108 protein-coding genes, 1 tRNA gene, 1 other RNA gene and 1 other annotated feature (2 of these 111 running past the window's edge) are annotated in these 115343 nt (G+C 39.3%); of the genes, 11 read left to right on the top strand and 99 right to left on the bottom strand.

Annotated elements, in window-relative coordinates; translation table 11 throughout:
- The 3 genes in view from JHE06_RS02390 to sufC are tightly spaced (at most 15 nt apart) and all read right to left on the bottom strand, a layout consistent with a single transcriptional unit that may run on beyond the window.
- Positions 1 to 664, bottom strand: partial view of a cysteine desulfurase gene (locus tag JHE06_RS02390; RefSeq protein ID WP_201089301.1) — the 5' portion only. 575 nt of this gene lie to the left of the window's left edge; 664 of the gene's 1239 nt are visible here — the first part of the coding sequence; its start codon is at positions 662 to 664; its stop codon lies off the left edge, out of view.
- Positions 661 to 1947 (bottom strand): Fe-S cluster assembly protein SufD, encoded by a 1287-nt coding sequence (sufD, locus tag JHE06_RS02385; RefSeq protein WP_201089299.1) that lies wholly within the window; start codon positions 1945 to 1947, stop codon positions 661 to 663. Before sufD ends, JHE06_RS02390 begins: the two co-directional genes overlap by 4 nt.
- Before the next feature lie 15 nt (positions 1948 to 1962).
- Entirely contained in the window at positions 1963 to 2736 is a 774-nt protein-coding gene (gene sufC / locus JHE06_RS02380; RefSeq protein ID WP_201089297.1) for a Fe-S cluster assembly ATPase SufC, read from the bottom strand.
- A gap of 442 nt (positions 2737 to 3178) precedes the next feature.
- Here sufC and JHE06_RS02375 point away from each other — a divergent pair, with 442 nt between their 5' ends.
- Entirely contained in the window at positions 3179 to 3910 is a 732-nt protein-coding gene (locus JHE06_RS02375; protein WP_201089295.1) for a gamma-glutamyl-gamma-aminobutyrate hydrolase family protein, read from the top strand.
- Between the two features lie 63 nt (positions 3911 to 3973).
- On the opposite strand, the gene JHE06_RS02370 is transcribed toward JHE06_RS02375, so the two are convergent.
- The 19 genes from JHE06_RS02370 to JHE06_RS02280 all read right to left on the bottom strand — a co-directional run bounded on the left by JHE06_RS02370 (position 3974) and on the right by JHE06_RS02280 (position 21277).
- Positions 3974 to 4450: a PH domain-containing protein gene (locus JHE06_RS02370; protein ID WP_201089293.1), complete on the bottom strand. Its 477-nt coding sequence runs from the start codon at positions 4448 to 4450 to the stop codon at positions 3974 to 3976.
- Positions 4422 to 5966: a PH domain-containing protein gene (locus JHE06_RS02365; RefSeq protein WP_201089291.1), complete on the bottom strand. Its 1545-nt coding sequence runs from the start codon at positions 5964 to 5966 to the stop codon at positions 4422 to 4424. The genes JHE06_RS02370 and JHE06_RS02365 overlap by 29 nt, the downstream gene beginning before the upstream one ends.
- Positions 5959 to 6441: a PH domain-containing protein gene (locus tag JHE06_RS02360; protein ID WP_201089289.1), complete on the bottom strand. Its 483-nt coding sequence runs from the start codon at positions 6439 to 6441 to the stop codon at positions 5959 to 5961. The genes JHE06_RS02365 and JHE06_RS02360 overlap by 8 nt, the downstream gene beginning before the upstream one ends.
- Positions 6442 to 6586: 145 nt before the next feature.
- Positions 6587 to 7429, bottom strand: coding sequence for a MetQ/NlpA family ABC transporter substrate-binding protein (locus tag JHE06_RS02355; RefSeq protein WP_201089287.1), 843 nt, complete (start codon positions 7427 to 7429; stop codon positions 6587 to 6589).
- 68 nt (positions 7430 to 7497) lie between these two features.
- Positions 7498 to 8202: a methionine ABC transporter permease gene (locus JHE06_RS02350; protein ID WP_201089285.1), complete on the bottom strand. Its 705-nt coding sequence runs from the start codon at positions 8200 to 8202 to the stop codon at positions 7498 to 7500.
- Positions 8186 to 9226, bottom strand: a complete 1041-nt coding sequence (locus JHE06_RS02345; RefSeq protein WP_201089283.1) for a methionine ABC transporter ATP-binding protein — start codon at positions 9224 to 9226, stop codon at positions 8186 to 8188. Before JHE06_RS02345 ends, JHE06_RS02350 begins: the two co-directional genes overlap by 17 nt.
- Positions 9227 to 9309: 83 nt before the next feature.
- Positions 9310 to 9570: a binding site (T-box leader), on the bottom strand.
- A gap of 53 nt (positions 9571 to 9623) precedes the next feature.
- Positions 9624 to 9980 (bottom strand): glycine cleavage system protein H, encoded by a 357-nt coding sequence (locus JHE06_RS02340; protein WP_058919966.1) that lies wholly within the window; start codon positions 9978 to 9980, stop codon positions 9624 to 9626.
- A gap of 17 nt (positions 9981 to 9997) precedes the next feature.
- The gene (locus tag JHE06_RS02335) at positions 9998 to 10354 is read right to left on the bottom strand and encodes an arsenate reductase family protein (protein WP_201089281.1); all 357 of its coding nucleotides are present in this window, start codon (positions 10352 to 10354) and stop codon (positions 9998 to 10000) included.
- 59 nt (positions 10355 to 10413) lie between these two features.
- Positions 10414 to 11586, bottom strand: a complete 1173-nt coding sequence (locus JHE06_RS02330; protein WP_058919964.1) for an FtsW/RodA/SpoVE family cell cycle protein — start codon at positions 11584 to 11586, stop codon at positions 10414 to 10416.
- A 143-nt stretch (positions 11587 to 11729) separates the two neighbouring features.
- Positions 11730 to 12716, bottom strand: coding sequence for a YihY/virulence factor BrkB family protein (locus tag JHE06_RS02325; RefSeq protein WP_058919963.1), 987 nt, complete (start codon positions 12714 to 12716; stop codon positions 11730 to 11732).
- 53 nt (positions 12717 to 12769) lie between these two features.
- Complete coding sequence (locus tag JHE06_RS02320) at positions 12770 to 13000, bottom strand: DUF2969 family protein (RefSeq protein WP_058919962.1); 231 nt, start codon at positions 12998 to 13000, stop codon at positions 12770 to 12772.
- Between the two features lie 166 nt (positions 13001 to 13166).
- The gene (gene deoC, locus JHE06_RS02315) at positions 13167 to 13814 is read right to left on the bottom strand and encodes a deoxyribose-phosphate aldolase (protein WP_058919961.1); all 648 of its coding nucleotides are present in this window, start codon (positions 13812 to 13814) and stop codon (positions 13167 to 13169) included.
- An 80-nt stretch (positions 13815 to 13894) separates the two neighbouring features.
- The gene (rbsK, locus tag JHE06_RS02310) at positions 13895 to 14824 is read right to left on the bottom strand and encodes a ribokinase (RefSeq protein ID WP_201089279.1); all 930 of its coding nucleotides are present in this window, start codon (positions 14822 to 14824) and stop codon (positions 13895 to 13897) included.
- 12 nt (positions 14825 to 14836) lie between these two features.
- A complete protein-coding gene (locus JHE06_RS02305; protein WP_328706706.1) occupies positions 14837 to 15850 on the bottom strand; it encodes an aldose 1-epimerase family protein in 1014 nt (337 codons plus the stop codon).
- 34 nt (positions 15851 to 15884) lie between these two features.
- Positions 15885 to 17219, bottom strand: coding sequence for an L-fucose:H+ symporter permease (fucP, locus tag JHE06_RS02300; RefSeq protein ID WP_201089277.1), 1335 nt, complete (start codon positions 17217 to 17219; stop codon positions 15885 to 15887).
- Between the two features lie 306 nt (positions 17220 to 17525).
- A complete protein-coding gene (locus JHE06_RS02295; protein WP_201089274.1) occupies positions 17526 to 18473 on the bottom strand; it encodes a sugar-binding transcriptional regulator in 948 nt (315 codons plus the stop codon).
- A 351-nt stretch (positions 18474 to 18824) separates the two neighbouring features.
- Positions 18825 to 19583, bottom strand: a complete 759-nt coding sequence (locus tag JHE06_RS02290; protein WP_058919957.1) for an SDR family NAD(P)-dependent oxidoreductase — start codon at positions 19581 to 19583, stop codon at positions 18825 to 18827.
- A gap of 162 nt (positions 19584 to 19745) precedes the next feature.
- Positions 19746 to 20858, bottom strand: coding sequence for an alanine dehydrogenase (gene ald, locus JHE06_RS02285; protein ID WP_058919956.1), 1113 nt, complete (start codon positions 20856 to 20858; stop codon positions 19746 to 19748).
- Positions 20859 to 21076: 218 nt separating this feature from the next.
- Positions 21077 to 21277: a YwbE family protein gene (locus tag JHE06_RS02280; protein ID WP_058919955.1), complete on the bottom strand. Its 201-nt coding sequence runs from the start codon at positions 21275 to 21277 to the stop codon at positions 21077 to 21079.
- Positions 21278 to 21454: 177 nt separating this feature from the next.
- Between JHE06_RS02280 and JHE06_RS02275 the strand changes: the two genes are divergently transcribed.
- Both JHE06_RS02275 and JHE06_RS02270 read left to right on the top strand, forming a co-directional pair.
- Positions 21455 to 22366 (top strand): AEC family transporter, encoded by a 912-nt coding sequence (locus JHE06_RS02275; RefSeq protein ID WP_201089272.1) that lies wholly within the window; start codon positions 21455 to 21457, stop codon positions 22364 to 22366.
- 125 nt (positions 22367 to 22491) lie between these two features.
- Positions 22492 to 23475: an acyltransferase family protein gene (locus tag JHE06_RS02270; protein WP_058919953.1), complete on the top strand. Its 984-nt coding sequence runs from the start codon at positions 22492 to 22494 to the stop codon at positions 23473 to 23475.
- A gap of 138 nt (positions 23476 to 23613) precedes the next feature.
- On the opposite strand, the gene ssrA is transcribed toward JHE06_RS02270, so the two are convergent.
- Positions 23614 to 23980: a transfer-messenger RNA gene (ssrA, locus tag JHE06_RS02265) on the bottom strand.
- Between the two features lie 229 nt (positions 23981 to 24209).
- Here ssrA and JHE06_RS02260 point away from each other — a divergent pair.
- Positions 24210 to 24944 (top strand): NAD-dependent protein deacylase, encoded by a 735-nt coding sequence (locus tag JHE06_RS02260; protein ID WP_201089270.1) that lies wholly within the window; start codon positions 24210 to 24212, stop codon positions 24942 to 24944.
- Between the two features lie 118 nt (positions 24945 to 25062).
- Here the strand turns inward: JHE06_RS02260 and JHE06_RS02255 are convergent, their stop codons facing one another.
- The 23 genes from JHE06_RS02255 to JHE06_RS02145 all read right to left on the bottom strand — a co-directional run bounded on the left by JHE06_RS02255 (position 25063) and on the right by JHE06_RS02145 (position 51957).
- Positions 25063 to 25839 (bottom strand): Cof-type HAD-IIB family hydrolase, encoded by a 777-nt coding sequence (locus tag JHE06_RS02255; protein ID WP_058919951.1) that lies wholly within the window; start codon positions 25837 to 25839, stop codon positions 25063 to 25065.
- Positions 25840 to 25864: 25 nt separating this feature from the next.
- Positions 25865 to 26548 (bottom strand): histidine phosphatase family protein, encoded by a 684-nt coding sequence (locus JHE06_RS02250; RefSeq protein ID WP_058919950.1) that lies wholly within the window; start codon positions 26546 to 26548, stop codon positions 25865 to 25867.
- Positions 26549 to 26691: 143 nt separating this feature from the next.
- A complete protein-coding gene (locus tag JHE06_RS02245) occupies positions 26692 to 28665 on the bottom strand; it encodes a fructose-bisphosphatase class III (protein ID WP_058919949.1) in 1974 nt (657 codons plus the stop codon).
- A gap of 186 nt (positions 28666 to 28851) precedes the next feature.
- Entirely contained in the window at positions 28852 to 29322 is a 471-nt protein-coding gene (locus tag JHE06_RS02240; RefSeq protein ID WP_201089268.1) for a glutathione peroxidase, read from the bottom strand.
- 118 nt (positions 29323 to 29440) lie between these two features.
- The gene (gene smpB, locus JHE06_RS02235) at positions 29441 to 29899 is read right to left on the bottom strand and encodes an SsrA-binding protein SmpB (protein WP_058919947.1); all 459 of its coding nucleotides are present in this window, start codon (positions 29897 to 29899) and stop codon (positions 29441 to 29443) included.
- A 28-nt stretch (positions 29900 to 29927) separates the two neighbouring features.
- On the bottom strand, positions 29928 to 32318 hold the full coding sequence (rnr, locus tag JHE06_RS02230) for a ribonuclease R (protein ID WP_058919946.1): 2391 nt from the start codon (positions 32316 to 32318) through the stop codon (positions 29928 to 29930).
- Positions 32319 to 32323: 5 nt separating this feature from the next.
- Positions 32324 to 33079: an alpha/beta hydrolase gene (locus tag JHE06_RS02225; protein ID WP_058919945.1), complete on the bottom strand. Its 756-nt coding sequence runs from the start codon at positions 33077 to 33079 to the stop codon at positions 32324 to 32326.
- 204 nt (positions 33080 to 33283) lie between these two features.
- Positions 33284 to 33520 (bottom strand): preprotein translocase subunit SecG, encoded by a 237-nt coding sequence (gene secG, locus JHE06_RS02220; protein ID WP_058919944.1) that lies wholly within the window; start codon positions 33518 to 33520, stop codon positions 33284 to 33286.
- 87 nt (positions 33521 to 33607) lie between these two features.
- On the bottom strand, positions 33608 to 34861 hold the full coding sequence (locus JHE06_RS02215) for a DUF1015 domain-containing protein (RefSeq protein WP_201089266.1): 1254 nt from the start codon (positions 34859 to 34861) through the stop codon (positions 33608 to 33610).
- A gap of 12 nt (positions 34862 to 34873) precedes the next feature.
- Complete coding sequence (locus JHE06_RS02210) at positions 34874 to 36055, bottom strand: 3-phosphoglycerate dehydrogenase family protein (protein ID WP_201089263.1); 1182 nt, start codon at positions 36053 to 36055, stop codon at positions 34874 to 34876.
- A 1-nt stretch (position 36056) separates the two neighbouring features.
- Positions 36057 to 37139: a 3-phosphoserine/phosphohydroxythreonine transaminase gene (serC, locus tag JHE06_RS02205; RefSeq protein ID WP_201089261.1), complete on the bottom strand. Its 1083-nt coding sequence runs from the start codon at positions 37137 to 37139 to the stop codon at positions 36057 to 36059.
- A gap of 287 nt (positions 37140 to 37426) precedes the next feature.
- The gene (locus JHE06_RS02200; protein ID WP_201089259.1) at positions 37427 to 37924 is read right to left on the bottom strand and encodes a mannose/fructose/sorbose PTS transporter subunit IIB; all 498 of its coding nucleotides are present in this window, start codon (positions 37922 to 37924) and stop codon (positions 37427 to 37429) included.
- 99 nt (positions 37925 to 38023) lie between these two features.
- Entirely contained in the window at positions 38024 to 40861 is a 2838-nt protein-coding gene (locus JHE06_RS02195; RefSeq protein ID WP_201089257.1) for a sigma 54-interacting transcriptional regulator, read from the bottom strand.
- 157 nt (positions 40862 to 41018) lie between these two features.
- A complete protein-coding gene (eno, locus tag JHE06_RS02190) occupies positions 41019 to 42317 on the bottom strand; it encodes a phosphopyruvate hydratase (RefSeq protein ID WP_058919938.1) in 1299 nt (432 codons plus the stop codon).
- A 463-nt stretch (positions 42318 to 42780) separates the two neighbouring features.
- Complete coding sequence (gpmI, locus tag JHE06_RS02185) at positions 42781 to 44310, bottom strand: 2,3-bisphosphoglycerate-independent phosphoglycerate mutase (RefSeq protein WP_201089255.1); 1530 nt, start codon at positions 44308 to 44310, stop codon at positions 42781 to 42783.
- Positions 44310 to 45065, bottom strand: a complete 756-nt coding sequence (gene tpiA / locus JHE06_RS02180; protein WP_058919936.1) for a triose-phosphate isomerase — start codon at positions 45063 to 45065, stop codon at positions 44310 to 44312. The genes gpmI and tpiA overlap by 1 nt, the downstream gene beginning before the upstream one ends.
- 35 nt (positions 45066 to 45100) lie before the next feature.
- Positions 45101 to 46288: a phosphoglycerate kinase gene (locus tag JHE06_RS02175; RefSeq protein WP_058919935.1), complete on the bottom strand. Its 1188-nt coding sequence runs from the start codon at positions 46286 to 46288 to the stop codon at positions 45101 to 45103.
- Positions 46289 to 46398: 110 nt separating this feature from the next.
- The gene (gap, locus tag JHE06_RS02170) at positions 46399 to 47406 is read right to left on the bottom strand and encodes a type I glyceraldehyde-3-phosphate dehydrogenase (RefSeq protein WP_058919934.1); all 1008 of its coding nucleotides are present in this window, start codon (positions 47404 to 47406) and stop codon (positions 46399 to 46401) included.
- Positions 47407 to 47446: 40 nt separating this feature from the next.
- Complete coding sequence (locus tag JHE06_RS02165) at positions 47447 to 48484, bottom strand: sugar-binding transcriptional regulator (protein ID WP_058919933.1); 1038 nt, start codon at positions 48482 to 48484, stop codon at positions 47447 to 47449.
- A 392-nt stretch (positions 48485 to 48876) separates the two neighbouring features.
- Entirely contained in the window at positions 48877 to 49419 is a 543-nt protein-coding gene (locus tag JHE06_RS02160; protein WP_058919932.1) for a DsbA family protein, read from the bottom strand.
- Between the two features lie 144 nt (positions 49420 to 49563).
- Positions 49564 to 50178 (bottom strand): ATP-dependent Clp endopeptidase proteolytic subunit ClpP, encoded by a 615-nt coding sequence (gene clpP, locus JHE06_RS02155; RefSeq protein ID WP_268905522.1) that lies wholly within the window; start codon positions 50176 to 50178, stop codon positions 49564 to 49566.
- A gap of 216 nt (positions 50179 to 50394) precedes the next feature.
- Complete coding sequence (locus JHE06_RS02150; protein ID WP_201089253.1) at positions 50395 to 51381, bottom strand: tRNA dihydrouridine synthase; 987 nt, start codon at positions 51379 to 51381, stop codon at positions 50395 to 50397.
- 504 nt (positions 51382 to 51885) lie between these two features.
- Positions 51886 to 51957 (bottom strand) — tRNA-Arg (locus tag JHE06_RS02145).
- A gap of 139 nt (positions 51958 to 52096) precedes the next feature.
- Between JHE06_RS02145 and rpoN the strand changes: the two genes are divergently transcribed.
- On the top strand, positions 52097 to 53464 hold the full coding sequence (rpoN, locus tag JHE06_RS02140; RefSeq protein ID WP_201089251.1) for an RNA polymerase factor sigma-54: 1368 nt from the start codon (positions 52097 to 52099) through the stop codon (positions 53462 to 53464).
- Positions 53465 to 53529: 65 nt separating this feature from the next.
- On the opposite strand, the gene whiA is transcribed toward rpoN, so the two are convergent.
- The 40 genes from whiA to JHE06_RS01940 all read right to left on the bottom strand — a co-directional run bounded on the left by whiA (position 53530) and on the right by JHE06_RS01940 (position 96571).
- Positions 53530 to 54483, bottom strand: coding sequence for a DNA-binding protein WhiA (gene whiA, locus JHE06_RS02135; protein WP_058919928.1), 954 nt, complete (start codon positions 54481 to 54483; stop codon positions 53530 to 53532).
- A gap of 58 nt (positions 54484 to 54541) precedes the next feature.
- Entirely contained in the window at positions 54542 to 55555 is a 1014-nt protein-coding gene (locus tag JHE06_RS02130) for a gluconeogenesis factor YvcK family protein (protein ID WP_058919927.1), read from the bottom strand.
- Positions 55552 to 56439, bottom strand: coding sequence for an RNase adapter RapZ (gene rapZ, locus JHE06_RS02125; RefSeq protein WP_058919926.1), 888 nt, complete (start codon positions 56437 to 56439; stop codon positions 55552 to 55554). Before rapZ ends, JHE06_RS02130 begins: the two co-directional genes overlap by 4 nt.
- 172 nt (positions 56440 to 56611) lie before the next feature.
- Positions 56612 to 58339, bottom strand: a complete 1728-nt coding sequence (locus tag JHE06_RS02120; protein ID WP_201089249.1) for a phospho-sugar mutase — start codon at positions 58337 to 58339, stop codon at positions 56612 to 56614.
- A gap of 145 nt (positions 58340 to 58484) precedes the next feature.
- On the bottom strand, positions 58485 to 59447 hold the full coding sequence (gene trxB, locus JHE06_RS02115; protein WP_058919924.1) for a thioredoxin-disulfide reductase: 963 nt from the start codon (positions 59445 to 59447) through the stop codon (positions 58485 to 58487).
- 99 nt (positions 59448 to 59546) lie between these two features.
- Positions 59547 to 59978, bottom strand: coding sequence for a tetratricopeptide repeat protein (locus JHE06_RS02110; RefSeq protein ID WP_058919923.1), 432 nt, complete (start codon positions 59976 to 59978; stop codon positions 59547 to 59549).
- Positions 59979 to 60123: 145 nt separating this feature from the next.
- Positions 60124 to 61044, bottom strand: a complete 921-nt coding sequence (gene galU, locus JHE06_RS02105; protein ID WP_201089247.1) for a UTP--glucose-1-phosphate uridylyltransferase GalU — start codon at positions 61042 to 61044, stop codon at positions 60124 to 60126.
- A gap of 38 nt (positions 61045 to 61082) precedes the next feature.
- Positions 61083 to 62090: an NAD(P)H-dependent glycerol-3-phosphate dehydrogenase gene (locus JHE06_RS02100; protein ID WP_058919921.1), complete on the bottom strand. Its 1008-nt coding sequence runs from the start codon at positions 62088 to 62090 to the stop codon at positions 61083 to 61085.
- A gap of 22 nt (positions 62091 to 62112) precedes the next feature.
- Positions 62113 to 62778 (bottom strand): pyrophosphatase PpaX, encoded by a 666-nt coding sequence (gene ppaX, locus JHE06_RS02095; RefSeq protein WP_201089245.1) that lies wholly within the window; start codon positions 62776 to 62778, stop codon positions 62113 to 62115.
- A 29-nt stretch (positions 62779 to 62807) separates the two neighbouring features.
- Positions 62808 to 63662, bottom strand: coding sequence for a prolipoprotein diacylglyceryl transferase (gene lgt, locus JHE06_RS02090; protein WP_058919919.1), 855 nt, complete (start codon positions 63660 to 63662; stop codon positions 62808 to 62810).
- Between the two features lie 19 nt (positions 63663 to 63681).
- A complete protein-coding gene (gene hprK, locus JHE06_RS02085; protein WP_058919918.1) occupies positions 63682 to 64617 on the bottom strand; it encodes an HPr(Ser) kinase/phosphatase in 936 nt (311 codons plus the stop codon).
- Between the two features lie 265 nt (positions 64618 to 64882).
- Positions 64883 to 65239, bottom strand: a complete 357-nt coding sequence (locus tag JHE06_RS02080; protein ID WP_058919917.1) for a phage holin family protein — start codon at positions 65237 to 65239, stop codon at positions 64883 to 64885.
- Complete coding sequence (locus JHE06_RS02075) at positions 65239 to 65532, bottom strand: PspC domain-containing protein (RefSeq protein WP_058919916.1); 294 nt, start codon at positions 65530 to 65532, stop codon at positions 65239 to 65241. The genes JHE06_RS02080 and JHE06_RS02075 overlap by 1 nt, the downstream gene beginning before the upstream one ends.
- Positions 65533 to 65613: 81 nt before the next feature.
- Positions 65614 to 67167: a daptomycin-sensing surface protein LiaX gene (liaX, locus tag JHE06_RS02070; RefSeq protein WP_058919915.1), complete on the bottom strand. Its 1554-nt coding sequence runs from the start codon at positions 67165 to 67167 to the stop codon at positions 65614 to 65616.
- A gap of 289 nt (positions 67168 to 67456) precedes the next feature.
- Positions 67457 to 70309, bottom strand: coding sequence for an excinuclease ABC subunit UvrA (gene uvrA / locus JHE06_RS02065; RefSeq protein WP_058919914.1), 2853 nt, complete (start codon positions 70307 to 70309; stop codon positions 67457 to 67459).
- A gap of 163 nt (positions 70310 to 70472) precedes the next feature.
- Positions 70473 to 71105: an HD domain-containing protein gene (locus JHE06_RS02060; RefSeq protein ID WP_058919913.1), complete on the bottom strand. Its 633-nt coding sequence runs from the start codon at positions 71103 to 71105 to the stop codon at positions 70473 to 70475.
- 71 nt (positions 71106 to 71176) lie between these two features.
- On the bottom strand, positions 71177 to 71554 hold the full coding sequence (locus JHE06_RS02055; protein ID WP_082664238.1) for an ArsR/SmtB family transcription factor: 378 nt from the start codon (positions 71552 to 71554) through the stop codon (positions 71177 to 71179).
- Between the two features lie 153 nt (positions 71555 to 71707).
- Positions 71708 to 72394: a phosphate signaling complex protein PhoU gene (phoU, locus tag JHE06_RS02050; RefSeq protein WP_058919912.1), complete on the bottom strand. Its 687-nt coding sequence runs from the start codon at positions 72392 to 72394 to the stop codon at positions 71708 to 71710.
- Positions 72395 to 72440: 46 nt separating this feature from the next.
- A complete protein-coding gene (pstB, locus tag JHE06_RS02045) occupies positions 72441 to 73205 on the bottom strand; it encodes a phosphate ABC transporter ATP-binding protein PstB (protein ID WP_058919911.1) in 765 nt (254 codons plus the stop codon).
- Positions 73206 to 73216: 11 nt separating this feature from the next.
- On the bottom strand, positions 73217 to 73984 hold the full coding sequence (gene pstB, locus JHE06_RS02040) for a phosphate ABC transporter ATP-binding protein PstB (protein WP_231726804.1): 768 nt from the start codon (positions 73982 to 73984) through the stop codon (positions 73217 to 73219).
- A gap of 77 nt (positions 73985 to 74061) precedes the next feature.
- Positions 74062 to 74946 (bottom strand): phosphate ABC transporter permease PstA, encoded by an 885-nt coding sequence (gene pstA, locus JHE06_RS02035; protein ID WP_058919909.1) that lies wholly within the window; start codon positions 74944 to 74946, stop codon positions 74062 to 74064.
- A 1-nt stretch (position 74947) separates the two neighbouring features.
- Positions 74948 to 75868: a phosphate ABC transporter permease subunit PstC gene (gene pstC / locus JHE06_RS02030; RefSeq protein WP_058919908.1), complete on the bottom strand. Its 921-nt coding sequence runs from the start codon at positions 75866 to 75868 to the stop codon at positions 74948 to 74950.
- A gap of 105 nt (positions 75869 to 75973) precedes the next feature.
- Complete coding sequence (locus tag JHE06_RS02025) at positions 75974 to 76846, bottom strand: phosphate ABC transporter substrate-binding protein PstS family protein (protein WP_058919907.1); 873 nt, start codon at positions 76844 to 76846, stop codon at positions 75974 to 75976.
- Positions 76847 to 77172: 326 nt separating this feature from the next.
- On the bottom strand, positions 77173 to 77841 hold the full coding sequence (gene phoU / locus JHE06_RS02020; protein ID WP_058919906.1) for a phosphate signaling complex protein PhoU: 669 nt from the start codon (positions 77839 to 77841) through the stop codon (positions 77173 to 77175).
- Positions 77842 to 77877: 36 nt separating this feature from the next.
- Positions 77878 to 78630: a phosphate ABC transporter ATP-binding protein PstB gene (pstB, locus tag JHE06_RS02015; RefSeq protein WP_058919905.1), complete on the bottom strand. Its 753-nt coding sequence runs from the start codon at positions 78628 to 78630 to the stop codon at positions 77878 to 77880.
- Positions 78630 to 79445, bottom strand: a complete 816-nt coding sequence (gene pstA / locus JHE06_RS02010; protein ID WP_058919904.1) for a phosphate ABC transporter permease PstA — start codon at positions 79443 to 79445, stop codon at positions 78630 to 78632. The genes pstB (JHE06_RS02015) and pstA (JHE06_RS02010) overlap by 1 nt, the downstream gene beginning before the upstream one ends.
- Positions 79442 to 80305, bottom strand: coding sequence for a phosphate ABC transporter permease subunit PstC (gene pstC / locus JHE06_RS02005; RefSeq protein WP_058919903.1), 864 nt, complete (start codon positions 80303 to 80305; stop codon positions 79442 to 79444). Before pstC (JHE06_RS02005) ends, pstA (JHE06_RS02010) begins: the two co-directional genes overlap by 4 nt.
- A gap of 164 nt (positions 80306 to 80469) precedes the next feature.
- On the bottom strand, positions 80470 to 81378 hold the full coding sequence (locus JHE06_RS02000; RefSeq protein WP_058919902.1) for a substrate-binding domain-containing protein: 909 nt from the start codon (positions 81376 to 81378) through the stop codon (positions 80470 to 80472).
- Between the two features lie 210 nt (positions 81379 to 81588).
- Positions 81589 to 83364, bottom strand: a complete 1776-nt coding sequence (gene pnpS / locus JHE06_RS01995) for a two-component system histidine kinase PnpS (protein WP_201089242.1) — start codon at positions 83362 to 83364, stop codon at positions 81589 to 81591.
- Positions 83361 to 84077, bottom strand: coding sequence for a response regulator transcription factor (locus tag JHE06_RS01990; RefSeq protein ID WP_201089240.1), 717 nt, complete (start codon positions 84075 to 84077; stop codon positions 83361 to 83363). Before JHE06_RS01990 ends, pnpS begins: the two co-directional genes overlap by 4 nt.
- Positions 84078 to 84120: 43 nt before the next feature.
- Positions 84121 to 85305 carry a PDZ domain-containing protein gene (locus JHE06_RS01985; protein ID WP_201089238.1) on the bottom strand — a complete coding sequence of 395 codons (1185 nt, stop codon included), beginning with the start codon at positions 85303 to 85305 and terminating at the stop codon, positions 84121 to 84123.
- Positions 85306 to 85623: 318 nt separating this feature from the next.
- Positions 85624 to 86868 carry a C40 family peptidase gene (locus tag JHE06_RS01980; RefSeq protein ID WP_058919898.1) on the bottom strand — a complete coding sequence of 415 codons (1245 nt, stop codon included), beginning with the start codon at positions 86866 to 86868 and terminating at the stop codon, positions 85624 to 85626.
- Between the two features lie 65 nt (positions 86869 to 86933).
- On the bottom strand, positions 86934 to 87821 hold the full coding sequence (ftsX, locus tag JHE06_RS01975) for a permease-like cell division protein FtsX (RefSeq protein WP_201089236.1): 888 nt from the start codon (positions 87819 to 87821) through the stop codon (positions 86934 to 86936).
- On the bottom strand, positions 87811 to 88497 hold the full coding sequence (gene ftsE, locus JHE06_RS01970; RefSeq protein ID WP_058919896.1) for a cell division ATP-binding protein FtsE: 687 nt from the start codon (positions 88495 to 88497) through the stop codon (positions 87811 to 87813). The genes ftsX and ftsE overlap by 11 nt, the downstream gene beginning before the upstream one ends.
- A gap of 378 nt (positions 88498 to 88875) precedes the next feature.
- Positions 88876 to 89986 (bottom strand): peptide chain release factor 2 gene (gene prfB / locus JHE06_RS01965; protein ID WP_376821391.1). Its coding sequence is split into 2 segments (ribosomal slippage): positions 88876 to 89913 and positions 89915 to 89986, totalling 1110 coding nucleotides; the frame shifts between segments, so codons are not numbered across the junction.
- Positions 89987 to 90067: 81 nt separating this feature from the next.
- Positions 90068 to 92593 (bottom strand): preprotein translocase subunit SecA, encoded by a 2526-nt coding sequence (secA, locus tag JHE06_RS01960; protein ID WP_058919895.1) that lies wholly within the window; start codon positions 92591 to 92593, stop codon positions 90068 to 90070.
- 328 nt (positions 92594 to 92921) lie between these two features.
- Positions 92922 to 93464 carry a ribosome hibernation-promoting factor, HPF/YfiA family gene (hpf, locus tag JHE06_RS01955; protein ID WP_058919894.1) on the bottom strand — a complete coding sequence of 181 codons (543 nt, stop codon included), beginning with the start codon at positions 93462 to 93464 and terminating at the stop codon, positions 92922 to 92924.
- A gap of 134 nt (positions 93465 to 93598) precedes the next feature.
- Positions 93599 to 94255, bottom strand: a complete 657-nt coding sequence (locus JHE06_RS01950; RefSeq protein WP_236253534.1) for a ComF family protein — start codon at positions 94253 to 94255, stop codon at positions 93599 to 93601.
- A gap of 38 nt (positions 94256 to 94293) precedes the next feature.
- Positions 94294 to 95637 carry a DEAD/DEAH box helicase gene (locus JHE06_RS01945; RefSeq protein ID WP_236253533.1) on the bottom strand — a complete coding sequence of 448 codons (1344 nt, stop codon included), beginning with the start codon at positions 95635 to 95637 and terminating at the stop codon, positions 94294 to 94296.
- 76 nt (positions 95638 to 95713) lie between these two features.
- Positions 95714 to 96571, bottom strand: coding sequence for a DegV family protein (locus JHE06_RS01940; RefSeq protein ID WP_201089234.1), 858 nt, complete (start codon positions 96569 to 96571; stop codon positions 95714 to 95716).
- 283 nt (positions 96572 to 96854) lie between these two features.
- Here JHE06_RS01940 and JHE06_RS01935 point away from each other — a divergent pair, with 283 nt between their 5' ends.
- Both JHE06_RS01935 and JHE06_RS01930 read left to right on the top strand, forming a co-directional pair.
- Entirely contained in the window at positions 96855 to 97499 is a 645-nt protein-coding gene (locus JHE06_RS01935; protein ID WP_058919891.1) for a YigZ family protein, read from the top strand.
- 102 nt (positions 97500 to 97601) lie between these two features.
- Positions 97602 to 98660, top strand: a complete 1059-nt coding sequence (locus JHE06_RS01930) for an LCP family protein (RefSeq protein ID WP_201089232.1) — start codon at positions 97602 to 97604, stop codon at positions 98658 to 98660.
- Between the two features lie 59 nt (positions 98661 to 98719).
- Here JHE06_RS01930 and JHE06_RS01925 read toward each other — a convergent pair whose 3' ends face one another.
- Positions 98720 to 99799, bottom strand: coding sequence for a glycosyltransferase family 4 protein (locus tag JHE06_RS01925; protein ID WP_328706712.1), 1080 nt, complete (start codon positions 99797 to 99799; stop codon positions 98720 to 98722).
- Between the two features lie 133 nt (positions 99800 to 99932).
- Between JHE06_RS01925 and JHE06_RS01920 the strand changes: the two genes are divergently transcribed.
- On the top strand, positions 99933 to 100967 hold the full coding sequence (locus JHE06_RS01920; protein ID WP_082664236.1) for an LCP family protein: 1035 nt from the start codon (positions 99933 to 99935) through the stop codon (positions 100965 to 100967).
- Between the two features lie 94 nt (positions 100968 to 101061).
- Here JHE06_RS01920 and JHE06_RS01915 read toward each other — a convergent pair whose 3' ends face one another.
- From JHE06_RS01915 to JHE06_RS01880, 8 genes are all read right to left on the bottom strand, one after another.
- A complete protein-coding gene (locus tag JHE06_RS01915) occupies positions 101062 to 101775 on the bottom strand; it encodes a GntR family transcriptional regulator (protein WP_058919887.1) in 714 nt (237 codons plus the stop codon).
- Positions 101776 to 101785: 10 nt separating this feature from the next.
- On the bottom strand, positions 101786 to 102490 hold the full coding sequence (locus JHE06_RS01910) for a glucosamine-6-phosphate deaminase (RefSeq protein ID WP_201089228.1): 705 nt from the start codon (positions 102488 to 102490) through the stop codon (positions 101786 to 101788).
- A 28-nt stretch (positions 102491 to 102518) separates the two neighbouring features.
- Positions 102519 to 103652 carry an N-acetylglucosamine-6-phosphate deacetylase gene (gene nagA / locus JHE06_RS01905; RefSeq protein WP_058919885.1) on the bottom strand — a complete coding sequence of 378 codons (1134 nt, stop codon included), beginning with the start codon at positions 103650 to 103652 and terminating at the stop codon, positions 102519 to 102521.
- Positions 103653 to 103725: 73 nt separating this feature from the next.
- Positions 103726 to 105633, bottom strand: a complete 1908-nt coding sequence (locus JHE06_RS01900; protein ID WP_201089226.1) for an LTA synthase family protein — start codon at positions 105631 to 105633, stop codon at positions 103726 to 103728.
- Between the two features lie 39 nt (positions 105634 to 105672).
- Positions 105673 to 106629, bottom strand: coding sequence for a glycosyltransferase family 2 protein (locus JHE06_RS01895; RefSeq protein ID WP_201089224.1), 957 nt, complete (start codon positions 106627 to 106629; stop codon positions 105673 to 105675).
- 108 nt (positions 106630 to 106737) lie between these two features.
- On the bottom strand, positions 106738 to 107565 hold the full coding sequence (nadE, locus tag JHE06_RS01890) for an ammonia-dependent NAD(+) synthetase (protein WP_201089222.1): 828 nt from the start codon (positions 107563 to 107565) through the stop codon (positions 106738 to 106740).
- A 138-nt stretch (positions 107566 to 107703) separates the two neighbouring features.
- Positions 107704 to 109170 (bottom strand): nicotinate phosphoribosyltransferase, encoded by a 1467-nt coding sequence (locus JHE06_RS01885; protein ID WP_058919881.1) that lies wholly within the window; start codon positions 109168 to 109170, stop codon positions 107704 to 107706.
- Positions 109171 to 109360: 190 nt separating this feature from the next.
- Positions 109361 to 109720: a DoxX family protein gene (locus tag JHE06_RS01880; RefSeq protein WP_201089220.1), complete on the bottom strand. Its 360-nt coding sequence runs from the start codon at positions 109718 to 109720 to the stop codon at positions 109361 to 109363.
- 253 nt (positions 109721 to 109973) lie between these two features.
- On the opposite strand from JHE06_RS01880, the gene JHE06_RS01875 reads away from it, so the two are divergent.
- Positions 109974 to 110342, top strand: a complete 369-nt coding sequence (locus JHE06_RS01875) for a hypothetical protein (RefSeq protein WP_201089218.1) — start codon at positions 109974 to 109976, stop codon at positions 110340 to 110342.
- A 234-nt stretch (positions 110343 to 110576) separates the two neighbouring features.
- Here the strand turns inward: JHE06_RS01875 and JHE06_RS01870 are convergent, their stop codons facing one another.
- The 4 genes from JHE06_RS01870 to groES form a co-directional block, all read right to left on the bottom strand.
- The gene (locus JHE06_RS01870) at positions 110577 to 111389 is read right to left on the bottom strand and encodes a hypothetical protein (protein ID WP_201089216.1); all 813 of its coding nucleotides are present in this window, start codon (positions 111387 to 111389) and stop codon (positions 110577 to 110579) included.
- 263 nt (positions 111390 to 111652) lie between these two features.
- Positions 111653 to 112042, bottom strand: coding sequence for a hypothetical protein (locus tag JHE06_RS01865; protein WP_201089214.1), 390 nt, complete (start codon positions 112040 to 112042; stop codon positions 111653 to 111655).
- Positions 112043 to 112283: 241 nt separating this feature from the next.
- A complete protein-coding gene (gene groL, locus JHE06_RS01860) occupies positions 112284 to 113909 on the bottom strand; it encodes a chaperonin GroEL (protein WP_058919877.1) in 1626 nt (541 codons plus the stop codon).
- A gap of 73 nt (positions 113910 to 113982) precedes the next feature.
- Positions 113983 to 114267: a co-chaperone GroES gene (gene groES / locus JHE06_RS01855; protein ID WP_058919876.1), complete on the bottom strand. Its 285-nt coding sequence runs from the start codon at positions 114265 to 114267 to the stop codon at positions 113983 to 113985.
- 349 nt (positions 114268 to 114616) lie between these two features.
- Between groES and JHE06_RS01850 the strand changes: the two genes are divergently transcribed.
- Both JHE06_RS01850 and JHE06_RS01845 read left to right on the top strand, forming a co-directional pair.
- Positions 114617 to 115270: a CPBP family intramembrane glutamic endopeptidase gene (locus JHE06_RS01850; RefSeq protein WP_201089212.1), complete on the top strand. Its 654-nt coding sequence runs from the start codon at positions 114617 to 114619 to the stop codon at positions 115268 to 115270.
- A gap of 34 nt (positions 115271 to 115304) precedes the next feature.
- Positions 115305 to 115343, top strand: the 5' end (the start) of a protein-coding gene (locus tag JHE06_RS01845) for a YdiK family protein (RefSeq protein ID WP_058919874.1). It continues 168 nt past the right edge of the window; the window shows 39 of its 207 coding nt (coding positions 1-39); its start codon is at positions 115305 to 115307; its stop codon lies beyond the right edge, outside the window.

The following is a 115343-nucleotide window of genomic DNA, read 5'->3' as shown; positions in this document are numbered from 1 at the left end:
AGGCATAAAAATCAACGTTTAATTGTTGCACATCGACCGCCATATGCGGAACAGCTTGTGCTCCATCAACGACGATGACAGCTCCCACAGCATGTGCCATTCGAGTCAGTTCAGCGATTGGATTGACACTGCCCAGTACATTCGATACATGGGTCAATGCGACGATTTTTGTACGCGGTGTAATTTGTTGTGCTGCACTGTCCAAGTCTAATTGTCCGTCTGCTGTCAACGCAATGTATTTCAATGTCGCTTTGGTTCTTTTAGCGAGCTGCTGCCAAGGAACGATATTGGAATGGTGTTCCATATAAGAAATCACGATTTCATCGCCCTCATTCACATTCGCTTCACCGTAACTTTTTGCCACCCAGTTCAAGCTGGTGGTCGTGCCGCGCGTAAACAAGATTTCTGCTGTTTCTTTCGCATGGATAAACTGTTGGACTTTTTCGCGCGCTGCTTCGTATTGCGCCGTTGCCCGCTCCGCTAAGGTATGAACACCGCGGTGAACATTGGCATTGGCTGTTTGATAATACGTTTCGACTGCCTGCAATACTTGCGTCGGTTTTTGGCTGGTTGCTGCGCTGTCTAAATAAACCAGCGGTTCATCATTGACTTGCTGATCTAAAATCGGAAAATCTTTTTTCCATGCTTCGCCGTGCTGGTTCATTTGGTTAGCTTCCCTTCAATGGTTTCCACTAATTCATCACGCGTCGCTTTCAATGGGATCGCCAAAATCACTGAACCTAAAAAGCCGCGAATCACTAAGCGTTCCGCTTCTTCTTTCGGTATACCGCGACTCATCAAATAGTACATTTCTTCCGGATCCACTCGGCCGACACTGGCAGCATGTCCCGCTGTCACATCGTTTTCGTCGATCAACAAAATCGGATTCGCATCTCCACGCGCTTTATCGGACAGCATCAAAATACGGCTTTCTTGTTGGGCATCGGCTCCTTTAGCGCCTTTGATAATGTGGCCGATACCGTTGAATGTCAGCGTTGCTTTCTCGCGGATAACACCATGCTGCAAGATATGTCCAATCGAATGCCGGCCATAATTGGTCACACGCGTATCGATGGCTTGGATTTGTTTGCCCATGCTGATAGCAACGACTTTTATTTCACTGTGCGAACCTTCGCCGATCAAATCCGAATCAAAGTCGGCGATTACATCGCCTTGGTTCATGACCCCAATCGCCCATTCGATTTGCGAATCGCCTAATAAATGGCCGCGGCGATTAAAGTAAGAAGTCGTCTGTTCGCCTAATTCATCTACTGCTGAAAACTTCACTTTTGCTCCTGGTTTTGTAATGACTTCTGCGACGATGTTAGCAGCATTGCTTGTCTCGCCAATCGTTTGGTATTTTTCGACATACGTAAATTCACTGTTGGCTTCTGCATAAATCAAGACGTGTTTGATAAAACTAGTGCTGGCTTGACTATTTTGGACAAAGACAGCTTCCAGAGGCTCTTCGATCACAACATTCTTAGGCACATACAAGAAAACACCGCTGTTCATAAACGCAGCATGAAAGGCTGTCAACTTATCTTCATCTGGTTTGACAGCTAACTGCATATACGCTTCTTCTAGCAATTCCGGGTGTTCTTCCATTGCGGTAAAAATGTCTGTAAAAATAACGCCTTGTTCAATCAATTCCATCGGCAGCTGTTCCAAAGCGGTTTGTGAACCGACTTGGATGATTTTAGGCGCATCGCTAGCGTCGATCAAAAAATCTTCTGCCAAGAAAACGGGATCTTCCATTACTGAAAAATTAGGTGCTTCTAACAACGGCCATCGGTGATAACGCACCCGTTCAATAACAGGCAACGCCAACTCATCGATCTTCTCCAACGCTGCTAATCGAAGCTGCAGCATCCATTCCGGCTCACCGTGGATCAATGAAAAATCGCGAACGGCATCAAGTTGATCCATAAAGTTTGTTTCGTTCATCTTGATTCCCCCTCCCTATTCGTCACCTAATTCAACGTCTAAGCCCAATTCATCGCGGATGCCTTTATAGCCTTCTGCTTCTAATCGTTTCGCCAACTCTGCGCCGCCGGTTTTAACCACTACGCCATTCATCATCACGTGTACGACATCCGGTGTGACATAATTTAATAAGCGTTGGTAATGGGTGATGATCAATGCTCCAAAGTCTTTCCCCCGCATTTCATTAACGCCTTTAGACACAACTTTTAACGCATCGATATCTAAACCAGAATCGATTTCGTCTAAAATAGCAAAAGTCGGTTCAATCATCATCAATTGCAAGATTTCATTGCGTTTTTTCTCTCCGCCAGAAAATCCCTCGTTTAAGTACCGTTCAGCCATTTCTTCCGGCATATCCAGCACCGCCATTTTCTCGTCCATCTTTCGGATAAAATTCATCACGGAGATTTTATCATCTTCAGGCCTGCGTGCATTGATAGCTGCCCGCATAAATTCAGCATTGGTGATTCCCGCTATTTCACTAGGGTATTGGACTCCTAAAAATAATCCGGCACGGGCTCGTTCGTCGACGGCCATGTCTAAAATATTCTCCCCATCTAGAAAAATTGTTCCTTCGGTCACTTCATAACTAGGATGCCCCATGATGGCTGCTGCTAACGTTGATTTGCCTGTTCCATTCGGACCCATGATTGCATGGATTTCGCCCGTATTAATAGTCATATTGACACCTTTTAAAATTTCTTTTCCTTCGATTGAAACATGTAAATTAGTGATCTCTAAGACTGCCATAACCAAAAAACTCCTTTAGTTGTTTTCTTATTTTTTAGTTCGTATCAAAAAAGAGTAAACCCTTTCTCTGTCGCTTTCATTTTAGCTCAATTGGTTATTTTACGCAATGAACGATGAGATAAAAGACGTCTTCCAAATAAAAGCTTTTAGCTGGTTTTTCTTGTTCTCAATTAGACAGACCGACAAGATGTTTTTGAGGTTTAATAGCAGTCAAATCACGTTTCCCTGTTTTTGAGACAAACTCTCTCCTTTTTAGCACTAATCAGAAAATTTTCGGAACCGAAAATTTCACTACCGGCTGTAGTTGAATCAATAAGGAGAGATACTTACTTTTCTGCTGAAAATAAGGTAAACTAGACAAAAGTCTTTTTCATGCAGCTACTCAGTTAGGAGCTGCTGCAATTGAATGAGACAGTGATTTTTGCGAAAGAAGGATAAGATAATGATGAAACCACTTATTGGAATAGCCGGGAATGTGTTAAGTGATTTAGCGGTAACCAACGGGTTGCCAGTTACGTATACACCGCAAGGCTTCGTCGACGGCATTGACCGTGCTGAAGGAACGCCGGTAGTCTTGCCAATCAGCTCTCCTACAGATGCCAGCGATTATATTTCACGAATTGATGGGCTTTTATTAGCCGGTGGACAAGACGTCTCTCCGCTGTTATACAATGAAGAACCGAGTTTGCAATTGGAAGCTACTAATCCTGCTCGTGATGCTTTTGAGATGGCTTTGATCGAAGCTGCTATCGCTCAAAAAAAACCGATTTTGGCTGTCTGCCGCGGATTGCAGTTGTTAAACGTCACTTACGGCGGCACCCTTTACCAAGATCTTTCAGACTACCCTGAATTAGCGGTACAGCACATTCAAAAAACTCATTTTGAAACGGGCGCTCATACGATTGTGATCGATCCGGACAGTTCTTTAGGTAAGATATTTGGCGAAACGTATATCGTCAATACGTACCATCACCAAGCTGTCAAAACATTAGCTAAACCGTTCAAAGCTGTTGCTTGGAGCAAAGACAAGCTGATTGAAGGATTTGAAGCGGTTGATCCAAAACAAAGTATTGTTGCGGTTCAATGGCATCCAGAATTAATGATGAAACAAGATCGCAAGATGCAGCAGCTGTTTGACGAATTTGTTAGTCGTGTCAAAGCAGTACAAGCATAAACTATTAAAAAAGGACTTGCTAAATGGCATAAACCATTTAACAAGTCCTTTTTGCTGTTTTAATTAGTGAATCGCAGCTTGTATGAGAGCTTGTACTTGTTTTTTAAACTCGACTGCTTCGTCTTTTTCCATTTCCGGCAACTGATGGCTTTTAGCAGCGGTTGTTATCGTCAAAGACATTAATCCCATTCTTTTGGTCAAAGGCCCAACACTGGTTTCAATATTTTGAATGCGGATCACCGGTATCGTCAGTCTTTTTTTCACCCAGATGCCTGAAATAACATCAATTTCGTCTTCACTATAATCGTAACGCCAAAATCGCTGCTTCAACCAAGGCACTAAACCCACAAAAATAAGAAGACAAACTACACTTAGGCCGATAGCCATACCGCTTACCCAAGCTGGAAAAATACGGTCTGCTGCAAAAAATTCAATGATCAGATAAACACAGGTGACTGCTGCAATAGGCAAACACATCAGAGCCGCCCGAATGCGCCAAGCTTTAACAACTTTAGAACTGATTTTCTTTTGCGGTTCCATATTCGCCAGCCTTCCCTTCTTCAACAAACCAATCGTATAGTCGTTGGCAATCTTTTTCTTCAATAAAAGAGAGCTGCTTTTCCTGAGCGCTGTCTCCAAGAGCACTTGCTACTTCTAATTTGCCCAATTGGCTTCTCTTCAAAAAATACTGTTGTTTAACGGTCATTTGTAAAATCCGCTCTTTGCGCAGGTAAATCGTTTCTGTTGAAAACCATTTTGGCAATTCTAAGGTCAATTCATTTGGAGACAGTGCATAACCGGTTTTACGGTAACGCCGATACCCATAGAAAAGATAAAAGACCGCTAGAATACAGCCAATTATCCAAGCCAGCTGCCAGACAAATAAGCTGATGCCAATAGACGCCACGACTAAAAATAATAACGGAAATTGAACAAAACGTCTCCATGAACGGATCGGAACAACTGCTTGTGCTGGATCACAGCGATACGCCGGCAGTATTTCTTGTATCATCGCTGCCAATTCTTTTTTCTTCACCAACGGCAGCAATAAAATCTGGCCTTTTTCTTGAACTTCTTTTGATGCGTCTGAATTGGTCTCTTTTTCATCACTGGTTATGCCGATATAAAAGGAGGTATAACCAAACAATTGCTGGATCCAGTTGCGTTGTTCTCTGAGACTTTGGACATTTTTCAATGCGATCGTCTGGCTTTTCACTTCAAATAACCCTTTTTCAATCGTAATATAGTCTTTGGTTAATTCTACTTTGTATTCAAAATTTCGGATAACAGAAAAAAGAGTGCCAATGATATAAACAATCAAAAAAACACCGATGACTAAGACCGTTAGCATCGTCCAAGTTGCGGATGTTGCTAATGCACTGATGCGTGCCACCCATGCTTCCGGAATCAATTCAGCGAAGATATTGATTCCTCCTACAACCACTAAAAAGCCTTTTAGGATAACGTCTCCCATCGCATTCATTTTAACAATATCGATTAGCGACATCGCGTACAGTTCTTTGGTTACGCCAGCTTGCTGCAACGAAAAGCCGCTGTGTTGATCCATAGAAGCTGATGGCGTTTCTTCTTCGTCTTCCTCGATTTCAACAGTGCTTTTTAAACGATCTTTCAAATGATGAAGATAATCCGCTAACTGTAAAGCTTGTGCTTTTGAAAGTGCATCTAGACTGATGCCTTTTCCAGGCGTTTTAATCTCTAATTTTGTTAAGTGAAAAACCCGGTGCACAATACTTTCTTGGTAATCAATGCTTTGAATGCGGCTGATCTGCACATCTTTTTCGTTGCGGATAAAAATACCCGTCTGCAATACAAAACGATTGCCTTCAACCCAGTAAGACGTGCGCAGATACCGAACCACATCGAAACTATAACTGACCAAGAAAACGACCACGAATAGAAGTATCAGAAAAATCGGCATTGACTCTTCGCCTATATTAAGAAAAACTAGGAAAACGATTGGCACGATCAACCTTTTCGCCCGATTAAATAAAGCTGTTACTAGTGTCAACGGGTGCAATTTATTCTTCTCAGACATCAGTCGTCACCGCCTTGATTTGTACCATGAGCTGTTGCCTTAACTGTTCTCCTTCTGCTTTCAGCAACAAAGGAACTTCGTGTGTCGTTCCGGCTGTATCGATGTGAACCGATTGAATGCCGAATTTGCGCGCCAATGGACCTTCTTTAACGAGGATATGCTGGATTCTTTCCACAGCGATCACTTCGCGTTTTTTAAAAAATAAACCGGTCATAATTTCTAACACTAATGGGTGCAGTTCGTAACGAATGGAGCGTAATTTAAGCGTGGGCAGAATGAGTCCGCTAAAAATGTACCCAATAACGGGGATCCCCAGCCAAAAAATCAATAAGAATTTGGGCCATCCCAATTGTACTGTAACGATCGAGACTGCTATTCCTAAACTTAATTCAATCACACCTTCAATGACGGCTTTCGTTCGTTCATACGAAATGACTTTCGCATCTAGTTGTTTACTTGGTACTGTTCGATACATGTCTTCTTTCCTCCAATAAGGTAAAAACGTTTAGGTTCATTCTACCATTTCTGCTAACGTTCCTCCATCCAATCCTTGATTTAAACATCCATTGAACTAAAAAAACTGTCCTCTATATTAAGAGCACAGTTTTTCTCGTTCAATATTATTCGGTTACAGGAGCGACAGCGCCATCCCAATTTTCAAGAATAAAGTCTTGTACTTCTTTTGATTTTAATACTTCGATCAATTTCAAAATAGCCGGGTCTTTAGCGTCTTCAGAACGTACTGCAATAATATTTGCATACGGTGAACTTGTACTTTCTAACGCAATGGAATCATCTAGCGGGCTAATGCCTTGATCAACCGCAAAGTTGGAGTTGATCGCAACCAGGTCGCCTTCCTCTTGTTGGTAAAGTGTCGTCATCAAAGCTGGATCATTTTCATATTGGAAAACCAGTTTCTTAGGGTTTTTATCAATATCATCAAATGTTGCCGTTGTTAATTCAACGCCTTCTTTCAATGTGACTAAACCAGCTTCTTTTAAGATCCCGATCACACGGCCCCAGTCGGCTTGGCTATTGCTGACTAAAACAGTTGCGCCTTCTTCTACTTCATCCAAGCTGTTGTATTTGTTTGAATAAATACCCAATGGTTCAAGGTGGATAGCTCCTGCATTGACAAAATCGTAATCATTTTCAGCAACTGCACTTTCAAAAAACGGAACGTGTTGGAAATAGTTCGCATCGATTTCACCTTCAGATAAAGCGATATTCGGCACGACATAATCATTATACGTGGTGATATCCAACTTAACGCCTTCTTTTTCAAGAAGCGGTTCTGCAAATTCCAGAATTTCAGCATGCGGGACGTTGCTTGCACCAATCTTAATGACTGTGTCTTTTTCTGAAGTTTCAGAAGAAGAGGATGAATCACTGTTGCCGCAAGCTGCTAATGTTAATGATAAACCAAGAGTGACTATTGCACCTAACCATGTTCTTTTTTTCATAATGAAATCCCCCTACTAATTTTTATTTTTTATATTGCCTTTTATCCCCACTTGTTTATGTGTTGCTTTTACCGTTTATCGATTCGCTTGACCAACACATCGCCAAGCGCTTGAATGACAAACACAATAACTAAAATGATCAACGTTGCGACTAATGTAACGGCTGGTTGATTTCGTTGGAAACCTTCTAAATACGCTAAGTTTCCTAATCCTCCTGCACCGATCACACCCGCCATTGCTGTATATCCTACCAATGAAATCGTCGTGACTGTGATTCCAGAAACAATGGCTGGTAAGCTTTCCGGGATAAGAACTTTATAAATGATTTCCCATCGGCTGGCTCCCATCGCCTCAGCTGCTTCAACGACGCCTTTGTCAATTTCACGAAACCCGATTTCAACGAGACGACCATAAAATGGAGCCGATGAAATAATTAAAGCGGGCAATGCAGCTGTCGGTCCAATCATGGAACCAACTAAACTTTTTGTGACTGGAATCATAAGGACAATTAAAATAATAAATGGCACTGACCGGAAAATATTAACAAAAACAGCTACGATTCCATACAATAGTTTGGCGAACGGGGTATCTTTCCCATTTGTCTCATACAACAATAATCCCAAAACCAGCCCCAAGAAAAAAACAATCACGACTGAGCCGATGGTCATGCCGATGGTTTGCATCGTGGCTTCCTGGATTCTCTCCCAGCGGACTTCTGAAAAATCAAAGTATTGAGCAAAAAGTCCAGCCCCTACGTTAAGATTTGCTAACATGTTCAATCACCTCTACTTCAACTTTCATTTGATGCAAGTGTTCGATTGCTTGATCAATATTTTGGCTATTGCCTCTCAATTGAACATACAATGAACCAATCGATCCTTCTTGGGTGTGCCGGATATTTCCTTGCAGGATGTTTAATTCCACATCATTGTCATGCACGATGCTTGAGATAATCGGCATTTTGGCTTGCTCTCCTTGAAAGGTCAAATGAATCATTTTTCCTTCTGGGTATTCAGCCAGCATTTCTTCGACGACTAGATCTGTTTCTTCACTATCCGGATTCGCGTCTTGGCGGATAAACCGTTTGGTGATGTCTTGCTGCGGTCTCTTAAAGACTTCCAGTACATCTCCTTGCTCCACTACCTTGCCATCATCCATGACCGCTACTTTATGACAAATCTTGCGAACCACGTGCATTTCGTGAGTGATCAAGACGATTGTCAAATTCAAACGTTTATTGATATCCAATAGCAGATCCAATACTTCATCTGTCGTTTGAGGATCCAATGCACTGGTGGCTTCATCACAAAGCAGTAACGTTGGTTCGTTAGCTAAAGCTCGCGCAATTCCGACCCGCTGCTTTTGACCTCCGGATAATTGTGCCGGATAAGATTGTTCGCGGCCTTCAAGACCAACCAGACGAATCAATTCTTTCGCTTTTTCAGTGCGTTGTTCTTTAGGTACCTTGGCAATCTCTAATGGAAACAACACGTTTTCTAACACTGTCCGAGACCATAAAAGATTGAAGTGCTGGAAAATCATACCGATTTTTTGACGTTCTTTTCTCAATCCTTTCCCTTTTAACTGAGAAATAATACTGCCTTCGATCGATACGGTCCCGGCTGTTGGCTGTTCAAGACCATTAAACATTCGGACTAACGTGCTTTTGCCAGCGCCGGAATACCCAACGATGCCATAGATTTCGCCATTTTTAATGGTCAAATTGACGTCTTCCACAGCTGTCAAATTACCTTGCTTCGTTTGAAACACTTTTTTTACATTTGCTAATTCAATCATGTGCTTAATTCCTTTCTTAAGCTGTTCTGACTTTTCTTGTTAAACAAAAAAACTTCCGCCCTTATACCAAGTTCTTAACTTAATATAAGGACGAAAGTTTGACATTTCGTGTTACCACCTTAATTCGTTGATTCATCGCTAAACCAACCTCAATCAGTACTGAGTTCATTGCAACTCTTATACTGCGGCACTTTATCGGGTGCTTCCGGAAAAAGCTTGTGCTTTCGCATTCACTTATTCTGCTCAAAGACCATCTTCGGTTCGACTCCCATTACCTCTTTTCAGCAACCGAGGCTCTCTATAAATGCTTGTAACGAACGTACTCTTCTTATCAACGCTATGAATATGATATTGTTCATAGTCTAACAGAGCCTTTTTTATCTGTCAACTGAATTTTTTAAATCGTATCTGAAAGAGCGTTGAAGGCTGCTTCATCCACTTCAGATAGATCAAGGATCCAGTTGTCTTGCGGATCTGGACTGTTTAATTTTTCCGGATCATCTGCTAATGCTTCATTAAAGCGGCTGACTTTTCCTGAAAAAGGTGCTGTTAATTCGGTAACAGCTTTTGCGCCTTCTACTCCAATCAAGTTATCGCCCGTTGCTACTTCATTCAAGTCAGAAGGTACCTCAACAAACATTACTTCTCCTAAATCGTCTTGCCCTTTTTCTGATAAACCGATGCGGTAATTGCTGCCGTCTTTCAAGATCCATAATCCATTTTCGCTATATTTCATTGTATTCTTCGCTGTCATTTCATTTCTTCTCCTTTTTAGTTAAGCCATACTTTTTCAAATACATCTTCGTTAAAACCCAGCGTTACTGTGCTGCCATTTGTGACGAGCGGCCGTTTAATCAGCATTCCGTCCGTTGAAAGCAGTTCGGCCGCTGCTTCGATAGTCAATGTAGGAACGACTTCTTTTAAACCTAATTCACGATACCGCGTACCGCTGGAATTAAAGAAACGTTGGATCGGCAAGTCAGATTTCCTGATCCAGTTTGCTAACTGTTCTTTAGATGGCGGAGTTTCAATCAGATTGATAGCCTGATAAGCCATATCATGCTGTTCCAGCCACTTTCTGCCTTTGCGGCATGTTGAGCACGTCGGATGTTGATAATAGTTAAGCATGTGCTAGATGACCCCTTTTCAACTTGATTTGCTGATTTGTCTCGTTCGTTTTCTGATGATCAAAAACCTTCTTTTTCCTCAGAAAACATATAACTGCGGTAATGGTACCGCATCGACATGACCAGTCCCACTCCCATCATATTTCCCAACAAGGCTGTTCCCCCTTGAGATATAAAAGGCAATGGAATACCTGTCAACGGCAACAGACCAATTCCCATTCCGATGTTTTCAAGCACATGGAAGAGAATCATCATGATCACTCCTGTAGAGATATACGTATAAAACTCGTTTTTTGTATCAAAACAAATACGAATCATTTGATAAATCAACAAGAAGTAAACAAAAATCAGTGCGCAACTGCCAATAAAACCGAAATTTTCACCAATCGTAGCAAAAATCATATCCGATTCTCGAACCGGCACATACACTTCGGAAACACCGAAGCCTTTCCCAAATACTTTCCCCGACCCAATTGCTTTCATACTTTGAATCAACTGATAAGCAGCATCGGCCGCATCATGATAGGGATCCAGCCATGTATCGATACGAGCAAATTGATACGGTTTGAACCCAAATTTCAGCAAAACATCTCGATTGTACACTACCATAAACAGCACTCCGCCGGCTAAACCTGCAAAAGACAAAAATAGCGGCAAGATAATTTTCCACGTCACACCCGACATCAAAACAACACCGCCGATAATCGCTAAGAAAACCAAGGTTGTCCCCAAGTCATTTTGCAACATAACTAAAACCAAAGGCGCTAAAGAAGTTAAAATGATCTTTCCCAACAGCACAAAGTCAGCTCTCACAAAATGCTGATCGTATTCACTATTGTGTTGCGTCACGACACGTGCGAGCATTAAAATAAAAGCAATTTTCATGATTTCGGAAGGCTGAAACGTTATCGGGCCGAATTTGAACCAACTTTTTGCACCGGTAAAAGCTTCAGTCGGCCGGTCATAGAAAAATAAAACCAGAACGAGAAGCAGCAAACCGACCCCGTAAGCAATTGGAGCCAGCTTCCATAACTGTTCCGAATCAAATTGCATAATGACAATGATGGATGCTGTTCCGATTATGTACCAGAGAACTTGCATCACAGTAGCTTGGATACCTTTGCCTTCTATTAAAAAAGTAGTAGAGAAAATCGTTGCTATGCTCATTAAAGCCAACAGCAATACGGATAAAATAATACCGTAATCTATTTTTGATTCATTATTTTCATTCATTTTTCTGAAAATCTCCTTGTCTCTTCTATTCAATCATTACATTCTTTGAATCTTATCCATTATATAAGAAATAGTACACAAAAAAAAGGCTCTAGTTATTCTTAACTAAAACTGAAGAAAAAAAAGAAAACTAAGCAGACAGCTTAGCGTTCTTCTTGTTCGATCACTGGTTTTACTTTTGTCAGTTTCTTTCGTTGTCTCTCTGCTGAATCCATCAAATAATCTTTTTCCGTTTTGCCGGCTCCAGCTGCTTCTTTTTCTTGTTTTGCTTGTGTGACTGTTTTTCCATTGCGGTACTGGTAGTAAATGGTATTGATGAATGCTCCCAACAATAAGACCGTCGCTGATAAATAAAGCCACAACATCAATACAATAAATACTCCAAATGTCCCGCTGCCTGTAGCAGCTCCCCCTGCGTATTTCACGTATAATGAGAACCCTTGAGAAAGGATCAACCAGCCTGCTGTAGCGAAAATTGCACCTGGGATAGCGTATTTGATCGATAACGAATGGTTCGGCAGCAAATAGTAAATCAATGTCAGTACGACTATGAGTACGACTAATAAAACCAACCATCGAAAACTAAGGATCGTTTCAATCAAAGTAAGTTTGACATGCAGCAAACTTTCTACAAAATGCAGAATTTGTTCACCAAAAACGAAGGCAAACATGATTACCCCTACAACAGCCACGATTGCTAAGTTGATTAGAAATGAGACTACTCGAACAATAATGAAATTCTTTCTCTTCTCGACACCGTAAACGTCATTCAAAACGACTTGAGCAGCATTAAACGCTTTACTGGCTGACCAAAGTGACGTGATCAACCCAATAGAGATGACACCACCATTTGTGTTGCTTAAAAAATCAATCAACATCGGTTGAACAACATTATAGATATCTCCTGGCAATGCTGTCTTTAAATAAGGCAAAATTTCTTCTGCACTGATGGGCAAGAAAGGGATAATATTAGCTGCAACCAGTAAAACCGGGGCTAATGAAAGTAAAATAAAGTAAGCAAGTTCTGCTGCATTCGAAGATACTTCGGCTCGTTCCCAATTGGGTTTGATAATATCTAACCACGTCATTGCCTTTTCTTTAAAAGAAGCTTGTTTTGCAGTTGCTGGCATCCTCATCACATCCTTCATTTATTTATTACCGTATTTCTTCGCAACTTTATATCTTAAATAGTGTGTAAATTATAATCCATGATCAATTGGTTGATGCCTTCATCTACAGATCTAGCTTTTGATTCCGTTCCTGAATTTGAAATGACGGTCACTGGACTTCCAGTTTCTTGTTGGATCATTCCAATTTTTTCTTCATTGACGTACAATTCTAATTCAACAAAACCGTCTTTATTTTTTGCTGTTTCCTTTACTTCTACTTGGATTTTCTTACTGTTTTTTGACATAGCTAAACTCCTTTTATTTGTTTTACTCAAATTCAGTATACTCTATTCTTGCATTTTTTTCACTTCTTACCCATTAGGAACGCTAAATCAAAAACAATTCTACAGCAAACAAATAAGAGCATCCTTTAGTAAAAACTAAAGAATGCCCCAACTATTCTGCATTTAGTTATTCTGAAACAATTGCCACGCCGGCACTTGCACCAATTCTTGATGCACCTGCTTTAATCATTTGTTCTACATCTGCTTTTGAATGGATGCCGCCAGAGGCTTTAACTCCGACTTCTGTTCCGACCGTTTTTCTCATCAAAGCGATGTCTTCTTTTGTTGCTCCGCCAGTTGAAAAACCTGTCGATGTTTTCACATAATCTGTACCCGCTTGGACAGCCAATTCACAAGCCCGTACTTTTTCTTCTTCTGTTAGTAAACAAGCTTCAATAATAACTTTCACTAGTGCTTTCCCTTTTGCTGCTGCAACAACTTGACTGATATCGGATAATACTTTTTCATTATCTTTTTCTTTCAATGCACCAATATTGATCACCATATCTACTTCAGTTGCGCCATTGTCGATTGCATCTTTCGTCTCAGCTACTTTTACAGCAGTGGTATTAGCACCTAACGGAAAACCAATGACGGTACAGACTTCAACAGGAGAACCTTTTAATTCTTTCGCTGAAAGTTCTACCCATGTTGGGTTGACACAAACGGAATAGAAGCCGTATTCTTTCGCTTCTGTAGTCAGTTTAATAATATCCTCTTTTGTTACACCTGGTTTCAAGGCTGTGTGGTCGATCATGTTCGCTATAGTAGTCATTATTTTCCTCCATCTTTTATTGCATCTAACGGCTCTTTCCTATAGAAAGGCGATGCTTTAACTGTTTTTATCTGAAACTTTTACTGGGTCACTTTACGCGACTCGGTAAACTGTCTTAACTGCTCCATATCAGGATAAGAAGCTTGTGTTCCTCTTTTTGTTACACTAAGTGCCGCAAAAGCATTGGCCATTTTTATTGATTCAAGCACATCTCCGGTTTGCACATAATAATGGGCGAAACACCCAATAAACGCATCTCCCGCTCCTGAAGTATCAACGGCTGCTACTTTGTGAGACTCTACTCGGTGAGTTTGTTCCTTAGTCATCCAGATGATTCCTCTGCTTCCCAAAGTCACAATAACATTTTTTACGCCTTTCTCGATCAACGTTGAAGCTGCTTCGTAAACTTCTTCATCTGTTTCCACAGGCATTCCGGTTAATATTTCTAACTCGGGCCCGTTTGGTATGAAAAAATCACACTTACAAACATAATCGAAATCTAATTCATGTGAAGCCGGAGCTGGATTAAGAATAACGGGTATATTGTGCTGCTGACCAAATTCTATCGCCCGATAAACAGTCGGCAAAGGGATTTCCAACTGCAATACAATTAAAGAAACGAATTTTAATTGTTCTGCCGCTTGATCCACATCTTCTGGCGAAAGGTATTGGTTGGCTCCTTTTATAATCAAAATTCGGTTATTTGATTCAGTGTCGACAAAAATGGGCGCAACACCGCTAGGCACTCCAGCTACTTTTTGAGTAAAGTCAGTATTGATGCCATGAGCTGCTAAATTTTTTATCGTATCATCCGCAAAAAGGTCATCGCCGACTTTTGTCACCATCATAACGTCTGACTTTAATTTTGCTGCCGCCACCGCTTGATTGGCTCCTTTTCCTCCATGGCCCATCTCAAAACTAGGGGCTTCTAGTGTTTCGCCTTCATTCGGCATTCTATCAATATAAGTAATAAGATCTACCATATTCGAACCGATAACTGCTATATCCATTTTTACTTCCTCCTATTTCTTACCTGTTATCACTTTAAACGATTTTTCTTCTCCAGCGGCCAGCATGATCAAACTGCCTGCCTCTTTAGCTGCTAAAAATCCTTCAGAACGGCAAGTGCCCGGTAACACAAAAGCACCTACCTGTTGATCTTCATTATACAGCAACCAGCGCGTAGCGTAATTGAATTCTTCAGTAGAGAATTTTGTGAAGAAAGTTACCCCATTTGGCGACAGCATCTCAAATTCCGCTTCTTTTTGATACTGTCTCAACTGGTCTGCAAAGAAAACAATTTCCGGATCATACATTTCCGGCTTCGTTAACGTGCTTAACTGTTGTTCTCCACTCTTTAATTCTTCCGTATATTCCAACCATTTTTTAGTAGGATGGACATGTTCGGGAATGGATTCTCTTAATTTGAAAGCTTCGTCAGGAATGTTTTGCTGCATAAGCGCATCCTCTAAATAAGCATAATTCATATGGCACATATACTGTAACGGCATTTCAGTGCCTGCCAAATTTTTGACGTCCATGCCGATTTCAATAAATGTAGTTTTTGCTTGCATCGTCACACTTGGTTTTGCTAAATAATGGTGGCCAAATCCTTTAGTATACTCTTTAGCACCGCCAATTTTTATGCTCTCATCTGTAATTTCTAACCAAGCTTTATCCATATCGGCACAAGGCATTTCGCCATGTAAGGTATGATCGTCTTCTGGACCTGGGCAGCCATTACGAATCAAACCGGAATGAAAGGAAAAACAGCCATACGTATCCACGATTTCAGTCACGTTCTTAGGTTCCGAAAACATGTTTTTCATTTTCAAATCTATCTCATCAAAAGACAAATCCCAGATGATTTGTCCTAAATAAGGAAGAACAACCATTTTACCACGTGAATTTGTTACCTCAATAGCTTCTACATTGGTTGAGTAGCGAAACAACGTTACCGTAAATTCATTATTTTCAAAAAATACTTTCCTGTTTTCTTTAAAAAAATCTCGTTGAAGTTCAATTGTTCCCATCATCGTTTCTCTTCCTTTCTCATTCTTTCTTTTTTGCTTACGCTTCGATTGGTTCAGCTTTTGTTGCTGCTTGTTTCACTTTTATTTCACCATAAAAATGAACCCCCACATATACAAAACAAGCCGTTGAAACGAGGAAAGCCAGTTGCATAGAGCCTACAAAATCAGATACCAATCCTTGGACAGCAGGTACAACTGCTCCACCTACAATTGACATCACTAGGAAGGCACCGGCAAGTTCTTTGTATTTACTGTCAACCACTTCCAGGGTTTCAGCATAAATCGTAGGCCAGCATGGACCGAACAGTAAGCTGACCACCACGGCCACATATACTGCTGACATATTTGGGACGAGCGCTACATAGGTCAATAAAATTGAACCAATAACGGAATAGGCAAAAACAACTTTTGAAGAAGAAAAGCGAGCCATTAAGAAGTTAGCAATAAATTTCCCAATAAAGAAAGCGATAAAACCAAATATCATAAAGTTTGAAGCTGTCCGCTCATTGTAGTCGGGGTTAAGGTGCAACGCTAATCTGATCGTAAATGACCAGACGGCTGTCTGCATTCCGATATACAAAAATTGAGCTAATATTCCCTTTTTAAACCGTTTATTGCCAAGCAAATAACGGAATGTATCTAGAATTCCAGGGTTGTCCGCTGCTGTATCTTCCTTTTTCACCTCAGGTTTACATGTCGGAAACTTCGTTACGGCAAACAAAATCAATACCGCAATCAAAATCATGATCATGTATTTGTAGGGTTCCAAGGTATGCTGAAGCATTTCTAATCCAAAGACATGGGCTTCTGCGGGAGATAATAATGCCATCTGTTTTTCAAGACTCGCGCCTTCTTGAAAAACTAGGTATTTCCCTAGCAAAATACCTGAAATAGCTCCAACCGGGTAAAAAGTTTGACTGATGTTCAGTCGCAAAGTCGATTGTTCTTTTGGACCAATCATAGAACTGTAAGTATTCGCTGCGGTTTCCAAAAAACTAAGTCCAATAGCTACTGCAAAAAGAGCTACCAGAAACATTGAGTACGTTGCCATATGAGAAGCTGGGAAAAACAACGAACAGCCAATGATATAAAAGACCAATCCTGTAATAATAGCAAATTTATAATTCAATTTTTTTATGACCACTGAAGCCGGGATGGCGACTACAAAGTAACCTCCATAAAATGCACTTTGGACAAAAGCGGTTGCAAAATCACTTAAGTCAAATATGTATTTGAATTGAGTGATTAAAATATCGTTCAAACTGGCTGCTACAGCCCATAAAGAAAAAAGTAATGACAATAAGATAAATTGGAAAATAGGTGTTTTATTTAAATAACCATCAGGTTGTTGAATCAAAGCTGTCTTTTCCATTTTTGTTAACCCCTTATAGTAAATTTTTTTAATTTCCTTACTCTCTTGCATTAAACCTTATTCGTCTTGATTGATACGCTTACATATGATTTTGCTTAGATTATCTGAATATTTCTTTCTCTTATTCTTATAGCTCCTTCCTCTGGCATGAACATATGATTAACGATTAAGAAATTATGTTCATTCATTTGTTAGCGCTAGTATAATTTATTCTTGATCATTTGTAAAGCGTTTGCTGAAATTAATTTCAATTTCAGCAAACAAAAAAACAGAGCTCCTGTAGGCTCTGTTTTCTATTCGTAAATGTTAATCTTTTTTATCCAGTAATTCTTTTGCTGTAAATTGATCTGTAATTAAAACATTTGCATACTTTCCTTTTAGTGCCCCGTCAATTGCTTGGATTTTACGATGGCCTCCTGCGACAAGTATGGATTTTTCTTTGTGCTTTAATTCTTCTAAATCAATGCCGATCGTTCGGTTGTTGATTTTATCATTGCTTATTTTTCCAGTTTTATCAAAGAAACGAGAACAAATATCGCCAACAGCATTTTCTTTCAACTGCTTCATTTCTTTTTTATCAAAATAGCCTAGACGAAACAATAGCGCATTTTCTCGCACTGTTCCAACTGTAAATACAGCTACCGTTGCTTGCCTGCCTTTTTCAATGATGTGTTGAATATGACGGTCTTGTTCGACTAACTCTTTAGTTGCTACATTATCAAAAATAACTGGAAGAGGAAGGTTGATTGGTGTTGTTTGAAAAGCTTTAGCAAATAAAGAAATGGTTTCATTGGCATATGTATTCACTTTGGAATGGCTGATACCGCCTTTTAATTGAACGACTTCGATTCCATTCACATTTTCAGGTGCGATTTTTCTAGCAATTTCATACATCGTTGTTCCCCAGCTTACCCCAATGGTTGTGCCATCCTGTATGGTTTCTTCTAGGTATTCTGCTGCGAAGCGCGATAAATATTCTGTGATGCTTTGATAATCTGATTCTGGCGAAAAAACAATATGAGCTTCTAATAGATCATATTTATTTCTCAGTGCCGTACCCAACCCGGCTAAATCAGAAAAAGGATCCGTTATTTTGATTTGAACATACCCTTTATCTTTGGCGCTTTTCAGTAATCGTGAAACTGTTGGTCTAGAGATACCTAATTTATTGGCAATTTCTTGTTGGCTATAATCGGATTCGTAATACAGTCTCGCTACTTCGATACTGAATTGCTCTTTTTCTTTATTTTCCATCGTTTATTTGCTACCCCCTTTTTATTTACCTTATCCCTATTTGTTAGTCATAATCCCATTCATTGTTTATTCTCTTTATCTTACTAAGCTTTCCAGCACCTGTCTAGACAATCTTTTCTGCTAGTGTGCCGGAAACCAATTGTACCATATCTCTTCTAAACGGATAAACTGACAAGAGCTAAGGTTGAAACATGTCCTTTATGATTTGCTCAGCTACAAATCAGTTAAACCTTTATATGTAAAAAAATAGACCTGAATTTTTGCAATCAGCTCAACAGCTAATGCAGCAAGTCAGTTCTATTTTTTAAGTTCTTACCCATCTATCTGCTGTTGCTTGTACCGTTCTTGCTTTTATTGTGCGCTGTACCCGCCGTCGACTGCCAACTCGGCACCTGTTACATAATTGGATTCATCTGAAGCCAAATACACACACGCATAAGCGATGTCATCAGCTTCGCCTACATACTTCAACGGAATTCCTTGAAGCATTCTGTCCAGAATAGCTGGTATCGATAAGGAAGGTGCAGACATCGGTGTCTTAATGGTTCCAGGGTGAATCGAGTTGCAGCGAATATGATCCGGTCCATAATTGAATGCCACATTTTTGGTAAGCAAACGAACGCCGCCTTTTGAAGCTGTATAAGAAAATGGTCCGCCAGAACCAACTAGTCCAGCAATCGAAGAAATATTTACGATTGATCCGCCGCCGTTTTCTTTCATAATCGGAATCACTCGATTAACGCCTAAGTACACGCTTTTCAAGTTGATGTCGATCACTTTTTGCCATTCTTCTTCATCCGTCAATTCAGCTGACTTAGTATAGTCTCCGGTAATACCAGCGTTGTTGATCAAAACATCAATCTTTCCAAAAGCTTTCAGGGTTTCATCTCTGACACGATCCCAATCTGCTCCAGAAGCAACATTGTGTTTGACCGCAATCGCTTCTCCGCCTTTTTCTTTGATAACGGAAACCAGCTCTTGCATCTTTTCTTCTTGAAGGTCTGTCAGTACGACTTTTGCTCCTTCTTTGGCAAACATGCTGGCTGTAGCTGCTCCCATTCCATTAGCTGCCCCAGTAATGATTGCTACTTTGTTTTCTAAACGTCCCATCTTAAAACTTCCTCTCGTAATTTAACTTAAACAAGACTATCTTAACAATCATTAAAGCGTTTTACAATCAACAAGGAGCAGCACTTTTGTTGGTTATTGTGCTTTTAATATGCAAAAAAAGAGCTGACCCTTAAAAGGATCAACTCTTTTGTACTTGATAGATTACTTGAAAAAAGTGCTGGCTTCAACATAATCCATTTCTAATGATTGTGCTACTTCTTTTTTAGTTAGTTTATGGTTCATGACATTGATACCGCCATAGACTGTTGGATTTTCTTCAGCTGCTTTATTAACACCTTTATTAGCGATTTCCAATGCATAAGGAATGGTCACATTTGTCAAGGCCATCGTTGAAGTTTTCGCAACTGCTCCTGGCATGTTAGCAACAGCGTAGTGCAACACGCCATGACGTGTGTAAACTGGTGCATCATGAGTGGTTACTTTATCAGCTGTTTCTACAATACCGCCTTGGTCGACCGCGATGTCAACGATAACTGAACCGGCTTCCATTTGTTCAACCATAGCTTCAGTAACCAGCGTTGGAGCTTTAGAACCTGGAATCAATACCGCTCCGATAACCAGATCTGCTGTTTTGACTTGTTCTTGGATGTTGAATTCATTCGACATTAAAGTCGTTACAGAGTTTCCAAAAATATTGCCCAATTGCGCTAAACGCGTTGGATTCACATCTAAGATCGTTACATTGGCGCCAAGCCCAACAGCCATTTTAGCTGCATGTGTTCCAGAAACACCGCCACCAATAATCACAACATTACCTGTTGAAACACCAGGTGTTCCACCGAGTAAGATTCCTTTTCCGCCATACGTATTTTCTAAAAATTGTGCCCCGATTTGAACGGCCATTCGACCGGCAACTTGACTCATTGGCGTTAGAAGCGGCAATGCGCCATCTTTTTCCATCGTTTCGTATCCAATTCCGATGACTCCTTTTTCCATTAACGTTTCCGTTAATTCTTTAGCAGCCGCTAAGTGCAAGTAAGTGAATAGGATTAGTCCCTCACGGAAATAAGCGAATTCTTCAGGTAAAGGTTCTTTTACTTTGATGACCATATCTGCAGCCCAAACATCCGCTGCATTCTTTATAATTTTTGCTCCAGACTCTGTATATTCAGCGTCAGCAAAACCTGCTGTATTACCTGCCGATTCTTCAATCAAAACTTCATGTCCGCCTTCTACCAAACTATAAACACCAGCCGGTGAAATGGCCACTCGATTTTCATTGTTTTTGATTTCTTTAGGTATACCGATTTTCATAATAATTTTCCTCCTATTGGAATTTCGCTGTACTCAATTCGAACAGCTTACAAGAACATTATACCGTGTAGTTCTTCAAATGTGAACTAAGACGCTGTGAGGAAAAAACATAAAAACTCTCTTAAGCCTAACCTGATGGCATTGGAAAGAGTTTAATTTATTTTTAAAAATTGATTTGAAAACCATTACATTCGAATGATAAAAACCATTTCAGAAATTTATTCTGTTACGATTTTTTGTACTCGGCCGACTTGATTTTCTTCTTCCAACATGACTTTGATTCCATGTGGATGCTGGGCACTGTTTGTCAAAATGCGTTTTACATGTCCTCTTGTCAATGTGCCTGTTCGTTGGTCTTTTTTCAATACGATATCAACCAATGCACCAATTTTTATATCTGCTCTTTTCTTTCCATTCATAACTGATTCCTCCTGCTTCTTTCTTTGTATTGTACCATATCTCTTTCATAGAAGAACATTGTATCTTATTTTCCAGAATAGCTAGCCAATCTTTCCAATCAACGGTATGATAACGTTAACTTTCAAATGTTAATTGCTTAAAAATCAGAATGCATCTCACTTAAAGGAGTTGGACAGATGGGGTCGATTTTAATTCAAGCCGTTAGTTTTTTATTGGTCATACTTGTAGCCTATTTATTCAAAAAGGGAGGAATTTTAAAAGAACAAGATGGGCACGTCCTTTCAAAAATCATTGTCCATATCACTTTACCAGCAGCTATTATTATGGGATTTAATGGTGCGTCCGTAAACGAAACTTTTTTCTTGATGATTTTCTTGGGATTGTTCAGCAATATTCTGTTAGTTGTTCTAGGCGGATTTTTGTGGCGCAACAAATCGGCTGTTGATCAGTCAATGCTGATGTTTGGGATTTCAGGGTACAATATTGGAAATTTCACCATGCCGTTTGTCCAAGGGTTCTTTCCGACTGTTGTTCCTTTTTTAGGCAGTTTTGATATGGGGAATTCTTTGATGCTGTCTGGCGGAACAGCTGTAACTGTTGATAAAATGACTGGACAAAGCAAAGAAGCTTTCTCTATCGTTCGAACAGCGCAAAAACTGCTTTCTTCTCCACCATTTACCACTTATCTTATTATGTTGGCACTAGCTCTTTCAGGATTTATCTTGCCAGCTTCCGTGATGAGTGTTGTTCAACTTTTTTCAAATGCGAATGCTTTTCTATCGATGTTTATGATTGGTCTGTATTTAGAATTACAAATCGACCGTTCTTCTTTAACTACTGTAGCCAAGGTTTTAGGTATCCGTTATGGTTTTGGTGCTATTTTAGCTGCTGCTTTTTATTTCTTACTGCCGCTGCCTCAAATCGTTCGTACCATTTTAGTTCTATTAGCCTTTGCCCCTTTTGGCAGTCTTTCAACAATCAACGCTATTATCTACGGCAGCAAATCTTCACTTGTCGGGTTCCTTTCTTCTGCCAGCATCCTTATTTCACTGTTGTTAATGACCAGCATTTTAATCTTACTGCTGTAATACATACGAATAAAAAAACTCTTCTTTCATTATTTGGAAGAGTTTTTTTGTGCTCTCTGTGGCAAATTGCTTTGCAAATGAGCTTAAATGTCCCATAATAGACAAAGAGAACAGGAGGATTAAATTTGGGATACAACCGAAACATTGATATTATCAAAGGACTGGCTATCCTTTTTGTGATTTTAATTCACAGTTTTTTTGACCAAACACTTTTGTCTATTGGTGGACCTTTTTACATTCATCAAGCCGTTCCACTTTTTCTCATCATTACCGGATACAACCATACGATGTCTTATGAACGTAATGGCCAACAAACGTTAGCTGAACTTTATCAGCCCAATTTGCTTTTGAAAAAGTTAAGCCGCATATTGCTGCCCGCAGTGGTTGCTTACATCTTTCAGTTTATTATCGCTCCTTTTATTGGAAGAGAAGCAAATGTTTTCTTTTACTTAGCAGGTCGCGGCGGATATGGAGGATATTTTGTTTCTATCATGATTCAAATCGTTTTCTTTTTGCCGTTTCTTTTTTACTTAGCAAAAAAAAACCACCAGTTAATGTTGGTGCTAAGCTTTACGTTTAATTTGGTTTTTGAATTAGCAAGTGATTTCTTCAATTTACCTCCATTCCTTTATAGATTGCTTTTCTTCCGTTACCTTTTTGCTATTTCATTAGGAATTTGGTATTTCTTTGTTCAAAAAGACGAAAAAAGCTTAAAATTCATCAAAATTGGCGCTTTGTTGAGCATACCATATCTTATTCTGGTACATTACTTCAATTATGAAGTTCCTTTATATTCATTTGGCACTGCTTGGAAAGGTCAAGATCCATTGACATTCTTTTATCCTTTATACTTATTTCACTTAGGTTTGACTTATTTGCCAAAATTGAAATGGAATCGGGTTTACGAAGGATTAGCTCAATTAGGAAAAAAATCGTATCATATCTTTATTGTTCAAATGGTCTATTTTTGGATGTCCGCTTCTTTTATCAACAAAACCGAATGGTTGTTTCCGCTAGACCTATTGGTGTGTATCACCATCGGTATTGGGTATTATCACTTAGAAGCCGCCTATTTAAAACACAAAAAAGAAAAAGCCCTTTCTCGTTGATTTTTTTAACGAAAAAGGGTTTTTCTTTGCTTGTTTCTAAAGCTGCTAAATCAAATTCCGTTCAAAACAAAAAGGCTCATAAACATTGATTTATCAACACTTACAAGCCTTTTGATTTAGTTCTTCAAACTAGTTTTTTCATGGAGACGGCGGGAGTCGAACCCGCGTCCAAATATATCGGCACCTAGACATCTACGTTTATAGTTATGCTATTTAAAGATTCGCTGGGCACCAGCCACACAACCGGCATCGTGCTTCGCTAGTCTGATAATCTCTTCTAAACCTTGCAGACGGAAAGGTTTAGCGTATCCCACTAATTATAGGACCCTTGCTCGAGCACATGGGCGATGCCGAGAGGATCTACACTAAGCTGTTATTACGCAGCTAAAGCGTAAGAGTTATTATTGTTTTTAGCAGTTATTTTAACTGTAACGTTTTTACGTAGACGTAACCTACGAAACGCAATCCAAGCTCGACCTATACCTGTCGAATCCGTAACGCCCCCGAATGGGTAGTGTATACAGAATAGTAAAGTTTCCTGTTAAAGTCCCATTACCTATATTGAACTCTCTATTACTAGTATAACACATTTTTATAAAAAAGAAAATACGTTCGCTTATCCCTTTTCGCATTCACTCTCTTCCTTTTTCCAAGCGGATTAGTACGGAACGACCCAATTATCTGCTACTATATAGAGTAGGAACAATTACATGTTATGAAGGAGTATAGAATAAATGACGACTCAAATAGAAACGTTACAAAAACTTATTAACGAAGCAAAAAGTATTGCCTTTTTTGGAGGTGCTGGGGTTTCAACGGAAAGCGGCTTGCCCGATTATCGTTCGAACACCGGCACATATACTGAATTAGAACAGCAACAGTTAGACCCTAAAAAAGTGATGAGCAAACGATTTTTAATGGAACACCCGGAAAAGTTCTTTAACCGTCCCAATACACGTAAAACGCCTCTTTTGCCTAAACCAAATGCTGCGCATCTTTATCTAGCTGAACTGGAAAAAAAAGGAAAAGATGTTCGAATCATTACTCAAAACGTTGACGGCTTGCATCAGGTAGCTGGCAGCAAATTGGTCATCGAATTACACGGCAACAATCGCCATTTCCATTGTATGAAATGCGGCAGAGAATATCCGTATAACGAGATTCAGCGAGATGAACAAAATATACCCAGATGCCCAATTGACAACGGCATTATCCGTGCAGATGTTATTTTATTTGGGGAGAATTTAAAACCTGGAGTGTTAGACCGAGCTAAAAAAATCATGGCTAGTTCAGATTTGCTGATTATTGCGGGTACTTCTTTAACAGTCAATCCTTCGAAAAACTTGATCCATTATTTTGAAGGAAATCATGTAGTAGTAATCAATAAAACACCGTTGGATCTTGATTTGACAGTAGATCTGACCATAGAAGGGGCAGTTGGAGAGATTTTCAGTCAATTGTCTGCTTAATCAATTTAACCATCACCAAAATCGCTGGCACTAGATAGTATCCTAGTACCAGCGATTTTTTAAATTTCACTTGGGCCAAACAAAAAAGGAAAGAAGCAATGGCTCCTTTCCTTTTTTGTTAAATCAAATCGTAATACTTCAATCCTTCAACGATTCCGCCATCAACGTGGCTGGCAGTAATGTATGTTGCCTTTTCTTTTAAAGTTGCTAGTCCATTGCCCATTGCTACTCCATAGTCCACGTGTTCGACCATTTCAATATCATTGGACCCATCGCCGAAAGCGAAAGTCGGTATAGACTCAAACTTCAACGTCTTAACTAGTTCTGTAATACCGGTAGCTTTTGAATTGCCTTTTGGAATAGTATCCATACTATAAGGGGTATTCCGGTAAAAAGACAATTCTGGAAAATTCTTTTTAAAATAAGCGTCTTGTGTTTTGTCCGTATTCAATACCAATGCCATCAACACTTCTTCTTCTAAATGCAAAGTACTGTGTATAGAAGGAACTTCGGCATGAATAAATTGATACGCTTCTTTTAATACTTCTGTCTCACGCGTTGCCCGGATTTTATCATGCGTATAAAAAGACAGTGCAAATTTTCGTTCTTCTGTTGCCTGTTTTAAATTGACCAACGTTTTTTCAGGAATGCGATTTCGATAAACTTCTTTGCCTTCGTATACAATGTACTGCCCATTAAGCGTAATAAACGAATCGATTGGCGTTTCTTTTAGTACATGCTGAATTTCAATCGGGCTTCGCCCAGTTGCAATAAAAGGAATGTTGCCGTTCTTTTTCATTTGTTCTAGGGCCTCGACTACTTCTGTGTCAACTTTAGATTCTTTATTCAATAATGTTCCATCTAAATCAAAAAATACTAATGCTTTTGGATTCAATCGGTTGTTCCCCTTTATATCGTTTTTAGTCTTTTTCTAAATCTTTAAAGTGTTCGATTTGATTGTAGCTCTTCAAATGGTAACGGCCATCGTAATAGCTTACTTTTGAAACGCTGGCATTTAACAGCGGTTGAGGATTTTCCAACTCAGGAATCAAGCCGTTTAACATATAACGAATAGTATTGCCATGTGCTACAACTAAAACGTTATCTCCTGTATCGCGATGTGTTTTGATTAATTTTAAGAGTCCTTTTTCAAGGCGTAACCAAAACTCCAAGAAATCTTCTGCGTGATGGTAAGGATCAGCTTTTTTCGTTGCATCCATTTGCTCAGGGATACTCGATCCAGCCCATAATTCTGCTACTGTAGGAAATCCCATCACTTCATTGATGCTTTCCCATACTTCATCAATATCCAAACCTTCATAAGAGCCAAAAAAGACTTCTCTAAATTCCGGCATAGCTTGCATTTGTAATTTTTCGGCAGCATGGTTTTCTTCTAAAATAATTCCGCCGGTTTCAATGGTACGATTTAAATCACTGGTATAGACAGCATCAAATTTTACATCTGCTAATCCTCTGCCGCTTCGGCGGACATCTTCGCGTCCTTCAGGTGTTAACTGAGTATCGCTCCACCCTTGCATTCTTCTGTATAAATTAAAATACGTTTGACCATGTCTCACAAAATAAAATGTACAACCTTTACTCATAAAAATCTCCTCCGTAAAAATAACATTTCTTAGTAAATCGTGCTCACTTTCTATTGTACCAGAGATAAGGGTCTGACAATAAATTTTCCCGGTTATTAAAAAAAAACCTCAATTTCTCTTTCTTTTTGTATTAATGAATAGAATCATTTTCTCGGTTGTTCAAGAATTTCCCCGTTTTGATAAGCCTCTAATAATTCTTTTAAATCCGTCACTTGTTTTGTTAAGCGTCTGCCGATGTCGGTTTCACGCACTTTTTTGCGGTCTAGCTCACGGTCCACGACTCTGCGGGTAGACATGATATCAAATTCATTTTCAACAGCATTTTTAAGCGACGTAAAGGGCTGGTGCGATACTAATTGCATTCCATATGAGTTATAAAGCAGCGTGTACCCAGCTAATCCAGTGGTGTCTTGATAGGCTTTAGAAAACCCGCCGTCAATAACCAGCATGCGCCCTTCAGCTTTGATCGGGTCTTCTCCCCGTTTTTCTTTTACCGGTGTATGTCCATTGATAATATGTCCCTTAGCAGGATCCAATCCGAATTCGACTAAGATTTTTTCGCACGTCGCGACATCATTTCGCATACTGTAATAAGCGTTTTTCTTTTCTACATGGGTTTCTTTATCTTCAATGTAATACCGCTCAAAAGTTGTCATTTGGTCTTTTCCAAATAATGATGAAGCTGGACCGGTCCAAAGATACCAAATCAAGTCTAAGTGTTTTTCTTTATTTTCTTTGTTTCTGGTTAAGTACCCTTTGCGCAATATTTCTTCAAACTTATCCAGCAAAGCTTTTCCTTTATACTGCTTGTCCCTAATTTGCAGTTCCATAAAGCTTCCATCTTCGTTCAACGGAACACAGCCGTGAAACAATAAATTATCGTTGTACTTCAAATACATATGTCCCTTGTTGTATAAATAAGAAATGTGTTTTTGCAGACGTTCACTGTGTTTAAAAGCGTAAACCAGTTTATCCACAATAAATTCTTCTTCTTTGCTCAATTTATAAGGGTCTGCTGGGTCAATGGTCGGGAAATACGTATTGGTCAACGGGTAACTTTTCCCTTTTATCGTGATCGTTCCTTTTTCATAATCGATCATATCTAGAACCATTCTGTGTTCTAATTTAAAATCCGGTTGCCGTTTAATGATCACTCCTTCAAGTTTAAATTGAATCACGGCAATGGCTTGATGCATTTTAGTAATTTGTCTAATTTCTTCTTCATAGAAATCAGATCTTTCTGCATCTATTTTGGGATAAAAACCATGTGCATAATCTTCTGGATAGGTCATCTCAGCAAAGGTCAACAATTGACGCAACGAAATTCCATAAGCGTCTTCGATGATTTCCAAATTATCGTAACGTGCTGAGATCCGTAAAACATTAGCGATACAAACTGCAGAACCGCTGGCTGCTCCCATCCACAGAATATCGTGATTGCCCCACTGTATATCAACGGAATGGTGATCGATCAATGTATCCATAATTTTATCTGGATATGGTCCACGGTCATAGATATCGCCAACGACATGCAGATGATCGACAACTAAACGTTGGATCAGATAAGAAATTGCCGTAATAAATTCAGGAGCACGATCTAATGAAAGAATGCTTTGAATGATTTTGCTGTAATAATCTTCTTTATTAGCAAAACTATTGTCTTTTGACAAAAGCTCTTCAATAATATAAGCAAATTCATTTGGTAAAGCTTTTCTAACTTTTGAACGGGTGTATTTCGATGCAACAAATACACATAATTCAATCAAACGAGACAGTGTAATACGATACCATTCATCAATTTCTGTTTGATTATCAAAATCTTCCAAAATATTTCTGATTTTTTCTTCAGGATAATAAATCAATGTGGCTAACATCTTCATCTCTTTTTGACTTAACCGGTCAATAAATATTTCATTGATTTTTTCTTTGATGTTGCCAGACCCATTGCGCAAAACGTGTTGAAAGGCATCGTACTCCCCATGAATATCACTCAAAAAGTGTTCCGTACCTTTAGGCAAATTCATAATGGCTTCCAAGTTTATGATTTCTGTTGTTGTTTCTCCAATGGTTGGGTATTCTTTAGCCAATAATGTTAAATATTTTTTGTTTATATCCAATAGAAGCCCTCCTGTTCTATCTTTTTTATGTATACCAATTTTATTATACCATGCTTTCCGCAACAATCTAATGTTCTTTTAATGTTTCTCTTTCCATTTGCAAAATAAAACTGCCGCTAGAAACCGGCAGTCTGTCTTTGGTTCTTTTAGTTCATTCAGAATGGATTAAGCCATTGGGAATAATAATCAAGCAGTGATCGCTTCAGCAATGGCCGAGTCAATATCTTCAGGTTTAGTCATTGGGCCAAAACGTTCAATAATCTCCCCGTCTTTGCCAATTAGAAATTTTGTGAAGTTCCATTTGATCTTTTTGTTGCCGGTATGCTCGGTTAAATAGTTATAAAGCGGAGCAGCCTCTTTTCCATTCACCAATATTTTTTCATATAGCGGAAACGAAACATTGTAATTCACTTGGCAAAATTCGACAATTGCTTCATTATTCAAAGGTTCTTGATTCATAAACTGGTTAGAGGGAAATCCTAGAACAACAAATCCTTGGTCTTTGTATTTTTCATATAACTTTTCTAAACCCTCAAATTGAGGAGCTAAGCCGCACTTGCTAGCCGTATTAACGATCAATACTGTTTTACCTTCATATTTGCTTAGTGAAACGTCTTTCCCATCTATTTCTTTGACGGTAAAATCATAAATTGTCATGAGAACTCCTTCTTTCCTTGCTCTTTTTACCATTATAACAAAGGCCGTTAAAAAACACTCTTATTTGGTTTTAAAAAAACTATCCCATCTAAAGAATACTCTCTTTAGATGGAATAGTTTATCTTTCTCTTAAAGATCTCGCTAAATCGCGTTTTTGATCTTTGCGTTTTAAATCTTCACGTTTATCGTAATTCTTTTTCCCTTTAGCTACACCAATCAAAACTTTTGCAAAGCCGTTCTTGATGTAAACTTTTAACGGTACTAACGTATTCCCGCTGCCTTTTGTTTCATTTTGCAATCGTTCGATTTGCTTCTTATGCATCAGTAGTTTTCTTGTCCGTAAAGGATCGTGGTTAAATTGGTTTCCTTGTTCATAAGGGCTGATGTGGACATTGTGCAAATAAATCTCACCATTGCGAACGCGCGCAAAACCGTCTTTTAAGTTGATTCGTGCAGCACGTATCGATTTTATCTCTGTTCCTTTAAGAACGATACCAGCTTCGACAGTATCTAAGATAATAAAATCAAACCGGGCTTTTCTATTCTGGGCAATCAGTTTTCCTTGGCCTTTTGGCATCTCATTCGCCTCCTTGCTCATTCAACAGTTAGCTGCGCTTCTTTTTAACACTATTCTTCTTAGCGACATCTTTGTAGAATGGTTTGTTTTTCTTTTTGTCTTTTGAACGTTTCGTCTCTTTATTACGATACGATTGTTTTTCTTTAGGGTTTTTGGATGCTCCTTGTCCAGGTTTTGGTTTAGAGCCTTTATTTTTATGCTGAGTGCCATTTTTTTGCAATTGCGGAAAAGAATCGGCTTTTGGTGCATCTGGGTCTGGGATCAATTCAAAATCAATTTCACGTGTTTCCGGATCTGCTTTAGTTACTTTGATTTTAACTTTTTGTCCAATACGATACACAACTCCGGTACGTTCGCCGACTAACATCAATTGGTCTTCGATATAATTGAAGTAATCCTCTTTCATATTTGAAATATGAACTAACCCTTCAACTGTATTCGGCAATTCGATAAACAGACCAAATCTTAAAACAGAGCCGATGATCCCTTCATACTCTTCTCCAACTTTATCCATCATATATTCTGTTTTCTTCAAAGCATCCGTTTCTCGTTCAGCATCCACTGCACGGCGTTCCATTTTAGAACTTTGAAGCGCAATATCAGGCAATTGAGCTTCCCATTTAGCAATCTGAGCGGATCCTGTTCCTGCTTCGCCATAAGAACGAATAAGGCGGTGAAGAATCAAATCTGGATAACGACGAATTGGTGAAGTGAAATGCGAATAGTATTTAGCAGCTAACCCATAGTGACCCAGAGGCTCTACATCGTATTTCGCTTGTTTCATACTGCGCAACATCATAGTTGAAATAACAGGTTCTTCTGGTTTTCCGGCTACACTGTCTAAAACTTTTTGCAAGTTTTTTGGTGTGACGTTCTCACTTGAACCTTTCATGGAAATGCCGAATGCTGTAACAAATTCCATAAAACGCTGCATCCGATCGCTATCCGGCTGCTCATGGACACGATAGATCATTGGAACTTTCATATGTGTGTAATGTTCAGAAACCGTTTCGTTAGCGGATAACATAAAGGATTCAATCAAGCGTTCGCCAATACCGCGTTCTTGTAATACGATATCTAACGGATGTCCTTCTGGATCAACAATAATTTTAGCTTCTGGAGAATCAAAATCAATTGATCCGCGGCTGACCCTTTTTTTCTCAAGAAGACGGTGCAGCTCTCCCATCAGTTCAAACATTGGAACTAAATCTTCTTGTTCTTTTCGAACAGTTTCATCTTGCTCCATCAAAATTTTATTGATTTGAGTATAGCTCATGCGGCGATAAGACCGGATGACACTTGGGAAAATATCGTGGTTGATGACTACACCGGTTTGGTCGATTTCCATTTCGCAACTCATTGCTAATCGATCTTCATTGGGGTTTAACGAACAGATCCCATTGGACAATCTGTGCGGCAACATCGGTACAACGCGGTCAGTTAAATAAACACTGGTTGCTCTGTCGTAAGCTTCAGTATCTAAAGCACTGCCTTCGGTTACATAGTAAGAAACGTCAGCAATATGAACCCCTAAATGGTAATTGCCATTAGGAAGTTTTTTAACTGTGACCGCATCATCTAAATCTTTTGCGTCTTCGCCATCAATGGTCACTAAAATTTCTTCTCGCAGGTCTCGGCGGCCTTCCATGTCTTTTTGTGAGACTTTTTCGGAAACAGTATTAGCTTCTGCCATTACCTCATCTGGAAATTCCACTTGAATACCGTGTTTATAAATAATCGTTAGGATATCGACACCTGGATCGTTTTTATGCCCAATCACGGTTTTTACGATTCCTTGCATACTTCTGGGAAACTCATTATCAGGATAAAGTGTGATTTCGACTAGGACAATTGCGCCGTCTACTGGCTTGATGCCTTTTTCTTCAATAAACACACGAATATCGGTTAATTTTTTGTCTTTAGGTTCGATGTATCCATATAAACCTGTTTCTTCAATACCTTCTTCTGTGTATGCGTAAAACTCACCAACCAATTGGGTGAATTTGCGTTCGATGATCGCTTTAACGCGGCCTTCCGCACCTTTTTCTAACCACGGTTGTGCTGGACGAATGATTTCAATGGTTACCGTATCGCCGTCTAAGGCGAAATTCGTATGGTTAGGCGGAATGTAAACATCGTCTTCTTCCCCTTCAATCGATACGAAACCAAAGCCGCGGTCACTTGCTCGAAAAGTACCCGACAAGACAGGTTCTTCTGTAGGCAATTTAAACTGCCCTTTCTTATTGAGGAATACGGTTCCTTCACGTTCCATTTCAGCTAAAGTGGAGACAAGCAGTTTAAAATCAGTTGAACTGGTCAACTCCATCCCTTCACTGATTTCTTTTACTTGAAAAGACATTTTCTTTTGTTCTTTCATAAAGACTAATATGGCTTCTTTTATGGTTTCTTTATTTTTCATCAAGTCTACTCTCCATTCCAATTCAAATCAGATAGGAAATTAAGAACATCCTTTTCTAACTCTTTATGATCCACGCCAACTGTAATGGCGTGTTTACTATTTTCATACCAATGAAAATCTACTTCTGCTTGAACCAATGCTTCTTTAAATTGAACCGCAATTTGCGGATCGATCAATTCATCTTTCCCTGCTTGGGCAATGAACATCGGTTTTGTTAATGTCTTGTAAGCCGGTTCCATCGACAGCACAATTTCGGAAATTCCTTTTAATTGTTTATCTAAGCCGTTTTCGACTAAAGGCATCCGTGCATTGATTTCATCAGCGGATTGTCCAGCATGCTTTTTCACTAGCTCGACATATTTCAAAAAGGTCGAACGAACATTATTTTGTTCATACCGAATTACCGGGGAACAGAATGTACCGCTGGCTAAAATGTTTTCATCGACCATCATTTTTGTAGCAATGATTCCTCCTAAGGATAATCCAAAAACAGCTACTTGTTGATAGCCTTTCTCAGCCAAAAACTGTAAAGCCTCTTTTGCGTCTTGTATCCAATCTGTTGGCGACGCCGCTAAAATATCCTCAGGGTCTAATGTACCGTGCCCTTTAAATAGTGGTGCATACACTGTGTAATTTTCTTTTTCTAAAGCACGACCCATCATCCGGACATCATTGGGCGTGCCTGTGTAGGCGTGCATCAATAAGACCGCTTTCGGACCTCTTTCAAAAAAAAATGGTTGTGGCAGCGTTTTTTTTACCATTCTTAACTCTCCTCCTGTGACAATTCCTGTTAATATCTATTTTACTTTAAAATCGTTGATTTTCATACCCATACACTAGCGAATCCCAAATTGGTTCAAATTCAGACTTGTTTTTCATCTAGAGCGATTTCAATTCATTTTTCGGATTTTTAAGTTCATGAAAAAAAACTACCTGAAACTTCTCAGGTAGCTTTACATGTTTGATTAATTTGCTGATAAATAGGCTAAAATTAGAGCGACTGCAAAGAAAGCAATACCCAATACTACCGTTGTTCGTTGCAAAACTGCTTCAAATCCACGGGCCTTTTGTTTTCCAAATAATTGTTCTGCGCCACCTGTGAGCGCACTAGCTGCATTGTTGGTTTTTGATGGCTGCATCACAACCACAATAATAAGTAAAACTGATATGATTAGTTCAGCAATTAAAAAGGTATTATACAATTTCATTGCCCTCCCGTCTAACTTTTCTTCTGCAGTTAACTTTAACATAATTAACGGTAAATTACTAGATAAGTTTCATTCTCACTATCAGAATCCAGCATCACTCTCTAAATCGTGTACAAATAAGCCGCTTAACAATTTCGGTTCAAACCACGTAGATTTCGGCGGCATTACTTCTCCGCTGTCCGCTACTTTCAACAATTCATCCATCGTTGTGGGATACATAGCAAAAGCTACGGTAAATTTTCCGCTGTCAACGGCTTCAACTAATTCTCCCAATCCACGAATACCGCCAATAAAGTCAATCCGTTCGTCTGTTCGAATATCTTGAATATCAAAAATAGGTCTTAAGATTTGATCCTGCAAAATCGCAACATCTAGCCCATTTACTGCATCTGTCGAACGGATTTCAGGTTTTGCGGTTAATTTATACCACTGACCGTTTAAATACATGCCCATTGTTTTAGGTTCCTGAGGCTTAAATGGTTCCATCCCAACTTCTTGTATATCAAACTTCTTGGCTACTTGGTCTAAATAATCTTCTTCGATTGGAACATCCACTACACGATTGTAATCCATGATCGCCAATTGTTCTTCTGGAAATAAAACCGATAAAAAGTAGTTGAATTCTGTATTAGCTGGAACAGTTGGAAATTGTGCACGGCGCTTTAAGGCTACCTTAACAGCTGATTCTGTCCGGTGGTGTCCATCGGCAATATACAAAGAATCAATCTGTTCAGCAAAGAGAGCAACCAATTGTTCAATCGTTTCTTTTTGGTCAATTGCCCAAACTTGGTGTCTAACCTCATGGAAACTAGTAAAGTCATACATTGCTTCTTGTTGATTCATCCAACTTGTGAGCAGTTCATTAACCGTTTGATTTTCACGATAGGTTAAAAAAATAGGACTAGTATTGGCGTCCGTCGTATCCACATGATTGATCCGATCCAATTCTTTTTCAGCACGAGTAAATTCATGCTTTTTGATCTTTTTATTCAAATAATCTTCTACCGCTGTACAAACCACTAAACCCGTTTGTGGACGGCCGTTCATTGTTAATTGATAGATATAAAAGTTCTCGGTCTTATCTTGTTTAAGCCAGCCTTTTTCAATAAAGGCTTTTAAATTTTCGGCAGCTTTTTGATACACTTCTTTTGCATAAGGGGAGTAGTCTTTGGCTAAATCAATTTCTGCTTTATCGATATGTAAAAAAGACTGGGGATTTTGATCCCCAATCAGACGCGCTTCGTTGGAATCTAAAACGTCATAAGGCAATGAGGCCACTTCTTTAACAACTGTTTCATTTGGTCGAATAGCTTTAAAAGGTTTTATTTGTACCATTTTGATCTTCCTTTACTCTTTAGTTGGATTTTTTATGACGCGAACAGTTAAAATACCTTCAACTTCTTCGATGCGTTTAACAACTGTTTGTATCTGATCGTCTGCGATTTCTTCGATATCGATCAATGTATAAGCATAGTCTTCGCGGCTTCGGTTGATAATATTCACGATATTGATGCCGCTTAAAGCCAATCCAGACGACATTTGTCCAATCATATTGGTTACATTTCGATTCACGATGGCTATCCGTATAGGAGATGTAAAAGCCATTTCTACTGTTGGAAAATTGACGGAATGAATGATATTGCCGGTTTCCAAAAAGTATTTCAACGTTTTAGCGGCCATTTCAGCACAATTGATTTCTGCTTCTGCTGTAGAAGCTCCTAAGTGTGGTAAAACCAACGCTTTTTCAACGCCCGTCAACCGTTCATCTGCAAAATCGGTTAAGTACTGTTTCAACTCGCCGTTTTCCAAAGCGTTGACTACTGCATCTATATCCACGAGTTCGCCACGCGAGAAGTTTAATAAAACAGCATTGTCTTTTACCAAAGAGAGTTTTTCTGCGTTAAGCAGTTCTTTAGTTTCTTCCATTAAAGGAACGTGGACAGTAATAAAATCCGATGTTGCTAAAACTTCTTCAATTGAATGGGCACGCTTGACTCTTCTGGAAATGGTCCAAGCAGTATCTACTGAGACATAAGGATCGTAGCCGACGACGTTCATTCCTAAACGATACGCATCGTTTGCAACCATTGCCCCAATCGCTCCTAGTCCAATCACACCTAATTGCTTTCCAGCAATTTCGGTACCAACAAATTGTTTTTTTTCAGCTTCCACTTGTTGTTCGATTTCCGGGCCTTTTACTGTTTTTGTCCAGATAGCTCCTTCAATGATGGGACGAGAAGCTAAGATCAAGCTGGCCAGTACCAACTCTTTGACTGCGTTCGCATTCGCTCCTGGTGTATTAAAAACAACGACTCCTTGATCGGAACAAGCTGCCACCGGAATATTATTGGTTCCTGCCCCTGCCCTGGCAATCGCCTTTAAATTGCTGGGAAATGTCATGGAATGTAAATTTTGACTTCTCAGTAAATAAGCATCAGGATTGTCCGTTTCATTCAAGCGGTACTGGTCCGGCTCAAATTTATTGATTCCTTCTTCAGCAATAGCATTATAGGTCTTGATATTCAGCATCTTAATCGTCTCCTCTTACTTTTTCTTCAAATGCCTGCATAAATGCAACCAATGCTTGTACACCTTCAAACGGAAAAGCATTGTATAAGCTAGCCCGCATTCCTCCTACTGATCGATGCCCTTTTAAATTCAGAAACCCTGCTGCTTCAGCTTCCTCGATAAATTGCTTGTCTAGCTCGCTTTTTCCAGTAATGAAAGGAATATTGGTCAGCGAACGAGCACTTTTTTCAACAGGCGAGGCATATAGAGATGAGGCATCAATGGTCGAATACAGTAATTCAGCCTTTTTACGGTTCATTTTTTCCATTTCGGCTACTCCACCCAAATCCTTCAACCACTCAAAAACTAATTTGGCAACATAAATGCTAAATGTCGGCGGCGTATTGTAAAGAGAATGGTTGTCCGCTTGAATTTTGTAATCCAACATAGCAGATGGCGTTTCATTTAATCCAATCAAATCTTCTCGGATAATGACGATCGTTAATCCCGCAGGTCCAATGTTTTTTTGTGCTCCCGCATAAATCAACCCAAAATCTGATACAGTATACTGACTGGACAAAATATTCGATGACATGTCTGCAACCAGCGGTACTTTTCCAGCAGCCGGCGGCACAAAGAAAGTCGTGCCTTCGATAGTGTTATTGGTCGTGATATGTAAATAATCCATATCTTGTGAAACCATCGGTATAGTAGGAACGGTTGTAAAGTTTGTTTCCGCAGCACTGGCAATCTCTTCAATTTCCAGCCCTTTGATTTTTTTTGCTTCAGAAATAGCCTTTTTTGACCAACTTCCTGTATTGACATAAGCTGCTTTTTGTTTGCCTAGATTCATCGGAACCATGCTGAATTGTAAACTGGCTCCTCCTTGCAAGAAAAGAACTTTGTAATTGGAAGGTATCTCCATCAATTCACGCAACAAAGCTTCCGCATCGTCAATAATAGACTGGAACAAGGATGAGCGATGGCTCAATTCCATGACTGACATACCGCTTCCTTGATAAGAAAGCAGTTCTTCTTGAACTTTTTTTAATACTGACTCTGGTAAAACTGCCGGGCCAGCCGAAAAATTATACACACGTTTCACACTTGTATCCCCCTGGTCTACTCTTTTATCATTTATTTGTTATTAAAAACTAGTTGAATTCTAATTTGTATAGTGCTTCCTATTATAACAATAAATCGACATTATGAAAGAGATAAATTCACTTTATTTCTAAGTTTTCTTGTCTCGTGGATAAAAAACAAAAAAGCTTCTTCTCCTGATGATGGGAAAAAAGCTTTTTCGACAGTCTTCTCTTTCTTTACGTATCCTCGCAGTTTTATGCTAGCCGAAACCCCAACGATCCTGTCTAATCACTCAGTTTTCGACAGTCATAACAAATTTTCTTTTTTCAATAAATCCATCATATTTACTTTATTATCCGCAACAACTTTGCGGATTTCCAATTCAATTCCTTGTTCGTTTAAAAATTTTAAATCTTCTACATCTTTGTCGTTTACTGCGACGGCATTCGTGATCATTTTTTTGCCATCTGAAAAACTCATTCCTCCAATGTTGACTGAACGCAATGAGATTCCTCCCTCTACTACTCTTTTGACATCTTGCGGATTTGTAAACAGCAGCAATGCTTTAAAGCTGCTAAATTTAGGATCATCAGCAATAGAAATCATTTTATCAATGGCGATGACATTAACAGCTACCCCTGGAGGTGCTGCTTGTTTTAGTAGTGTTTTTCTCAATGTATCTTTAGCTACTTCATCACTTACCACCAAGATACGGTTTATTTTTGTGACTTTTGCCCACACAGTGGCCACTTGACCATGAATCAAACGGTCGTCAATTCGCACTAAGCGAATATCCATTGTCATAATAAATCATCCTTTTCCTTTTCTTCTAATGCACCGTATTTTCAAGCAGCGAATTCCAACCCAATAAATCAGATGCTTCTTCTCTCGGAGTGTCGCTGCTTATTCTTGTGCTTGTGTATCAAAGATATTTAAGATGTAAAAAATTTCAGATTCAGGAATCGTTAAATTCAATTTCGTTTTTATCGATTGATTTGCTTTAATAACTGCTTCGTAATAGACTGAATCTTTTTCTGCTGTATCCTCCTCAGCAGAGAGTACATCATTCAAAAGAACTCGTTCAAGAACTCCCGCCACATGCATGATCAAGCCGATTCTCAAACTATTGCTAAATGTTTCGTTGACCTGAGTTTCGATGATCGTACAATATTCCCAAAGAACATCGATCAATTTATGCGGGTTTAAAAAAGTGAAATAGGTTCCTAAATACTCTTCGCACAATTCTTTTGTATCAATAGAGCGGACAAAATTAGATTCATCGCTTTGGCTTTCCAGCATCACTTGCTTGATTCGTTCCGTGCCAGTTGACTGAAACAATTCTTCTAAAGTCAAATGCGGAACCGCCAGAGTTGGCTTACTGACACCTGCTGTTGCTAAAATATGGTAATCTTCTGCAATCTCTGCAACCTGTTTTTCCATATTGACTAATGAAATAGAAAACACTTCAACGTCTTCATCGATAAAACTAGAAAGCAAATCTTGTACCCGTTCTTTGATTTTAATGGCCGTGCCTTCTCCCGTAGAACAGATTGTCACGATGGCTTTCCTTCGCTGCATTTCTCCATTGATTTCATCAGCGGGAGAGACTGGTTGGTAATTCAAAAAATTGCTGTATCCTCTGAAACTTTTCAATGAATCATAAATTTCTTCTAATTGGTTATCCATCAAGGATGTTTTCCTAGCAGCTTCCAATACTACAGGCGTTGTGACCATATCAATGGTTTTAACAGGAATTTCTGTCTCTCTCATCAGCTTCGGACCAAACGTCGTTAGCGAGCCCATATCGACTAAAAGCAAGACACCTTTGCCTTCATTTACTTTTTGGACAGCATCGCTAATTAAACTATAGGCTCTATTTGGATTCATTTCCAACGGCATATCGACTGCGACAACGTTTTTCACATCCAACAATTTCGTCACTACTTGAACCATACTGGTTGCTGTGCTTTTCCCGTGTGCTGCTACGATAATGCCGACATGTCCGATCAAGTTTTGCTCTTTCAAGGAAACCAATAACATCGTCAAATACCAGCATTCGACTTCAGGCACCGCAATTTGGTATTTGGCTTGAATATGTTCCTTGATCATAAGCGCCACTTCGTATTCTGCTTGATAATTAAGAATCAAATTCTCAAGCTCTTTATTAGTCTTCGTCAGCACCACGCCTTCTCTTGAGCGTTTGATAAAGGAGCTTAAATGCAAACTCATAGCATATAAAAAGTTTTGTTTGAATCGATATTCTAAATGTTCCTCCGCCATCTTCCAAATTTCTTTGGTCAACGTAATCACTTCTTGGTCCACAATATCTTTTAGATTTTGTTCATTATCAAAATCTAACTTATTGGTTTTGTAAAAGGATTTTAAGTGCAAATTAATATCTGTGGTGATAAAATTTTCAATGCTTTCTGCATCGACACCTTCTGACTTCAATAACGCCGCTTTATCACCGATGATTTCATATAGGTTAAAAGGCAGTTCATAGGTATCCTCTTCTAAGATATATACCGAATCATCTGGGTATAACGTCAAACGCGGTTCTAAATACTGAGAGACTTCATTCAATTCATTGCGTTGTTTTGCCAGATTGATCAAGCCATCTTGTAACTCAGGTGTGAGCTCTTCCATTGTGATACAAACTTCATCTTGATTGTCCATGCTGTTTAAAAAACCTTTGGCACAAGCCAATTGAATATTGGATTTCAACTGACCGATGTTTCCATAAGTTACACTGCCGAGCAGCGCTTTAACAACATTCTCATCGACTACGATGCGTTTGTTGATTCGCTTAGCTTCAATCGACAAAAGCATTCTCAGCAGCTGTACACGTTCTTTTGCCGGACGATCGTTAAATGCCGGCAACTGGATCGAAACCGGTATGCGACGAACAAACGTTTTTAAAAGTGCTGAATCAGGATCTTCTGTCGTAGCACAAATGATTCGGACATTTGCTGACACCCGTTCTTCAGTTTCTCCCATTCGTTGAAATGTCCCTGTGTCCATAAAATAAAACAACATCTCTTGACCTTCAGGAGGCAGACGGTGGATCTCATCTAGAAACAACATATTATCATGGGCTTTGATCAGCAAGCCGTCTTTAGCTTCTGTGGCACCCGTATAGGCCCCTTTTGCATGACCGAATAAATGCGACATCAGTAATTGCGGATTTTGAGAATAATCGGCACAATTAAAAATAATCATCGTTTTTTCTTGGTCGATTACGTCTTTTGCTTGAGAGTATTGGTACATAGCATTAGCAAAAAATGTTTTCCCCGATCCGGTCGGTCCAATAATCAAGCTATTTAACCCTTTAGGGGGATAAAAAATAGCGGCTTTAGCTTGTTCCATTTGGCTTCTTAAACTGCCATTTGATCCAATCATATAGTCAAATAAATCTCGCTTTAATTTTTTTTCTGATGTTTCTCTTGTTGGCGATTCTTTTTTATTTAGTAATGTGTTTTCTTTATAAGAGTTAACCTTTTTGGAAAGCGGCTTCCATTTCAAGCAACTTGCATCCAAATAACGGACAGGTCGTCCTTCAAGTTTGACGATTTTTTCTTCTCTCACTAAGATATTCAATTCTTTACTGACATTGTTACGGATAATATCTAAGTCTTCAGAAATCTCTATCGTGGTCAGTCCTCCGCCAAAATTGATTTCTTCTTGAGACAGATTTTCTGTATTCTTTTTAACGTATTGATAAATAAGGTCTTTACGTTTCATCTAATCCCACCTTCAACTAGTTATCGCTTTCATTTTACCATACTTATTCATTGATACACTCTTTTTTATTTAATAAGTGTATCAATAAAAAATACACTGCTACTCGGAATGGGTCCGAGTAGCAGTGCAGTTTGATTCTATTTTTTACATTAGGTGCTTATTTGTTTTTTAAGTTGTAGAAAGCTTTTTTGCCTTCGTATACAGCTAAGTCGCCTAATTGGTCTTCAATACGTAACAATTGGTTGTATTTAGCAATACGGTCCGTACGTGATAGAGAACCAGTTTTGATTTGTCCAGCATTTGTTGCAACAGAGATATCAGAAATTGTTGAATCTTCTGTTTCACCAGAACGGTGAGAAATAACAGCTGTATAACCAGCTTTTTTAGCCATTTCAATAGCGTCAAAAGTTTCAGTCAATGTACCAATTTGGTTAACTTTGATTAGGATTGAGTTAGCTACTCCCATATCAATTGCTTTAGCTAATTTTTCAGTGTTTGTAACGAACAAGTCATCACCAACGATTTGTACTTTATCGCCTAAAACATCAGTTAATTTTTTAGTACCTTCCCAGTCATTTTCGTCTAAAGCATCTTCAATAGACACGATTGGGTATTTTGCAACTAAGTCTTCATAAATTTTAATCATTTCTTCAGCTGTTTTTTCGCCTTCGCCTGAATCAGCTAGGTCATAAACACCTTTTTCTTTATTGTAGAATTCAGAAGAAGCAGCATCCATAGCAAGAAGAACATCTTCACCAGGTTTGTAGCCAGCTTTTTTGATTGCTTCAATGATAACTTCGAAGCCTTCTTCGTTTGATCCTAGGTTAGGAGCGAATCCACCTTCATCACCAACAGAAGTTGTTAAGCCTTTAGATTTCAAGATACCAGCTAATGCATGGAATATTTCTGTTCCCATACGTAGGCCTTCTTTAAATGTTGGAGCTCCAACAGGCATAATCATGAATTCTTGGAAATCGATACTGTTGTCAGCATGTGATCCGCCATTGATGATGTTCATCATTGGAGTTGGCAATACTTTAGCATTGAATCCGCCTAAGTATTGGTATAAAGGAAGATCTAAATAATCAGCAGCTGCACGTGCAACAGCGATAGAAACACCTAAAATTGCGTTTGCTCCCAATTTAGCTTTGTTTGGAGTACCGTCTAATTCGATCATCGTTCTGTCGATCGCCATTTGATCACGTACGTCAAAACCAAGGATAGCTTCTGCAATTACCTTGTTTACGTTGTCAACAGCTTTTAAAACACCTTTTCCAAGGTAACGATCTTTGTCTCCGTCACGTAATTCGATAGCTTCGTGTTCACCAGTTGAAGCTCCTGATGGAACCATTCCGCGACCAAATGCTCCGCTTTCTGTATAAACTTCTACTTCGATTGTTGGGTTTCCGCGTGAGTCTAAAACTTCACGTGCTAAAATATCTGTAATAAATGGCATTTTTATTTCTCTCCTTTGAGTTTCAATAATTTTTACCTAGAGCGTAATTGCCCATAGGCTTATTCTAGTCAAGTTTTTTCTGAGATGCAATGTTTTTCTACCCGTTCACATTTATTCCCCATCTTCTTATAAAATGTTCAATCAACTCTATTAAAAACAACCCATCAATAAACTGCAGCTTATTCGATTAGTTTTTTAATACAGTCTACCGTGAATGATACGTTTCATAAAAACTTATTTGCGCAAATAAGTTAGCCGAAAATGGATGAATTAACGTTAAAACAGGTAAATTCCATTACTTTTATTTCAAGACCTTTAGGATGTTCAGCGTTCTTCGCATCCTTTAGTTGAGCTGCGCGGCTCAGACACTTGGCAATTTAGATGATTTCCAGCAATGCACAGTATGCTCTTGCTCGTAAATCCCTAAAATTGCTGTGTGTCTACCAGAGCCGCTCCACATCCTTTACTTTTGGATGAGGCTTTCGCCGGTCATTTCTGCTGGTTTTTCAACATTTAATAAATCTAACATTGTTGGTGCAATATCTGCTAAACGTCCGCCTTCACGTAAGGTAACGTCTTTTTTCGTTACAATTACAGGAACAGGAACAGTTGTATGAGCAGTATGAGGATTTCCTTCAGGTGTGATCATTGTATCCGCGTTTCCATGGTCAGCGAAAATGATTGCATAGCCGCCTTTGGCAATAATCGCATCCACTACACGTCCTAAGTTTTCATCAACTGCTTCAATAGCTTTTATTGTAGGTTCCAACATGCCAGAATGCCCAACCATATCCGGGTTTGCAAAGTTCAAGATAATGGCATCAGATTTATCTGCTTCAATATCTGCAACTAATGCATCCGTTACTTCATAAGCGCTCATTTCTGGTTGCAAATCGTATGTTTCCACTTTTGGTGATGGAATTAGAATACGATTTTCTCCAGGAAACTCTTCGTTCCGGCCACCATTCATAAAGAAAGTGACATGCGGATACTTTTCAGTTTCTGCAATCCGAAGTTGAGTTAACCCTTTATTTGAAAGAACTTCACCAATCACATTTTTCATTTCGATCGGTTCAAAAGCCACAGCTGCTTTAATGCTTGGGTTATAAAGCGTCATCGTCACAAATTTCACATTTTTAGCGCGTGTTCCGCGGTCAAAGTGTTCCCATTCGTCGTCTGTAAATGCATTCGATAATTGAATAGCACGGTCAGGACGGAAGTTAAAGAAGATGATAGAGTCATTGTCTTCAACTGTTCCGACTGCTTTGCCATCTTTTTCGATTACCGTTGGCAAGACAAACTCGTCAAATTTTTCTGATGCATAGCTAGCTTTAACAGCTTCCAATGCATCTGTTGCTTTTACGCCTTCGCCATGGACAATTGCGTTATAAGCTTTTTCAACTCGTTCCCAACGTTTATCACGGTCCATTGCATAGAATCGACCAGAAACCGTAGCGATTTCGCCAATTCCGATTTCTTTTATAGCCTTTTCTAACTGCTCAATGTACCCTGCTCCTGAATTAGGGGCTACGTCTCGTCCATCAAGAAAAGCATGGATATAGACATTTGCGACTCCTTTTTCTTTGGCTGTTTTTAACAATGAAATCAAATGGTTTAAATGGCTGTGTACGCCCCCATCCGATAAAAGACCAAACAAATGTAGGTTTGCATGATTTTCAATCGCTTGATTCATTGCATCGCTCAAAGCTGGATTCGATTGAAATTCGCCTTCTTCAATGGCTTTATCAATACGAGTCAAACTTTGGTAGACGATACGGCCTGCTCCAATGTTTGTGTGTCCAACTTCAGAGTTCCCCATTTGACCTGCTGGAAGACCAACATCCAAACCAGAAGCTTTTAATTGACTATGTGGATAAGTTGCCATGTAGCGGTCAAAATTAGGCTTTTTAGCTTGTGCTACAGCATTGCCCATTACTTCATTGCGCCATCCAAATCCGTCAAGAATAACGATGGCTACTGGTGTTTTGCTCATTATTTAATAGCCTCCAATAATGCTAAGAATGATTCTGTTTCTAAGCTTGCGCCTCCTACTAAAGCTCCATCAATATCCGATTGAGCCATGTATTCCGCGATGTTTTCAGGTTTGACACTACCGCCATATTGGATACGAACTGCGTCAGCAGCTTCTTGAGAAACTTCTTCAGCGATCGTTTGACGAACAACAGCACAAGTATCATTGGCGTCTTTAGACGTAGATGATTTTCCTGTTCCAATTGCCCAAATAGGTTCATAAGCAAGAACTGATTGAGCTACTTGTTCTTCAGTCAATCCTTTGATTGCAGCTTTGATTTGTCCGCTTACCCATTCATTTGTTTGTCCAGCTTCACGCTGTTCTAACGTTTCGCCACAACAAATGATTGGAGTCATTCCGTTGTTAAAGATAGCATGAGCTTTTTTGTTGATGTCTTCGTCTGTTTCATGGAAATATTCACGGCGTTCAGAGTGTCCAATAATAACGTAATCTACTCCGATATCGTTTAAAGCTGCTGGACTAGTTTCCCCAGTGAATGCTCCGGAATTTTCAAAGTAGCTGTTTTGAGCAGCGATTTTTAAATCTGTTCCTTTTGCTGCGTTCACTAACTCTTGTAAGAATAAAGTTGGTGCTCCCACAACTGAATCCACCACATCTGGTGAAGGGATATTTGCTTTGACTGCTTCAACAAAAGCCAATGCTTCTGAAGCAGTTTTGTTCATTTTCCAGTTACCTGCAATAATTGGTTTACGCATAAAGAATAACTTCCTTTCATTGACTCAAAATAAACTTATTTTTCAGAAATTGATGCTACTCCTGGTAGTTCTTTGCCTTCTAGGTATTCTAGAGAAGCTCCGCCACCAGTTGAAATATGAGTGAATTGATCTGCAAATCCTAATTCCATAGCTGCTGCTGCAGAATCTCCGCCGCCGATGATGGTTGTTGCATCGGTTAAGCTAGCGATTGCTTCACAAACACCGATTGTGCCTTTAGCGTAGTTCGACATTTCGAATACACCCATTGGTCCGTTCCATACAACTGTTTTAGCACCTTTTAATTCGTTGGTGAATAATTCAATTGTTTTCGGTCCGATGTCAAGCCCCATTTGGTCGCTTGGAACGGCACCTTCATGGATTTCATTTGGTACGTCATTGCTAAACTCTTGAGCTGTTACTGAATCGACTGGCAAAATTAATTTATCGCCGCCTTTTTCAATTAAGCTCTTAGCTAATTCGATTTTATCTTCTTCAACTAATGATTTACCAATTTCAATTCCTTTAGCTGCATAGAATGTGTAGGTCATTCCGCCGCCGATTAGAACTTTATCAGCTTTATCTAACAAGTTTTCAATAACACCGATTTTGTCGCTTACTTTTGCGCCACCTAAGATAGCTACAAAAGGACGTTTTGGTTCGTCAACTGCACCGCCGATGAATTTAATTTCTTTTTCCATCAAGAAGCCAGCAGCTGATTCAAGATTTGAAGCGATGCCTACGTTTGAAGCATGAGCACGGTGAGCCGTACCAAAAGCATCGTTTACAAATACATCGCCTAAGCTAGCCCAGTACTTGCCAAGTTCAGCATCATTTTTGCTTTCTTTCTTCCCGTCGACATCTTCAAAACGAGTGTTTTCAAAGACTAATACATCTCCAGCATTTAAGTTAGCGATGGCATCTTCTAATTCTTTTCCTCGCGTTTCAGGTACGAAAGTAACGTCTTTGCCAAGCAATTCACTTAGACGTTCTGCAACCGGACGCAAACTTTTGCCCTCTTTGTCTTCTTCTGTTTTCACTTTACCCAAGTGAGAGAAAAGAATCACTTTTCCGCCTTGTTCAATAATGTATTGAATGGTCGGTAACGCAGCTTGGATACGGTTGTCGTTCGTGATTTTTCCGTCTTTCATCGGAACGTTAAAGTCGGCACGAACTAAAACTTTTTTATCTTTCAACTCTAAATCAGTTACTACTTTTTTTACCATTGAGAGATCCTCCTCAATTTCAATTTTCTAATCAAAAAAGAAAAGCGGGGAAGCGCGCTGCTCCCCCGCTTAACACAAGATTCTAAATTAGCTGTTCTGTTCTTTAGCTATTAGTGGCTTAATTTAGCAAAATATTCTAAAGTACGAACTAATTGTGCAGTGTATGACATTTCGTTGTCATACCAAGCAACAGTTTTAACTAATTGTTTGTCGCCAATTGTAAGAACTTTAGTTTGAGTTGCATCATATAATGATCCAAAAGTCATACCTAAAATATCAGAAGAAACGATTGGGTCTTCAGTGTAACCGTAAGATTCGTCAGCAGCTGCTTTCATTGCTGCATCTACTTCTTCAACAGTAACTGTTTTGTCTAAAACAGTTACTAATTCAGTTAATGAACCAGCTGGTACAGGCACACGTTGTGCTGCTCCATCTAATTTACCTTTTAATTCAGGGATAACTTCACCGATTGCTTTAGCAGCACCAGTTGTGTTAGGAATGATGTTTTCTGCTGCAGCACGTGCACGACGGAAGTCGCCTTTTGGATGTGGAGCATCTAATGTGTTTTGGTCACCAGTGTAAGCGTGAATAGTTGTCATCAATCCTTGAACGATACCATATTTGTCGTTTAACACTTTAGCCATAGGAGCTAAACAGTTAGTTGTACATGAAGCTCCAGAGATAACTGTTTCAGAACCATCAAGAGTTTCGTGGTTTACGTTGTAAACGATTGTTTTCATGTCGCCAGTTGCAGGTGCAGAGATAACAACTTTCTTAGCTCCAGCTTTCAAGTGCAATTCAGCTTTTTCTTGAGTTGTGAAGAAACCAGTACATTCTAGAACGATTTCTACGCCAAGCTCTCCCCATGGAAGTTCTTCTGGGTTACGGTTGCTTAAGATTTTTACGTCTTTGCCGTTAACTGTGAATGCATCGTCTTTAACTTCTACTTCTCCGTTGAAACGTCCTTGAGTTGTATCGTATTTCAACAAGTGAGCTAACATGTTAGCATCTGTTAAGTCGTTGATTGCTACTACTTCAATACCTTCTACTTCTTGGATACGGCGGAAAGCAAGACGTCCAATACGTCCAAAACCATTAATACCTACTTTAACTGTCATAAATAAATTTCCTCCTTTAGGAATCGTGAAAATTTTTATTTTAAAGGGTTATCCCTTTTAAAATCTGATTGGCGGCACCTTCATCTGTGATCAACCACGTCTGAGCAGGTGCTTTTTTCATATAAGCTTCAATTGCGTTGGCCTTAGATCGTCCACCGGCAATCGCGATCACACTTGAAACGTGCGAAAGATCTTTTGACTGCATGCCAATACGAGGAATTTTATAAACTACTTCTCCCGCTTGGTTGTAGAACTCTCCAAAAGCTTCTCCAACTGCTGCTTTTTCTTTAATCAGAGCTAGAGCTTCTTGGCTCATCCCTCTGCGTTCTGCCATGTGCATGGCATCTCCGATACCATAAAGCACACAATTAGCACGTTCGACCAGATCCAATGTTTTTTTGATCTCTGGTTCTTGCAATAGCGGTTTGTATGTTTCTTCGCTCACCTGTTCCGGTACATAAAGAACACGATTTGCGCCTCCCGCTTTTTTAGCCATTTGGGCGCTGACAGCATTCGCTTGAATGTTGACCGATTCGCCCAGACCGCCTCTGGCTGGCACAAATATTAGTTCGCGATGATAAGAAAGACTCTCATTCATATGGTTAGCAACTTCAGCCATAGTTGTACCGCCCATGACTGCTATGATGTTGTCCCCTTCAGGTAGCAAGAATTTCAATGAATCCATTGTTGCTCGTCCTAGTTCTTCTTGAACCTTGGCTTGCTCATCTACGTCTCCTGAGACGATGATGCAATGTTCTATTTGAAAATAAATAGCTAATTGATTTTCTTTTTCTCGCATCCCTAATAGTTGCCCCATCATTTGGTCCAGTTCCCGGTATACTAATTCACCGTTCGCGGTTAGCTGCATACCCAGCTTGGATGTTTGAATCAAGTTTTGCTTTTTTAAAGCATCTACTTCCGTTCTCAATACACGCTCAGTAATATTCAGTTTACCGGCCAACACTCTGCGGCCCACTGGACCTGCTAAATAAATGTTGCGTAAAATTTGATATCGTTCTCTCAGCGTGTCCATGATATCCGGTGCTACTTTTTCGATAATAGACAATACATCTTGCATGAGCAACCTCTTCCTAGCTGGACGTTTAACGACCACGTAAGTCGTTTAGCGACCCTTACTACCTAAAAAAACAAGAGATCTAAGCAAAACAAGACATTCAGTTAACTGTATGTTTTATTCTTGTTATCCTTAACAGCATGTAAAAACATCCTGCATTCATCTCTTACATCCTCTATTTTACCATCTCACAATCTAACTTTCAACTATAAAGGTTAAATCCTTATGAAACATCCGATTTTTTCTATATATGACGTTTTTTTGTCTTTTTAGAGTTAATTTAGCTCTTAAAAGCTGAAAACAGCGAAAGTTTATCTTTTACTTCCGCTGTTCGTTCCTATTTCTGAACAAAAAATACATAGCCAGTTTCTTTTCTGATTATTATTTTTTACTTTTTATTTGGTTGTTTCGTTTAAAGCTGTTTCAATTAAATCAGTCAATTCATCTGATGTGATGTGTTCATCAAAAATAGCTTCTCCGATAAAAACAGAAGGAACAAGCACAACATTAGCCCGGCCAGCTTCTTCAATGATGCCGTTGATTTCTTCTGTATTGGGTTGATGTGTCAATCCCCGTTTCTCTTCTACATATGCGGCAACTTCTTTTAATTCTTCTAGATCGCCCCATTCATCTTGCTTGTCATAGAAATAATCCATTTCTTCCAAAGCTTTCTCTGGATTCGAATAATCCAAATAATGATGAACAACGTTTCCCTTTGCCAAGCTTGGTTTTTCTTTATCAAAGTGCTTAATGATCCGTTGGACTTTTCCAGCTGCTACATAATATGCTAGAACATCTTTTGAATCTTCATACCATTTTTTACAGAATGGACAACGTAAATTAATAAATTCAATAACTTTTACTGGTGCATCAGGATTTCCAATTTTAAATCCATAAGTGGTGCCCACTTCGCTTGCTATGATATTGCTGATATCCATCAAAACTTCCCCCTTACCATTTGTAACCAATAGTATACATGTAAAACCCATGAAATGTTATTTTCCTGTTTGCTCTTTTTTTGGTTCTATCATTTTTCATCTAATAAAAAAAGCCAAAAGCCCTAAGGCTTCCGGCTTTCATTTTTATTGTTTTAATTCTGCGCTATTTTCCATAATTTCATCGATCAAACCATACGCTTTTGCATCTTCTGCAGACATGAAGTTATCACGATCCGTATCGCGTTCAATCACTTCAATTGGTTGTCCGGTGCGTTCAGATAAAATTTTGTTTAGGCGTTCACGCGTTTTTAAAATATGACGAGCAGCGATTTCGATTTCAGTCGCTTGTCCTTGTGCTCCTCCAAGAGGTTGGTGAATCATAATTTCAGCATTTGGCAAAGCAAACCGTTTGCCTTTTGCACCAGCAGTCAACAAGAAACTTCCCATTGAAGCAGCCATTCCCATTGCAATGGTTTGAACATCTGCTTTAATGAAGTTCATGGTGTCAAAAATCGCTAGTCCTGCTGTTACGCTTCCACCTGGTGAGTTAACGTAAATAAAAATATCTTTTTCAGAATCTTGAGCATCCAAGAATAATAATTGAGCGATAACAGAGTTTGCTACATTATCATCGATTTGGCCACTCAGCATAATGATGCGGTCTTTCAATAAACGAGAATAAATATCATAAGCACGTTCGCCTCTCGGGGATTGTTCAATTACTGTAGGTACTAAATTCATATGTTGTTTCCTCCTCAAATCTTTACTTCTTTTTTATTGTAACATAAACTTTTTAAATCTTACTATGTTATAGTTTACCCCTTTGGTCAACAAAGGTCAAATAGTTTGTTTCATTTTTAAAAATAAAAAAACGATTAGATTTTTCATCTAATCGTCACAAGAATGTCCCTTGAGGACTTTAATTCCAATAGTCCATTTTCGGTTGAGTGCTTTAAACGACTGGAGAATTTTCTGCTATTTCCCTACAATATCCTTATTTTTTTCTTCAAAAGCATCTAGTAAGGCCCGCGCTTCATTTGTTGTTTCTGTTTCCATTAACTGCACTCTTAAATCACTCGCTCCGCGAATACCGCGCACATATATCTTAAAAAAGCGACGAAGAGGTCTAAACGAACGTGGTTCTTCTTCCTTAGCAGAATAATGATCAAAAAGATCCAAATGCAATCTGAATAAGTCCAGCAATTCTTTGCTGCTATGTTCTTTCGGCTCTTTTTCAAATGCATAAGGGTTGTGAAAAACACCTCTTCCGATCATAACTCCATCCACACCATATTCCTCAACTAGTTTCAAACCTGTTTCACGATCTGGAATGTCTCCATTAATCGTCAAAAGGGTCTGCGGTGCAATCTCGTCACGCAATTTTTTGATCTCTGAAATCAGTTCCCAATGAGCATTCCCTTTACTCATTTCTTTTCGTGTGCGCAAATGGATAGAAAGATTAGCAATATCTTGTTCCAAAACATGTGTCAGCCAATCGCGCCATTCATCGATGTTTGTATATCCAAGCCGAGTCTTGACACTTACCGGCAATCCTCCTGCTTTTGCTGCTTGGATTAAATCTGCAGCAACTTGGGAACGGCGGATAAGGCCGCTGCCTTTCCCTTTTCCTGCTACATTGGGGACTGGACAACCCATATTGATATCGATTCCGCTGAAACCTTCTTCGGCCATGCCGATACTCATTTTCCGGAAGTATTCGGGTTCATCTCCCCATATATGAGCGACCATGGGCTGTTCATCTTCCGTAAACGTTAACCGTCCACGAACACTATTACGTCCTTCGGGATGACAATAGCTAACGGTATTTGTAAACTCTGTAAAAAACACATCCGGTCTGCCAGCTTCACTCACTACATGCCGAAACACAACATCCGTCACATCTTCCATTGGTGCCAATATAAAAAACGGCCGCGGCAAATCTTGCCAAAAATTCTCTTTCATCTTCAATAACCGATCCTTCCGTAACGGGATACCAGGTCATACCTTCATCCCAAATTAAAACCGCATAAACTGTTTAACATCTCAATGGTAATTTTTCAACATCTGGAATTATACCTCTATTTGTGAAATCAGTCCACTTCGGTTTATCTAGTTGCTCTACCTTTTATTTCCGCTTCTTTCAAGACTTGTCTTAATAAAAAATGCTTGGTCAAATCGTGTTGACAACTCTTAAGCGAAAAATGGGTTGTCAGAGAGAACCTTCCTATCTAACAACGTGCCCTCCTCTTTAAAGACGATAATAAGATAGTGCTAGTCTATAAGAGGCAATCTTTTCACTTACCAAGACCACTATGATAGAACTTAATAAAAAAGATCCGAAAATCGTAAGTATTTTTACGAAATCCGGGTCTGAACCGTGCCTGTTTAGTTTAGTTAGCGGCTGGTTTTTCTAAAGCCTTTCAAACCATCCGACAAATTTAATCGGACGTAACAGAACGTGCTATATGCCCCCTGAGGGAATCGAACCCCCATTTCAAGAATCGGAATCTTACGTGATATCCATTACACTAAGGGGACTTCTTAAAATTACCAACTATTACAGTGTATCTGATAACTGGTAAAAAAACAAGGCATTTTTACGGGTCATAAGATTCGACTAGCCCTTTATGTTATAATAAAGTCAGAAAAAAAAGGTTTTTAACAAGGAGGTCACCGCATGAATTTCGAACAATCCTTTACACAGCAACAAAACCAAGTTCAAAAAATGGCTATGACTCAACAACTCCAACAATCCATTCAAATGCTGCAATACAATCAAGAAGATTTATTAACTTTTTTAAACCAGAAAGCTTTGGGAAATCCTTTAATTGAAATTACTTCTCCACAAGAGCGCCCAGCTGAGAAATTGTCAGCTGCTGATTATGCGAGTACGATACCCCATAACCGAGACGATGAAGAATTAAACTTTATGAATCAAATTCCGGATACTTATTTATCTTTATTCGAATACCTGACTGAACAAATCCATTTAACGATGAGAGAAACTTATCTAAGAGAATTGGTGTTGTGGTTAACAGAATACTTAGATACCAATGGTTACTTGACGATTTCATTAGAAGAAGCTGCTCAGTTAACGCAAGCACAAGAATTGCAGCTCTTAGACGCCTTGACTTTGCTTCAACAATTGGAGCCAGCAGGCGTAGGCGCCAGAAACTTACAGGAATGTTTGCTGCTTCAAATAGAGCGTGATGAAACAGCTCCTAATATGGCTTACCTCCTCCTTGAAGAAGAATTTGAACTCTTCGCCACTCGTAAATGGAAGGAGATCACTCGTAAACTGGACATCTCATTAAATGAAATTCAAATCATCTCAGATTTTGTTCAAACCTTGTCGCCTTATCCAGGCGCTTTGTTCAATGGTGAAACTGAACAGTACCTTAAACCGGATTTATTTGTCAAAATCGAATCCGATGATTTAAAAGTTATCTCTATTAAGACAGGTTTGCCCGTTATTTCTTTTCAAAAAGATTACTACCACGATATGATGCAAGTAAAAGACCAAGACGTCACTAAGTTTATGAAAGACAAGTACGCTGAATATGAATGGCTCAAACGCAGTCTAGTACAGCGCGGAGACACGATTTTGCGAGTCGGAACGGCCATTGTCGAAAAACAAAAGAGCTTTTTCTTGATGCCGGAACACCCGATTCAGCCTCTGACTTTAAAAGATATCGCATTAGAATTGGATATTCACGAATCAACTGTCAGTCGATCGGTCAATGGAAAATATTTAGAAACGACTTTCGGCGTCTTTGAATTAAAGCACTTTTTTACAAATGCTTTAAATCTAACAAAAACAAATCAATCGCCGACAACTGAAGATCCAGCAACGGTTTCTGCTGAACAAGTCAAGCAAAAACTGACTGAGCTGATTGAAACAGAAAATAAACAAAAACCACTATCCGATCAAAAGCTAGTGGACCTTTTAACAGCAGAAGGTGTTGAGATTTCTCGAAGAACCATCGCTAAATACCGCGATGCTCTATTTATCCCACCCTCTTCTAAACGCAAACGATTCGAATAAATCGAGCAAAAAAACGCCAGATACTTTTAAAAGTGTCTGGCGTTTTTCATATGCTTTTAAATGAATTACTTTTGATTGGCGGTCATTGCATTCTGAGTACGCAATTTTTCAGCGATTTCATTTATTTTCCGCAGTCGATGATTGATACCCGATTTGCTGATTTGTCCGCTAGGAATCATTTCCCCTAATTCTTTCAAGGTAACTTCTGGTGATTTTAACCGAATCAAAGCAATTTCTTGTAACTTATCCGGCAATTTATCTAAACCCATCGTTTCTTCGATGTATTGAATACTCTCAATTTGTTTACCGGCTGCATCAATTGTTTTATTTAGATTTGCATTTTCACAGTTCACTAGGCGATTGACTGAATTGCGCATATCTCGGACGATCCGAACATCTTCAAATTTCAGCATACCGCTTGTGGCGCCTGTCAAAGCTAAAAAGTCAGCGATTTTTTCGCCCTCTTTCAAATAAGTAATGTACCCGTTGCGCCTCTCTAACGTTCGTGCATTCATTTCAAAATAATTCATCATTTGGCAAATATCGTCATTGTGTTCCGCATAGTTAGAATAAATTTCTAAATGGTAACGGCTGGTTTCAGGATTGTTGACTGACCCGCCTGCTAAAAAAGCTCCTCTTAAATACGAACGCATTTTTTGCGAACTCATCATAATTTCTTCTGGAACATGACTATGCAACGTCATGCCATCCATAATGGAAAGATCAGATAAAACTTTTTGTGTGCCTTTCTTTAACCGCACGATATAGACATTGTTTTTTTTCAACTTCATTTTCCGACGCACTAATAATTCACTTTCAACGTCAAAATGATCTTTCAATAGTACATAGATCCTTCTCGCAATAGCTGCGTTTTCTGTTTGCACGTTAAGAACAAACTTTTTATTAACTAAGTTGACTGTGCCATTCATTCGAATCAACGCTGCTAGTTCTGCCCGCGCATGTTCCCGGTGTACTTCTAATTGAGTCAATTCTTTTTTTACTTCTGAAGCATAAGACAACTTTACCGCCCCCCTTCTTCCCTTTGATCACCCTAGGTTCCCTCCGAGTCAAATAATCTTAAATTTTTGCAAAACGAACTCGGTTGCTTTCGTAAGCCAACTTGAAGAGCTCTTCTACAACTTTATCTCCATTATGAAAGACTCCTTCGTCTCTCAATTTGAGGAAGCCATTCGAGATAACACGAGGTACTTCTTCACTTAACCCCTTAAAATCATGAGCTACTTGTACTAAGTATTCATCGTACCGTTCGCGGTTCATGTAGTCTTCCGGTACGTGCTCCGTATTGACAAGTACCGTATCAATGAATTTTTTTTCTAAGTGTTTGTGTAAAACGGATACGTGATCAGCATCACTAAAGTTTTCAGTTTCGCCCAGTTGAGTCATGATATTACAAATATAAACCACTTCAGCACTTGTTTCCGTTACAGCCTTACCCAAATCCCCAATCATTAAATTGGGCAAAATGCTGGTGAATAAGCTTCCTGGTCCTAAAACTACTAAATCAGCATCGCGAATGGCCGAAAGCACTTTACGAGAGGCTTTGACTTCATGATCTTCATTGATCGGTGTTACAAAGACACGTTCAATTTTTTTGCTTTCTTTCGCGATTTTCGATTCGCCTGAAACTTGTGTTCCATCTTCAAAAATAGCATGCAAAATCAACGCTTCTTCAGCAGCAGGATAAACGTGTCCATCAACCCCCATCATTTTAGACAACAACTGAATCGCTTCAAAAATACTGCCGCGCATTTCTGCCATCGCTGCAATGATTAAGTTGCCGATAGAATGCCCAGCTAAAAAGTGGTCATTCGTATCAAAACGATATTGAAAAATGTCTTTCTGCAGGTGAGGAATATTAGACAAAGAGAGCAATACGTTACGAATATCGCCCGGCGGCACCACGTTGGCGTAATTACGCAATGAACCGCTGCTGCCTCCGTCGTCCGCTACAGTCACGATCGCTGTTACTTCTGCGTGTTTCGCTTTTAACCCTTGTAAGATAACGGGAAGGCCGGTCCCTCCCCCAATCACCACGATCTTAGGTCTTCTGCCTTTTTTTTCGTTCATCATGAGCGATTGACCGTTTCTTTCGTTTTATCTTTGTCTCGGTGGGTAATATGGACCGGGTACCCATCTGATTCAATTTTGTGACCAATCCGTTCTGATAAAGCTACTGAACGGTGTTTTCCACCTGTACAGCCGATGGCAATCGTTACATTGTTTTTTCCTTCTTTTTTATAACCAGGCAAAATACAATCCAGCAAATCTGTAAATTTGCGGTAAAACACTTCTGTTTCCGGCTGTTTCATGACGTAATCATAAACAGGTTCGTCTATGCCGGTTAAAGGCCGCAAATCATCCACATAATGCGGATTTGGTAAAAAGCGAACGTCCATTACCACATCTGCGTCAATTGGCAATCCGTATTTAAAACCAAATGAAATCAATTCTACTCGGAAAAGTTCAGCATCGCCTTTTTTGAACGTTGCATGTATTTCTTCTCTCAATTGACGTGGTGAAAGATCAGTAGTATTGATTACTTTTTGGGCACGTCCTTTAATGTCTTTCAATAGTTCGCGTTCTTTTTTGATACCTTCTAAAACACGATCGTTCATTGCTAATGGATGTGTCCGACGAGTTTCTTTGTACCGAGAAACCAGTTCTTCATCGTTTGCTTCTAAAAATAAAATTTTTGTTGTAATAAGAGTTGTATTGTCCATACTTTCTAATGCAGTCATAATTTCATCAAAAAAAGCGCGTGCGCGTAAATCGATCACTAACGCGATTTTGGTTAGTTTTCCAGATTCTCTGACTAATTCCCAAAATTTCGGCAATAAGCTTGGCGGCATGTTGTCCACACAAAAATAGCCCATATCTTCAAAACTTTGCATCGCAACTGTTTTTCCAGCGCCGCTCATTCCTGTAATAATCACCAATTGTAAATTTTCTACCATTTTTGGCACTCCCCTTTGAGGTTTCTATCTCTTAAGCCATCTTCTTATTATAACATTCCGGGCGTGTCGTGTATAGTGAAGTTTGGCTTTCTTCCTATTTTGCCATCTAAAAAAAGTGAACCAAAAGAATTAACTTTTGATTCACTTTCGCTCATTTCTATTTAAGCAGCTTTTAGTCTGCCAATAGTTCCTTGATGTCTGCTTCAAAATCAAGCAACTTCCGGTCTGTTTCTAAAGCTGAGTCGGCCTGAGTTCCGATATAAAATTTGATTTTCGGTTCTGTACCAGATGGACGAATTGCAATCCAACTGCCATCCACCATTTTATATTTCAAAACATTTGCAGCCGGCATAGCAATCGTTTCAACTACACCATTTTGATTGGTCCGTTCGCTCGTTTCAAAATCTTCTACCGTTTCTACGCCAATACCAGCGAATTCTTTAGGAGCATTTTCGCGGAATTTCGCCATCAATGCTTTGATTTTTCCAGCTCCTTCGATTCCTTCCATTGTAATAGAAATCGTTTTTTCTTTATAATGTCCAAATTCGTGGAAAATATCTTGCAAGCCGTCGTACAAAGTCTTGCCTTGTTCTTTATAATAAGCAGCGACTTCAGCAATCAGCACCAATGCTTGAATAGCATCTTTGTCGCGGACAAAAGGTTTGATCAAATAGCCGTAACTCTCTTCAAACCCAAATAAAAAGGTATGGCTATTGTCTGTTTCGTATTGTTTTATTTTTTCTGCAATGAATTTAAAGCCAGTCAATACATCAACCATACCAATTCCAAAATGTTCGGCGATGGCTGTCGGCAGCTCACTGGAAACAATCGATTTCAAAACAACACCATTAGCTGTCAGCCTTCCTGCTTCTTTCTTAGCTTTCAGTAAGTAATACAACATCAAGCTGGCGATTTGATTTCCGGTCAATACTTCATAATTGCCAACGCTTGTTTTAACAGCAATGCCTAAACGGTCTGCATCAGGATCAGTCGCGACTAAAACGTCGGCATCGATTTCTTTTCCTAAACGCAGCGCGTACTCAAAAGCACCGGGTTCTTCAGGGTTCGGCGATTTAACGGTTGAGAAATTCGGATCAGCAACAGCTTGTTCCGGCACAACTGTAATGCCTTCAAATCCAGCATTTTTTAATGCCCGTTCTCCAAGCATTTGTCCTGTTCCATGAAGCGGTGTAAAGACAAGTTTCATTTTTGTACTCATCCGGTTAACCAGCTCTGGGTTGACGGTCACTTCTTTGACTTGGTCCAGATACAATTGATCGATGTCTTCCCCGATCATTGTCAATAATCCTGAGGCTTTCAGTTCTTCTTCAGAAAGCACTTTGATGGTTAAACTGTTTTCGACACTACGGACGTACTCAGTTAACGCATCCGCTTCTTTAGGCGGCATTTGACCGCCATCTTCTCCATATACTTTGTAGCCATTATAAGCTGCTGGGTTATGGCTGGCAGTGATCATAATGCCCGCGTAAGCATTTAAGTGACGTACCGCAAAAGATAATTCCGGTGTCGGACGCAAGCTTTCAAAAACGAATGCTGGAATGCCGTGCGCTCCTAAAGTTTTCGCTGCTTCCATAGCAAATTCTGGCGATTGGTGTCTTGAATCATAAGCAATAGCTACTCCGCGTTTCTTTGCTTCTTCTCCTAAACTATCCATAAATAAAGCTAATCCTTCTGTAGCTTGTCGAACAGTGTATTGATTCATTCGGTTGATTCCTACGCCAATGATTCCCCGCATTCCTGCTGTGCCAAATTCAAGCGGCGCATAAAAAGCATCTTCTAACGTATCGGAGTCATCCTTCAAAGCTTCCAGCTCAGCTTTTAATGTTGGTTCTAACGGTTCATATGTTTTCCAAATTTCGTATGTTTGTTTCCATGTCATTTTAGATCATCCTTTACGTTTAATGATTTCGTTTTCTTAGTTGCTCTTTTAGAGTATACCATTTTTTTTATTTTCTTTCATCAAATCGCAATCAAAAAGCCAAGAAGTCCTTTGTATAGCAAAGGGCTTCCTGGCTTTTCAGACTTTATTTAATTGCTTTTTCTGCTGCTAACGTTTCATTTAACCGTTCAATATAGTGAAAAGCGTTGTCTCCGGCTATACTGCCGTCGCCTACTGCAGTCGCTACTTGACGCAAAGGCGTCAAACGAACATCTCCAACAGCGAAAATTCCTGGTACCGCAGTTTCCATGCGGCCATCTGTGATGATCCAACCTTCATCATCTGTGATGCCTAAATTTCTGAAATTAGCTGTATTCGGCAAAATCCCTACATAAATGAACGTTCCAGCTGTTTCAACTTCGCGTTCTTCTCCTGTTAAAGTGTCTTTGATTTTTACACCTTTCACAGACATGTCATCGCCATAAATCTCTTCAACCACAGCGTTCCAAATAAAATCAACTTTTTCATTGTTAAATGCTCGATCTTGTAAGATTTTTTGAGCTCTTAATTCATCACGGCGGTGAATGATCGTGACTTTCTCAGCGAATTGAGTTAAATAAGTTCCTTCTTCAACTGCTGAATCTCCGCCTCCGACGACCACTAAGTTTTTATTGCGGAAGAATGCTCCATCACAAACAGCACAGTAAGAAACGCCGCGTCCATTGTATTCACTCTCGCCAGCCACATCTAATTTGCGGTGCTCAGCCCCAGTAGCAATAATGACAGTTTTAGCTTTGTATTCTTTTTTACCGGCAATGACGGTTTTATACTCCCGTCCATCGATAATCTCTTTTACATCGCCATAAACATGTTCAGCTCCAAATTGTTTTGATCCTTCATACATTTTTTCAGAAAGATCCGGACCTGTGATGCTGTTGAATCCTGGATAGTTTTCAATTTCAGCTGTATTGATCATTTGTCCTCCCGGAACACCGCGCTCCAGCATTAATGTGCTTAAATTGGATCGAGAAGCATAGAGAGCTGCCGTCAATCCGGCTGGACCTGCTCCAATAATCATAACATCATATATTTTTTCTTCTGTTTGCATGTTAAATCTCCTTAAATTCATTTCTTACTGTCTACTTTATATCAAAAACGTCTTTTTTTCTACTTATTTGCTTACTAAATAAAAGTATTTGAACGAAATTTAAAAACCGTTCAGTTCTAGTTCAATCGTCTCTTTTAAATCCTCTGCTTCTTCTAAAAAATCGCCATCTGGTTCAAGTTCTAAATACAATACAACAAGTTCCAGTGCCGTTTCTAATTCATCAAGAAAAGCGTAGTTATTTGATTGAAAGTAATAAGCTTCTGGAAAAATATCGCCGCTTTTTTCAATCAATTCTTCTAATATGTCGATAGATTCAGTGAATTCACCTGTATGTTGATGGCAGATGGCTAACTGGCAAAGAGCAAAAACTTTTTCTTCCTCGTTTTTGCTTAATGTAGCTGCACGTAAGAGGTAAGTTTTAGCACGAGACATATCATTTTTCTGAAAAGCTTTGATTCCACGTTGAAAATAAAAATCACTGGTTGGATTAAATTGAATAATCGTAGCAGTTTTGTTTCGCCTATTTGCCATGTGCTTTCCCCGCTTTCTAGCAACTAATTTTGATAAATAAGTATACCATAACCCGCTCTTTTTTGATAGCCAAAAAAAAGAAACAGAGCACCGCTGGAAGCCGGCAGCTCTGTTTCTTTAAACCATCTTTTTTGCTTTCTTGCGGTTAATTTGTTGCTTCTGTTTTTACATCAGCAGATTTAGCATCATCATCTTCAAGTTTTTGTCCTAATTCAATAATGTACTCACGTAAAGCATCTTTAACTTCATTGTGTTTCAAACCATATTGAATGCTGGTTTTCAAGAAACCAAATTTATCGCCGACATCGTACCGCGTTCCTTTAAACTCATGCGCAAATACACGTTGAGTTTTATTCAATGTATCAATGGCATCGGTTAGTTGGATTTCTCCGCCAGCGCCTGGTTCTTGCTTTTCTAAAATTTCAAATATTTCTGGAGTCAGCAAGTAACGACCAATAATGGCTAAATCGCTTGGTGCGTCTTCCGGGTTTGGTTTTTCCACAAAACGGCGTACATTATAAGTCGTTTCATCGACTTGAGCTTCTGGATCAATGATTCCGTATTTAGAAGTATCTTCATGAGGCACTTTCATCACGGCAATGTTTGAAGCGTGGGTTTTGTCATAACCGTTGATCAATTGTTTTGTCAAAGGCACTTCATCTTCCATCAAGTCATCGCCCAGCATGACTACAAAAGGTTCATTTCCTACAAAAGCTTTTGCTTGTAAGACAGCATGTCCCAATCCTTTTGGATAAGACTGACGAACAAAGAACAAGTTTAAGCCGGTCGTTTCTTCAACCAATTCCAATAAAGCTAATTTATCTTTTGCTTTAAGGTTTTCTTCTAATTCAGGATTCGAGTCAAAGTGGTCTTCGATCGGTCGTTTGCTTTTTCCGGTAACGATCAAAATATCTTCAATTCCTGAATTGATGGCTTCTTCTACAATAAATTGAATCGTTGGTTTGTCTACGATCGGCAGCATTTCTTTTGCCATTGCTTTTGTTGCTGGTAAAAATCGTGTTCCTAAACCTGCAGCCGGGATGACTGCTTTACGTACTTTTTGCATATTTTTAATTCCTCCAATACGATAATAGCTTTTGGTCTTTAGTGACCTTCCGATTTTCCGCCTCGTGTCATCAAAGACACTACAGCTTCTTTTACATCTGCTTCATTATACAACACTTTATAAATTGCTGCAGTAATCGGCATCTCGATACCTTTTTCTTGAGCCAATTCATAAGCGGCTTTAGTGGTTGAGATTCCTTCAACAACCATTTCCATCTTATCTAGAACTTCTGCTACTGTTTTTCCTTGCCCTAGCAAATTGCCAGCTTGCCAGTTTCTTGAATGGATACTGGTGCAAGTGACGATCAAATCTCCAACCCCGCTGAGCCCTAAGAATGTAATGGGGTCTGCCCCAAAAGCTACTCCTAATCGGCTGATTTCAGCTAGCCCTCGTGTCATCAAAGCGGCCTTAGCATTGTCTCCATAGCCTAAACCGTGAAGTGCCCCAGCTCCCACAGCAATAATGTTTTTTAATGCTGCCCCTAGTTCCACTCCAACAATATCTTGATTGGTGTACACTCTAAAATAATCATTCATAAAGAGATCTTGTACAAATTCAGCCGATTCTTGATGGGTTGAAGCGGCTGTAATAGTGGTCAAATCTTTGACAGCTACTTCTTCAGCATGACTGGGACCAGATAAAGCTACAACAGCTGTGCGCTTATCAGTCGGAATTTCTTCTTCTAAAATAATGGAAATCCGTTTGTGCGTTTCTTGTTCTAATCCTTTACTAGCATGAATGATGATGGTCGGTTTTGTTAAATAAGCCGCTACATTTCGTGCTACTTCACGTATCGCTTTTGTGGGAACAACAAACAACACTGCATCTGCTTCTTCAAGCACCGATGCCAGATCTTGATACGCTTTGATTCGTTTCGAAAGGATCGTTTTAGGTAAGTACGCTTTATTCGTGTGTTGCTGATTGATTTCTGCTACTTGGCTCGCTTTATGGCTCCACAAACGAACCTCATGTCCATTTTCTTCAAGAACCATCGCTAAGGCCGTTCCCCAAGAACCTGCCCCGAGCACAGCAATTTTTTTTGCCATTGTTTTCCTATCTCCTTTACCTTCAGCTCTTTTCATTACCAACGAGCTGATGAGTCAAAACCAGTTCCGTTAATTCTTCCATTGTGTGCACAATAAAAGACGGAGCATATGGTGCTATTTCTTCCAACGTTTTTTCCGACCAGCCAACAAAAACACCTGGAATTCCAGCGTTCTTTGCGGACAGAATATCATGGAAGTTATCGCCGACCATAATCGTGGTTTCTTTACGGCAATTGAGCCGTGACATCGCTACAAGAATCGGCTCCGGGTCTGGTTTAGGATGAGTGTAATCCATTCCACCTACAACGGTATCGAATAATCCATCTAATCCCAACAATTTGATGCCTTTTAACAAGGTATCGTTTCGTTTTGTTGAAACAACACCCAACTGGATCCTGTTTTGTTTCAGTAATCTCAAACTATTTTGTACGCCGTCGAACAACGTTACCAATTCATCATGGTACAGTTCGTTAAATGCCCGGTATCTAGCTATCATAGTTTCTTTTTCAGCAAAATTGATGTTGCTGTAAATCAAATCCAAAGGCGGACCATTAAAAGCCCGGACTTTTTCTGCATCGTATTCTCCAGGATAATATTCTTCTAAAACCTCTAAATGAGAACGTCTGATCAATTCGTTCGTATCGGCTAATGTTCCATCAAAATCAAATAACACTGTTTCAATTTTCACTACTAAAACTCCTTGCTGTTTTTTCAACTCTATTTTTCAGTTAGTTTTTCTTTTTCAATTGGTTCCATGCCCTCTAAGTAATAAGGCTTCGGTGGGTAATCTTGGCGCCGGATAAACCAGACAACGATTCCTCCAATAAATAAAATGACCGACAAGGCTTGTGACACACGCAGCCAATCTAACAACCATAAGCTATCGGTTCTTAATCCTTCGATAAAGAAGCGTCCCAACGAATACCATAAAACATACGTCAACGCTACCTCTCCGCGTCGCAACAAGTGTTTGCGTTGTCTCAAAACGAGGATAACAAAAAAACCTAAGAGACTCCATAGCGATTCATATAAGAAGGTTGGATGGTAATAGACACCGCTGATGTTCATTTGATTGATGATAAATTCAGGTAAATGAAGCTTTTCTAAAAAGCTAAGAGAAACTTCTCCGCCATGAGCTTCTTGGTTGATGAAGTTGCCCCAGCGGCCAATGGCTTGTGCTAACAACACATTTGGCGCTAAAATGTCCAACAACAACCAAATGGGAATACCTTTTTTCTTAGCAAACCAATAAACGGTCAATCCGCCGGCAATCAAACCGCCATAGATAGCAATCCCGCCATTCCAAATCGCTAAGATTTGATCAGGATTTTGCAGGTAATACCCCAGTTCGAATAAGACGTAATAAAGCCGGGCGCCTATAAAAGCAATCGGCAAAGCCCATAATGCTATATCAATAATACTGTCGCCTTCAAGTCCGCGCTTTTCCGCTTCTCGCATGCTTAAAAAAATGGCCACAAAAATAGCAGAAGCAATAATCACCCCATACCAATGAACTTCAAGCGGTCCTAATGAAAATGCAATCGGGTTGATTGCACTGAATAAAAAGTTCATTTTCTAATCTCCATTTCTATTAAACTTGTTCAGAATTATTTTTGATCAATTTTTCAAGATTTTTTTCGAATGTTTCGGTTGCATTATACCCCATTTTTTTCGCTCTGTAGTTCATAGCTGCGGCTTCAATGATCACTGCTAAATTACGCCCTGTTTTTACGGGGATCGAAACTAATGGAACGTCAACATTAAAGATTCGTCTCTTGCCGTCGCCGCTGCCCAAACGATCAAATTTAGTATTTTTATCCCATAATTCTAAATTGACAATTAAATTAACGGTCTTGCTCAAACGAATGGAGCCTACTCCAAATAAGTTTACAACATCAATAATTCCGATGCCGCGTATTTCAAGTAAATGCCGCAATATTTCCGGCGGTTCTCCTACGATTCGATTTTCATCCAGCATATGCAATTCTACCCGATCATCAGCTACTAAACGGTGACCTCTTTGAATCAATTCGAGTGCTGTTTCACTTTTCCCGACACCGCTGTCGCCTGTGATCATAACGCCCATTCCATAAATATCGATCAAAACCCCATGAACGGACATGCGTTCAGCTAAGCGTTCTTCTAGAAAATTTGTCACATTACTGGCTAAACGAGTCGTTGAATGTGATGAAGACAGCAATGGAATTTCTTTTTCCACAGTAGCTTGAATCAACTCATCTGGCAACGTTAAATTACGTGAAACTAAAAACGCAGGAGTATTCGGTTGGCACATCCGCCGAAAGACCATCAATCGTTCATCGCTTGACATGCGTTCGGAAAATGAAATTTCCGTTCTTCCAAATAATTGGATTCGTTCTTGCGGGTAATAATTAAAGTAACCCGTCAATTCTAACCCTGGTCTTGAAAGATCATTGGTTACGATCGAACGTCCTAAGAATTCCTCTCCATTATGTACTTTTAAATCAAGAGCATCCACTAATTCCTTTACGGTTACACTATTAGTCATCTTCTATTCTCCTCTGCATTCAACGAATTGGTTGTGCTTTTATTTCTTTGAATACCTTCTTTTCAGCTTTCTAAGTTCATTGCTTATGCTCTCCAGTTTACCATTTTAGGTGGCATGAATAAAGGATATCGCTGCAATTCCAATTAAAAAAAGAAAATACCTCTGTTTCTGGCTGAATGCCTTTTCAGAAGTACGTTTTATCTATCCTAATAAAAAAAGGCGCGGCTTTATACCCACGCCTTACTGCTCTTTAATTGTTGCTTGCCTATCTTCGATTGTCTGACGTAATGCGACTGCTGATCAGTGTATTAGCCAGCGACATTAAAATGGCTACCCAAATCGCTGTTCCAAATGTTCTGAACTGGAAACCTGAACCAACGATCGCTGCCGTCAAACTTAACATTCCCGCATTGATAATGATGCTAAACAATCCTAACGTAAGGATCGTTATCGGCAAGGACAGTAAAACTAAGATAGGCTTTACTGCCATATTCAGTAATGCCAGTACTAAACTAGCACCTAAAGCAATCCAAATGTTCTCCACATAAAAGGAGTTTTGGAAAAAGCCTGATAACGCTAGAAATAATAGAGCATTAACGATAACTCCTTGCCACAGTTTCATTAAAAGTCACTCCAATCATCATCGGTCACTTTTTCGGCTTCTTTAACTTTTTCAGCTTCTTTACGGGGTCTTTTGTTTGGTGTATGGAAATCTTTAAATTTTCCTGATCCCGGTGCTTCCGGAATGACTATCGCTAAAAGGATATACAAAATAATCGGCGAACCAAACCCGAAAAAGATAGCAATCGCGTAAAGGATACGCAAAATACTTGGATCAAAGCCAAAATATTCAGCTATTCCTGCTAAGACACCGCTGACCATTTTATTTTCTCTTGATTTTGTTAATTTTTTCATCTCTTTTCACCTCTTTATATTGGTATTAGTTTACTGAGAAATGCGGCTTACGTCAACATTTCTCCATCACTTTTTGCTTTTTTATTCAGTATCTTTCAATAAGATATTTCCGGTTGTTGTACTAACGATCAAGGTAACCGGTGCACTTTCTAAATAACGTCTGAATTCAGACAATTGGTTTGTGCGGTCTTTCTTTTCTTTCACGATTTCGATATTTTCCATCCGGTTTTGAATCGTGCCTAAATTGCTTTTGGCATTTCCTTCTACACTCAACTCTTTTGGCAATGAAACTTTTACAGTACCGTTGACTGATGTAGCCTCTAAGCGTTTCAATTCTTCTCCCGAAATCGTTACTTTTACAGTGCCGTTAACCGTTGATAAATTCGCTCCTTGGATATCGCCTCGTGTGACGATTCCGCCATTGATGCTGTTGACCACAAGATCACGGATTTTGCTATCGATAACTGTAACCGTACCATTTACACCTTCTGTTTCCAGCATCGTTGCCGTTACTTTCTCAAAAAACATATTGCCATTCGTGCATTTGACATAAATGTCTTTGCCTTCGAACGCTTCGAACTTCACATTTCCATTCAATAACTTAATAGCCGAATGATCATACATTCTTTCAGGAAGATAGAAAACAACATCGCAACGAATGCGTTTGTTCGGCACATGGAACAAGACTTTTTCTTCTGAAACTTCTACTGTACTGCGTTTTAAGAAAGCTTCAAATGGGCTGTCAGAATCGATTTTGCCATAAATCTTGATATCTGTTTCAATTTTAATGTCTTCGCTGTCCCAGTTTTTAAAAAGAACGTCGCCATTGGCCACTTTGACATCAAGAATCGTCGCTGTGCTAGCCGGGTAATTGAATTCGTGTGTCAGTTTTGTAGCAGCTAGACCTGGTACACGAATGTTCACATCTTTCCAATCCATATTGTCCATCACTGTTGAAAAAGTATTTTTCATTAATTTGCCAAATTGGTTCCCGACTTCGGACATCTTCCCGCCTACTTGATTAAGCGTTTCGTTAGCGGCATCTTTCCAATCGTCTGGAATTTCAAATTTATCTGTGATTTGTTTCTTTTGAGTTCCCCATTGTTTTTGTCTAACGGTGCGCAGCTTTTCATTTAACGCTGCTTTGTCTTCTTTAAGATCGTTCAATTGTGCTTCAAGTTCTTCGATTTCTTGGCTTAATTTTTTTAATTCCGGTTCTTTTTCTGAATCCAATTCATCTAAATCTTCCATTGTTTCCAGCACCATCAGTTTTTCTTCTGCTCGCTTCAATTGAAGGTCAAGGTCGGTAATCTCTGCGTTTTTCACATCTAATTGAGCAGAATAACGAGAGGCTTCATTAGCCAGTTCTTCCAAAATAGCTTCTAAACGAATACGGTCTTTTTCTTGTTCCGCTTCATATTGTTCTTCACCTGCTTGAAAATCTTCTTCCGCTTCAGGCGCTTCAGGTTCAATCACAGGTTCTTTTGGCGGAATCGGTTTTTGAACATTTGACTGATCTTTTTTGACAGCTTCTTTACCTTCTTTTTTGGCAATGTTTTCAAGCAAGGTCAATGCTTCTTCAGTCGAAATGATTCCTTGTTTAACTAAATCTAGGATTCTTTCTCTTTCTTTCATGGTGATATTCCTCCTTATGATATTCCATCTGCTAGCAATTTTTTAAGTGACATATTCGATAGGGTTTCTTTGTTCTGTCTCTATTATGCTTGACTAGGGACTTTTTGTCATAGGACTTTAGAACGATTTTCGTATCCTTACTTAGTCTGAACCTTGTGATTCCCGGCTTCTAGCTTTATTTTACCATGAATTCGAAAACTATAGCTATTAAAAGCTTATCCAAAAAAAGGAGCTGAGTTTGATGCTTTCTCAGCTCCTTCACCTATTCTAATATACGTTTCACTTAATTTTAATTCGTTAGAGCTTTCCCACGTTCGGTATCTCGTTTAAGAATCTCTTTTAAATAGCGACCTGTATAACTTTTTTTAGTCTTCGCCACTTTTTCTGGAGTTCCGGTCACTAAAACAGTACCGCCGCCAGCTCCGCCTTCGGGGCCTAAGTCAATAACGTAATCAGCTGTTTTGATCACATCTAAATTGTGTTCGATCACCAAAACCGTGTTTCCAGCTTCGACCAATCGATTTAATACTTCTAATAATCGAGCAATGTCTTCTGTATGCAGACCTGTTGTCGGTTCATCTAAGATATAGAAGTTTTTTCCATCTGACCGTTTGTGCAATTCACTTGCCAGTTTCATCCGTTGTGCTTCTCCACCTGACAATGTAGTTGCTGGCTGTCCTAAAGTAACATACCCTAGACCCACATCAATAATCGTCTGCATTTTCCGGTGAATTTTTGGAATGTGTTCGAAAAAGGAAACAGCTTCTTCGACGGTCATATTCAAAACATCCGAAATATTTTTACCTTTGTAGCGTACTTCCAACGTTTCAGAGTTGTAACGGGTGCCATGACAAATTTCGCATGGAACATAAACATCAGGTAAAAAGTGCATTTCTATTTTTAGTATACCGTCACCTCTACAAGCTTCACACCGACCGCCTTTGACGTTGAAACTAAAACGGCCTTTTTTGTACCCTCTGATTTTTGCTTCATTGGTCGAAGCGAATAAATCACGGATATCATCAAAAACACTGGTGTAAGTGGCCGGGTTGCTTCGTGGAGTCCGACCAATTGGGCTTTGATCAATATCAATGATTTTTTCTAAACCTTCATGCCCAGTCATTTTTTTGAATTTACCTGGTTTTTGTTTTGAACGGTTTAATTCTCTAGATAAAGCTTTTTTCAAAATACCGTTTACTAACGTACTTTTACCCGATCCAGAAACGCCGGTAACAGCTACGAAACGTCCTAATGGAAAATCAACAGAAATATTTTTTAAGTTATTTTCTGCTGCTCCTGTAATACGGATAGCTCCTTTGTCTTCATCTCGACGGGTTTTTGGCACAGGGATAAACTTTTTGCCAGATAAATAGGCGCCTGTTAAGGATTTAGGATTCTGTGAAACCTCTTTAGGAGTGCCATAAGCAACGATTTCTCCGCCTTTTTCACCAGCTCCAGGTCCAATATCAATCAAATAGTCGGCTGCTAACATCGTGTCTTCATCGTGCTCGACAACGATCAGTGTATTGCCTAAATCACGCATTTTTTTCAATGAATCAATCAAACGATTGTTGTCTCGTTGGTGCAATCCAATTGAGGGTTCATCCAAAATATACAAAACACCTGACAAATTAGAACCAATTTGTGTGGCTAACCGAATCCGCTGCGCTTCTCCGCCAGATAATGTCCCAGCTGTCCGGCTTAAGGTCAGATAATTAAGCCCAACGTTGCTCAGAAAATTCAATCGGTCGTCAACCTCTTTTAAAATCGGCTTAGCAATCATACTTTCATGTTCAGTTAACGTCAGCTCGCTAAAGAATCCAATAGCTTCTTCAATCGGATACTCACTGATGTCCCCAATATCTTTGCCGGCTACTTTAACCGATAACGCTTGGCGATTCAGCCGTTTTCCTCCGCATGTTTGACAAGTCAACTCGGTCATATAGAGACGCATTTGGTCTCTGGTGTAGTCACTGTTGGTATCTTTGTACCGTCTTGAAATATTATGGAGCACGCCTTCGAAAGGCAAATCTACGTCTCTTATGCCTCCAAAATCATTTTTATAATGAAAATGAAACAACTCTCCGTTCGAACCTTTTAAGACAAAGTTTTGTTCTTTTTCCGTTAATTCTTCAAAAGGGGTATCCATATCAATGTTAAAGCTTTTACAGGCTTGTTCCAACAGTTGCGGGTAGTAATTGGAACTGATCGGTTTCCAAGGTGCAATGGCCCCTTCTCTTAATGTCATCGATTTTTCAGGTATGACTAAATCGGTATCGACTTCCAATTTGACCCCTAAACCGTCACAATCGTTACAAGCACCAAACGGAGCATTGAAAGAAAACAATCGCGGTTCTAATTCGCCGACTGTGAACCCACAGTATGGACAAGCGTAATGCTCGCTGAACAAAACCTCTTCTTTTCCCATAATATCGGCAATGGCGTAACCTTCTGCCAATCGCAAAGCTGCTTCAAAAGAATCAAATAACCGCGAGCGGATACCGTCTTTGACTACGATTCGGTCAATGATAATATCGATATCGTGTTTCTTATTTTTTTCCAGTACGATATCATCTGAAATATCGTACATTTCTTTATTGACACGCAAGCGAACGTAACCTTCGCTTTTGATCTTATCAAAAACTTTTTTATGCTGCCCCTTTTTTCCAACGACAATAGGAGCCAATATTTGTACCCGTGTTCCTTCTGGATACTCCAATACACGATCTACCATTTGTTCGACAGATTGACTAGTGATTTCAGTCCCGTCATTTGGACAAATCGGGTGTCCTACACGGGCATACAACAACCGTAAGTAGTCATTGATTTCGGTCACTGTTCCAACGGTAGAACGAGGATTTTTACTGGTTGTTTTTTGATCAATAGAAATCGCCGGACTTAACCCGTCAATGCTATCAACGTCTGGTTTATCCATCTGCCCAAGAAATTGACGGGCATAGGCTGATAAACTTTCAACATACCGTCTTTGGCCTTCAGCATATAATGTATCAAAAGCTAACGAGCTTTTACCCGAACCCGACAAACCGGTCAAAACTACTAATTGGTCTCTGGGAATCGTTACATCTACATTTTTCAGATTATGCGAGCGGGCTCCATGAATCACTATTTTATCATTTCGCATGTGTTTTCTCCTTTTATGGTAAACTTTGATTTTTCAACTTTTGTTTTATTAGTTCTAGTTTAACGCAAAACACAAAAAATAGGATAACGAAGTGCATCCTATTTTCCTTCTAGTTATTTTATTATAACACATTTCTTTTGTTTAGCGAACGTTTGTTCCTGTTTTAATCTGCTAAAATTCGTTGCGATATGTTTTGCAATTGAGCCTGATTAGTAAAATTGCCGCTTAATAAGTCCGGCAAAATTTCGTTTAAAAAGTACTGAACACTATTTAAGTGCTTAAATTGTAAAATGGTTTTTAACGATTCTTCATAGATTTCTGTAAAAATACTTTCAGGGTTTCCTTTTTGAATTTCTCCAAAAGACTCGTAAAGCAAATCAACTTTATCCGCAACCGATAAAATTTGGCCTTCAAGCGTACTATCTTTGCCTTCTTTCAACCGTTCTGAATACACCGCTTGGAACTCTTTAGGAATCTCATTTCGAATAAAGTTTTCGGTCATCGACTCTTCGACATCTGCCAACATCTCTCTTAATTGAGGAGTTGCGTATTTAACCGGTGTTTTGATATCCCCAATAAACAATTCTGAATAATCATGATTGAGGGCTTTTTCATAAAGCGAACGCCAATTGACCTCTTTTCCCCGTTGTTCTTCTACGGTTCCTAGAAATTGAGCAATTTTAGTCACTTTAAAAGAATGTGCGGCAACTGAATGTTCTTCATACTTGAATTTCCCTGGACACCGAAAAATGCTCTCCAAGTCACTCAAGCTTTTAATGTACTGATGCATCCCCATATCTCCTCATCCTTTCGCAGCTAAATTTTTATAATCCTAACATAGAACTTATTTAAATGCAAAAAACATCTTTATGGCTTTGCATACGCGGTCTTCTTTGTTTTTTCTTTTACAGTGGGTGTCTCAGTGTTTGTTTCATTTTTTTCTTCTTCAGTATGAACCAATCCTTGATTTAGAATGCTGTAAACATGGTCGTCCATTTGACTGTACAAGCGGCTTTTACCTGCGCTGCGTGATTTAACCAAACGAGCAGTTTTCAGAATTTTTAGTTGGTGAGAAACAGCAGATTGCTCCATTTCCATTAATTTTGCGATTGTTCCGACATTCAATTCCTGATTTTCTAATAGATATAAAATAGCAATGCGTGTCGGATCACTGATTACTTTAAATAATTTGCTCACTTTTTGAATCGTTTTATCATCCAATAACGGTGTTTTGTCTTGATCCATCGCGATCTCCCTTTTCTATACATGTGTATCCACTCATGTGTTTATCCTACCATAGAACTGCTGTAAAGTAATGATTTTAGTCTGCTGCAGATAGGAAAAAGAATGCCAATCAAACAGCTGCTTGATTGGCATTCTTTCATAAATTCGTTTAAATCAACTATTTAAAAAGTGATCATTTTTATTATGCGTGTTTAATTCCGTTACTTTACCTGTGTTTAAATAAATGATCCATTCACAGATATTAGTAACGTAATCGCCGATTCGTTCAATATAACCAGCAACCAGCATGTAATCCGTCGCACCTAAAATAATATCAGGGTCAGATTTCATTTGTTTGATACAAGCTTTATAGATTTTTTTGAAGTCATTGTCGACTGCTACATCGCTTAACGCGACATCTTTAGCTTTATCAGCATCCGAGACTACATATGCATCTAATACTCCTTGAACCATTACTTTAACTTTTTCAGACATTTCTGCGATTTGAGCTTCAATAGCGTAATCGCGTTTATTGCCTTTAACACGAATCGTTGATTTGGCGATGCTGACAGCATGGTCGCCCATTCGCTCTAAGTCAGCACTTGCTTTCATGATCGTTACGATTTTACGCAAGTCCGTTGTGACCGGCTGTTGTAAAGCAATCATTTCAAAGCACCTTTTCTCTAAATCTACTTCATGTTTATTGATGATGATATCTCCATCAATAACTTCTTGGGCCAATCCTTTATCATGGTTGACAAAAGCTTTGACTGATTTATATACTGCTTCGTTTACGATTTTCCCCATTTGAAAAAAATGGTTGTGTAAATCATTTAATTCTTCTTCGAATACACGTCTCATTTGCTACCACTCCTATTTAACCATCTTTCCTCTATTATCCTATGAATTACCCGAAACGTCCAGAAATATAATCTTCTGTTTCTTTTTTACGTGGATTCGTAAAAATTTGTCTTGTTTCGCCAAACTCAATTAACTTTCCATTTAAGAAAAAAGCGGTGTTATCAGAAATCCGAGAAGCTTGCTGCATATTATGCGTAACCATGATCATTGTATAATCTTCTTTTAAATCCATCAACATGCGTTCGATTTTCCCGCTTGAGACAGGATCCAGTGCACTTGTTGGTTCGTCCAAGAGAATCACTGCAGGTTCGATTGCCAAAACACGAGCAATACATACCCGTTGTTGTTGTCCACCTGAAAGCGACAAGGCATTTTTATGCAGCTTATCTTTGACATCTTCCCAGACAGCTGCTTTTTTCAGGCTTATTTCAACGATTTCTTCAATTTTCTTTTTGTCTTTCATACCGGCAATTCTTAAGCCGTAAGCTACGTTTTCAAAAACCGAAAACGGAAAGGGATTCGGTTGTTGAAACACCATTCCGACTTTTTTTCTCAATTCAACTGTGTCCATTTTCGGGCTGTAGATGTCTTGATTTTCAAAAGTGATATTCCCCGTAATCGTTACATCAGGAATCAAATCGTTCATCCGGTTCAATGTTCTTAAATACGTCGATTTCCCACAACCGCTCGGACCAATCAAAGCTGTGATTTCTTTTGGTTTAAAGTCCAAGGAAACTCCTTTTAAAGCTTCGTTTTTCCCATAATACAAATGAACATCTTTGGATTCAATAATGTATTTTTCCTTACTCACGTTGTTTCCCCCTAACCAAAGTGACCTGAGACATAGTCTTCAGTTGACTGTATTTTCGGACGTGTAAAGACTTTTCTGGTTTCATCGTATTCAATAACATTTCCCATATAAAAGTAAGCTGTATAATCGCTGATCCGCGATGCTTGCTGCATATTATGTGTCACAATAATGATCGAATAGTCTTCACGCAACTGCAGCAATGTTTCTTCTACTTGACTGGTTGAAATCGGATCAAGTGCACTTGCTGGTTCGTCTAACAATAAAATATCTGGTTTTAAGGCAATTGCACGGGCAATACACAATCGTTGTTGTTGTCCGCCAGATAAAGCTAATGCACTTTTGTGTAGATCATCTTTGACCTGTTCCCATAGCGCCGCTTGTTTTAAGCTCGTTTCAACGGCTTCATCCAATGTTGCTTTGTCTTTGATTCCATGGCGTTTTAAAGCAAAACTGATATTGTCGTAAATAGATTTGCTGAAAGGATTCGGACGTTGGAACACCATACCGATGTTTTTACGCATTTCGTAGACATCAACATCAGACGCATTGATGTCCTCGCCTTTATAAATGATCTCGCCGGTTACTTTAGCTATTTGAATTTCATCATTCATACGGTTCAGCGAACGTAAATACGTCGATTTTCCACAGCCGCTCGGACCAATCAATGATGTGATTTTATTTTCTTCGAATTCTAAGGATACCCCTTTGATGGCTTCATTTTGTCCATACCAAACATGTAAATCTTTCGTAGACAGGTCGATGTGCTTATCAGCACTCATTTTTAGTATATTTGTTTCAAGGTTTGCTTGTTCCGGCATTTTTTCTTCCTCCTTGAGTGGCTTGATCATTCGTTTTTTTAACCCGAAGTAGCTTTTTTGTGTAGTTTCTTGCCTAAGAAACGAGCACCAAAGTTAAACAACAAGACAGCAATAATCAGCACCGCTGAAGCTCCGGCCGATACTTGTGCCCCATCAGGCATGACACCTTCACTGTTGATTTTCCAAATATGCACGGCTAATGTTTCGGCCGGACGCATAATATTTAAAGGGCTCGAAATAGACATTGGGTTCCAATTTGTAAAATCTAATGCCGGCGCACTTTGTCCAGCTGTATAAATCAAAGCAGCAGCTTCACCAAAAATACGCCCTGCAGCTAAGATCATCCCGGTCAGAATCCCCGGTAAAGCTGCTGGTAAAATGATCCGAGTCACTGTTTCCCAACGCGACAACCCTAGCGCCAAGCCTGCTTCTCTTTGAGTTGCAGGAATAGCGGTTAACGAATCTTCAATGGTTCTCGTTAGCAGCGGCAAGTTAAACAATGTCAAAGCCATTGCTCCTGAAAGAATCGAGAATCCTAAGCCCCATTGTAATACAAAAATCAAGAAACCAAAAAGCCCTACCACAACTGACGGCAATGAACTTAAGACTTCAATGGCTGTTCGGACTAAATCTGTCAGCCAGTTTTTCTTGGCATACTCAGATAAATAAATAGCTGCACCTAACGAAATAGGTGTGCTGATCACCATCGTTAAAATCAATAAGTAGAATGAATTATACAACTGAATCGCAATTCCGCCACCCGTTTGAAACGACTTCGATGGTGTTGTTAAAAACTCCCAAGAGATTTGAGGAATTCCGCGCCATAAAATAAAAGCTAACAAACTGAATAAGATCAAGACAATGATTCCAGCAATGGCATACAATACGCCAATCGCTATTTTATCTGCTTTTTTTGCATTCATTTTACTTCATAGCCCCTTTCTTCCCAATCCAACGGGTTAAAATATTAAAGAATAATGCCATCAGCAATAAGATTAGAGCCAATGACCAAAGAACGTTGTTTTCAAGTGTCCCCATAACCGTATTCCCCATATTCATGGTCAAAATACTGGTCAATGTTGAAGCTGGAGTGATTAAGTTGGTTGGCATTAGCGCAGCATTTCCGATAACCATTTGCACTGCCAAAGCTTCGCCAAAAGCACGAGCCATTCCAAACACAACTGCTGTTAATAATCCCGGTGTAGCGCTTCTTAGAACGACTTTATAGATGGTCTGCCATCTAGTGGCCCCCATTGCTAAAGAAGCTTCTCGGTAATGGCGCGGAACAGCATTTAACGTGTCTACTGCCATACTTGTTACCGTTGGTAAAATCATAACAAATAAGACTACCGCAGCAGATAATACTCCAAAACCACTGCCGCCAAAAATTCCCCGTATAAACGGAACAATAACCGTTAAGCCGATGAATCCATAAACGACAGAAGGAATTCCGACTAATAATTCAATAACGGGCTGCAAAATGCGTTTTCCGACAGTCGGCGAAATCTCTGTCATAAAAATAGCGGCTCCAATGGCAAATGGCGTCGCAACAAGAGCTGATAACAACGTTACAATAAACGAACCAGCAATCATCGGCAATGCTCCTGCCAATGGTTGACCGTCTTCTCCGACGTTTCCTGGGTTCCAGACAGAACCGGTTAGAAAACTGCTTAACGAAACGCCGTCTTTAGTAAAAGTAGAAATCCCTTTACTTGCTACAAAATATAAAATAGACACTACTACAAAAACAATAAATGCAATACAGATAAAACTGACTGCTTTACCGATTTTTTCAAGTCTTCCTTTGCCCGAGTGACCTACTAGTTTTCCTTGAATGTCCTCCAAAAGAAACCCTCCTCTTCTTCTTCTGCTGTTAACTTCTGAATGAAAGACGTCAAACCTTAATGATTGGACGTCTTTGCCATCTTTTTTCTATTATCTATTTGTATTTTATTCAGGTTGTGCCACATCAGTTGTATTTCCAGCAGCATCACGTTCGACTTGCATTGTATTGGTCGGAATATAGCCAAGCGCTTCAATTAAAGTTCCTTGAATATCATCTGATAATATATACTCTAGAAAGTCTTTTGTTAAACCTGTTGGCTCACCGTTTGTATACATGTGTTCATAAGACCAAATAATCCAGTCGTTTGTTTTAACATTTTCGTCAGTCGGTTCAATCCCATTAATAGACAGTGATTCAACTGAATCGTCAATGTAAGAAAAAGCTACATAACTGATAGTCCCCGGTGTACTGGCTACAATTTGGCGCACCGTTCCGCTTGATTCTTGTTCTTGTGTAATCATACTTTTTTTGCCTTCCGATAATACCCATCGGTCAAAAGTTGTCCGTGTTCCGCTCCCAGAAGAACGGTTTAATACCGTGATCGGCAAGTCTTTTCCACCTAATTCTTTCCAATTCGTGATTTCACCAGTAAATATTTTTTCTAAATCTTCTAATTGAATATCGGTTACTCCAACACCTGGAGTGACAATAGGCGCGATTCCAACGACCGCTACTCGATGGTCCACTAATTTAGAAGCATCTATACCTTCTTTTTCTTCTGCAAAAATATCTGAATTGCCAATTTCTACAGCATCAGCAGCAATTTGACCTAAACCCGTTCCGCTACCGCCGCCTTGTACATTAATAAACTTCCCTAAATTTTCAGCACCATATTGTTCCCCAGCAGCTTCAACAAGCGGCTGCAATGCTGATGATCCTACAGCTGTAATGGATTCTTCTCCTACAACCGGCCCACAAGCCGTTAAAACGACGCCCAAAGTCAAAACTACCATAGTATAAAAACTTTTTAGTTTCATTGTTTACCTCCTAAGTGTTTACACAAATCGCATACTGCCTTATCATAACTTACTATTGTAAAGGTTCATCAGTGTAATTGTAAATTTTATGTAAATGAACATTACTTTTTTGTTTTATCTTATCGTTTTTGTCTTCAAAGAGCAAAGAAAAAGATTGAAATCATTGCATTTCTCTAGGCAAATAATCGTTTTTTTCGCTCGATTGGGTATCAGAATTAATTTTCATAAAAATGAGAGTCCCCTTATTTTTCATTGCTCTTTCTCATCTTTTGTACAGAAAAAAAGACTAGCTGGTTTGTTGCAGCAAACCAGCTAGTCAAAGATAATTAAATACTATGGTGCGGATTCAATTCTGTAATGGTTCCAGTTTCAAGATAAACGATCCATTCGCAAATATTGGTCACATAATCGCCGATTCGCTCTAAATATCCCGAAACTAAAAGATAATCTGTACCGCCTAGAACTAATTCCGGGTCGGCTTTCATTTCTTCAATACATTGTTGGTGAATTACTTCGGCCAGCGCATCGACAGCTGTATCACTAGCTGCAATTTTCCGTGCTTCCTCTACATCTTGTTTAAGATAGGCTTCTAATACGGTTCTCACCATCTCTTTTACCTTACCAGAAAGTTCGCCGATTTCTGCTTCGATTTGAAGGACGCGTTTCGTTCCTTTGACACGAATAGTCGATTTAGCAATACTAACAGCATGGTCTCCCATTCGTTCTAAATCAGCGCAAGCTTTCATGACCGTTACAATTCTACGCAAATCGCTGGTCACGGGTTGTTGTAAAGCAATCAATTCAAAACATTTCTTCTCTAAGGATAACTCGAGTTCATTAATATGATGATCCTGATCGATAACTTCCTGTGCCAATTCTTTGTCATGGTTGATAAAGGCTTTAACGGATTTGTAAATCGCTTCATTGACCATCATCCCCATTTCCGAAAAATGAAGATGCAGTTTAGTTAATTCTTCTTCAAATAATTGTCTCATATTATCAACTCCTCTTTACTAAAAATAAAATGATTCTTACCCAAAACGTCCTGAAATATAATCTTCTGTTTCTTTTTGTATTGGCTGAGTAAAGATTTTTCTTGTCTCACCCATTTCAACAATCCGTCCATTTAAAAAGAAAGCTGTTTTGTCTGATATTCGTGAAGCTTGTTGCATATTGTGCGTTACCATAACAAGAGTATAATCTTTTTTCAGCACAGTTACCAGTTCTTCAATTTTTGCTGTGGAAATCGGATCCAATGCACTCGTCGGTTCATCCATCAGCAAAACTTCTGGTTCAACCGCTAATGCACGAGCAATACAGATTCGTTGCTGTTGTCCGCCAGATAAAGATAACGCGCTTTTTTTCAAATCATTTTTTACTTCATCCCAGATAGCCGCTTCCCGCAAACTCTTTTCAACTAATGCATCTAACGTTTGTTTATTTTTGATGCCATGGGTTCTTGGCCCATAAGCGACATTATCGTAAATGCTCATCGGAAAAGGATTGGGTTGCTGAAAGACCATCCCCACTCGTTTGCGCAGCAAATTAGGATCCGTCTCTTTGGCATAAATGTCTTGACCATCCATTTTTATTTCACCCGTGATCGTACAGCCTTCAATTAAATCGTTCATCCGATTTAGACTTTTGATCAAGGTGGATTTCCCACATCCTGAAGGGCCTATAAAAGCTGTAATCTCGTTTTTTGCAATCGTTAAATCGATATTATGGAGAGCTTGAAAATCGCCATAAAAGAGGTCCATGTTTTTTATCATCAATTTATCCATTATTTTTTCTCCTTTGTCAGCAAATTGCTAAGGTACGTTGACAGTCCGTTAATAATCAGAACAACTACCAGCAGCACGACCCCAGTAGCGTAAGATTCATTGACATGCTGTCCTTCGCTTGACAACACATACATATGAAGAGCCAACGTTCTTCCGGAAGCAAACAAGCCATCCGGTAAATTGGTTGAAGTTCCCATAGTGTACATCAAAGCCGCCGTTTCCCCGACTACTCGCCCACTGGCTAAAATGATGCCTGATAAAATCCCCGGCATTGCAACTGGCAATACGACTCTAAAAATAGTTCTTAATTTTCCCGCCCCTAAACCAAAACTCGCTTGTCTTAATGAATCGTTAACAGCGAGCAAAGCTTCTTCAGTTGAGCGAATAATCAGCGGCAAGACCATCATGACCGCCGTTAAGACACCGGCTAAAAGCGAATATTGAAAATTCAAAAATGTGACAAAAAAGAGCATTCCAAACAATCCGTAAACAATAGATGGAATAGCCGCTAATGTATCTGTTGCAATCCGAATCAGCCCGACTGCTTTATTGTTCTTTTTAGCGTACTCGACCAAATAAAAACCCGTAAATACTCCAAGCGGGGTAGCTATCAGCAAGGTTAATCCAACAACCATAAAGGTCGTCAGCAATGCCGGCAGCAAAGAAACGTTGGTTGTTGTATAGTTCCAAGAAAAAAGAGCCGGAGTCAAATGCGGCAAACCGTTGTATAAAATAAAACCTATAATAAAAAACAAAGAGCCGAAAGTAATGAAAGCAGCAAGATAAATAAAGGTCCGTATTAGTTTACTACTCATCTGATGGCCTCTTTTCTTTTGATCAACATAAAGATCCCATTGATCAATAAAATAAACCCAAACAGCATCATAGCTGTTGCAATCAGTGCTTCGCGGTGCTGACCGCTAGCGTAAGCCATTTCCAGAACGATATTGGTTGTCATCGTCCGAACTCCTTGAGTCAATGAATCTGGGATTCGCGGTTGATTTCCAGCTACTAAGACGACGGCCATCGTTTCGCCGATTGCTCGCCCGATTCCTAAGACGACAGAAGAAAGAATCCCTGATTTCGCTGCTGGCAAGATAACACGCATCACTGAACGTTCATGCGTTGCTCCTAAAGCAAGGCTGCCGCTGTAATAGCTTTCTGGAACGGACCGAATTGCCGCTTCCGACATTCCGATAATTGTCGGCAAAATCATGATTCCTAACAACAGCATAACCGTCAACATGTTCATTCCAGTCCCGCCAACAAATTGGCGCATCAACGGCACGATTAGCTGCAAGGCAAAAAATCCATATACAATAGAGGGAATTGCAGCCATTAAATTGACCGCTGGTTTTAAAACCTTATAGAGTTTAGGCGGGCAAAATCGTGCCATAAATACCGCTGTCAACACCCCAATCGGAACACCTATCACTACTGCTCCTAACGTAACGGAAACTGAGCCAAAGATCATTGGAAGAATCCCGTAAGCTGCTGGAGTATTAGAGGGGGTCCAATTTTTTCCTAATAAAAAATTGCCAAAGCCATATTCCATAACGAAAGGCAAGCCGCCTGCAACGATAAAGACACAGATTAAGACGATGGCCAATACAGACGTTAAAGCTGAAACAAGAAAAACCCCTTGCATAAAGCCTTCTATTTTTTTTGTTTTCATTTCGTTCACCTTCTTATTTTTCAGCAGGACCGCTTCAGTTTAAGGTTTGATTTGATCCGCTTTTTTGCTGTTGCCGTTTATTTCCTTGAACAGAACAAAAACAGACCCGTATGTTCTGATCTGTTTTTTAGTTCTTTTTGTTTGTTTTTTATATCATAAATGGTTTATTTAGTCAGTTCTTCCCACGTAGTCAACTCACCTGTAAAGATTTGTTTGACTTGATCCATCGTTAATTCATCAATCGTATTGTTTTCGTTGACGATAACTGCGATGCCATCCATTGCGAGAACTCCTGCTGTTAAATCAGCTTGCTCTTCTTCTTTCAGTTCGCGGGAAGCCATTCCAATATCAGCTGTTCCATCTACCGCTGCAGTGATCCCAGCAGAAGAACCATTAGAAGTAATGTCGATCGTAACTTCTGGGTTTAATGTTTGGTACTCTTCAGCTAGCATTTCCATGACTGGTGTAACCGATGTTGAACCGACAACGCTGACTTTTCCTGATAGATCTGTTGGAGCAGTATACTCAGAAGCGTCTTCAGTTGCTGTTACATAGCCTTCAGACTCAACAATTTCTTGTCCTTGTTGACTGAACATGAAGTCCCAAAAATCTTGAGCTGCTTCACCTAAGTTATCTTTATAAACTACATTGAAAGGACGTGCGATCGCATATGAACCGTCTGCAATCGTCTCAGCTGTTGCTTCGACTCCTTCGATATTAACAGCCTTGACAGTATCATTTAATGAACCTAATGAAATATAACCAATCGCTGTTTCATCGCCAGATACAGAAGTCATTACACCATCTGTACTATTTTGTATCGTCGCTTCCATATAAGTACCGTCTACTTCGTTGCCTTCAGCATCTTCTTCTAATATTGTCGTGATTTCTGTGAATGCCCCTCGTGTTCCAGAACCATCTTCACGAGAAATAACATGAATGTCTTGTGCAGCATCGAATCCCCCTTCAGCCGAGCCCGTATCCGTTGCATTCGAAGTCGAATTTCCACAGGCCGCTAACGTTAAGCCTAATCCTAAAGTTATCCCAAATTTCATTGCTTTTTTTAAATTCATTGTTTTCCCCATCCTTTTTTATAACGTTGGACTTGTTTTCCTTGTCCACATCTCTTATCTTAAAGGTCGTCTGTTAATTTCTGACCGGCTTTGTGTATTGTTTATGTAGTCGATTGTAAAGAAACTGAAAAATTGTAAACAAACGAAAAAAAGGCAGAGAACAAGCAAACTATCCGCTTGTTCTCTGCCTTTGCTCTTTATACTTAATGGTTAAAAATGACGGATCGGAAAAGTTAATGTAAAGGTTGTTCCTAATCCTGCTTTGCTTTGGACCGCGATGGTGCCGTTAAAGTTTTCAACCAAGTATTTCACGATCGATAAACCCAATCCCGTACCGCCTGAATTACGGCTTCTAGCTTTATCTACACGATAAAAACGTTCAAATATGCGGTTCAATTCGTCTTCTGGAATGCCCATTCCATTGTCGCTGATTGAAATGATCGCATGTTCTTCCTTCTTCTTGAGCGTCACTACTATGTTGCCGCCAGCTTGCGTATAAATGACAGCATTATCAATTAAATTGGCTAATATTTGTTTCAACCGGCCGCTATCGGCTTCAATGTTAACCTCTTCTTCCTCAATAAACTCCATTGTGATTTGTTTTTGTTCCGCTTTTTGTTTAACAAGTTTAAAAGTGGATAAGACAGCGTCTTTAACTCTAACTTCTTCATAAGCAATCGGAACTTGTTTCTGTTCTAATTTAGATAGTTCTAAAATATCGTTCACCAGCAAGTCTAAGCGGCTGCTTTCCGCTAACATGATTTCTAAAAATTGTTTTAAAACGTCTTTATCCTCCATTGCGCCATCAAGCAGCGTTTCCGAAAAACCTTTCAATGCTGTTACTGGAGTTTTCAATTCATGAGAAGCATTGGTCACAAAATCCGTTCTAACTTTTTCTAGCCGCCGAATCTCAGTGATGTCGTACAGCAAGACGATCAAATTCATGTCGCCTTTATTTTTTCCAGCTATTGGAACAATATTTGCATCAACAATTCGTTCCGCCGGGTAATAAAAGTAAATCTCTTTATTTTGCATTTCTTTTTTACGATACGTTTTTTCAATTAGGTGACTAAGGCCATAACTTTTCGTTACATCGGCATAAGATTGTCCCAATAATTCGTTGCTGTCCATTCCCAAAATCCGACACATCACTGGGTTGACTCTTTGAATGTTGCGCTGTTCATCTAATAACATAACGCCAATGACTAAATGATTGATTAATTCATTGAGCCGTTCTTCATTTTGATCGATTTCTTGCATTTGTTCTTGCAAGCTTTCTGCTAAACCATTGATCGTAGCCCCTAACTTGGCTACTTCACCATAACCTTTGCCGCTGTAGCGGGAGCTGTATTGCTTATCAGATAAGTTTTTCGCTACATCCATCACTTCTTCGATCGGGTTTGCGATTCGTTTGGTTATCAAAAAGGTAATACCGGTTGCCAATACTAAGGCCAACACACTAAAAGTGAGGATAGAATTTCGGATTTGGCTGTTCAACTGTTTCATTTCTGCCAATGGCTTCGCTAAACGAAACACTCCGATTGCTTCTCCTGCTTGATCTAGAACAGGTCGTGCTACATAAAATAACGTCTCATTTGTACTATTGCTTTTTCTTAAATCCGTTCCTTGAGGCTTTCCAGTTAAGACTGCTTGGACCTCTTCGCGGTTGCGATGATTTTCTAACGCTGGGCTTTGTTTCGCTGAATCGTAAACAACTGTACCATCGATAGCAATTAAAGTGACCCGATGTTTTGTATGTTGCTTCAAAACAGATGCCTCTTGTTTTAAAGTTAAAAAATCTGACGGATCTTTGGCCACACCATCCAAACTGCTTCCAGCCATAATCGCTTGTTCGACCAAGCCTTCTTCCTGACTTTCAACCGCATAGTCTTGCAGCAGCTGAGTAGAAAAAAATCCGATACAAATGCTAAAGATAACAAATACCGTCATGAGAATTGAAATAATTCGAAATTGCAATTTTTTCATGCTTTAGGAACCTCAAATTTATATCCAAAACCTCTAACCGTTCGGATATAAACCGGTTTTTTAGTATCTTTTTCAATTTTTTCTCTTAAGTGGCTAATATGAACATCTACGATTCGCGTTTCACCTGTATAATCAAAATTCCAAATAGCATTCAGCAACTGTTCTCGGCTTAAAATCCGATTGATTCTTTTAGCCATATATAAAAGCAGCTCAAATTCTTTAGGTGTTACATCAATTTGTTCTCCCCGTACCAAGACTTTATATTGGCTAGGAAAAATTTGGATTTCTCCTACTTCAACTTTGGGAGCCTCTTCGCTTTCAATAGATGTTTCAGCTTTCTGCTGCTGCTTAGTAACTCGTCGCATAATGGCTTTCATTCTAGCTAATACTTCACGTGGGCTGAAGGGTTTGGTCATATAATCGTCTGCACCTAATTCTAAGCCGATAATTTTATCAAGTTCATCATCTTTTGCAGTTAAAATCATAATCGGTGTATCTATTTTTTCTTGACGTAATTTTTTACAGATTTCTATTCCATCCATTGTAGGCAACATTAAATCCAAAATAATAAAATCGTATCGATTAGCTACTGCTAGCGAATACCCCGCTAATCCATCCAATGCTGTTTGCACTTGATAACCTTCTTTTTCTAAATTAAAGGCCAGCAACGTCAAAATCGACTGCTCATCATCGACAATCAAGACTTTTTTCATTTTCTTCCCCCATTATGTTCATTCTTTCTTTAGGTATTCTTTGCTAGTTGTGCAGCAAAACTAAGCCGATTTCATGCGGTGAATCTGCATATAAAGCCGTTTCAGTTAACCGAAGTTCTCCATCTGGTCCTTTTACTTTCAAGCGACAATAAACACTGTTGCTAGATAATGCTTGATGAAAATCTTCTTCCGTTGCAAGCGGGTGGTCATTACAAGAAACAAGGGTATCTCCGACAGTTAATTCCATTTTTTCAGCAGGTGTGTCCGGACGAACGCCGATGACTTTTATACCGCTGTCTGATGGGCCAAATAAAAAGGTCCATTTTTTCTCACGTTGACGATGACGGTAAAGGACTACCGCTCCTCCGACGATTAATAAAATCAATCCGGCAAATCCTGAATAACTCGTCCAAATTGAACCAATAGCTGTCAATCCTGCCACAACCGTTAAAACAGCTAAGTCTTTCACAATCAGTTCAGTAGCCGCTTTAGGCATTTGCGACTGTACCGTAAAACGGAATCCCATTAAAATAGGCAGCCAGAAAAAGGAATAGGTTTGGTTTCCGATTGCAAATACAGGCCACCAGTCAAAAAAGGCTCCAAAACTTTCTCCGGGGATGATCAATAATAACGGAACTACCCAAAAAGGTTTTATTTGATAACGAGCAATTTTTTTCCCGCGCTTCGTATTCAAAAAACGAGGCGAAAGTTGTTTGGTCGCGTGTTTGCTTAACGTCACTAATGTCATTGCTAACAAAAAGACCGTTATAAATAATACGTTGGTGATTAAACTAGTGTTGACCCACTGCATTTGTGTCAATGGTCGATACCAGCCAGCGGGTAAAAAATTAAAGGTATCTTGAGTACCTACCATAGCTCCCCCGATTAAAACCAAAGTCGTCAGAGAAAAAGCAAATAACGGGTGCACGAAACGATAACCGACGAGCATCAGTAAAATCGTTACAACTTGATAGACAATAATCCAGTCTAATGTAATGGGAAATCCGATTCCTATTGATAACAAGGAACCGATCAGACCAGTGACCAGTCCTAACAGCAAATAGTTTTTGACTTCATAAAACGCTTTGTAAATAGCGACTCGGTGATTGCTTCTTTCTGTTTTGATTCTTTGATAACTCGTTCCGATTGCAATAATTAAGCCAACCAAAAAAGTTGGTTGGATCAAAAAAATAAGTACCGCCATAAAAAAATTTGACGCGATTTGCATATAGACCTACACCCCTTCTACTTTCACTATTCATTGAACAACTTTTGTTTCAACCACTAAGAAACCATTGGTTACTAGTTCTTTATAATTTTTACTAGAGAATGACAGCTGCAACTATTCTCTTCTCTCTTATAGCGTACCTATTTTCAGCTGAAATGTAAAACTTAAATTAAAAAAACTTTTAAAAGATGAATTTCTTTTACTCTCTTAAAAACAAAAAGCCTGAGATAAAATCACTTATAGTGGTTTTTTCCCAGACTTTTTGCATCGCATTTAGGGTACGAAGGTTCATTTTTGCGTATCAGAAATCTTTTAAAATTAGTTTACTCGTCCATATCCAACTACATATTGAGCCCAGTAATATTGGTTAATTTGTGCTACTGCTACGCCTGAAGAAGATTGAGCTCCAATGAAACTACCGTTTCCTAAGTAAATACCAACATGGTCAATACTACCTGTTTGGTTAAAGAATACTAAGTCTCCAGCTTTGGCTTCAGATTGAGAAATCTTTGTAGAAGCGGCATATTGTGCACTTGCTGTCCGTGGAAGGCTGATTCCAGCTGCATTAAAAGCGTACTGAGTAAAACCAGAACAGTCAAATCCTGCAGTAGTTGTTCCACCGTATAGGTAAGGAGTTCCTTGCACGCCAAAGGCTGCGCTTTGGACTGCACCCCAAGATCCGCCTGCAACAGGTGTTGTTGTAGCTGCTGGTTTGCTTTCAACAGCTTTAGCTTTTGTTTCAGTTGTTTTTGTTTCAGTCGCAATTGGTGTTGCTGTTTTTTCAGCAGCTGTCGCTACTGTATTTGTTGCTACAGCTTCAGTTTCTGTTTCGTCAGAAGTCGCTACAGCTACAGTAGCTGTTTTAGCTGCTTGCAACTCTTGTGCGGCTTTTTCAGCTGCGGTTTTCGTTGCTAAAAACTGTTCTTTTTCAGTTTCTGCATCAGCTTTTTCAGCTGCAAGTGAAGCTACCACTGCTTCTTTTTCTAAACCTTGTTGCTCTAGATCTGTTTTTGCAGCTTCTAACTTAGCAGCTACAAGTGTTTGGTTTTCCAATGTTTTTTCAGTTTCTGTTTGTTTCGCTGCGACTAATTCTTTGTCAGCAGCTTGAGCTTTTACTAACTCTTGATTAGCTGAAACCAATTTCGAAACAACATCTGCACGACCTAAAACATCTGCAAAAGATTCAGATTCCAAAATAAAATCAACATAATTTTGTGTATCTCCATTTACTTGAACTGTACGCGCTTGTTCAGCTAGTTTTGCTTCACGAGCTGCAATGCCTTCATTTAATGTATCGATTTGGCTGTTTAGTTCTTTCAATGTTTCTTGTGTTTCTGTCATTTCAGTCATCAATGAAGCAGCTTTTGATTCATTTTTAGCCATGCTATCTGTAATAGCAGCTAATTCGTTAGCGACAGATTTTTTTTCATCTTCAAGCTTGTTGATTTTTTCAGTCGTTTGTTTGATGTTGTCATCAATCGCTGCTTCTGCTGTTAATGGTGCTAAATAGGTTGTTACTCCCATAGATGCTAATAAAACAAGAGTTATAAGTTTCTTATTCACGTTTTCTTTCCTCCGCTTTCCCTAAATGCTTTTTTTTGTTCATTTTTTTTTATTATTTTTAGTTGTTAAACTTTTAAGAATCTTCTAATTGAAATAGACGATCCTATTGATCCAATCAAAACGCCAATCGCGATCATCAAACCACCGATTTGGTATAAAAAGGGAACAGGCGTTAATAACGCGAAATACGTACCTGTTAGGTACTGTGTTCCTAAATCATAAGCTGCGACATAAATAAAGCTAAGCAGTGCTGTTGGAATCAGTGAACCGATTAGACCGATCATTGCGCCTTCAATTAGGAATGGCCATCTGATAAACCAGTTTGTTGCTCCAACTAACTTCATGATTTCGATTTCTGTTCTACGAGACATAATAGTGATTCGAATAGTATTGGATATCAAGAACACCGCTGTCAACACAAGCGCGATGATAATGACCGCTCCAACATTCCGAACAGTTTTCATTGTTTTAAATAAGTTATCTGCGGTTGCTCCGCCGTAATTTACTTTGGCTACATAATCCAAAGCTTCAGATTGCTTAGCAACGATTGATGTGTGCTCTGGCGTGTCCGTGTTTACGATATAAACGTCATAAAGCGGATTGTCATCCCCTTGGAACAAATTGAATTCATTTCCATAGCTTCCAACAACTTGTTTCAGTTCATCTTCACGACTGGAAAACTCCACTGTATCAACATGATCAATAGCAGCCAGGTCTTTTTCTAATTGTTCCTGTTGCCCTTCGTCGGCTGCTAAATCGATATACACTCTGACGCTTACGTCATTTTCGATATCGGTCGCTAGTTTATTCACATTCATCAGCATTGCAATAAATGATCCAACTAAAAGTAAGGTTACCGCTACTGCACTGATGGCAGCAATCGACATCCAACCATTTCGTTTTAGACTTTTCAGACTTTCAATCAAATGTCTTTTAATCGTTCTAAACTTCATATCCGTAGTCTCCTTCCAATTGATCTCGGACAATGCGTCCATTCTCAACCGCAAGTACACGGTGTTTAACGACATTTACGATTTGGCTATTATGAGTGGCCATGATGACGGTCGTTCCTTGATTGTTGATTTCTTCCAAGATATTCATGATTTCCCATGAAGTATCTGGGTCAAGGTTCCCTGTCGGCTCATCCGCAATCAATACTCGCGGCATGTTCGCAATAGCTCTAGCAATGGCGATCCGTTGTTGTTCTCCACCGGATAGTTCATTCGGAAACATTCTTACTTTATGCTTTAATCCTACTAATTCCAGAACTTCCAAGACACGTTTTTTAATGATCTTAGGGTTTTTTTCAACCACTTCCATTGCATAAGCAATGTTTTCATAAACGGTTAATCTCGGTAATAATTTAAAGTCTTGGAATACTACTCCAACATGACGCCTTAAATAAGGAATATCTTTATCTTTCATTGTTACTAAATCGAAATCCCCAACTTTAATCGTTCCTTTGGTTGCTTTTTCTTCTCTATACATCATTTTAATAAACGTCGATTTACCTGCTCCACTTGGGCCAACTACATAAACGAATTCGCCTTGTTCAATACGAACAGTTAAACCGTTAATTGCTGTAATGCCATTAGGATATTTCTTGTAGACATTTAGCATTTCAATCATCATATCACCTAACTTTTTTTGAATTTCTATTGTTTTCTTAAGTGGGATCAGTATCTAGAGAGTTTTTTTCCTCTTCGCTCTCAATCCTTACCCATTATAGCATTATAAAAAACAATGTCTGTTGTAGTTTGTTTACAAATACATTTCATTGTGACGTATTCCTGTAACGAACTGTATTATTCAAAGGTTTTTTGACGTTATTTTTTCTATCCCCCACTTTATTAGAAGACAAACCTCATTTTCAAGTCCTCATTCACCTTATCTTTTAATTATGACTCGTTATTTTGGGAACAGAAACCAACAATTTATTGTGGTTTAAAAACAGAAGAACTGTCAAATCATTACATTTGACAGTTCTTCTTCTAATCTAATTATTTTTTAATCTTTTTGAGTCATTCTACTTCTTAAATAAGCATTAATAAATGGGTCGATATCTCCATCCATAACATTTGTAACATTCCCAGTTTCATAATTGGTCCGATGATCTTTCACCATTGTATAAGGGTGGAAAACATAAGAACGTATTTGAGAGCCCCAGCCGATTTCTTTTTGTTCTCCGCGGATTTCAGCCATTTCTCGTTCTTTTTCTTCCACTTCGATTTGATGCAGCTTTGCTTTCAGCATATTCATGGCTTGATCTCTATTTTTCAACTGTGAGCGTTGAGCTTGACTAGCCACTACGACCCCGCTTGGAATATGAGTGATCCGAACAGCTGAATCAGTTTTATTGATGTGCTGTCCGCCGGCTCCGCTAGCCCGATAAGTGTCCACTTTTAAATCTTCAGGATTGATATCAATGTCGACATTGCCTGCCAGTTCAGGAATCACATCTATGGAAACAAATGATGTATGTCTACGACCAGCTGAATCAAACGGAGATATCCGCACTAAACGGTGAACGCCTTTTTCGGCTTTTAAATAGCCATAAGCGTTATGGCCTTTAATCAGCAACGTTACACTTTTAATACCTGCTTCATCTCCATCTTGATAATCCAATGTTTCCACTTTGAACCCTTTTTTCTCAGCCCAGCGCGTGTACATCCGCAGCAACATGCTGCCCCAGTCTTGTGATTCTGTTCCGCCTGCTCCAGGATGCAGCTCCATGATCGCATTATTTTTATCATAGGGGCCGCTTAGCAGCATATCCAGCTCATATTGATCCAGCACTGCAAGAAATGTCGTTAATTCATCATTTAATTCTTTCTCTAATTCTAAATCCGTTTCTTCCTTAACCATTTCCAGTAATACTTCTAGCTCTTCTTGCTTTTCTTCCAATTGTTTGAAGCTCGTGTACTTTTCTTTCACTATATTGGCTTCATTGATCAAATCTTGTGCTTTTTGAGCATCGTCCCAAAATGTCGGTTCCGTCATTTGATCATCGTAAGCTGCAATCGTTTGTTCCATCGCCTCTAAGTCAAAGAGACCTCCTGAAACCGGCAATCTTTCCTGCTGCAGTTTCTAGTTTATTTCTAACGTCGCTTATTTCCATTGTATCCGCTCCTCTAATTGATTAGTGAGAAAAACACGATTTGATTCACAAATCGTGTTTTCCTCTTTTTAATCTGGCTATTTAAACTTTACCATGACAGTTTTTATACTTTTTCCCGCTGCCGCACGGACAAGGGTCATTGCGGCCTATTTTTGAACCGTCAATTTTAATTGGTTTTTTCTTTGCTTCTTTCACAACTTCACCGTCACCGGCAGAACGCGCTGTTGTTCCTTTAGCCACTTGTTCACGTTGCAAGTTTTGACGAATTTGCGACTTCATCAACAAACGAGTTACATCATAATCAATCGCTGCAATCATTTCTTCGAAAAGTCTGAATCCTTCTGTCTGGTATTCAACTAGTGGATTAGCTTGTCCATAAGCTACCAAACCAATTCCTTGACGCAATTGATCCATTGTATCAATGTGATCTGTCCATTTGCTGTCGACTACTCGCAAAATAACCACTTTTTCAAATTCTAACACTTGCTCTGTACCGTTCAATTGCTGTTCTTTCTCCGCATAAATCTTTTTAGCTGCTTCCAATAAATTCGTTTGGATTTCTTCAGGCGTTTTATTTTCTAAATCAGCTAATGTTAAGTCATCCGGGTGCACTACAGCAGAATGAGCAAAATCTAAAATATTTTGTAGATTCCATTCTTCTTTCGGTCCTTGCGTATGCAATTGTACCATTCGTTCGATTGAGCGTTGAATCATCGGTACCGTTACATGTTTCAATGAATCTTGTGCCATAATGACTTCTAATCTTTGATTGTACATAATTTCCCGTTGTTCACGCATCACGTCATCGTATTGCAAAACATTTTTACGTGTGTCGTAGTTGTTTCCTTCAACTCGTTTTTGTGCAGATTCCACTTGACGCGAAATCATTTTGCTTTGAATAACAGCATCTTCATCTTGAACTTTTAAACGTTCTAATACCGCTTGAATGCGTTCAGAACCAAAACGTCTCATTAAATCGTCTTCCAGTGAAAGGTAAAATTGTGTCACACCTGGATCGCCTTGTCGACCAGCACGTCCACGCAATTGGTTATCGATCCGTCGGGATTCGTGACGTTCGGTACCAATAACACAAAGGCCGCCTACTTCTCGAACACCGGCTCCTAATTTGATATCTGTTCCACGTCCTGCCATATTAGTAGCAATAGTGATTGAACCTTTTTGCCCTGCATTAGTAATGATTTCCGCTTCTTTAAAGTGATTCTTAGCATTTAACACTTCATGTGGAATACGGGCTTGCTTCAACAAGCCAGACAATAATTCAGACGTTTCAACTGCCACTGTACCAACCAAAATCGGTTGTCCGGTAGCATGACGTTCTTTGATTTCCTCCACAACAGCTTCGAATTTGCTGATCAATGACGGATACAGCAAATCAGGACGGTCATCCCGAATTAAAGGTTTATTCGTCGGGATAGCTACCACACTGATGTTGTAGATTTCACGGAACTCTTCTTCTTCCGTCTTAGCTGTTCCGGTCATTCCGGCTAGTTTTTTATACATTCTAAAGAAGTTCTGGAAAGTGATATTCGCCATCGTTTTTGATTCATTTTGAATCGTGACGCCTTCTTTCGCTTCGATCGCTTGGTGAAGTCCGTCAGAGTAACGGCGGCCTTCCATGATTCGACCAGTAAATTGGTCAACGATCATGATTTTATCGTCTTGAACAACATAATCAATGTCGAACATCATAATGTAGTTGGCGCGTAAAGCTTGGTCTAGGTGATGCGTCAACCCTTGGTTTTCCACATCATATAAATTTTCGACCCGGAAAGCTTTCTCGGCTTTTTCCATTCCTACTTCTGTCAAGACAACGGTTTTCGATTGCACATCGATCGTGTAGTCTTCTTCTTCTTTTAGGCCTTTAACGAAAAAATCCGCACGGGTATAAAGAGTCGTTGATTTTTCTGCTTGCCCTGAAATGATCAAAGGTGTTCTCGCTTCATCAATTAAAATGGAGTCTACTTCATCGACGATCGCATAGTTTAATGGGCGTTGAACCATTTGTTCTCTGTAAACGACCATATTGTCTCTTAAATAATCGAATCCCATTTCATTGTTCGTGCTGTACATAACATCTGATAAATAAGCTTCGCGCTTTTCTTCAGCTGATTTTGAATTCAAATTTAAACCAACCGTTAATCCTAACCATTGATACAATTCTCCCATTTCAACAGCATCACGGCTGGCCAGATATTCATTGACTGTTACAACATGAACGCCTTCGCCGGTTAAGGCATTCAAATAAACAGGCATTGTAGCCGTTAATGTTTTACCCTCACCTGTCTTCATCTCAGGAATGTTTCCTCTGTGAAGAGTCACGCCACCCATTAATTGTACGCGGTAAGGATACAAGCCTAATACCCGCTTAGCAGCCTCACGAACCACAGCAAAAGCCTCAGGCAACAAGGCATCTAGTGTTTCTCCTGCTTGATAACGTTGTTTTAATTCTGGCGTTTTCGCTTGCAGCTCTTCATCAGACAAGGCAGCCATACGATCAGCAAAAGCTTCGATTTGGTCTGCGACTTTTCCTAAACTTTTGATTTCTTTTTTATCGTTCTCAATTAAATTACGTAAAAAATTTGCCATTCAATTTTCTCCTCTATATGTTGCTTATTCTATTGGGATTTATTTTTTTGCTTCATTATCAATTGTGATCGTAATCTAGTATTGTCATTTTTTGCCAAAGTTTTTAATTTTTTTAATTTTTTTATTGACAATCGTCAACATTCTTTTTAATTCTATCATTACTTATCTCCAATTGAAACCCTTTTGTAGGGAAATCTAGCAGTCAACAGCATACTCAAAGCCAATAAAGCAACCAATGAAGCAACCAATGAAGCAAAAAAAAGAAGCTTGGAAAAAGCCCGATAGGCTTTTTCCAAACTTTCTTTTCTAACCGTATTGATTCCAATCTTTAATCTGTTTCGATTAAACCGTATTTTCCGTCTTTACGACTATAGACTATGCTTGTTCCATTTGTTTCAGCATCTTCAAAGATAAAGAAGTTGTGACCTAACATATTCATTTGCAAAACAGCTTCTTCGCTATCCATCGGTTTCAATGACAAGCGTTTTGTTCTGACAATGTCTACATCATGCTCAAGGTCTTCATCGTATCCTTCTTCCACAGGAACTTGCATGGCAAAACCTTTTTCTCGTGATTTACGATTGATTTTGGTTTTGTATTTGCGCATTTGTCTTTCTAGTTTATCAACTACAAGATCTACACTTCCATATAAATCAGGTGAGGTTTCTTCCGCACGTAAAACTAAATAAGGAAGTGGGATGGTTACCTCCACTTTCGCAGTTTTGTCAGAATATGTTTTTAGGTTTACATGTGCTGTCGATTCTGGCACATCAGTAAAATAACGTTCAATTTTACTGACTTTTTTTTCAACATAACTACGAATTGCTGCAGTCACCTCAATATTTTCGCCACGGATATTATATTTAAACATAAACACTCTCCCCTTTCATCTGATTGTGTATCAGAATCAGCAACATCAGTTGGACCACTCAACTGATGGTTTGCTTAAACCAATTATATAGGATAGCGCTTTAATTGACAAACAAAATCAACAAGCGAGTGTTTTTATCTGGCAATCGTAAAGGTTTCGATCGTTTTCAGCTCCGTTGTCCGCAGCAGTTCAGCTGCATGAAACAACGTTCGGCCAGTCGTATACACATCGTCTACTAAAATAACGTCTCTATCTTCTAACTGTTCTCGGTATCGTTCATCTAGTTGAAACGGCTGCGGCGACAGCATACGGCCTTTACGGTCTTTGCTCGATTGTTTCTTTCCGGTTCCGATATGATGCAGCACAGGCAAGTACGCGATTTCCGCAGCTTGCAAAATGGCTTCTACTTGGTTAAAGCCGCGTAATTCTAAACTCGTTTGGCTAATCGGAATCGGTATGCAGATTTTATTTTTGTGAACCGGCTGATTGAAGTACTCTCGCACTTCTTGTTTGAACAATTGCGCTAAACGGTGATCCCCTTTGTATTTAAAGGCTTCGATCCATTCTTTTAAAAAAGCATTGTACTGGTAAAGTGCAATTTGTTTAAAAACATAATCAGGATAATCAGCCTGCCACCTCAAGCAATCCGAGCATAACCCAGCTTCAAGCCATTCTCGGCAACACCCAGGACAAACGGAACGTCCAGCTAATTTCACTAGTTTTTGACGACATTCTTGGCAACAGACCGTCGATTCGATTTTTTTAAATAAAATCAAATCTCCTAACCGCAATTTTTCCGTCTCTTTTTTACCACACCATAAACAGTTTATCACGATTTCACCAACCCTCTTTCACGAGCCAGGCGGTTCATCCGTTTGATTTGCTTGACCGCTCCTTTGATGGCTCTCGTTTGGCCATGATGGTAAAACAATACTAATCCCCTTGGAAATTCGCGGTGTCTGCCTGCTCGGCCAGCAATTTGTACTAGAGCCGATTCAGTAAAAGACGGATCTTCTGCTCCCAAAACCAGCACATCGATATCTCGAAAAGTCACTCCCCGCTCTAAGATCGTCGTAGTCAAAAGGAAATCATATGCTTCTTGCCGCATCTGCAGGACTTTTTCTTTGCGTTCCGGATCTTCGGCATATACTGTAGCAAATTGTCTGGCAGGATATTCTTTTTCTAAGAGCAGAGCTAATTGCTGCATTAAAACAATATTAGGCAGAAAAACTAAAAAACGTCTTTTCCGGATCAGCAGCTCTTCTACTTGTTTAAAAAAGGCTCCTTTTCGTTTTTCTTGTCTAATGGCTTTTTTCCAGTCCCCGCTCCACTTTAACTGTGGTTCAGGCAAAGGAAACCCATGGTAACGAGCCGGCAAGATAGAAGCTGCTACTGTTTTCCGTTGGATAGCTTGCTGCATTTTCTTGCTAGGAGTAGCTGATAAATAGATGAGCGTTCCATCCGTTTTCTTAGCTTTTTGAGCCGCAAATTGCAGCGATTGGTCAACAGGAAACGGGAACGCATCGATCTCATCGATGATCAATACATCAAAAGCTTGACTGAATCGCAGCAGCTGATGAGTTGTGGCAATAACCAGCTGAGTGTACTGGTAAGGATCTTCTGCTCCGCCATACAAAACGACTTGCTCTACTTCTTGAAAAGCCTTTTTTAATCTAGGAGCCAATTCCAAACAAACATCCACACGTGGCGAAGCAATACAGACTCGTTTTTTATTTCTTAACGCCACTTCGATTCCTTTGAAAATCATCTCGGTCTTTCCCGCACCTGCTACCGCCCAGATCAAACGAGTTTCTCCAGACTCAATCGATTGAATAATGTCTTGGGAAGCTTCTTGCTGCTGCTGAGATAAGTCTCCTTTCCATGTCAATATGGGCTCCTGTAAAGGCAGGAACTGATTGCTTTCTGGTAAAGAATACAATAGACTGCACCGCTTGACTTTACCCATCTGCAAACAACGTCTACAGTAATAGCATACCGGTCCACAAGCACATGGCGCTGATTGCCGGTCAGACGACTCGCTCGCTCCGCAGCGATTGCATTTTATTTGTCCGTTTTTTTCACAAAATCCTTCCATCTGAATGATTCCTGCTATCTCTTCTAAAGGTTCCCTTAACTCGCTAAACAACAGCTCTCTGCCGATCAATGTCAACACTGACAACACCTCTTTATTAAAAAGTACGCAAAAAAAAGCAGATTGGTTTAATCCAATCCACTTTTTTTAGAAGTCTTCACAGAGACCTTGAGCGATCTTCTACCCAAGTCATTCCCAATGAACCTTCGCCTAAATGCGTGCCAATTACCGGGCCAAAGTAACTTAATTCAAATCGAACCGTAGGATAAGTTGCTTCTAGATGTTCTTTCCAAACTAATGCTTCAGCTTCAGCATTTCCATGAATAACGGTTGAAACGATGGGGTACCCTTCGGCAATATCTTCTGCCAATAAATGTTCAATTCGTTTTAAAGCTTTCTTAGTTGTTCTGATTTTTTCAAATACGACTATTTTTTTGTTTTCAAAATGCAGCAACGGTTTTATTTTTAGTAATGAACCGATGATTGCCGAACCGTTTGAAAGACGACCGCCTCGTACTAAATGATTTAAGTCATCCACTAAAAAATAAGCTTTTAATGTTTGACGCATTTCTGAAAATGTTTGAAAAATCTCTTCGACACTTGCACCTGCTTGTGCCATACGTGCAGCTTCCAACGCGTAATACCCTTGTGCCGCACAACTGAGTTCTGAATCATAAGGGTAAACAGCAATATTTTCCATCATACCAGCAACACTGACAACGTTTTGGTAAGTACCGCTAATTCCACTGGATAAATGCACACTGATAATCGCATCATAATCTTTCGCAAGTTCATTAAATAATGACAAAATTTGTCCAGTAGTCGGTTGAGAACTGGTTGGTAAAGCTTCGATTCCTCTCACTTTTTCAAAAAAATCTGTACTTCGAATGTCTACTTCTTCTAAATAAACTTCGTTAGTCATTATGACAGAAAGAGGCAATTTATAAATCGAATATTGTTCATACTGCTCTTTTGTTAAATAAGCCGTACTATCGGTAACTACTGCTATCTTCACATTTCCACCTCATGATTTTCTTTTGATGCCTGATACAAAGGAAGATTATACCATATAACAATGTCTAGAAATACAGAGGATGCAATTCTTAAAAGAATGTTCATAATAACTAGTTTTCATAACCAGATTCTTATGCCCTTTTTCTTCTCTATTAAGGCTTGGCGACTGATTAGTTGTGAACGAGTCCCTTGTTCATTTAAGCTTCCCAAGGTAAACTAAAAGAAAAACACTGATTCAGTAAAAAAAGAAAATAAAAAAACCAAACTAAAAAGGAGCGGTTCGTTTGCTGAAAAATTACTATACCATCGCAAAAGATGGGTCATTCGAAATTGAAATCAAAAAATCTCGTTTTATTTGTCATTTAAAACGTGTGGCCACCGAAGCTGAAGCTCAAGACTACATACAAAGCTTAAAAAAAGAGCATTGGAAAGCCAACCACAATTGTGTGGCGTATTTAATTGGCGACCAAAATGAAATCCAGCGGGCTTATGATGATGGTGAACCTAGCGGAACTGCTGGTGTACCGATGTTAGAAGTCTTAAAAAAGCAAGAACTGAAATACGTTGTCGCTGTTGTTACTCGGTATTTTGGAGGCACTAAATTAGGTGCTGGCGGTTTGATTCGTGCTTATGGAAAAGCAGTCAGCACCGCTTTAAAAGAAATTGGTGTCGTAGAACGAAAATTGCAAACCGAAATCAGCGCAACCGTTCACTATTCTGCTTCTGGCAAATTAGAAAACGACTTAATAGAATCGACGTACGCTATCAAGGAAATTCTCTATACCGATGAAGTCACGTTTGTTTGTTTTGTCGATGAACCAGACATTGCTGCTTTTCAAGCTGAATTAACCGATTGGCTAAATGGTCAAGTCGCTTTTAAAAAAGGTCCGCAAAGTTACCGTGAACTCACTTTTTCAGGAAATCATTAAGTTTTTTCTATTTTATCGGACACACCTTCCACATCAGATGCGGTTGTGATAAAATGATTAAGACTATTTTGTATTGAACACTCTATATAGAGGAGAATGATTTTGAAAAAACAAAACTATACTACACGTTTAGGCAATCATCGGCCAAAACAAAAAAAGAAAAAAACGGTTCTTGTGTTGTGCTTATTGCTGCCGGTAATGGTTCTTATCCTGGCCGGGGCTGTTTACTTCACAAAGCTTTATGTCACTGCACAACAAGCTGTGGACACGTCTTACCATACTCTTGAACGCAAAAACGCCATCGCAGTAGACCCTTTGACAGAAACTACGTCTATTTTATTGATGGGAATCGATGATACTGAAAGCCGTAATTTAGGCAGTGCACGAACCGATTCACTGATCTATTTGACTATTGATCCCAACAAACATGAAGTCAATATGGTCAGTATCCCTCGCGATTCTTATACAGACATTATGTACAGCGGTGTGGCGTTGAATAAAGATAAAATCAATGCTGCTTATAGCCAAGGAGAAGAACAAGCGACTGTTGAGTCTGTTGAAAATCTATTAGATGTTCCGATCCATTATTACGTGACCTTTAACTTTGATGCCTTTCTTGAAATCATCGACGCTCTAGGAGGGATCGAAGTAGATGTTCCGATCACTTTCTCTGAACAAAACGCCGCTGGTACATTAGATCAAATCCATCTAGAAAAAGGCTTGCAAACGTTAAACGGAGAGCAAGCATTAGCGTTAGCACGAACTAGAAAAATTGATGATGATGTCAAACGCGGCGAAAGACAGCAGTTGCTGATTCAAGCTATTGTTGACAAAGCATTGTCGGTGGGTTCAATCACCAAATACTCTGATGCTATTAATGCTGTCGGCAACAATATGCGTACTGACTTGCGCTTTAATGATATGCTTGGCATTGCTCAAACCGGTTTAGACAGCGGCTATACGTTCAATTCTTATGTCTTTGACTGGACAGATTTCACTTTAAACGGTGCCAGCATGGTTGAACTTTATTCAGATAGTGTAGACTTTATCAGCCATCGGTTGCGTGTGTCTTTGGGACTGGATGTCGCTGACGAACGCGATACAGAAGATTATACGTTTCAAACCAATGGTATCGCAACGTACTATGGCGATAACTATTGATCAATCGATAAAAAAACCACCAAGTTCTCACATACATGAGACTCGGTGGTTTTATTTTTTTATTCTTTTTTGTTTAAATTCTTTGCAAATTTTCGCAACCGCGCTAATAGCGGCTGACTATCTTTCCCAACTAAACCGATTGTCTCAACAAATAGTTCCAGCCCAAATAATAAACCAAGTGTTAAAAAAACAGATCCCCATAATGTTGAGATGGGATACAATAAAGCGATTACTGAAAAAATAGCAGCTAAGCAATAAATCGCTAAAACGGTTTGCCGATGTGTTAAGCCCAGTGCCATTAATTGATGATGCAAATGCATTTTATCTGCACTTGAAATGGGTTTTTTATTCAGATAGCGCCTTAACATGGCGTAAATCGTATCGGTGATCGGAATGCCCAGGATCACAACAGGGATGATCAAGGTAATCAAGGTAGCATTTTTCAGCCCTTGCAGAGACATCACTGCAATCATAAAACCTAAAAACAAGGCGCCTGTGTCACCAAGAAAGATTCGAGCCGGGAAAAAATTGTAAGGTAGAAAACCTGCTAAGGCTCCCACTAAAACAAATATCATGATCGATACGACTGCGTCTTCAACGGTCAAAAAGAAATAGCCGATCACCCCCATGGTCGTCAGTGCAATCATTGATACTCCAGTAGCTAAACCATCTAATCCGTCAATTAAATTAACGGCATTCGTAATTGCTAGAATCCAAATGACTGTAATCGGCAAGCTTAACCACCCTAATGAAATAGAACCGATAACCGGCAAACTGACCCTATCCATTTGTATATCAGCAACAAAGTAAATCACTAATGCGGCTAACGTTATGCCAACCATTTTCATTTTTGGCGAGAGTTCTTTTATATCATCAATGATGCCTGTAATAATGACAATTGTTGCCCCTAAAAAAATCGGCAAGATTTGTCGGATCGGAATGGGCAGCAAGAAAAACAATGCGAAAAAGAAAGAGAGATAAACACCCAACCCACCTAACGTTGGAATCTCCTTAAGATTGATTCGCCTTGTGTCCGGTTTATCTGTTGCTCCGATCTTGAACGCAAATTTACGAATCAAAGGTGTCAGTGCGAGTGATAATATGGCCGTCACTACACAGGTCACGATAACTAAAAACATATCATACATACAAAAATAACCTACCTTTAATTCCTATTTAACCTCATTATACAAACTCAACAAGAATAATACAATTGCAATCTGATAAGTAATCCACTACACTAATAAGAAATCATACAGATATAGGAGAAAAATGATGCGCTTAAATCGAATAAAAGAAAAACGAAAAAAGAAACGAATGCATACGCTTTTAATTACTCTCGCTATCATCATCTTGGCTGGATCCGTTTATGCTACTTACCTAGTACTTTCTGCCAATCATTTTCTGGATTCCATTCAAGGATCTGATCTACCTGAAACATCAATGAATGCGGATGAAAAAATTGTCTTAACCAACAAAGATCCCTTTTCCGTTTTATTGCTGGGAGTTGATAAGCGACCAGGAGATGTCGGACGAGCGGACTCCATTATCATCGCGACTATCAATCCTGAAACGGAAGATGTCCGCTTGCTTTCTATTCCGAGAGATACACGTGTGACCTTGCCGGATGGCCGAATAGACAAAATCAATGCTAGTTATGCTTATGGCGGCATTCCAATGACTGTAGAAACAATAGAAAACTTCTTGAATATCCCTATTCATTATTATGCTCAAATCAATATGCAAGGCCTAGTCGTTTTGGTCGATGCTCTTGGCGGTATCACGGTCGACTCGCCTTTAGAATTTGATGTGCAGGATATTGAAGACAAAGAAGGCGAAATCCATATCGACAAAGGCATCCAGCATTTAAACGGCGATCAAGCTTTAGGATATGCTCGTATGCGTTATGATGATCCTGCTGGCGACTGGGGACGTCAAGAACGCCAACGAGAAGTCGTGACTGAAATTATCAACGAAACCATCTCCATTAAAAGCTTAACCAACTTCAGCAAAATCTTTAACGCTGTTGGTCCAAATGTTGAAACAAGCTTCAAAGGTCGCGATTTGTGGGCCATTGCAACGAATTATACTAGTGCTTCACAGCACATCGAAACCCTTCAATTAGAGGGCGAAGAAGCTTACGAATACTTTCCTTCTTATGGACAAGATGTTTTTGTCTGGCTGCCAGATGAAGTGAAATTGGTTGCGTTGAAAGAAGAACTTCGGCAACACTTAGGTTTGGAACAACAAGATACAATAGATGATTCTAGTTCTAGTATGCCTTTCGGTTCTGGAGAACTTCCTTAAGCAGCTTTTTCATTCGCTGCTGTACTTAAATTGAAAAGAAAGGCTGACTGCAACGGGTTTGTTGCAGTCAGCCTTTCTTTTTATATTCTATTTTTCAGCTATTTTTTTCAAGAAAGAACTCAAATCGTTCGCCAACATATTGAGTACGAACGTATTCAAAAGGCAAACCGGTCTTGGAATAACTGATTTGTTTCAACCGCAAAATAGCTTGTCCGCGTTTGATAGCCAAATAATCAGCAATTTTTTCAGAAGCCAGCATAGCTGAAATCGTTTGTTCCGCATGCCCCACATGTAACCCTTTTTCTTCTTCTAATGCTCGATAAAGTGAACGAGTGATTTCTTGCTTGCTCAGGTTTTCAACGAGACTAAATGGAATCGTAGCTACTTCAAAACAGATCGGAATATCATCGGCATACCGAATTCGTTCCATCCGTAAAACCATTGTTTCTTCAGCCAATTTTAAATTTTCAGCTTCACTCACACTAGCTGGTTTGACATGATACGAAATCGTTTTGCTTGTCGGTGTTCGTCCTTGTGACAGCATGATGTCTGTAAAACTAGCAATTCCCACCATAATTTCCTGAACTTTTTTACTGGACACATATGTTCCAGAACCGACTTTTCTCTCTAAGATGCCTTCATCTACTAAGGTTTGGACGGCTTGTCTTAAAGTCATCCGACTGACTTTAAACTGAACAGCCAAGTCTCTTTCAGAAGGGATACGGTCGCCAACTTTCCAAATGCCATTTTCAATATCCTTACGCATTTGATTATGAATTTGAATATAAATCGGTGTTTCCTTACCCATGTTTATCCCCCTACTGTTGGATCAATTTTGCAGCTGCTTCGTCTACGATCAAAACAACATTTCCATGTTGTTGCAAGACGCTTGCTGGAACCTCTTCTGTAACAGGTCCTTCAAGTGTTTTTTTGATGGCTTCCGCCTTTTCTTCGCCAAAGGCCATCAGAATGATTTTCTTAGCTGAAAGAATGCTTTGGATACCCATTGAATAAGCATAACGCGGAACTTCTTCAACCGTATCAAAATTACGTTTATTTGATTCAATGGTTGATTCTGTTAAAGCAACTTTACGAGTAGTCGTATCAAATGATGTGCCGGGTTCATTAAAACCGATATGTGCATTTGTCCCGATTCCTAAAATTTGAATATCAATTGGATGATCGACGATCACTTGATCGTAGCGAGCACATTCGCTTTTTTCTTCTCCCAATCCATTTGGAATGTACGTTTCTTTAAACGGTTTGTGTGAAAATAATTGTTCTTCCATAAAATAGTGGTAGCTTTGCGGATTGTCAGCTGCCAATCCAAAATATTCATCTAAGTTAAGAGCTACCATATCTGAAAAGTCTAAATCACTCTCAACCATCGCTTTGTACATTGGAACGGGTGTGCTGCCTGTTGCTAAGCCCAAAACTTTTGCGCCTTCTGCCATCCCTGATTTAATCAATTCAAATGCTTTTTTTCCGCCTTCAATGTTGTCTTTTACAATAATCGTTTCCATTATTTCCCCATCCTTTTTGTAGTAGTTTTTATAAAATCATTTTCCCTAAGCTAATGGTTTGTTCCAGTGCTAATCCATGATCGAAAACGACCATATCTGCATCTTTTCCAACTTCGAGTGTGCCTTTTTGAGACAATCCGAATTCTCTTGCTTGGTTGACTGAACTCATCTTAACGGCATTTTCGATACCGCAACTTGTGAAAGCCAGCATATTTCTAAAAGCATCTTGAAATTCCAATACGCTTCCCGCTAATGTACCGTCTGCCAATCTAGCTTGCTTGTCTTTAACAAATACTTTTTGTCCGCCCAATTCGCTTTCACCGTCTGACAAGCCTTTAGCGCGCATAGAGTCGGTGATCAATTCGATATGATCTGGTCCAATGGCTTGATAAGCAATTTTAACCATATCAGGAGTAATATGGTAACCGTCAACGATCATTTCCGAGTAAATATCTTTTTCTAAGAATGCATGCCCCGTAACACCAGGTTCACGATGATGCAACCCTCTTTGAGCATTGTATAAGTGAGTGATATGAGAAGCCTTTGAATCCATTAATTGAGCACGCGTCGCATTGCTGTGACCGACTGAAAGGACGATATTATGGTCCACACAATATTGCTCAAATTCAGCAGCATCACTTGTTTCAGGAGCATAGGTCACTAAGCGGATCAATCCGCCGCTTAGCTCATTCCATTTGTCCATCATAGCAGCATCAGGAATGGCAATATATTCTTCGGGTTGTGCTCCCTTAAATACCGCAGATACAAAAGGTCCTTCAAGATGAATGCCTTGAATCACCGGGTTGGTCTTTGCCGCTTCTTTAATGGCTACCATGGCTTTTTCAATATTCTCATAAGACTGCGTCATGGTCGTTGGAAAGTAAGATGTTATTCCTTCTTTCTGCATTTCATGGATCATTTGGTTGATTTCATCTGGATCAGCATCCATACTGTCCCAATTATAACCACCATGGCTGTGTACATCAATAAAACCTGGAACTAATATTTTTCCAGCTGCATCAATAACGGCATCGCTTTCAGTTTTCTTGAAATCAGCCATTTTACCGATGTCTGTAATGGTTTCTTGGTAACGGATAAACCCATCTTCGATTTTCTCTTTGCCTGTATAAATGGTAGCATTTATCCATACAGTTGTTGTCATTTTTTCTCCTCCTTCGCTTTGTCACTCTCTATTATAAATGGTATAGACCATAAGTCAAGAAAAACCAGCACACTTATTCTGAATAAAAGTGTGCTGTTTTGCTGTAGTTCTCTCCAACAGTCGTGTCGTATTGCAATAAGTCATAATCCTGTAGAATCTCCAGCGTTGGCGCGGTCAATTCTTCCCTTGACTGTTTTGCAGTCTGCGACCCTTTTTCGAGGTAAATCCCTTTTTCAAAAGCCGGTAAAACGTCTTCCAATTCCATCAGCAGCGCGTAGTAAGGAGTAACCGGCGCACCTGCTGCTTTTAAAACATGGTTCATGAAATAGATGGGGCTAATGGTATCCAATGTTTCGTTTTCACTCTTTTTAGTTGAAGCAATCAAGACCGGCGTCTGGTGCATCGTTAATTCATCATTGGCCGCTACCACTTCATCTCCATAAAAACCTGGCAAATGATCACCCCAAAAAACAACGATCGTGTCTTCTGCTAAATCCTGCAATTGGTCCAAGAAATTTTTTAAAGCATCGTCGCTATAGGCTAAGCCTTGATAATAATTAGCCGCTTCCGAATCATCAGCTGTGTGACTGCCTTTGAATGCTGTAGACGGATAATTCGTTGCATAAGGCATATGGTTTTGCATGGTTACCAGATGAACAAAATCCGCTCGATCTGTTTCTTGCAGTTTAGCGAGAATTTCTTGATACGCTGCATAATCAGAAATATACGGATTGTTTTCAAGTTTGTCATCATATGTCATCGTGCCTTCATGAATAAAGGTATCAAATCCCATTTCCTCATAGACTTGTTTGCGCTTGTACATCGAGGTGTTATAGGGATGGATCGCGGTTGTCGCATGTCCTAACTGCTGTAAGTACGAAACGACCGATGGCACCTGGTTTAAGCGAGAAGGCATTTGGGTATAAGGAGTGCTTAAGTTAGAAACAAAAGGTTCCATTGATAACCCGGTCAGAGCTTCGAACTCAATATTCGCCGTGCCTCCGCCATAGCCTTGCGACAACATATTGCCGCTTGTGTGCTGCTCCATTAAAGTTCTGATTTTCGGTATCGGATCTTGTGATACTCCAACATGGGCTAATGCAGTGGGGTCTGAAAAGCTTTCATTCATCACATAAATTATATTTACATCGTCTAAGACAGCTGTCCTTGTCTTATTGATCGTTTGAGCTTGTTTTTCGTACTTTTCCACTAATTGCTCGATACGTTTTTTTGAATAGCCCACTGGTTTCTCCATTGGGGACACATTTAAATTGTATAAAAAACCGCCAACAAAACCATTATTGTAATAATTCATTTCTTGGCTGTACGGAATCCAATAAGCATAATCATTGTAAGCTGCTTTGACCCTATTCCCCGGATCATTAAAAGCATTGATGTAAACTAAAGCCATACTGGATAAAACGAGTAAGCCTGCTCGCAAACCTTTGTTTAATGGTTTTCTCTGATAACCAGTTGTTTTATTTCGTTTCCGGAAGTATTTGATTAAAGAATATCCTCCTACAAGAAGGATGCCTATTCCAGCTACGCTCAACCATAAAACTCTAGCATCCATCATTTTAAGTAAAAAAGGCAGATTCGTGACCATCGCAAAGTCTGAAGGATACATCGGCTCTTCACGAAAGGCCATCTTCTGTTGTGTGGTGATTCCCATTCCTAAAGCCAATACTAGCAATACTAAGGCCCCTATACGTCGACTGCCGATCAAACTGACCAGCCACAAGTAAAGAATAAGAAGCACACTGGTTCCCAATAAAAATAATTCTGTATGCCATTCAAAGATAAATTTGAACGCCAATTCTGTACTAAATTGGTTTTGAAACACTTGCAGTATAAAATTTGAAACACTTGCAACTAAAAAGCCGCTGATTAAAGTTAGCCCCAACTCTTTTAATAGTTGGCTCATTAACGGTTGTTCGGCTGCATGACGTTTTTGTTGTTGCCAACGAGAAGTTTTCAACATCTCTTTAACCTCCCTTTTACCTCAGCAAAACGGTTTACTTCAGTTTTTTTCTTTTTGATCTTGGTCCGTTTCTTTTAAAATATACAATGGCCGTTTTTTTGTCTCTAAGTAAGTTTTCCCTAAATATTTCCCTACAATTCCTAAACAAAAAAGTTGAAGGCCGCCAATCGCTAAGATGATTGTTACTAATGAAGGCCAGCCGGCTGTTGGATCATCAAAAATCAATGTGCGGATAATGATAACTCCTAAGAAGAAGATAGCTAAAACAAAAGAGAATAATCCGACAAATGAAGCAATCGTCAGCGGTATCTCAGAAAAATTGACAATCGCATCTAATGAGTACTTAAACAAATTCCAAAAAGACCATGAAGATTTTCCAGCCACACGTTCTTTATTTTCGTAAGGCAAATAATAGGTTTCAAAACCGACCCAGCTGAAAATGCCTTTTGAAAAACGATTCACTTCACTAACAGAAAGAACAGCGTCAACCATTTGCCTGGTCATCAAGCGATAGTCTCTAGCACCATCAACAAATTCAGTATCTGAAATTCGATTCATTAGCTGGTAAAAACGTTTGGCAAAAAATGAACGAATGGGTGGTTCCCCCTTACGCGTAATGCGGCAAGTTCCGATACAGTCATAGGCTTTAGTTCTTAACAACGCCAGCATTTCTGGCAGCAACTCTGGCGGATCTTGCAAGTCGGCATCCATTACAGCCACATAATCGCCCTTAGCATGTTGCAGTCCGGCAGCTAAAGCTGCTTCTTTTCCAAAATTTCTAGAAAAAGATAAGTACCTTACACGGATTGGATTTTGACTAGCAAATTCTTTAATGACTTTTAACGTACGATCTTTAGAACCGTCATTGACAAAAATATATTCAATGTCAGCGTTTATGAGTTTCTTACGCACAGCTTCCAATTCAGAATAGAATAATGGCAAAGCTTGTTCTTCATTAAAACATGGAACAACAATCGAAATCCATTCTGTATTCACTGCTTTCCCTCTCTTTCTAACAAAACCTGAATCTTTTCTACCTAAAGAAAAAGACCGTTCTTCTCAACCTAAGAACAGCCTTTTTAATTAGTTCTTTAATCGATGACATTATTTCCAAAAATCGTCAAAAATAGTAATCGGCAAGTGCCGCTTGTGTTCTGTTTTAAGGTACCAACTTTCAATTTGTCTAGCGGCTGCCGGATCGATCGTTTTCCCTTCAAGGTAATCATCAATTTCATCGTAAGTTACCCCTAAAGCCACTTCATCAGCCAATCCAGGTTTGTTGTCTTCTAAGTCAGCTGTCGGAATTTTCAGGTACAAGTGTTCAGGAGCACCTAAAGCCTGAAGCATGGCTCTTCCTTGACGTTTGTTTAAACGCACGAGTGGATTAATATCTGAACCGCCATCCCCGTACTTAGTGTAGAAACCCGTCACCGATTCAGCTGCATGATCGCTGCCGACGACTGCCCCTTGATACATTCCAGCAATAGCGTATTGAGCGATCATTCGTTGCCGCGCTTTGATGTTTCCTTTGACAAAATCGTTTATTTCCACACCGGTTTCTTCCAATGCTGTAACGATTCCATCCGTAGCAGATTTGATATTGACCCGTACGCTTTCATCAGCCCCAATAAAATCTATCGCATCGATTGCATCTTGTTCATCCGTTTGTTCCCCATAGGGTAAGCGAACAGCAATAAAACCGTATTCAGTATCACCGGTCTCTTCTCGCATTTCCGTTAATGCGATTTGGCTTAATTTCCCGCCCAATGTTGAATCTTGTCCGCCGCTGATGCCCAACACTAAAGTCTTTAAAAAAGGGTGTTTATGAAGATAAGCTTTTAAAAAATCCACACTTTTCCGAATTTCTTGCTGAACATCTATTTCAGGCAAAACATGCAATTCTTTAATGATTTTTTCTTGTAAGTTTGTCATCTTTCCAACCTCTTTCTATGTTGTTTTCTGCTGTTTAGTATAGCACAATTCAGGCAAGCTCTCTATTTTTTCAAACCGCCAAACAAAAAAGAACCGCTAAAAAACGGTTCTTTTGGGCTTGCTGCTTTGCATTTTTTCTTACAACTCTTGTTCATTGATTTTTTTTCGAATAGCCGCAATGTAGTTCATCTTATGATCCCATGCGTCCTGAGACAAATCTACCGGATAAGGCTCTGGATTCAAGCTCCGTTTGTATTCTTCCCATAGAGCATCTAAACTCGCTGTCGCATAGTCTTTGATTTCTCCCAAGCATGGCAGTACATAAGTTTGTTCACCATCTACAAAGATCTCTTGCAACAATGGACGAGCTGTATAATTGGTCACTGTTTTATTGATGTACGTATGGACTGGGTGAAACATAAATAATTCTTTTGCTTCATCTGGCTTTTCTTCCCACAAAGTGATGTAGTCGCCTTCTGATTTTCCGTCGTCGTTACCAGTGATTCGCCAAACTTGTTTTTTACCGGGGGTCGAAACTTTTTCCGCATTGCTGGAAATTTTTAATGTATCAACCATTTGGCCATTTTCATCTTCAATGGAAACCAGCTTATATACGGCTCCTAGTGCTGGTTGGTCATAAGCCGTAATTAATTTTGTCCCCACACCCCAGACATCGATCTTGGCTCCTTGCATTTTTAAATTTAAAATGGTTTTTTCATCTAAATCATTCGAAGCATAAATTTTAGCTTCCGGAAAACCAGCGGCATCTAATTGTTGGCGGACTTTTTTAGAAATATAGGCCATATCTCCGCTGTCTAATCGAACACCTAAAAAGTTGATGCTGTCGCCCATTTCTTTGGCAACTTTAATAGCTGTTGGAACGCCTGATTTTAGCGTATCGTATGTGTCCACTAAAAAAACACAATCTTTATGCGTCAGTGCATAAGCTTTAAAAGCCTCATAGTCATTCCGATAGACTTGGACTAGAGAGTGAGCATGTGTTCCGCTGGCTGGGATACCGAATATTTTTGCAGCTCGCACGTTGCTTGTAGCATCGCAGCCTCCGATATAAGAAGCTCTCGTTCCCCAAATAGCAGCGTCCATTTCTTGAGCTCTTCTTGATCCAAACTCTAAAACAGGCTCATTCCCGACGACCGTTTTGATTTGTGAAGCTTTTGTCGCGATCAACGTTTGATAATTGACAATATTTAAAATTGCTGTTTCAACAAATTGGCAATCTACCAGAGGTCCTTCAACTTGAATAATAGGTTCGTTGGCAAAGACAACCTCGCCTTCCACCATAGAACGAATCGTGGCTCTAAACTTGAACTCAGCTAAATACTCCAAAAACGACTCTGGATAATCGCCAACATCTCTTAAATACTCGATATCTGTTTCAGAAAATTTTAATTGATTAATATAGGATATGACGCGTTCTAAACCTGCAAAAATAGCATAGCCGCTTTCAAATGGATTGCTTCTAAAATAGCATTCGAATACCGCATGATTATCTGCTTTCCCCAATTCCCAATAGGTTTTCATCATATTGATTTGATACAGATCGGTATGTAACGCCCAACTATCATCTGGATAGACCTTATTCATGTGACTCTCTCCCAACTACTAATTTGCTTTCTTGCTTAATATCATACCATAAAAACTCCAAAAACATCTTTATCACTCTGTTTTCCCAAGAGATTCTTCCTTTTATAACAGAGAAAAGACCACTTGTTTTTCCTTGAGTAATCATAAAAAAACGTTCTCAAAGAGAACCGTTTTTTTGTTTTATTTAATTTTATTGTCCTAAAATAAAGGGCCAATTCAAAACCATGATCAGTACCCCTAAGATCAAGACTGCAACTGGCACCAAGATTTTTTGTAAAGGATCTCTAATTTTAATTTGAGTAAAAACAGCTCCTATCATAATGATTGTAATTAGTGCTCCACCCCACGCTGCTGAAGTTTGATTGATAATGCCATAAAGAACTAAAATAGCTGCAATAATTTCAATGACTCCAGAAACCGGCCTGAACCACTGAGGGTAACCATAGCGATCAAATGCCTCCGCTCTTCGTTTAGAGCTGAATTTAATAAAACCAAACGCTAAAAATAAGATCCCTAAGACCACTTGGATAATAATAGATAAAAAACTCATTGATTTACCTCCTTAAAAAATAACCTTTCTATCCTCTTAGTTTACTCCATTCGCTTGCCGAATAGAAGAAAAGAGCTCTTGAAATGAAAAACAAGCGACATATTGTTTGGTAAATGCTCTCCAGTTTACTTTTGAATACATTCAGTATAGATTGAAAGCAGAGACTAAATAAGCCAAAATAAAGGAGCTGGTTCAAAGTGAAAAAGAATCTCAGTCTAACTGTTATGTTAACAATTATTTTATTTCTTAGTGGATGCAGACTTGTAAAAAAGACAGTACATCCGACTCCGCACATTCCTTTTCTGGCTCTTCACCAACAGAAAGTGTGGAATACAACGGAACTGTAAAAGAAGACGGCATAACCAATGAGCAGCAGCTTACAGTAAGCAACTTAAAACCGGTTGAAGCAAATGAACGCTCCCTTTCTTTTGATGAAGTCATTCTTTTAACAAAAGAAGTTCCCCTTCTAAATGCTGAAACTCATGAAAAAGTGAATGTTGAAGATATCAAGGCTGGAACTTCTGTCACTGTTTTTTTAATTCCTGAACCAATCACCACCCGGTCGTTGCCGCCGCAAATCCCTGGTAATAGTATTTTGAAAATTCTAGTTTCTAAAAAATAAAAAAAGGGAGTGAGACAAAAAGCGTTTAGACCCGAATCTTCTACTTCGCATACCGTATCCCTAAGCAGCTAAAGCTGCAAGGGCTAAGGAAACTGGAACGGATAAGCGCTGTATGGTCACAGACCATCGAGCATTATTCGTGAAGTGGACGTCGGGTCTGCTTTTTGGAACACGTTCTAGAATAAATATTCGGATATGCAAAAGAGGTTGGGACTTTTGTCCCAACCTCTTTTCTCATTTACGGTGTGCTTCTCTAGTTAATAGCGTAAAACCAATTAAATAAATTCCAACAAGCATTGCTTGTGTTGCTATAAAAATCGCAATCGGATTAGAGTCAAATGCCATAAATGAAATACCGGCTTGTTTTCCAATAAACCACAGCTTTAAACTTGAGAACCCATAAGAAATCGCTAATACCAGAAATAAGTATTTCCAAAGAGAATAACGGTTTTCCCATAATTTAACCAACGCATAAAAAGACACTAGCATCACCATTAACGGTATGAGAATGACTTGCACTAAAACCGTTGGTTTGTTTCTTAAGTACGGTTCCATTGTCACCAACGAATGCACCAAACCGATTCCATTATAAATGGTAGCGGCAGTCAATAAAAAAAATCCTGTTTTCTCTAATCTCGTTTTGAGAGTTTTTCCTGTTTCGCTATTATCCGTTAAAAGCGGTTCGCTTTTAGTTTGAATGTCTTTAGTTGCGAAAAACAGCAGCACCGTTGAAATAAAATAAAGAATTCCCAAAAGTAATGCTAACAATTGTCTGAACCCTGCAGTAGCTAATAAAATACTCAATAAAAGATAAGGGACCAGATAGAAAGTTTTGTTTTTATAAACAACTTGGTAAAAACTAAACCACTTCACCGCTTCGAACATTAAAGCTATGAATATGATTTGAATCGCCTCTGTATAGGAAGGAGGCGCCCCTGCGATTTCTATGGTGCTGAGCCTAACCAATCCATAGGAAATAACTATCAGCGTTCCTGTAGATAAAATATTGCTGATCATTAATAAGATAGTTCCAGTTGTTTTTTTCATTTGACACCGCCTGTTTTAGAGTACTGTTATCAGCCAGTTCTTATTCGCTAAACCATATTCTCTTCATTAATAAAAGATGCAGCGAATAGTATCACAAGTATATCAAAACGGAAAATAGAGTAAAGCGATAAGACTAAGCTTGAAAGAAGTAAAAGGACAAGTCGGTTCCCCAGAATAACCCTTCCATACAATCGGTTTTGCATCAGTTAGCTGAGTGCATAGCGCTAATCTTCTTCACCTTCCAAATGATAAATATTAACATGTTATTCGAAAGACCGTTCCATTACAAATAATCTAACCTCTTCGCACATTTTTTTATCTGGCCTTTTTAGAAAGACATCCTCTCCTTCATTGTAACCTTCGGGTTTCCAATTTTGTTCAGGGAATCCTTCTTGTTCAAATACTTCACGAAGATAACCAATAGCTTCTCCCCAGGTAGAAAACACGGTAAAAGGGTGCGGCATTTGGCCTTCATCATTCCAAACCGCCCACTTATTATCTGGGAGTTCGGTAGCAAACCACCAAGCATCCCGTTCAGAATAAAAAATGGCAAACGTATTTTCTTTAGCCTCTTTCCATTTTTGATAACCTAATTTTATCGCAAAGAGATCGTAGTCCCTAATAAAAATTCTTTTCAAATACTTTCTGATCATTTTCTGTCCCTCATTCCCTTCATTTTTTCACGCCGCTTCTTTTACTTTTTTAAAGCTTGGTATACCGGTAAAAGCTACGGTTTGAAACTATCTTTTATAGGTTTTTAAAATCAAAAAAAGACCTTTTATAAGTTCAGTGAACTCACAAAAGGTCTTCTCTAATCAATCAAATTTAATTGTTTTAAAATCAAAAGTTAGCAAAATGTTGATATTTCACTAAGAATTACTCTACAAATCCTTCTTACATCATACCGCCCATACCGGGATCCATCATGCCGCCACCCATTGGCGCATCTGGCGTTGGTTGGTCTGCTACTACTGCTTCAGTTGTCAACAACAATGCCGCAACACTTGCAGCGTTTTGAAGTGCTGAACGTGTAACTTTTGTTGGATCAACAATACCTGCATCAATCATATTGACCCACTCGTTAGTAGCTGCATTGAAGCCCATCCCCATTTCGACATGTTTCAGTTTTTCAACAATAACGGATCCTTCAAGACCAGCATTGGCAACGATTTGACGGATAGGTTCTTCTAAAGCACGTAAAACGATTTTCACGCCAGTTTCCACATCGCCTTCAGCAACGATTTCAGCAACTTTGGCTTGAACATTGATCAAGGCGGTTCCTCCACCGGAAACAATTCCTTCTTCAACAGCTGCACGTGCTGCATTCAAAGCATCTTCAATACGAAGCTTGCGGTCTTTCAATTCTGTTTCAGTAGCTGCACCAACTTTGATCACAGCCACTCCGCCAGAAAGTTTTGCTAAACGCTCCTGCAATTTTTCGCGGTCAAATTCAGAAGTTGTTTCAGCAGCTTGTGATTTCAACAACGCTACACGTTGCATAATGTTATCTGAAGAACCAGCACCTTCAACGATAGTTGTCGATTCTTTTGTCACAACTACTTTAGCTGCATGTCCTAATTCAGCAATACTTGTATCTTTCAATTCTAATCCTAAATCTTCTGTAATAACAGTTCCGCCAGTCAAAATAGCGATATCTTCCAACATTGCTTTACGACGATCTCCAAAACCAGGAGCTTTAACGGCTACAACATTGAATGTTCCACGCAACTTATTTAAAACTAATGTTGGCAGTGCTTCTCCATCAACATCATCTGCAATGATCAATAATGGGCGACCTTGTTGCAAGATTTGTTCTAATAAAGGCAAAACATCTTGGATATTCGAAATCTTTTTGTCTGTGATCAATAGATACGGGTTTTCTAGAACGGCTTCCATCTTATCGTTATCTGTTACCATGTATTGTGATAAGTAACCACGATCAAATTGCATTCCTTCAACAACATCTAATTCTGTTTCAATTCCTTTAGATTCTTCAATCGTAATGACACCGTCGTTGCCAACTTTTTCCATTGCATCTGCAACCAAGTGACCTGTTTCTTCATCGCCTGATGAAATAGCAGCAATTTGTGCAATCGATTCTTTTGTTTCGATTTTTTTAGAAATATTCAATAATTCTTCAACGGCTACTTTAGTTGCCAATTCGATTCCACGGCGAATACCGACCGGGTTAGCTCCAGCAGTTACGTTTTTTAATCCTTCACGAACGATGGCTTGTGTTAAAACAGTAGCTGTTGTAGTACCGTCACCAGCAATATCATTGGTTTTTGAAGCTACTTCAACAACTAGTTTAGCTCCCATATTTTCAAAATGATCTTCTAATTCGATTTCTTTGGCGATCGTTACACCATCATTGGTGATCAAAGGAGAACCGAAAGATTTTTCTAAAACAACGTTTCTTCCTTTGGGTCCTAATGTAACTTTGACTGTATCTGCTAAAATATCCACTCCGCGTAACATTGCTGCACGGGCGTCTTCTGAAAATTTAATATCTTTTGCCATTTTTACTTCACCTCATCGATAGATTTGTGTTGCTTCGTTAACTTTTATTTTTATTCGTTTATTTGTTTAGTTGTTATTCAACAATTGCAACGATATCTTGTTCTCTTAATACAAGATATTCTTTGCCTTCATATTTGACTTCTGTCCCAGTATACTTTTCAAACAATACCGTATCGCCAACTTTGACAGACAATTCAACTTTTGAACCGTTTTCCAGTATGCGACCTTCGCCGACTGCAATGATCGATCCAGTTTGGGGTTTTTCTTGCGCTGAACCTGGTAAAACAATCCCGCTGACAGTCTTCTCTTCTTCTTTGGCGACTTCAATAATGACACGCTCTCCTAATGGTTTTAACACGTAAATCCCTCCATCTTTCTTATCTGATTCATCTCTATTTAGCACTCTTTAATACCGAGTGCTAAACCACTCTTTTATCATAATCAAATTCGCTTTCAATTGCAAGTCTTTTGACGAAAATAAGAACCGAAAAAACTGTTTTTTTGATTCTTATCCTTCGCTTGTACTGCTTAAAAGGATACAAAAGGTTAAACATTGCTGAACATCTTATGTTATACTGAAAAATGAAACTTATTTCATTATAATAAGATTATGCTTCATTTTTCTTTGCATAATGAAGCTTTTGGTTCAACGAGAAATTAAATAAAGAAGTACCATTACTTCTAAAAAAGAAGGTTCGGAAACACATATGAAAAAAGCACTAAGTCACACCGCTATTGTTATGACGCTGGTTTACATTCTGGCACAGTTTTTACCGGTTTTGATCATTGTCTTAGCTCCTCAAAGTTACCAAACAGAAGCTTTGATTTATGGGAATCTTTTTTCTTTTACTGCAGGCGCCTTCGTTATGCTTCTGCTTAACCGAAAATCGAATATCCGGAACAGCATTACATTGAGTCCTTCAGCACCACGGTCTACCGTTATTCTTTGGGGAATACTGGGTATTTTTATGGCCTTAGCTGCTCAATATGCGGCTACCTTGATTGAAATTTTTTTACTAGGCTTACCCATGGGCTCAGAAAACACACAACAAATTTTATTGTCCATCGACAAATACCCTCTATACCTGATCATTGTTTCTATTATGGCACCGATTATGGAAGAATTTGTTTTCCGAAAAGTTATTTTTGGGTTCTTCTATGATATCACAGGTGGAGTTGGAGCAGCGGTCATTAGCTCATTACTGTTTGCTTTCATGCATTTTGACAGTCACATTCTGCTTTATTCAACGATCGGTTTTGTGTTCTCTTATCTGTACGTAAAAACTAAAAACATCGCCACTCCGATTATCGCACATGTACTGATGAATACAGTAGTGGTTTTACTCAACTTATTCTTATAAGGCTTGTTAATAGAGAAAGGAATTTTTTTACTATATGAATAATAAAAATTTTATCATGCAAATTGTTTTTAAT

It is taken from the genome of Carnobacterium sp. CS13 (genome assembly GCF_016653495.1).
GTDB lineage: Bacteria > Bacillota > Bacilli > Lactobacillales > Carnobacteriaceae > Carnobacterium_A > Carnobacterium_A antarcticum.
Note: the sequence above shows the minus strand (reverse complement) of the source record. Positions and strands in the feature narration are given on the sequence as shown.

What these genes read in the sequence shown, in the direction of transcription:
- sufD (WP_201089299.1), bottom strand. Translation starts at nt 1,947, where the DNA reads ATGAACGAAACAAACTTTATGGATCAACTTGATGCCGTTCGCGATTTT.
- sufC (WP_201089297.1), bottom strand. Translation starts at nt 2,736, where the DNA reads ATGGCAGTCTTAGAGATCACTAATTTACATGTTTCAATCGAAGGAAAA.
- JHE06_RS02375 (WP_201089295.1), top strand. Translation starts at nt 3,179, where the DNA reads ATGATGAAACCACTTATTGGAATAGCCGGGAATGTGTTAAGTGATTTA.
- JHE06_RS02370 (WP_201089293.1), bottom strand. Translation starts at nt 4,450, where the DNA reads ATGGAACCGCAAAAGAAAATCAGTTCTAAAGTTGTTAAAGCTTGGCGC.
- JHE06_RS02365 (WP_201089291.1), bottom strand. Translation starts at nt 5,966, where the DNA reads ATGTCTGAGAAGAATAAATTGCACCCGTTGACACTAGTAACAGCTTTA.
- JHE06_RS02360 (WP_201089289.1), bottom strand. Translation starts at nt 6,441, where the DNA reads ATGTATCGAACAGTACCAAGTAAACAACTAGATGCGAAAGTCATTTCG.
- JHE06_RS02355 (WP_201089287.1), bottom strand. Translation starts at nt 7,429, where the DNA reads ATGAAAAAAAGAACATGGTTAGGTGCAATAGTCACTCTTGGTTTATCA.
- JHE06_RS02350 (WP_201089285.1), bottom strand. Translation starts at nt 8,202, where the DNA reads ATGTTAGCAAATCTTAACGTAGGGGCTGGACTTTTTGCTCAATACTTT.
- JHE06_RS02345 (WP_201089283.1), bottom strand. Translation starts at nt 9,226, where the DNA reads ATGATTGAATTAGCAAATGTAAAAAAAGTGTTTCAAACGAAGCAAGGT.
- JHE06_RS02340 (WP_058919966.1), bottom strand. Translation starts at nt 9,980, where the DNA reads ATGACAGCGAAGAATACAATGAAATATAGCGAAAATGGATTATGGATC.
- JHE06_RS02335 (WP_201089281.1), bottom strand. Translation starts at nt 10,354, where the DNA reads ATGCTTAACTATTATCAACATCCGACGTGCTCAACATGCCGCAAAGGC.
- JHE06_RS02330 (WP_058919964.1), bottom strand. Translation starts at nt 11,586, where the DNA reads ATGAATGAAAATAATGAATCAAAAATAGATTACGGTATTATTTTATCC.
- JHE06_RS02325 (WP_058919963.1), bottom strand. Translation starts at nt 12,716, where the DNA reads ATGCCAGCAACTGCAAAACAAGCTTCTTTTAAAGAAAAGGCAATGACG.
- JHE06_RS02320 (WP_058919962.1), bottom strand. Translation starts at nt 13,000, where the DNA reads ATGTCAAAAAACAGTAAGAAAATCCAAGTAGAAGTAAAGGAAACAGCA.
- deoC (WP_058919961.1), bottom strand. Translation starts at nt 13,814, where the DNA reads ATGACTACTATAGCGAACATGATCGACCACACAGCCTTGAAACCAGGT.
- rbsK (WP_201089279.1), bottom strand. Translation starts at nt 14,824, where the DNA reads ATGGATATAGCAGTTATCGGTTCGAATATGGTAGATCTTATTACTTAT.
- JHE06_RS02305 (WP_328706706.1), bottom strand. Translation starts at nt 15,850, where the DNA reads ATGATGGGAACAATTGAACTTCAACGAGATTTTTTTAAAGAAAACAGG.
- fucP (WP_201089277.1), bottom strand. Translation starts at nt 17,219, where the DNA reads ATGGAAAAGACAGCTTTGATTCAACAACCTGATGGTTATTTAAATAAA.
- JHE06_RS02295 (WP_201089274.1), bottom strand. Translation starts at nt 18,473, where the DNA reads ATGGAAAATAAAGAAAAAGAGCAATTCAGTATCGAAGTAGCGAGACTG.
- JHE06_RS02290 (WP_058919957.1), bottom strand. Translation starts at nt 19,583, where the DNA reads ATGGGACGTTTAGAAAACAAAGTAGCAATCATTACTGGGGCAGCTAAT.
- ald (WP_058919956.1), bottom strand. Translation starts at nt 20,858, where the DNA reads ATGAAAATCGGTATACCTAAAGAAATCAAAAACAATGAAAATCGAGTG.
- JHE06_RS02280 (WP_058919955.1), bottom strand. Translation starts at nt 21,277, where the DNA reads ATGAATGGAAAGAAAAGAGCAGATATAAAAATTGGTGCATTGGTTGAT.
- JHE06_RS02275 (WP_201089272.1), top strand. Translation starts at nt 21,455, where the DNA reads ATGGGGTCGATTTTAATTCAAGCCGTTAGTTTTTTATTGGTCATACTT.
- JHE06_RS02260 (WP_201089270.1), top strand. Translation starts at nt 24,210, where the DNA reads ATGACGACTCAAATAGAAACGTTACAAAAACTTATTAACGAAGCAAAA.
- JHE06_RS02250 (WP_058919950.1), bottom strand. Translation starts at nt 26,548, where the DNA reads ATGAGTAAAGGTTGTACATTTTATTTTGTGAGACATGGTCAAACGTAT.
- JHE06_RS02240 (WP_201089268.1), bottom strand. Translation starts at nt 29,322, where the DNA reads ATGACAATTTATGATTTTACCGTCAAAGAAATAGATGGGAAAGACGTT.
- smpB (WP_058919947.1), bottom strand. Translation starts at nt 29,899, where the DNA reads ATGCCAAAAGGCCAAGGAAAACTGATTGCCCAGAATAGAAAAGCCCGG.
- rnr (WP_058919946.1), bottom strand. Translation starts at nt 32,318, where the DNA reads ATGAAAAATAAAGAAACCATAAAAGAAGCCATATTAGTCTTTATGAAA.
- JHE06_RS02225 (WP_058919945.1), bottom strand. Translation starts at nt 33,079, where the DNA reads ATGGTAAAAAAAACGCTGCCACAACCATTTTTTTTTGAAAGAGGTCCG.
- JHE06_RS02215 (WP_201089266.1), bottom strand. Translation starts at nt 34,861, where the DNA reads ATGGTACAAATAAAACCTTTTAAAGCTATTCGACCAAATGAAACAGTT.
- JHE06_RS02210 (WP_201089263.1), bottom strand. Translation starts at nt 36,055, where the DNA reads ATGCTGAATATCAAGACCTATAATGCTATTGCTGAAGAAGGAATCAAT.
- JHE06_RS02200 (WP_201089259.1), bottom strand. Translation starts at nt 37,924, where the DNA reads ATGACAATGGATATTCGCTTAGTGCGAATTGACGACCGTTTGATTCAT.
- JHE06_RS02195 (WP_201089257.1), bottom strand. Translation starts at nt 40,861, where the DNA reads ATGAAACGTAAAGACCTTATTTATCAATACGTTAAAAAGAATACAGAA.
- eno (WP_058919938.1), bottom strand. Translation starts at nt 42,317, where the DNA reads ATGCCATTTATTACAGATATTTTAGCACGTGAAGTTTTAGACTCACGC.
- gpmI (WP_201089255.1), bottom strand. Translation starts at nt 44,310, where the DNA reads ATGAGCAAAACACCAGTAGCCATCGTTATTCTTGACGGATTTGGATGG.
- tpiA (WP_058919936.1), bottom strand. Translation starts at nt 45,065, where the DNA reads ATGCGTAAACCAATTATTGCAGGTAACTGGAAAATGAACAAAACTGCT.
- JHE06_RS02175 (WP_058919935.1), bottom strand. Translation starts at nt 46,288, where the DNA reads ATGGTAAAAAAAGTAGTAACTGATTTAGAGTTGAAAGATAAAAAAGTT.
- gap (WP_058919934.1), bottom strand. Translation starts at nt 47,406, where the DNA reads ATGACAGTTAAAGTAGGTATTAATGGTTTTGGACGTATTGGACGTCTT.
- JHE06_RS02165 (WP_058919933.1), bottom strand. Translation starts at nt 48,484, where the DNA reads ATGCAAGATGTATTGTCTATTATCGAAAAAGTAGCACCGGATATCATG.
- JHE06_RS02160 (WP_058919932.1), bottom strand. Translation starts at nt 49,419, where the DNA reads ATGGATATCAGCAATATCATAGCAAGCGAAGTGGGCACCACTTATGGA.
- JHE06_RS02150 (WP_201089253.1), bottom strand. Translation starts at nt 51,381, where the DNA reads ATGAAAGAGAATTTTTGGCAAGATTTGCCGCGGCCGTTTTTTATATTG.
- rpoN (WP_201089251.1), top strand. Translation starts at nt 52,097, where the DNA reads ATGAATTTCGAACAATCCTTTACACAGCAACAAAACCAAGTTCAAAAA.
- JHE06_RS02130 (WP_058919927.1), bottom strand. Translation starts at nt 55,555, where the DNA reads ATGATGAACGAAAAAAAAGGCAGAAGACCTAAGATCGTGGTGATTGGG.
- rapZ (WP_058919926.1), bottom strand. Translation starts at nt 56,439, where the DNA reads ATGGTAGAAAATTTACAATTGGTGATTATTACAGGAATGAGCGGCGCT.
- JHE06_RS02120 (WP_201089249.1), bottom strand. Translation starts at nt 58,339, where the DNA reads ATGACATGGAAACAAACATACGAAATTTGGAAAACATATGAACCGTTA.
- trxB (WP_058919924.1), bottom strand. Translation starts at nt 59,447, where the DNA reads ATGCAAACAGAAGAAAAAATATATGATGTTATGATTATTGGAGCAGGT.
- JHE06_RS02110 (WP_058919923.1), bottom strand. Translation starts at nt 59,978, where the DNA reads ATGGCAAATAGGCGAAACAAAACTGCTACGATTATTCAATTTAATCCA.
- galU (WP_201089247.1), bottom strand. Translation starts at nt 61,044, where the DNA reads ATGCAAAAAGTACGTAAAGCAGTCATCCCGGCTGCAGGTTTAGGAACA.
- JHE06_RS02100 (WP_058919921.1), bottom strand. Translation starts at nt 62,090, where the DNA reads ATGGCAAAAAAAATTGCTGTGCTCGGGGCAGGTTCTTGGGGAACGGCC.
- lgt (WP_058919919.1), bottom strand. Translation starts at nt 63,662, where the DNA reads ATGAACTTTTTATTCAGTGCAATCAACCCGATTGCATTTTCATTAGGA.
- hprK (WP_058919918.1), bottom strand. Translation starts at nt 64,617, where the DNA reads ATGACTAATAGTGTAACCGTAAAGGAATTAGTGGATGCTCTTGATTTA.
- JHE06_RS02080 (WP_058919917.1), bottom strand. Translation starts at nt 65,239, where the DNA reads ATGAAACTGTGGCAAGGAGTTATCGTTAATGCTCTATTATTTCTAGCG.
- JHE06_RS02075 (WP_058919916.1), bottom strand. Translation starts at nt 65,532, where the DNA reads ATGAAAAAATTAACAAAATCAAGAGAAAATAAAATGGTCAGCGGTGTC.
- liaX (WP_058919915.1), bottom strand. Translation starts at nt 67,167, where the DNA reads ATGAAAGAAAGAGAAAGAATCCTAGATTTAGTTAAACAAGGAATCATT.
- uvrA (WP_058919914.1), bottom strand. Translation starts at nt 70,309, where the DNA reads ATGCGAAATGATAAAATAGTGATTCATGGAGCCCGCTCGCATAATCTG.
- JHE06_RS02060 (WP_058919913.1), bottom strand. Translation starts at nt 71,105, where the DNA reads ATGGGGATGCATCAGTACATTAAAAGCTTGAGTGACTTGGAGAGCATT.
- JHE06_RS02055 (WP_082664238.1), bottom strand. Translation starts at nt 71,554, where the DNA reads ATGGATCAAGACAAAACACCGTTATTGGATGATAAAACGATTCAAAAA.
- phoU (WP_058919912.1), bottom strand. Translation starts at nt 72,394, where the DNA reads ATGAGACGTGTATTCGAAGAAGAATTAAATGATTTACACAACCATTTT.
- pstB (WP_231726804.1), bottom strand. Translation starts at nt 73,984, where the DNA reads ATGAGTGCTGATAAGCACATCGACCTGTCTACGAAAGATTTACATGTT.
- pstA (WP_058919909.1), bottom strand. Translation starts at nt 74,946, where the DNA reads ATGAATGCAAAAAAAGCAGATAAAATAGCGATTGGCGTATTGTATGCC.
- JHE06_RS02025 (WP_058919907.1), bottom strand. Translation starts at nt 76,846, where the DNA reads ATGAAACTAAAAAGTTTTTATACTATGGTAGTTTTGACTTTGGGCGTC.
- phoU (WP_058919906.1), bottom strand. Translation starts at nt 77,841, where the DNA reads ATGAGACAATTATTTGAAGAAGAATTAACTAAACTGCATCTTCATTTT.
- pstB (WP_058919905.1), bottom strand. Translation starts at nt 78,630, where the DNA reads ATGGATAAATTGATGATAAAAAACATGGACCTCTTTTATGGCGATTTT.
- pstA (WP_058919904.1), bottom strand. Translation starts at nt 79,445, where the DNA reads ATGAGTAGTAAACTAATACGGACCTTTATTTATCTTGCTGCTTTCATT.
- pstC (WP_058919903.1), bottom strand. Translation starts at nt 80,305, where the DNA reads ATGAAAACAAAAAAAATAGAAGGCTTTATGCAAGGGGTTTTTCTTGTT.
- JHE06_RS02000 (WP_058919902.1), bottom strand. Translation starts at nt 81,378, where the DNA reads ATGAATTTAAAAAAAGCAATGAAATTTGGGATAACTTTAGGATTAGGC.
- pnpS (WP_201089242.1), bottom strand. Translation starts at nt 83,364, where the DNA reads ATGAAAAAATTGCAATTTCGAATTATTTCAATTCTCATGACGGTATTT.
- JHE06_RS01990 (WP_201089240.1), bottom strand. Translation starts at nt 84,077, where the DNA reads ATGAAAAAAGTCTTGATTGTCGATGATGAGCAGTCGATTTTGACGTTG.
- JHE06_RS01985 (WP_201089238.1), bottom strand. Translation starts at nt 85,305, where the DNA reads ATGCAAATCGCGTCAAATTTTTTTATGGCGGTACTTATTTTTTTGATC.
- ftsX (WP_201089236.1), bottom strand. Translation starts at nt 87,821, where the DNA reads ATGAAGTTTAGAACGATTAAAAGACATTTGATTGAAAGTCTGAAAAGT.
- ftsE (WP_058919896.1), bottom strand. Translation starts at nt 88,497, where the DNA reads ATGATTGAAATGCTAAATGTCTACAAGAAATATCCTAATGGCATTACA.
- secA (WP_058919895.1), bottom strand. Translation starts at nt 92,593, where the DNA reads ATGGCAAATTTTTTACGTAATTTAATTGAGAACGATAAAAAAGAAATC.
- hpf (WP_058919894.1), bottom strand. Translation starts at nt 93,464, where the DNA reads ATGTTTAAATATAATATCCGTGGCGAAAATATTGAGGTGACTGCAGCA.
- JHE06_RS01925 (WP_328706712.1), bottom strand. Translation starts at nt 99,799, where the DNA reads ATGTTTTTAGTTATCGTGACCTGTGTAGTGACGGCCATATTATCACTC.
- JHE06_RS01920 (WP_082664236.1), top strand. Translation starts at nt 99,933, where the DNA reads ATGATGCGCTTAAATCGAATAAAAGAAAAACGAAAAAAGAAACGAATG.
- JHE06_RS01915 (WP_058919887.1), bottom strand. Translation starts at nt 101,775, where the DNA reads ATGGGTAAGGAAACACCGATTTATATTCAAATTCATAATCAAATGCGT.
- JHE06_RS01910 (WP_201089228.1), bottom strand. Translation starts at nt 102,490, where the DNA reads ATGGAAACGATTATTGTAAAAGACAACATTGAAGGCGGAAAAAAAGCA.
- nagA (WP_058919885.1), bottom strand. Translation starts at nt 103,652, where the DNA reads ATGACAACAACTGTATGGATAAATGCTACCATTTATACAGGCAAAGAG.
- JHE06_RS01900 (WP_201089226.1), bottom strand. Translation starts at nt 105,633, where the DNA reads ATGTTGAAAACTTCTCGTTGGCAACAACAAAAACGTCATGCAGCCGAA.
- nadE (WP_201089222.1), bottom strand. Translation starts at nt 107,565, where the DNA reads ATGACAAACTTACAAGAAAAAATCATTAAAGAATTGCATGTTTTGCCT.
- JHE06_RS01885 (WP_058919881.1), bottom strand. Translation starts at nt 109,170, where the DNA reads ATGAATAAGGTCTATCCAGATGATAGTTGGGCGTTACATACCGATCTG.
- JHE06_RS01880 (WP_201089220.1), bottom strand. Translation starts at nt 109,720, where the DNA reads ATGAGTTTTTTATCTATTATTATCCAAGTGGTCTTAGGGATCTTATTT.
- JHE06_RS01875 (WP_201089218.1), top strand. Translation starts at nt 109,974, where the DNA reads ATGCAGACTTGTAAAAAAGACAGTACATCCGACTCCGCACATTCCTTT.
- JHE06_RS01870 (WP_201089216.1), bottom strand. Translation starts at nt 111,389, where the DNA reads ATGAAAAAAACAACTGGAACTATCTTATTAATGATCAGCAATATTTTA.
- JHE06_RS01865 (WP_201089214.1), bottom strand. Translation starts at nt 112,042, where the DNA reads ATGATCAGAAAGTATTTGAAAAGAATTTTTATTAGGGACTACGATCTC.
- groL (WP_058919877.1), bottom strand. Translation starts at nt 113,909, where the DNA reads ATGGCAAAAGATATTAAATTTTCAGAAGACGCCCGTGCAGCAATGTTA.
- JHE06_RS01850 (WP_201089212.1), top strand. Translation starts at nt 114,617, where the DNA reads ATGAAAAAAGCACTAAGTCACACCGCTATTGTTATGACGCTGGTTTAC.